Genomic DNA, 113178 nt, shown 5'->3' with positions numbered 1-113178 from the left:
GTTGCGGGCCGCAGCCAGGACGACCTCAAGACCGCGCGCGAAGCGGGGCTCGTCGACGTGCTGCAAGCCGTCGCCCGCCACGGCGCGCTCTGAGCGCGCTTGCTTCTTCCCAGCCTCACCGGAGAACCCAGCCATGCGCTACAAGACCGCCCTCGTAACCGGCGCCTCCAAGGGCATCGGCGCCGCCATCGCCGCCGCTCTTGTCGAGGCGGGGCTGACCGTGCATGCGGTGGCCCGCGATGCTCCGGCGCTGGCAGGCCTTGCCGACCGGCTGGGACCGCGCTTCGTTCCGCAGCCCGGCGATGTGCGGGCGCTCGATCCGCTCATGGCGCGGCTCTCGGGCGAAGAGATCGACGTGCTCGTCAACAATGCGGGAGGCCTGGCCACCGTGAAGCCCCTGTGGCAGCAGACGGCCGAGGAGACGGCCGATGTGGTGGCGCTGAACCTTACCGCTCCGTTGCAGCTCATTCAGGCCGTGCTTCCGGGCATGGTGGCACGCAGGCGCGGGCATATCTTCAACCTGACAAGCACGGCCGCAAGCGGCGTCTTTGCGGGTACCGCCACATATGCCGCCGCGAAGGCGGCCCTCTCCCATGCCGGCAGGGTGCTGCGCTACGATCTTGCGGGCACCGGCGTGCGGCTGACGGAGATCGCCCCCGGGCGGGTCGAGACGGATTTCTACCTGAAGGCTTTCGAGGGCGACCGGGATGGATTGCGCGAGCGGATGTACACGCATCAGCGTCCGCTGCGCCCCGAGGATGTCGCAGCCGTTCTGATGGCCGCGATCAGCCTTCCAGACCATGCCGATGTCGCTGAACTTGTCCTCGCCCCCACCGAGCAGGCGGCGGGCGGCCATGTCTATCCGAACGCACCGGCGGTGTGAGGCACACCAGACGAGGTCAGACCGACACAGAGCAGGACCACGGCCCTCAACCGCCTCCATCACCCTTTCGAAGGCGCGCCAGGACGGCGTCGCAGGCTGCGCGCCAGGCGGCGGGCTGTCCTGCCGCGTCAAGACGGTCCAGTCCGAGTTCCGTGATGCCGCCGGGTGTCACGAGATCGGCCAGCAGGCGCTCCATCGGATCGTCCTTTTCCGCCATCATGCGGCCGGCGGCGACAAAGGTCAGGGCAGCGAGCCGGCGCATGGTCTCTGCGTCACCGCCGGCCGCCGCTGCCCAGACCGCGCTTTGGCGGATCAGATCCTGCGCCCAGCCATAGACTGCGGCATTGACCGTCGCGATCTCGAATTCCGCTTCACCGGTGAGAGCGATAGCGGGGCCGATTCGCGACAACAAAGCCCGAGCCATCGGATCATCCGGAAAAAAGACCGTGGGGCTTGCGCCGATTTCGGAGGCCGTCAACGGCATGGCGCGCACGATGCTGGCCGGCCCCGCGGCAAGACCGGCGATCGGGACGCCGGCACAGGCGGAGATCAGCACCTGCCCCGCCCGCCACGGAAGCCCTGCGACGGCGCTTGCAGCATCGGCCGGCCGGACGGCGAGAAAGACGAGATCGGCGCGGGCGACGAGATCGGCATTGTCGCGGGCAAGGGCAAAACCGTGGGCGGCGGCGAGCGCCTGACCCTTGCCGCGCGGCGCAAGGAGGACGGTCGACGGGTCGATGCCGGAGCGCTGCAATCCGGTGATCACGCTCGCAGCAAGATGCCCTACCCCCAGAAATCCGATCTTCATCGTCTGCCTCCCGCACGCTGACGGCACCGTGATGCCTTGCCCATCCTCGCGCTTGCCACGGGCATCGTGTTCGGCAACAAGGAAGCCTGACAAACTGTCGACACCCGTTTCCGCCGAATCGCTCCGGAGCCGCCATGACCGAGATTGCCGACCTTACCGACCTCAATGGCGCGGAAGCCGAAACGGAGACCCGACGCTCCGCCGACAGCAGTGAACGCGCCTATCACGCGATCCGCAAGCAGCTGGTCGAGTTCAAGCTGAAGCCCGACGAGCGCATCAATGAAGTTCAGCTGTCGCGCAGCCTTGGCGTGTCGCGCACGCCGATCCGGGAAGCGCTCAACCGGCTGGCCTCCGAGGGGTTCGTGTCTCTGAAGCCCAACCGCGGCTTCTTCGTGCGCAGCCTGTCCACCGAAGGGCTGCTCGACCTCTACGAGCTTCGCTCGATCATCGAATGCGCGGCCTTCCGGCTGATGTGCGAGCGGGCCGAGGACGACCAACTCGCGCGCCTCCAGGCCTATTGGGATGCGATCGTCGAGGATTATCGCACCCATCCGCCCGATGTGATCCTCGCAGAGGACGAAGGCTTCCACCTGCTGATCGCCGAACTCTCGGGAAACCCCGAACTCTACAACCAGCTTGCCGCCATCAATGCCCGCATCCGCTTCATCCGCCGCATCCAGATCGAGCACCGGACCCATGACATGCGGCAGGTGGCCTCCCATTCCGCCATCGTCGACGCGGCCATGCGGCGGGATGTCGATAAGGGTGTCGAGCTTCTGCGCCAGCATATCGAAATGACCGTCTCCGCCACGCAGCAGGCGTTGAAGGACGCACTGCTCAAGGTTTTCGCACCTGATCTCACCGAGGCCAAACCGCGTCGCCGCCGTGTCTGACATCGAAAGGAATAGAGCGCCGCAAAATTGAACGCAATAGTGTCGACACTTTCTTGACGCCCGTCCCTTTGTCTGCTTCCATGGCTTTATCGGCAAGAGACCGGAAAGGCCTGCCAGATCGCTTTCGGGAATCTCAAAAAGGGGAACAACATGACGTTCGCACGCACGCTTTGCCTCGGCGCCTCGCTTCTGGCGACTTCCGCGCTTTTCACGCCTGCCCTTTCCACGGCGGCGCATGCCGAAGAAATCGCGATCGGCCTTGCCGGCCCGCTCTCCGGCCCGCAGGCCTATTTCGGCACGACCTGGCACAATGGCTTCAAGCTCTACTGGGACAAGCTGAACGCTGCCGGCGGCGTCAACGGCACGACGGTTGCCTACGAGCAGGAAGACGACAAGGCCGATCCGCGCGAAGGCACGCTGGTCGCCCAGAAGTTCTGCGATGACGACAAGGTCGTCATCGGGCTCGTGAACTTCAATTCCGGCGTCGCGCAGTCCACGCTGCCCATCTACGAGGAATGCGGCCTGCCGACCATGACCTTCGGCTCCAACCCCGCCCTGACGCATCAGGGCTACAAGATGATGGTGCGCCCGGTCGCCAACGACCTTGCCGGCGCGCTCCTGCCGGCTGAATATGCGCTGAAGACGCTGGGCGCCAAGTCGGCCGTCGTCGTTTCCGACAAGCAGGTCTTCGGCCAGGGCATCTCGGAAATCTTCTCGAAGAACTTTACCGATGGCGGCGGCAAGGTGCTGGATACGCTGGCCGTTGCACCGACCGACGTCGATTTCACCGCCGTTCTCGCACAGATCAAGACAAAGGCACCCGACGTCATCTATCTCGGCGCCGTCATGCCGCAGCTTGCCCTCTTCGCCAAGCAGATGCACGAGCAGGGCGTGAAGGCGACGCTGATCGTTCCCGACGGCGGTTATACGCCGGACTACATTGCCCAGGCCGGCGAAGCCAATGTTCAGGGTTCGATGGTCGCGATCCAGGTTCCGCCGATGGATGCCTCGCCGGAAATCGCCGAATTCGCCAAGCTCTACAAGGAGAAGTATGGCGAGGAAGCCGGCCCCTACTCGATCTACGGCTACGTCCAGGGCCAGATTCTCGAGGAGGTCCTGAAGACCACCAAGGGCTTGACCCGCGAGGACATGAATGCCGCCCTGCATGCCGTGAAGGTCAAGACGGCCGTTGGCGATCTTGAATTCGACGAGATCGGCGAACTCAAGGTCGCCCCCTCCTACCTCTACAAGGTGGAAGGCACGAAGTTCGTGCTGATCGGCCAGAAGTAAGCCTTTTGCCACGTGGTCCGGCCGGGATTGCCCCGGCCGGCAACGTCGCCGCGCAACCGGGGCTTTCTTGCCAAGCAAAGCGCCGGACGCGCATCCTCTCCCTCGTGATTTGCCGAGGCGCGCCGCGCTGCCGGAGATCCCGCGAACGGGAACGCCCATGCTGGGAACCATTCTTCAACAGACGGTCAATGCGCTGACCATCGGCTCGATCTATGCCCTGATCGCGCTCGGCTACACCATGGTCTACGGCGTACTGCGCATGATCAACTTCGCCCATGGCGAGATGTTCATGCTCGGCGCCTATGCCGCCTTTCTCGTGCTGGCAGCGCTTGTCGGCGATGTCGGCGGTGCCGGGGCTTTCGCGCTGACCATCGCCTTCTTTGCCGCGGTGATCGCCATCGGCTTCGTCGGTGTCGGCATCGAGCGGCTGGCCTACAAGCCCTTGCGCAACTCGACGCGGCTCGCGCCGATGCTCTCCTCGCTCGGCGTCTCGCTGTCGCTGGTTACCGGCGTGCAGATCATGGCCGGGCCGCAGCCCGTCGCCTTTCCGAACTTCTTCCCGGCCACGCGCTATTCCGTGCTCGGCGGCACGATCACCTCGGTGCAGATTGGCATTCTCATCGCCGCCTTCGTGCTGATGTTCGCGCTCTATCAGCTCGTCAACCGCAGCCGCATCGGCATCATCGTGCGCGCTGTCTCGGAAAGCCGGCCGACGGCGCAGCTTCTCGGCATCAACGTCAACCTGGCGATTTCCATGGTGTTCTTCAGCGGGCCGCTGCTTGGCGCCGCCGGTGGCATTCTCTACGCCAGCTACTACGGCATCATGAGCCCGACCATGGGCGCGGTTATTGGCCTCAAGGCCTTCACCGCCGCGATTCTCGGCGGCATCGGCTCCATTCCCGGTGCCATGCTTGGGGCCTATATCCTGGCCTTCGTCGAGGTCGGCGGCACCGCGCTGCTTCCCACCCTCACCGGCGGCCTGCTCGGCACCGAATATCGCGACGTTCTCGCCTTCGTCATCCTCATCCTCGTCCTTCTCGTGCGCCCGGCCGGCATTCTCGGCGAGCCGGTCTCGGAAGAGAGCATGGTCTACAAGAGGGAGTTCTGATGTCCGTCGCCGACAGCACCCCGGCCCCGTCCAGGAGCGCGGCGAAACGGCCGGGCACCCGGCTCGTCGCCTTCCTGATCCTCGCCGCCGTGATCGCGCTTCTCGCCATCACGCCCACCCTGCCGAATTACTACATCCGCGTCGTCAACGGCCTGCTCATCTACATCCTGCTCGGCATCGGGCTGAACATCGTCATCGGCTATGCGGGCCTGCTCGATCTCGGCTTCGTGGCCTTCTATGCGGTCGGCGCCTACACCTACGGGCTGCTTGCGAGCCCGCAATTCGACCTGCACCTGCCCTTCCTGCTGATCGTCGTCATCGCGGCCTTTCTCGGCATGGTCACCGGCATTCTGCTGGGCGTTCCCGTCCTCAAGCTCAGGGGGGACTATCTCGCGATCGTGACGCTCGGTTTCGGGGAGATCATCCGCATTCTCCTCAACAATCTCGGCTGGCTGACCGGTGGGCCACAGGGCATCGCGCGGCTCGACAAGGCTTCGATCGCCGGCATCGACATCGCCAAGCCCGTCGAGATTTACTGGCTGCTGCTGGTCACCGTCATTCTCGTCGCGACCGTCGTCTGGCGCATGGAACGTTCGATCCTCGGCAAGGCCTGGGCGGCGATCCGCGAGGACCAGGATGCAGCGCGCGGCATCGGCATCAACACCACCAATGCCAAGCTCGCGGCGTTCGCGACCTCGGCGACCATTGGCTCGATCGCCGGCGTGATCTTCGCGGCCTCGCAGCGCTTCGTGAGCCCGGAGAGCTTCACCCTGCAGGAATCGGTGCTGATCGTGCTGATGATCGTCATCGGCGGCATCGGCAATATTCTGGGCATCGTCGCCGGTGCGGCCATCCTTATCCTGCTGCCGGAAGTGCTTCGCGAGTTTGCCGAATGGCGCATCCTCTTCCTCGGGATCCTGATGATCGTTCTCATCATCATCCGGCCGGGCGGCATCGTGCCGCGCACGTTCGGACCCGAACAGTTCTTCCGGAGGCTTTTGGGCAAATGACGCTCGTCTTCCAGAACCTGCGCAAGCAATACGGCGCAAACGTCGCCATCGACGACGTCTCGACCAGTTTCGAGCCGGGCCGGATCCACGGCATCATCGGGCCGAACGGGGCGGGCAAATCGACGCTCATCAACATGACGGCCGGATCCTACACCGTTTCGGCTGGGGAAATCCGGCTGGATGGCCGACGCATCGATGGTCTCAAGAAATACGAGATCGCCAATTCCGGCATTGCCCGCACCTACCAGAACATCCGGCTTTTCGACCAGATGACGGCCCTCGAAAATCTCGAGGTCTGCTACTATCCGACCGATGTGGGGAAAAGCTGGCGGGAAATCCTCTGGCCGCCCTACAGCCGCCGCCAGAAGAGCCGCCGGCGGGCCGCCTGCATGGAAATCCTGCGCTTCTTCGGCCTCGAAGGCTATGCGGAAGCCGAAGCCGGCAGCCTGCCTTACGGGCGCCAGCGCATGCTGGAAATTGCGCGGGCGCTTGTCATGAACCCGCGCGTCCTGCTGCTCGACGAACCCGCCGCGGGCCTCAACCACCACGAAACGGCCGAGTTGACGGCCAAGCTCGCCGAGCTGCGTTCACCCGATCGCGTCATGATCATCGTCGAGCACGACATGGACCTGGTGATGACGCTCTGCGACATCATCGTGGTCATGCATCACGGGAAACTTCTCTTCAAGGGCACGCCGGCCGAGGTGCAGGCGAGCACGGATGTCCAACTCGCCTATCTGGGGACTGCCAATGACATCGACGAAATCCGGGCCGCTGCTGAAGCTCGCCGGGCTCAGCTCGGGATACGGGCGCGTCAGCGTCCTTGAAGGCATCGACCTCGAGGTCAACGAACAGGAAATCGTCGTCATTCTCGGCCCGAACGGCGCCGGCAAGACGACGCTTCTGAACTCGATCTCGGGCGTGGCGCGCCCCACGGCCGGCACGATCCATTTCGAGGGGCGCGACATCACGGGATCGCGGCCCGAGCAGGTGGTGCGCATGGGCCTGACGCACTGCCCGGAAGGACGTCAGATCTTCCAGCGGCTGACGGTCGAGGAAAATCTGGTCGCGGCCCATATCGGCCGGGCCGGCAAGAGTTTCGAGGCTTTGCGGACAGAGGTCTTCGAGCTCTTCCCGATCCTGAAGGAGCGGCGCAACGGCATGGCGAGCCGCATGTCGGGCGGCCAGCAGCAGATGCTCGCCATCGGCCGTGCGCTGATGGCCGAGCCGAAGCTTCTGATGCTCGACGAACCGTCACTTGGGCTCGCGCCGAAGATCGTGCACCAGATCTTTCGTATCATTCTTGATCTATCCACGACGGGAATCTCGATCCTGCTGGTTGAACAGAACGTGCAGCTGGCGCTTGAATGCGGTGATTACGGCTACCTGCTCAATACGGGCCGCGTGCGCCTGCACGGGCCGTCGAAGGAGATGGCCGAACATTCCGCACTCGGCGAAGCCTATCTCAGCGCCGCCACAGGAGAGACAATCCATGTTTGAGGTGGACTGGAAGACGCCGCATCTTTGGCGCAAGACGGTATCGCCTCGCAAGACTGCGCCGGCCCTTGCCGGCGACATCACGAGCGATGTGCTCGTTGTGGGCGGCGGCTTTACCGGAATGGCGGCCGCGCTGGGGGCGCGCGACAGCGGCGTCAACGTCGTCCTGCTGGAAGGCAACGAGATCGGCTCGGCCGCATCCGGCCGCAACAATGGCCTTGTCATCTCCCACCATTCCAAGGCCTCTCCCTCTGAATATGAGGCGGCCTACGGGAAGACCCATGGCGAGCGCTACAACAGGACCGTTGCCGATGCCGCAGGGGTCGCCTTCGGCCTCATGCAGCGCTTCAACATCAATGCCCACCAGGTGCAGGAAGGCTGGATCCAGCCCGCCCACACGGAAAAGACGCTGGCGCGGGCGCGCACCTTCCACGACGAATGGAAGGCTTTCGGCGCCAATGTCTCCTGGCTTGACCGCAAGGCGGTGACAGACGTCATCGGCAGCCCCTATCTCGGCGGCTGGAAAGTCCACAATTCCGGCCACATCAACCCTTTTGCCATGACGATCGGGCTTGCAGGCGCGCTGGAGCGCGAGGGCGTGACGATCTACGAGAACACGCGCGGCACGCGGCTCGAAAAGGTTGACGGTGGCTGGCGGGTTCACACCGCCATGGGCAGCGTGACGGCGCCGGAAGTGGTGCTGGCAACGAATGCACTGACCGGCGACATCTGGCCGGGGCTCAAGCGAACATTGATTCCCTTCAAGGTCTTCCAGTCGGCAACTCATCCACTTTCTGCGGATCTGCGCTCGAAGATCCTCGTGGGCAATCCTGCGGTTTCCGACATGCGCAGCGACCTGCGCTACTTCCACTACGACATCGACAACCGGCTCGTCAGCGGCGGCACGCATACGGTCTGGGTCAACGAGGCCGATCGCGGTCGGGCCAAGGTCGCGCGCATGCTGAACAAGGCCTTCGCGGCCTTCGGAGGCGAGCCGGAGATGGTGGAATACTGGCACGGCACCTTCGCGGTCGTTCCGGATCGCCGGCCCCGCCTATACCGTCTGGCGCCGGGCCTTGTCTTCGGCGGCATCTATTCCGGACGCGGCGTGGCGCTGTCCCTGTCTCTCGGACAGGAAATCGGGCGGTGGGCAGCCGGGCGGCGTACCGATGCGCAGATGCCGCTTCCCGTCACCACCATGAAGCCGGTGCCGTTCCATCCGGTCGCCGTTGCCGTGGCCAATGCCATGCATCCTTACCATCGCTATCAGGACCGCAAGAGCGGCTGATTTCCGGGCGTATGGCCGAGGATACCGGCGGCACCGGGCAAACCTTCCATCTCCCTGTCTTCACGCGACACGGACACAAACCCGCCGGCAGATCTGTGCCGGACGGGCTCTTCCTAGAGCCGATGGATCCGGACGGCCGGGCATGCCTGCCTTGCGATCTCGCAGAGATGTTCGTGGTGCGTGAGGTAGATGACCTGGCCGACAGTGGCCATGTCGCCCAGCAGGCCGAAGGTGCGGCCTGCGCGGGCGTCGTCGAATGTTTCCATGATGTCGTCGGCGATGAAGGGCAGCGTTTCGCGGCTTTGGGCCACTTCACGGTAACCGGCGATGCGCAGCGCCAGATAGAGCTGGAAGCGTGTCCCCTTGGACAGATCGGCTGCCAGTTTCGAGCCGCCGGCAGCCGGCACCGCGATCAGCCGTTCGCGACCGCCATCGGCCTCCGAGGCCAGGCCGGAATACTCGCCTGCGGTAATCGCCGAAAACGCGCTGGAAGCCGCCTGAAGCATGGCGCTGCGATGGCGTTCGCGGTAGAGGCGCAATGCCATTTCCACCGCGCCCGTACCGGATTTCAGCGCCAGATAGGCGCGCGCCTCCCGCTCCATCGCCACCAGGATGGTCGCCCGGCGCGTTTCGAGCGCCGCGACGGCATCGCCGGCATCGACGGCGGCCAGGCGCCGTTCTTCCTCGCGCAGGCCGGCATAGGCCTCGCGCGCTTCCGTCTCGAGGGCGGCGAGGCGTCCGGCGAGATCAGCGGCGCGCGCGTGAAGTTCCACGGTATCGACGGCAGCCAGCCGCGCCTCGGCCTCCTCGACCGTATCGACATTGAGGCGCGTCGCGAGATCGAGGCCGGTTTCGCTGAGGCGTTCGGCGAGATCAGCCTGTTCGCGGGCCCGCTCCATGGCTTCAGCAATGGCGGCAAGATCGCTGCGGCCAAAGAAGGCCGCCATCTGTGCCACAGCGGCATCATGATGCAGGCGTCGGGTAGCAAGGGCCTCGCGATCGACACGCAGGGCGGCGAGGCGCGCATTGAGCTGTCCCTGCGCCTCGCGGATCCGCCGGGCTTCTTCGTGGCGGGCGGTCACCGCAGCCAGACGCGCCAGAGGGTCGAGCCCATCCTGGCCAGCATCGCCGGCGTCTGCACCCGGCATGGCGGGGCCAAGCGCGAGCACGGAGGTCAGGAATGCCTCGCTGTCTGCCCTCATCCCCTCGATGCGGTGGCTGAGATCCGCGTGACGCTCCGCAAGCCGCTGCAAGGGCGCAATGCGCGCCAGCAGGCTCGATAGAGCCTGACTTTCGCCGGCAAGCTGGCACGTGGCGGCGAGATCGTGCAACCAGGTGCCCGATGTCGCCGCCTGCCACTCACCCTGCCAGTCGGCCAGCGCCCGACGCGCGACTTCTTCGGCACCGGCACGTGCCATCAGATCCGTCTCAGCGGCGGCAAGCTGTTCGGCGCGACGCTGGGCAGCCATGCGGTCCCGCTCAAGACCTTCCAGACGCTTTTCGGCAAGCGCCAGAACAGGCGCAAGGCGTCCGGCGGCGGCAAGATCGGACAGGGCCGGATCGCCGAGCAGGCGAAAACTGTCGGCCAGTGCCGCCGATGCCGACGCCTCTGCCATGACGGCGGCGGCCGCTTCGGCGCGTGCCACCTGCTCTTCGTCCATCAGCGCGGAGCACTCAAGGAGACGGCTCTGGCGGGCGGCGATCTCGTCGAGCGAAGCGGTGTCGGACAGGCCGACGGCCTTTGCCAGCCGGCCGGCTTCGTCGGCAAGCTGGCGCTGCTGTAGCTCGGCCCGTTCCAGTTCGACCCTGAGGCCTGAGAGGCGGGTCGACGATGCGGCCAGTGTTGCGTCGAGGCTTCGAAGGGATGCGACGCGATCGGCCGCAGCGAGACGCGCAACGGCCTGGGCATCCACGGCCACCATGGCAGCCTCGAAACGCGCCGCACTCGTGCGATCCAGCCGCTCGACATGGTCGCGCCAGAGCGCAGTGCGCTCGGCCATCAGCCGGGCGGCAGCCGCGTCGTCAATGCCGGAATCGCCGGTTGCGAGCGCGGCGCGCCGGGCCTCGTCCTGCAGCAGCGCCTGCTCCATCGCCTCGACCTCGGCAGAAAGCCGGGCGCGGCGTTCGGCGCTTGCCTCGTGCCGGCGGCGCAGATCGGACAGGGTCTCGGGCTGTAGCGGTGCCCGACGCAGCAGCGCGCGGGCGTCGTCCTCCAGGAGGTCGAGCCGCACGAGAATGGCGGCCTTCATCACTTCCGTCTCGGACCGTTTCCGTTCGGCGGCGGCGCGGCGCGGCATGCTTTCGCTGCGGCGCGCTTCGGCAAGCGCTGCCTGAAGGGCGGCGATGATGGCGGCGTCCGGCGCAGTCGGCGCGCCATCCACCTCGGCGCGCCGGCTGTCGCGTCCAGCGCGCGCCCGGCGCGTTTCCTGTTCGGCGGCGGCCAAGCGCTCCTGCAAGCCCGAACGGGCGAGCGCCAGGCGCTCCAGACGCGCAGCCGTTGCCTGCGGCAGCAGGAGCCGGCGCGGCGGAGTGCCGGCCGGCACGCCGATCTCGCGCGTCAGCTCCGCCATCTCGGTCTCGATACGCTGCAGCTCAGCCGTGCGGCTGGCAAGATCGCGCTGGGCGGTGCGGTAGCGCGCTTCCAGGTCGCTGTCGGCGAGTGTCTTCAGCGCCACGCCCAGCGCCAGGCCTTCATTGTCCGCCTTCAGCACCTCGCTTTCGGCCTTCAGGCGCTCCTCGTCCAGCGCCAGTCTCCGGCTCTCGGCATCGAGTTCGGCCGCCTCGCGCATCAACTGCGGCAGGCGCTCCTGCCATTCACGCGGCGGCACCGGTTCCGCAGCGTGGACAGCCAGCGCCTGACGCAGGCCAGTCAGGCGGGCGAGAAGCGGCAAGGCCTCCAGTTCGGCGCGGACCGCCTCGGCCTGCCGACGCAGATCGGAGAGACGGGTGGTCGCCTCCTCGTGCTCCTTCGCCCGCTGATCGCGCGCCTTGCGGATCGCGGCATAATCGCGCCAACTGACCTCCAGCGCCGTCTGCTCGGCACGGATCGCCTCCAGCTCGGCCTTCATTTCGGCCAGACGATGCTTGCGGCCCTGCGGGCGGAAAAACTGGTCGGCGCGGCCCCGCAATTGTTCCAGAACGGCGGCGGTGTCGGATAGACCGGAGCTTGCCTGGAAAAGCAGGCGGCCCAGTTCGCCCTCGCTCTTCAGGATCGCCTCACCCCCGTCTTCCAGCGAGACGTCATCGAGCGAGAACATTTTCTGGTAGCCGGCCCGGTCGAGGCCGCCGAGCACGCCTGTCAGAAGCGTTTCCGGCAGGGGCTGGTCATCGGCATTGACGAGCGCATTCTGCTGGCGCTTCAGCCGCGCCATGGTTTCGCGCCAGCCGCTGGCTTCCAGCACGCCGCCGACGCGCATGGTGCTGTAGGGATGAAGGAAGCCATAGGCGCTGCGGGCCTCGATGCCGAAGAGCAGGTCGAGCCAGGCGGAAAACAGCGTGGATTTCCCGGCCTCGTTCGGGCCGTAGACGATGTGCAGATCCGGCGATCCGGCAGCAGCGGCGCCGAAATCGATGCTGCGATCGGTGAACTTGCCGTAACGGGTAAGATCGAGGCGGGCGATGCGCATCAGAGGCCCCCTGCCCGCACCGGCGGCGCGGCCCCGTCGGACGGCGCGGCGCGCAAATGGGCGAGCACGTCGGCCGCGCCTTCGGCAAGGCTTGCCGCAGCAAGGGCCTGTGCCGCCTCTTCGCTATCGGCCAGCGCCACGCGGACCTCGTGCGGCAAGGCGCGCATGAGGTCGTCGATGGCAGCCAGCGCCTCGGATTGCGCGGCATGGGTTCCCAGCACGTCGCGGTCGAGAATGGCCGAGAGTTCGGCAACGGGATCGGCACCGTCGGCGGCGACCGCATCGCGGCAGTCGATCTCGACGCTTTCAATCCAGCTCATGCCACGCGAGGCAGCCAGGCTTTCCACCTCGGCGAGGAAGAGGTCGCGGTCGCGTCGCAGGCGCCAGGCGAGCGGGGTGGCGCCCGTCAGGATGACACGCAGGATGAGATGACCGTTGCGGCGGCTGTCGCGCAGGCTGCTCAGCGCCGCATCGATGCGGCCGAGAAGCGCGCGCCATTCCGTCGCGCCGCCGACATCGACAGAAAGACGTTCGAAGACCGCGCCGGCAGTGACGCGTTCCTCGATGCTGAGCCCGGCCTTCTCGTCGATGGTGACGAGGGTGACGCTGCGCTCGCCCGCCTCGTTGATGTCGCGGCCCTGCGGCATGCCGGGCATGACGATATGCGGCACTTCATGCCAGACGGTGCGCTTGTGCACATGGCCGAGCGCCCAGTAGTCGAAACCGTGGGCGACGAGATCGGCCACCGCGCAGGGCGCATAGGCATCGTGGCCGGGGCTGCCGGAAAGGCTGGTGTGCAGCAGGCCGATATTGATGGCATCCGGTGTCGGCGGCGCATAGGAGGGCAGAAGGCTTTGCGGCGCTTCCGGCTCGGCAAAGCTCACGCCATGGACCACGACCTCGCGCCCATCCGCCAGACGCCCGGCGACATGGCTGCGCTTGCGGCCCGAGAACAGATGCACGCCATCGGGCAGCGTCAGTTCCCGCGTCATCTTCGACAGCGCATCGTGATTGCCGCGGATGAGGAAGACGGAAATGCCGGCATCGGTCAGGCGCCGCAACTCCGCGACCAGGAAGAGCGCTGTGCTCATCGAGGTTTGTCCGCCGTCGTAGAGATCGCCGGCGATCACCAGCGCATCGACGCGCTCGGCAAGACACAGATCGACGATGCGCGTCAGCGCCTCGCGGGTGGCGCCGCGCACCAGTTCGGCGAGGTCGCCATTGCGCAGCGCCAGGCTCTTCAGGGGCGAGTCGAGGTGAAGGTCCGCAGTGTGGATGAAACGAAAGGGCATGACCGGGACATTGGCCCGCCAAAGTGCACTGCGTCAATTGCGTGCGGCAGCCGCTTTGCGGAATTTCTGCGGAAGCAGCGGACGGATTTGCTTTCAGGCTGCGGCGCGACGCGACTGTATCGACAAATTCCGGCTTTGCCGGTATCACAGATGAGCCGCCATTTGAAATGCGCCCTCATCATTACCATATAGTGAGCATGACCAAGGTACAGGACATATCGAACCGGATGTTCGAACTCTACCACGGCGTCCATCGTCTGGTAAACGAGACCATGTGCCAGGAGGGCGTGTCGCTTGCGCGCAGCAAGTTCCTGTTCTTCCTGCAACGCCTCGGCCCCTGCCGATCCACTGACATTGCCTGCGCGCTCAACTATGCGCCGCGCACGGTGACGGAAGCGATCGACGGGCTGGAGCGCGACCGTCTCGTTACCCGCGAGCCGGATCCGGAAGATCGTCGCGCGAAGATCGTGGCGATCACCGATCTCGGACGTTCGGTGCTGGAAGCCGCCAGCGCGCCCAAACAGGTCGTCATCGAGGAAATCTTCTCGACGCTCTCCGACGAGGAAATGGATCGCTTCCACGATCTCGTCGGCAAGCTCTGTTCGAAGGTGCAGACGATGCAGGCTGTGCGCGAAGGCACCGAGGTGAAGGACGCTGCGGAGTAACGATATCCGGACTCGCAGCTGCATCACGCAGCAGCGGGTTTGACGAACGACGAAGGCCGGACCCTTGCGGATCCGGCCTTTTTGCTGTCCGGGATGCGGCGGCTTACTTGGCGTCGATCTTGCCGATATCCAAGAACACGGTCTCGCCGGAGGCATCGTCCACGCCGTCATTGTCGGTCACGACATAGCCGGTGCCATCGGCAGCGATGGTGAAGCCTTCCACCTTGTCGAGCACATAGCCGCCATTGGCCTTGAGATCGGGAATGAGGTCGCGGACCTCTTCCTTCTTTACGACCGGCAGTTCGCCGCCGAGCTTGGCCGGCTTCAGCTCGGAGAGCGCGACGCGGTAGAGCTTCTTCAGGACGGCGTCCTTGCCGACCAGATTGTCGCGCTCGATGACATAGGCATAGTCACCGTGGACGGTGATTTCGGACAGACCGACCCAGCCCTTGCCGGCGGCTTCGAGCGGATAGGCGACGGCGCCCCATTCCTTCGAGGCGGGCGTGTAGGCGAGAAGCTTCACGAAGCCCTTTTTGTCGTCTTTCCATTCGCGCTGCACGGCAGCCCAGATCGTCGTGTCGTCGCCGCTGCCGACGACGGTCACGCCTTCGAGGCCGAAGCGGGTCTCGCCGGCCCGCAGCTCGGCGGGAAGCGCGATCTCTTCCTTGATGACACCCTTGGCATTCACGTGCAGCAGTGCGTTGGCATAGAGCTTGTCGGCATTGCCTTCGGAGGCGAGCCAGTAGCCGCCGCCGCCGTCCAGCGCCACGCCTTCGAGATCGAGCTTCTGGGCAGGCGCGCCGTCGCGCTTGACGACGAGCGCCTCCGTGATCTTCGCGGGCTTTGCCGTCGCATCGATCGTGTAGATGGTCGGCTGCGAGGAATAGACGCTGTCGGAGACGGCAACGAGCTTGCCGGCTTCGGGAAGCGCCGCCAGACCCGAGAGCGCGCCGAACGGGATGGGCGCCCCATCCTTCTCGATGGAGACGATCTGCGGATAGTTGGCAGTGCCTTCGGCGCGCTCGTAGATCATGACATGCGAACGGGCGCCGCCATCCTCGCCGAGATCGGCCTCGTTGGCGGTCGCCAGCAGGTTGCGGGCGGGAATGGCAACGGCGCCTTCCGGCGAGATGCCCGACGGCAGAAGCTGGAGAAGCTGCGGCTCGGCGCCCGTATCCTTGTAGACGCCGACGACGGAGGCGCGCTCGGCGAGCAGGAAGAACAGTTTGTCGGAACCAAACGTTGCGGCTTCCAGGCCTTCCGGCTCGACGCCCTTGGCGGCGGAACGCTTTTCCGGATAGTGGCCGATGCCGATCACGGCATGTTCGAAGGCGGCGTTGGATTCGTAGAGAACCTTGCCGGTCTTGTCGAAGATGGTGAAGCCACGCGAGCCGCCTTCATAATCGCCCTCGTTGGCCACCACGATGCGCTCGTCGTCCAGCCACTTCACGGCATCCGGCTCGCGTTTGCGGCCTTCCTGGTCATCCACGGGGCGGATAGCGCCGTCGCGCTTGGTGTCGATGCCCTTGAGATCAACAGCACCGGCAGAGAAGTGGCTGACGACCTTGCCCGCCTTGGCGTCGACGATGGCGATGTGGTTGTTTTCCTGCAGGGTGACGGCGATTTCGCCCTTGCTGTTGAAGGCGACGAATTCCGGCTCCGGATCGTCCCCGGCAATGTCCGACAGACCCGTCAGGGAAACGCGACGCAGCGAGGCGCAATCGACCTTGCCATTGGCGAGATTGACGATGACGAGATCGCCGGCCGGCATCTGCGGCAGCTTGCCGTCATTGACCTCTTCGTCGCGCTCGTTCTCGATTGCGACGGCAGCCATGGTGCCATCCTTGCTGACGGCAACGGAGTCAGGCTGGCCGCCAAGGGCGCAGGTCTCGTCAATCTTGCGGCCGGCGACATCGACCGTTGCCAGCACGCCCGAGGGGTTGGTGAAGCTTTCGCGCGTGTTGACGGCGACGAGCACCTTCTGGCCGATGGCGGCAACCGACGTCGGCTCGCCCTTCATGTCCAGCGAGCCGCCGGCCTTCGGCGCCTTGGCATCGGTGATGTCGATGAAGCCGATCGCCTTGTTGGGGCTGTCGGAATAGATCAGCGTATTGCCGTCGGGCGTCGCCGTGATGATTTCGGCAGAGGTGGTCGTCTTCTCGTCGGTGCCGGCAGGCAGGTTCTCGGCAACGGCAAAGGATGCGACGCGGTTGAAGACGGGTTCGGCGGCGGCGGGAACGGCAGTGGATGCGGCGAGCGTCGCCATCAGTGCCAGGTGCAGCGAAAACTTGTTCATGGGGCCCTCTCGGTCTTTGGAGACAGGGGCTCCGTTTTCCCCCGGACCCTGTCTCGTTCATCGACGGCGCTCGGTGCAGCGCCTCGGGGCTTCTTGCGCCCGGATGTAACAGCGGGATGAAGCCGTGAACACGAATGCGTGTAGTGGCGCCGAAGGGGCGCGAGACCGGAGAGATGGTGGCAAAACGAAACGAGGCCCGGCATGGCCGGGCCTCGAAGAGAGTGGCGCTTTTTGCAGCCTCGCCTCACGGCAAGGCGCGTCCGGCGCCCGGAAAGCGACGGATCAGTTGACCGCGTCCTTCAGGCCCTTGCCGGCCGTGAACTTCGGCACGTTGCGGGCCGGGATATCGACCTCTGCGCCGGTGGACGGGTTGCGGCCCTTCGAGGCTTCGCGGCGGGCAACGGAGAAGTTGCCGAAGCCAACGAGGCGCACGTCGCCGCCGTTCTTCAGTTCAGCCTGGATGGCCTCGAATACGGCGTCGACAGCCGAAGCGGCGTCGGTCTTCGAGAGGCCGGCCTTTTCGGCGACGGCGGACACGAGCTCATTCTTGTTCATGTTTCCACCCTTTCCAATGGTTCGAAACTAGTCACATCTGCAAGGCGAAGCAGTCTGTCCCTGCCTTCGTCTTGGCAACCCCATTCGCCCTGAATGCCCTGAAAAGCAAGGCTTCCGGAGGGTTTTACATGAAAAAAGACCGGCGTTGCCGCCGGTCTCTGCTCTTTTGTTGCCATCCTGCCCGCTTTTTTGCGGTGGAAGGCGCTCAATGGGCGAAGGAAGCGCCTGCCTCATCGCCCGAATCGACGGCCGCGATCGTCGCCGGCTGGCTTGCCGGATCCCATTCGATCGCCGTCGGCATGCGCGTCAAAGCGTGGCTCAGAACCTCGCTCATCCGGCTGACGGGCACGATCTCCATGGCATTCTTGACGTTGTCAGGAATGTCGGCGAGGTCCTTGGCATTCTCTTCCGGGATCAGCACCTTCTTGATGCCACCGCGAAGGGCGGCAAGCAGTTTCTCCTTCAGGCCGCCGATCGGCAGTACCCGGCCGCGCAGCGTCACTTCGCCCGTCATCGCGATGTCCTTCGAAACCGGGATACCGGTCATGATGGAGACGATGGCGGTCGCCATGGCGATACCGGCGGACGGACCGTCCTTCGGCGTCGCGCCTTCCGGCACGTGCACGTGGATGTCAGTCTTGTCGAAGCGCGGCGGCTCGATGCCGAAATCGACGGCGCGCGAGCGGACGTAGGACGCCGCTGCAGAGATCGATTCCTTCATCACGTCCTTCAGGTTGCCGGTCACCGTCATGCGGCCCTTGCCACCCGGAAGGCTCACGCCTTCGATGGTCAGCAGTTCGCCGCCGACCTCCGTCCAGGCAAGACCCGTCACGACGCCCACCTGATCCTCGCGCTCGGCTTCGCCGTGACGGAAGCGCGGCACGCCGAGGAAGTCGTGGATGTTCTCGGCGGTGACTTCGACCTTCGAGACCTTGCCCTTGATGATCTCGGTCACGGCCTTGCGGGCGAGCTTCATCAGCTCGCGCTCGAAGTTACGCACGCCCGCCTCGCGGGTATACTGCTGGATGACTGCCATCAGCGCGTCGTCGCCAACGGAGAACTCCTCCGGCTTTAGCGCGTGGTCGCGAATCGCCTTTGGCAGCAGGTGCCGCTTGGCGATTTCCAGCTTCTCCTGCTCGGTGTAGCCGGCGATGCGGATCACTTCCATGCGGTCCATCAGGGGCGCCGGAATGTTCAGCGTGTTCGCCGTGGTGATGAACATCACGTTGGAGAGGTCGTATTCGACCTCAAGGTAGTGGTCCATGAACGTGCTGTTCTGTTCCGGATCCAGCACCTCGAGCAGGGCCGAGGACGGGTCGCCACGGAAATCCATGCCCATCTTGTCGATTTCGTCGAGCAGGAAGAGCGGGTTGGACTTCTTCGCCTTCTTCATCGACTGCACGACCTTGCCGGGCATGGAGCCGATATAGGTGCGGCGGTGGCCGCGGATCTCGGCTTCGTCGCGCACGCCGCCGAGCGCCATGCGGACGTATTCACGGCCGGTGGCCTTGGCGATCGAGCGGGCAAGCGAGGTCTTACCGACGCCGGGTGGGCCGACGAGGCACAGGATCGGACCACGGATCTTCGTCGAGCGGGCCTGTACGGCCAGATATTCGACGATGCGTTCCTTGACCTTGTCGAGACCGAAGTGATCCTGCGCGAGCACTTCCTCGGCATGGTTGAGGTCGGTCTTGATCTTGGAGCGCTTGCCCCAGGGAAGGCCGAGCAGCCAGTCGAGGTAGTTGCGCACGACGGTGGCTTCCGCCGACATGGGGCTCATCTGGCGCAGCTTCTTCAGCTCGGCCTGGGCCTTGTCGCGGGCTTCCTTGGAAAGCTTGGTGCGGGTGATGCGCTCTTCCAGTTCGGCCATCTCGTCGCGGCCGTCCTCGCCCTCGCCGAGTTCCTTCTGGATCGCCTTCATCTGTTCGTTGAGATAGTATTCGCGCTGGGTCTTCTCCATCTGGCGCTTGACGCGCGAGCGGATGCGCTTTTCCACCTGCAGAACGGAGATCTCGCCTTCCATGAAGCCGAGCGCCTTTTCGAGGCGCTGCTTGACGCTGGTGGTTTCCAGCATCTCCTGCTTCTCGACGATCTTGATCGACAGGTGCGAGGCGACGGTGTCGGCGAGCTTCGAATAGTCTTCGATCTGGCTCGCGGCGCCCACCACTTCGGGCGAGATCTTCTTGTTGAGCTTCACGTAGTTTTCGAATTCGGACACCACCGAGCGCGACAGGGCCTCGATCTCGACGGCGTCTTCGGCCGGCTCGGAGAGGATGTGCGCATAGGCCTCGTAGAACTCCTCGCGGCGCGTGTAGCCGTCGATTTCGGCGCGCGCACGGCCTTCCACCAGCACCTTCACGGTGCCGTCGGGAAGTTTCAGAAGCTGGAGCACATTTGCGATGGTGCCGACCTGGTAGATGGCGGACGGCGCCGGATCGTCGTCACCCGCATTGATCTGCGTGGCAAGCATGATCTGCTTGTCGGTGCCCATTACCTCCTCGAGCGCGCGAATGGACTTCTCGCGACCGACGAAGAGCGGGACGATCATGTGCGGGAACACCACGATGTCGCGAAGCGGGAGAACCGGGAAGGTCGTGGCTTCGTGGGACTGTGGCTGCTTGGCTGTCATTTCATTTCCTTTCCGTCCCTAAAAGGGCCCGTTCGCGGAAGCCTCATCGAGCACTTCCGTCTTAATGCTGACTGCGGAAGTGGCGTTTCGGCACCGGCATTTCAAGCCCCGCGCCGCCTCGGGAGAAGACGGCGGATCGAGGTCAACTCGTAGAACCGAACGCTTTTGCGGACCTTGCAGCGCGGCCGGAGGGCTAAGGACGCCTAAGGACCGGACGAAGGGACTCACGCGACGCGATACATATTCGGAGTCGCCATCATTGCGTTGCACGCCACGGATGGCAATCGGGCATTTTCGTATTGTGGCATACAATCTCGCGCAAATGTGTCAGCACGATGCCGACACAACAGCGCTGGCCCGGCGAAGGATCGGGATAGCCGATGCAGAAAGGGCCCGCACCGCCGGTGCGAGCCCTTCCCTCATCATATCGATCGGTCCAGTACGATCAGGCCGATACGTTGGCCTTTTCCTCGGCACGCTCGGAGTAGATGTAGAGCGGACGGGCCGAACCCTTGACGACTTCATCCGAGATAACGACCTCGCGAACGCCTTCCAGCGTCGGCAGTTCGAACATGGTGTCGAGCAGGATCTTTTCCATGATCGAGCGCAGGCCGCGGGCGCCGGTCTTGCGCACGATGGCGCGGCGGGCGATTTCGCGCAGCGCGTCCTCGTGGAAGGTCAGTTCCACGTCTTCCATCTCGAACAGGCGCTGGTACTGCTTGATCAGCGCGTTCTTCGGCTCGGACAGGATCTGGATCAGCGCATCCTCGTCCAGGTCTTCCAGCGTTGCCAGGACCGGCAGACGGCCGATGAATTCCGGGATGAGGCCGAACTTCACCAGATCTTCCGGCTCCAGCTCGCGCAGCACTTCGCCGACGCGGCGGTCTTCCGGGGCGCGGACCATCGCGCCGAAGCCGATCGAGGTCTTCTCGCCGCGGGCCGAAATGATCTTGTCGAGACCGGCGAACGCGCCACCGCAGATGAACAGAATGTTCGTCGTGTCGACCTGCAGGAATTCCTGCTGCGGATGCTTGCGGCCACCCTGCGGCGGAACGGAAGCGACCGTGCCTTCCATGATCTTCAGAAGCGCCTGCTGCACGCCCTCGCCCGACACGTCACGGGTAATCGACGGGTTGTCGGACTTGCGCGAGATCTTGTCGACTTCGTCGATGTAGACGATGCCGCGCTGGGCGCGCTCGACATTGTAGTCGGCGGCCTGCAGCAGCTTCAGGATGATGTTTTCGACGTCTTCACCCACGTAACCGGCTTCGGTCAGCGTCGTGGCATCGGCCATGGTGAAGGGGACGTCGATGATGCGGGCCAGCGTCTGGGCGAGATAGGTCTTGCCGCAGCCGGTCGGGCCGACGAGCATGATGTTCGACTTCGCCAGCTCCACATCCGTGCTCTTGGCGGCGTGCGCCAGGCGCTTGTAGTGGTTGTGCACGGCCACCGAGAGGATACGCTTGGCCTGCTGCTGGCCGATGACGTATTCGTCGAGAACCTTGATGATTTCCTGCGGTGTCGGCACGCCGTCGCGCGACTTCACCATCGAGGTCTTGTTCTCCTCGCGGATGATGTCCATGCACAGCTCGACGCATTCATCGCAGATGAAGACGGTCGGCCCGGCAATCAGCTTGCGGACCTCGTGCTGGCTCTTGCCGCAGAACGAACAATAAAGAGTATTCTTGGAGTCGCCGCCGTTGCTACCGCTGACTTTGCTCATATCACAATCCTTCCAGCACGCCCTCTCCGCTTCCGGTGGAGAAGCTTGGGGGTCCTCAATGCGCCCCGCGGGTGGCGCCGGTCTCCGGCGTCGTGCCCACTCAGGGCTTCGGGAGTACTTTCCGGGCAAAAAGGCCTTTCGGCCCTGTTGCCCGGCGGCAACGTGTCTCCCCTTCAAAACCGAATGCTAAAGCGGGAAACTTCAACATAGCATTAACGGCCATCTTAGCGGCTTTGCCTGTCCTTTAAAGCCCTGCCTGCCCCGCAAATGTGTCACAATTACATCACGAGGCAGGTAAATGGCCGGCTCAGCTTGTGGCTGCGCCTTCGAGCGCTTCGCGCGAGGTGATGATCTTGTCGACCAGACCCCACTCCAGCGCTTCGTCCGAGCTCATGAAGTGGTCGCGGTCGAGCGTCTGCTCGACTTCTTCATAGGTCCGGCCGCAGTGCTTGACGTAGACTTCGTTCAGGCGGCGCTTCATCTTGATGATGTCGCGGGCGTGACGCTCGATGTCCGATGCCTGGCCCTGGAAGCCGCCGGAGGGCTGATGGACCATGATGCGCGAATTCGGCGTCGCGAAACGCATGTCCTTGTGACCGGCAGCGAGCAGAAGCGAGCCCATGGAGGCGGCCTGGCCGATGCAGAGCGTCGAAACCGCAGGGCGGATGAACTGCATCGTGTCGTAGATGGCCATGCCGGAGGTGACGACACCGCCCGGCGAATTGATGTAGAGCGCGATTTCCTTCTTCGGGTTTTCGGCCTCGAGGAAGAGAAGCTGGGCGCAGACCAGCGTCGCCATGTGATCTTCGACCGGGCCGGTCATGAAGATGATGCGTTCTTTCAGCAGGCGGGAGTAAATGTCGTAGGACCGTTCACCGCGGTTCGTCTGCTCGACCACCATGGGGATGAGAGCCATGGCGGTATCAACGGGATTTCTCATGTCTTACCTTCGCCTGTGCGGCCAGCGATCGCCTCGCCGGCCTGGAATCATCGTTTGTGTCTTCCTCATACATAGAGTGTGGGTGACCCGCACTTCAAGTCGCCAAGACGTGATAAGCTTAACGGGTTCTGAGTGGCGCGAGGCTGACGCCGCCGCAGCCTGTGGATAAGGCGGGCAAGGCCATCGGCTGACAGAAATCCGTCACGAAGCCAGAATCACAGCTGCGATTCGACCGGCAGGAAACGGATGAGCCCGGCCGTCAGCCGCCGGATGCGGCCCGCTTCCGGCTCCCGGTAGATGGTGCGCGGTCGCCCGCCCTCGCCCGCATCCGTCCAGCGGATCAGCCCGCGGCGCATGGAGAGGCTGAAGGCCGAATCCGGCGCCATCTCGATATCCATGATGCGATCCACCTCCCCGACGAGCGCGGGATGCGAGAAGAGCACGCCCGTTTCCGTGTTCAGCGAGACCGAGCGCGGATCGAAATTCACCGATCCGACAAAGCCGCGTTCGCCATCCACCGTGAAAGCCTTGCTGTGAAGGCTGGCCGTGCGCGAGCCGAAGAGCGAGATACGGCGCGGATCGCCCGGCACATGGTCGGCCTTCAGCTCGTAAAGCTTCACGCCGCCCTTGAGCAGCTTGCGGCGATAGCGCGCGTAGCCCCCGTGCACAGCCGCGACATCCGTGGCGGCGAGCGAATTGGTGAGAACCTCGACGCTGACACCCTTTTCGGCAAGTCCGATCAACGACGCGGTTCCCTCGACGCCCGGCACGAAATAGGGCGAGACGATGCGCAGGCGCTGGCGCGCGGCCATCAGGGGGCGCATGAGATCACGGAAGATCCAGTTGGAGCGCCGCGCCATCAGCGCCTTTTCCGGCGGATCGGCCAGAACCTCCACATCCTTGCACGGGTGCAGGACGGCCTGCGGTCGCAGCGCCGGCGCGGCCTCGCCGGCATCGATGTCGCCCAAGAGCAGGCGCGCGGCCGGACGGGCGGCGAGCGCATCCAGTTCGGCGCGCAACCGCTCCAGATATTTCGGCCGCGGCGTGCGGAGCGAACCGATCGGCAGCACGACCGGACTGTTCCAGTAGCGATCGAACATGCCGGCGGCATCCGCCACGGCACGTCCGATCATCCAGATATCAAGGTCGCGGAAATTGGTGTCTTCATCGGCATCGAAATAGGCATCGCCGATGTTGCGTCCCCCCATGATGGCGATGCGGCCATCGGCGATGAAGGCCTTGTTGTGCATGCGACGCGTGGCGCGGAAGGCGCGCATGGCCATTTCGAGGCCGCGGCGGAAACGGTCGGTGCGGGCGCGACTGGGATTGAAAAGCCGCACGCTGATATTGGCGTGGGCATCGAGCGCGATGCAACTGCGGTCGTGCAGGCCCGCATTGATGTCGTCAAGCAGCAGGCGCACCCTGACGCCGCGGTCGGCGGCCGCGATCACCTCGCGCATCAGCAGCCCGCCGGTCAGGTCGTCCTTCCAGTAGTAGTATTGCAGATCGAGGCTGCGTCCGGCCTGGCGCACAGCCGCGACCCGGAGCGCAAACGCCTCGCGATTGGCATGGACGAGGGCCAGACCAGCGCAGTCCGCTGCCTCGCCGACCAGCAGCGGTTCGATGGCGCGGTCGATGGCCGTCTCTCCATCTGCTGGCGGCATGGCCTGCTCCTCGGCACCGGCCGGCCAGCGACCGAAACGACCATAGAGCCAGACGGAGACGGCCGAGACGCCGACGACCAGTGTGAGCAGCAACGGAAGATTGGCGACGAGATCCATCATCGGGCGCACATCAGGCGTCGGTCTCGTGTGCAGCCGGACCATCGGGCAACGGTCCGACCGCGGCCTCGATCTCGTCGCGCCGCTCCTCCGGCGTCTCGCGAGCCGCGGCAGCGATGGAAAGGTCAATGTAGGCCTTGATCGGCAGGTGGTCGGAGGCGATGCGGGCAAGCGGGCTGTCATGCACCTCCACCGCCGTCACGATGTCCTTCGGGTAGCCCATGACGCGGTCGAGCGGGAGGATGGGAAAGCGCGAGGGGAAACTCGCGACCGTCGCATGGCCGTGATCGAAGATCGGGGTCAGGAAGCGCAACGACGACCCCTGCCCGGTGCGCCATTCGTTGAGATCGCCGATCAGGATGGTCGGGCGCGGTGCCGCATCGGCGACGGCGGCGATGATTGATTCGGCCTGCTTGGCGCGCGAGTGGCGCAAAAGTCCGAGATGCGCGGCGATAATGCGCAAGGGGCCCGCCGCCAGCTCGAGATCGACAACGAGGGCACCCCGCGGCTCGACGCCCGGGAGCTTCAACTGGCGCACCTCCTGCACTGCGCCTTCCCGTAGCAGCAGCACATTGCCATGCCAGCCATGGCCCTTTTCCGAGAATCCGGTAACGGGAACGGAGACCAGCGAACACTCCCGCTTCAGCCGCTCCAGATCGAGCAGGCCGGCGCGCTCGCCGAAGCGCTGATCGGCCTCCTGCAGCGCGACGATATCGGCGGAGAACTGGGCGATGACCTCGCAGATGCGCGAGGGATCGAAACAGCCGTCGGTGCCGACGCATTTGTGGATGTTGTAGGAGGCGATGACGATCTTTCCGCGCCGGATCTCGTCGGCCACCCCGGCGATCATCGGCCGGCGACGGCGGATCGCGGCCATGATGCCGCTCGAAAAGCCTGTCCTTGCCTTTGCCATGCCGTGTCTCGCTGCTTGCGTCGAATGCCGGTTCGGAACAGATATGGTTTCGCGTCGAGGCAGGGCAATGGATTCGACCCCATCTGTCGCGTCGGCGCCCTCATTTTGAACACGCCAGAGTCCGACATGCCCGCCAAGAGCTTCGCCTACGATCCCGCCACCCGCCGCGCCCGGCTCGACATCCACGACCCGACCTTCTACCGCGATCCCTTCGCGGTCTACGCGGAGCTGCACCGGCACGGCCCTGCATTCTACTGGGAAGAGCTCGGGCAATGGTATGTCATCGGCTATGACGCGGTGAACGGTCTTTTGCGCGACCGTCGCTTCGGCCGGCAGATCCTGCATGTCGCAACGCGCGAGGAACTCGGCATGGCCGAGCCGAAACCGCATCTTGCCGATTTCGACGCGGTGGAGGCCCATTCGCTGCTGGGGCTGGAGCCGCCGGCCCATACGCGGCTGCGCACGCTCGTCAACCGCGCCTTCGTCTCCCGCCAGATCGAGCAGCTGCGGCCGGGCATCGCCACGCTCTGTCACACGCTGATCGACGGTTTCGAGGCCGACGGCAAGGCCGAGCTCCTGAAGGCCTATGCCGAGGTCATTCCCGTCACCATCATCGCGCGCATGCTCGGCATTCCCGTCGAGATGGGCGACAAGCTGCTGGAATGGTCGCATGCCATGGTGCGCATGTATGTGTTCAATCCGCCCTACGAGCACGAGATCGCCGCCAACCGTGCCGCGGCGGAGTTTGCCGCCTACCTCAAGACCGTCATCGCCGAAAAGCGCGTGAAGCCGGCCGACGACCTGATGACGCATATGGTGACGACCGAGAAGGATGGCGAAAAGCTCTCCGACGACGAGCTGGTATCGACCGCCGTGCTGTTGCTGAATGCCGGCCATGAGGCGACCGTCCACCAGATAGGCAATGCCGTGAACACGATCCTCTCGCATGATGTGGACCCGAAGGCGCTGTTTGCCGATCCCCGCGCGACGGCGCTTTCGGTCGAGGAATGCATGCGCTTTGCCGCGCCGCTGCACAATTTCGATCGCTTCGCGCTTTCCGACATCGATCTCGGCGACGGTATCGTGCTGAAGAAGGGCGAGCAGATCGGCCTCATGCTTGCGGCCGCCAATGTCGATCCGGCGAAGTTCACCGATGCTGCGACCTTCCGCCCAGACCGCGACGAGGCCCCGCACCTCTCCTTCGGCGCCGGCCTGCATTTCTGCATCGGCGCGCCGCTTGCCCGCCTCGAACTCAACATCGCCCTGCCGATCCTCTTCGAACGCCTGCCGGGCCTGAAGCTGGCCAAGACTCCGGAGGTTCGTGACAGTTTTCACTTCCACGGCATGGAGCGGGTGGATCTGGTCTGGTAGGCGCCGCCGCTCAGCGTTCGGGGTCGTACAAAGTCGCGGTCCGTGCAATCCAGTCGATCATCTTCGCCCGCAGTTCCGGTGGGTCCAGCACCTCGGCTTCCGGGCCGAGACGCAGGAAGAAGGACGCCGAGGAAAAGAGGGATTCGGAGGGCATTGTGACGGTGCGCCAGCCATTGGCGTCCGGCCCGCTCTCCTCCACCATCCTGCTGACGGCATAAGGCTGGGCGAAATGCTTCAGGAAGGCGAGGCCCATCTCGCTGACGCGCAGGCGCACGGTGAGCGGGTGGGTGTCGCGCTCCATCCGCTCCACGGTGCCGCGCCAGAATGCGGCGAGATCAAAATCCGCCGGGCGCTCGAAGCGCTCTTCCAGAATGTCGAGGTCCAGAATGCGGGCGATGCGGTAGGTGCGGACCTGCGCGTCCACCGCGCCGGCGAGATACCATTGGCCGCCCTTGATGACGACGCCGAGCGGGTTCACCTCGCGGCGCTTCTCCGCCGTCCAGCTGCGGTAGCGCATGGCGATGCGCCGTCCCGCCATCACCGCTTCGACAACCGGCTGAAGATGCTCGGGCCGGTCGGCGTCGGTGTACCAGCCGGGTGCGTCGAGGTGGAAACGTTCCCGGAGCAAGGCCGCCGAGGCGCGCATGTGCTCCGGCAGGGCGGCGGCCAGCTTCTTTTCGGCACTCGCAAAGATCGCGCCGAGGCCGAGATCGGCGGCAGGGCCTTGCAGACCTGTCAGGAAGACCGCCTGCGCCTCCTCCGGCGAAAAACCGTTCAGCCGCACGCGGTAGCCGTCCAACAGGCGGTATCCCCCCTCAGAGCCGCGTTCGGCATAGACGGGCACGCCGGCGAGCGAAAGCGCATCGATGTCGCGGTAGATGGTGCGCACCGAGACGGCATTTTCCGCCGCCAGCATCTCCGCCGTCACCAGGCCGCGGGCCTGCAGCGTCGTCAGGATATTGATGAGGCGGGTGGCGCGCATGGGCGGTCCAACTGAAAACGTTCAGGCTCATTTGCAACCTGACACAAGATGACAGGTATGGGGAGCAATAGTGCCGTCATCGCCAGCGCAAACAGGAGATCCCTGCGATGAAAGAGAACCGGCCGACCGTCACCCTGCACTACATGCCACACACCCGCGCCACCGGCACGCGCGTTCTCCTGGAGGAACTGGGCGCGCCCTACGAGCTTCACGTGATGAACATGAAGAAGGGCGAGAACCGCCAGCCCGCCTATCTCGCCATCAACCCGCTGGGCAAGGTGCCGGCCATCAGCGTCAACGGCACACTCGTGACCGAACAGGCGGCGATCACCCTGTATCTCGCCGACCTCTTTCCCGAGGCGGGTCTTACGCCGGCACTGACGGCGCCGGAGCGTGGAACCTATGTGCGATTTCTGGTCTTCTACAATGCCTGCTTCGAACCGGCGCTGATCGACCGCTCGCTGAAGCGCGAGCCGGCTACGAAGAACGAGACGCCTTACGCGGATTATCACTCCATGCTGGATGTGCTGCGCGCGCAGCTCTCGAAAGCACCGTTCCTGACGGGCGAGACGATGACGGCAGCGGACATTCTCTGGGGCGTCGCCTTTGCCTGGACGCTGCAGTTCGGGCTGGTGCCGGACGAGCCCGTCTTCCGCGACTACGCCAGCCGCATCACCAGCCGTCCCGCCTTCCAGAGGGTTTCGGCCGAGGATGATGCGATGGCGGCGCGGCATGCGGCAGAGGCCGCGAAGGGCTGAGGCAGAGGTTGGGGCGTGGTCGCCTTTACAGGCGGATCACGTAATCCTTGCGAGTCGTTTCAACGACTTCCCACGTTCCCTTGAAGCCGGGCCTGAGGATGAGCCGATCGCCGGCGCGCAGATGGATCGGGTCGCCACCGTCTTCGGTCACGATCGAATAGCCCTCGAGGATGTGGAAATACTCCCACTCGTCATAGACGATCCGCCACTTGCCGGGCGTCGCCTGCCAGATGCCGGCATAGAGGCCGTCGGCTTCCTCGATGTTCCAGGTGGTGAAGCGCGGATCGCCCGCGATCAGCCGTTCGGCGGCGGGTGCGCCCTCCTCCGGCTGGATGGCGGAAACGTCGAAGGTCAGGACGGACATGGGAAGCTCCGGAAAATCGAAAGGCGGGCGCGGTCAATGCGCCCGCCTTTCTGCCATTCCCCGCCGGGGAAAGCCACCCTCGCGAGGCGTTACAGCGCGGCCAGCGACTGGTCGAGGTCGGCGATGATGTCCTTGACGTCCTCGATGCCGATCGACAGGCGCACCACATCCGGGCCGGCGCCTGCGGCCACCTGCTGTTCTTCGGAAAGCTGGCGATGGGTGGTGGAGGCGGGGTGGATGACCAGCGAGCGGGTATCGCCGATATTGGCGAGGTGCGAGAAGAGCTTCAGCCCGCCCACGAAGGCCTTGCCGGCCTCGTAGCCGCCCTTGAGGCCGAAGGTGAAGACGGCACCGGCGCCCTTCGGCGAATAGCTCTGCTGCAGCGCGTGGTTCGGGTCGCCGGCAAGACCGGCATAGCTGACCCAGGAGACCTTGTCGTGCTTCGACAGCCATTCGGCCACGGCCAGCGCATTGTCGCTGTGGCGCTGCATGCGCAGCGGCAGGGTTTCGACGCCGGTCTGGATCAGGAACGCGTTGAAGGGCGAAATGGCGGGGCCGAAGTCGCGCAGGCCGATGACGCGCGCCGCAATCCCGAAGGCGATGTTGCCGAAGGTCTGGTGCAGGACGACGCCGGCATATTCCGGGCGCGGCTCGGACAGGATCGGGTACTTGCCCGACGCCGACCAGTCGAAGGTGCCGCCATCGACGATGATGCCGCCGATGGAATTGCCGTGGCCGCCGATGAACTTGGTCAGCGAGTGCACGACGATGTCGGCGCCGTGCTCGATCGGGCGCACGAGATAGGGTGTCGCCATGGTGTTGTCGACGATGAGCGGCAGGCCGTGGCGGTGGGCGACCTCGGCAATGGCCGCGATATCCACGAAGGTGCCGCCGGGGTTGGCAAGGCTTTCCACGAAGACGGCCTTGGTGCGGTCATCGATCTGAGCCGCGATGCTCTCCGGGTCGCCAGCATCGGCCCAGCGCACCTGCCAGTCGAAGGACTTGAAGGCATTGCCGAACTGGTTGATCGAGCCGCCGTAGAGCCGGCGCGCCGCGACGAAATTGTCGCCCGAGGACAGAAGCGTGTGGAAGACGAGGAACTGGGCGGCATGGCCGGAGGCCACCGCCAGCGCCGTCGTGCCGCCTTCGAGGGCTGCGATGCGCTCTTCGAGCACGGCCTGCGTCGGGTTCATGATGCGGGTGTAGATGTTGCCGAACTGCTGGAGGCCGAAGAGGGCTGCGGCGTGGTCGGCGTCGTTGAAGACGAAGCTCGTCGTCTGGTAGATCGGCGTGGCGCGCGCGCCCGTCGTCGGGTCCGGCTGGGCGCCGGCATGGATGGCGAGCGTGTCGAAGCCCGGGGTGTTCGTCATGGTCTTTGTCCTCCCTTTGGATGCAGTGGCGCTATCAGCCAGTTGACGGCACTATTCCAAGCGGAACCGGCGCGGTCAAAGGATGAAATGTGCGCGGGAGGGCGCGTTACGGAGATTTTCATCCCGTCACGGCGGTCTGTCGGGGATGTCGGATGTCAGCCGATCAGGCGCGGATACTCGATCGCCGGGCAGCGATCCATCACAACCCGCATGCCTGCCGCCTCCGCCTTGTCGGCCGCGGCAGGATCACTGACGCCGAGCTGGCCCCAGATATAGGCGGGCCGCGGCGAGAGCGCCAAGGCCTCTTCCACGATGCCGGACAGCGCTTCCGGCGCGCGGAAGACGTCGATCATGTCGATCGGCTCGGGAATGTCGGCGAGGCTTGCATAGACGCGCTGGCCATGGATTTGCTTGCCCGCCTGACCGGGATTGACGGGATGGACCCGGTATCCCTTGCGCAGCAGAAAGGCCATGACGCGATTGCTTGGCCGCTCCGGATTGGGCGACGCGCCGAGAAGGGCGACCACGCGTGTCCTTTTGAGGACATCTGTCAAAAACGTATCACAATAGCTCTGATGCGGCACGCGTCTGTTCCCCCTGCCGTTTCGTCGGCTGTTTGTTTTGTGCCGATCTGGGACGACAAGCCGGTGAAGTCAAGTATTGGCGCGGCCGCGGCAGCCTGAATTGGCGCGGCGGCTCAAGAATGGTCGCCAGAATGCAGACTTACCCTGTTGTTTTGACCAGGTGGAAAACAACGGCGGCTTGCAAATTGAAACCAACCGGCAAAGAGTGCCGGCCAATTGCCTGCCCGGAGAAACCTGTCCCGTGTCCTATGATGTGATTGCGCTGGTGCTTCTCGGTGCGGCTCTGCATGCGGTGTGGAATGCACTGGTCAAGTCCGGCTCCGACAAGCAGCTCGATTCGGCCATGGTGGCGCTCGGCGCGGGGGCGATCGGGCTTGCCTTCCTGCCCTTCGTGCCACTGCCGGCGCCGGCTGCCCTGCCCTTTCTCATCGCCTCCGCCTTCCTGCAGTTCTTCTATTTCCAGCTGGTGGGCGCGAGCTACAAGGCGGGCGATATCGGGCTCGTCTATCCCGTCATGCGCGGTTCTGCACCGCTTCTGGTGGCGGCCACCAGCAGCACCGTGCTCGGCGAGCACCTGACGTCCGGCGCGGCCATCGGCATCGCGACCATCTGCGCCGGCGTGCTCACGCTTGCCTTCGAGGCGCGCAAGGGCGGCGGGCGCGCCATCCTTCTGGCGCTCGCCAATGCCGTTGTGATCGCGAGCTACACATTCGTGGACGGCGTCGGTGCGCGGCTGTCCGGAAACGCGATTTCCTACACGCTGTGGATGGCGCTGCTGCCGCCGGTGCTGCTCTTCACCTATGCGGTGGCGCGACGCGGCCGAAGCATCGTCCTCGCCCATGTGCGCGGCCACTGGAAACGCGGCCTGATCGGCGGCTTCGGTTCGATCGCCTCCTACGGGCTGGCGCTCTACGCCATGACGAAAGCGCCGGTCGCCACCGTCGCGGCACTGCGCGAGACGTCGATCCTCTTTGCGATCGTGATCTCGGTGGTCTTCCTGAAGGAGCGCGCCAGCCCCTGGCGCTTCGCCGCCGCCGGCCTGATTGCCGCAGGCGCGCTGGTGCTCAAGCTGGGGTAAAGGACCTCAGGAGGGCCAGACCGGCATGCGCTTTTCGAGGAAGGCGCCGATGCCCTCCTTTGCGTCGGCTTGCAGCATGTTGTCGGCCATGGTCTCGACAGCCACGCGGTAGGCCTCCTCGACGGCGAGGCCCGCCTGCCGGTTGACGGCGGCCTTGCCGATTCTCAGCGCCTCGGGCGATTTCGATGCGATGACGGCGGCGTATTTGTCGACCACCTGGCGCAGATACTGTTTCGGCACGATGCGGTTGACGAGGCCGAAATCCTTGGCGGTGGAGGCATCGATGGTCTCGCCGGTCAACAGCATTTCCATCGCCTGCTTGCGATGCGCGGCGCGGGTGACGGCAACGGCCGGCGTCGCGCAGAAGAGGCCGATATTGACGCCCGGCGTGCAGAAGGTGGAACTGTCGGTGCAGATGGCGAGGTCGCAGCTCGCCACCAGTTGGCAACCGGCGGCGGTCGCCAGACCGTCGATCTCGGCAATGACAGGCTGCGGCAGGGCGGCGATCTTCAGCATCAGATCGGCGCAAAGCTGCATGGTCTCGGCGAAGAAGGCGCGACCGCCATCGTCATCGGCGCGCCGCGCCGTCAGTTCCTTGAGGTCATGGCCGGCGGAGAAGAGCGGGCCGTGCGCAGCGAGCACGACGACGCGCAGGGTCTTGCTTGCCGCGACGGCATCAAACGCGGCATGCAGCGCCGTCAGAAGGGCAATGGAGAGCGCGTTGGCGGGCGGGTTGTGCAGCGTCAGGCGCAGGATGCCGGGGGCGACCTCCTCGCGCAGCAGGATACCGCCGGGCTCACCGGGACGCAGCGAAACGACATCGGCCATGATCTTCTCCTCCGGTTCGGCATTGGCCCTGTGCTACGCGCCCGGCGCGCCGGGTTCAAGACGCAAGCACACGGGCATCTTCAGACCTCCGTAGGGGTTGCGGGCGGGGCGTGGCCTGCCTACTCCTGTCCAGCCAAGGGGATGGAGAGTACGCATGGCTTTGACGCCGATCATGACGGTGGACGATCTCAACGGTTTCCTCGACCGGGATTTTCCGCAGCTCCACGCCGATGGCCGGCTCTTCCTCGTCAGCCATGTCGGACCCGGCGTGGCCGTGATGCGGCTCGATCCGATCGAGCGGCACCTGCGCCCCGGCGGGACGGTCTCCGGCCCCACCCTCTTCGCGCTTGCCGACGTCACCTCCTACGTGACGATCCTTGCCCATATCGGCCCGGTGGCGCTTGCGGTCACCACCAACCTTTCCATCAATTTCCTGCTGCGCCCGCCGCCGGGGCCACTTGAATGCGAAGGCGAGATCCTGAAGCTCGGCAAGCGGCTGGCCGTGGTGGAAACGCGGATTCGCCCGGCCGGTGGCGGCGAAATCGTCGCGCAGGCCACCGCAACCTTCTCGATTCCGCCGAGATAAGTGTGGTATTGAAAGACCACACAAGCAAAGCATTGTTTTTGCTATTCAATTTTCCAGATTGCAAGAAACCGTCATCTTGACGCTTTCCAAGGTCTCGCGTATAGACCGCCCGGATTGCAGGCCCTCGTGCCTGCGATTGTTTTTCGGCGTCCCACGGGCCTGCTGAAACCAAGCAACAAGAAACGCCCCCGCCCCTCTCGGGCGCCGGGGTCCAAGGAAAGAAAAGACAATGGCAACCTTCGTTCAGAAGCCCGCCGAGGTGGAGAAGAAGTGGATCCTCATCGATGCCGAAGGCCTCGTTGTGGGTCGTCTCGCGACGATCATCGCGAACCACCTGCGCGGCAAGCACAAGCCGACCTACACCCCCCACGTTGACGACGGCGACAACGTCATCGTCATCAACGCTGAAAAGTGCGTCCTGACCGGCAAGAAGTACTCCGACAAGAAGTACTACTGGCACACCGGTTACCCGGGCGGCATCAAGGAGCGCACCGCACGCCAGATCATCGAAGGCCGCTTCCCGGAGCGCGTCATCGAGAAGGCTGTCGAGCGCATGGTTCCGCGCGGCCCGCTCGGCCGTCGCCAGATGAAGAACCTGCGTGTATACGCCGGCGCCGCTCACCCGCATGAAGCCCAGCAGCCCGTCACCCTCGACGTCGCCAAGCTGAACAGCAAGAATACAAGGAGCGCCTGATGGCCGACCTCTCTTCTCTGAAAGATCTCGCGACGACGTCGTCGGAAGCTGCCGCTCCCGTTCACGTCCGCAAGGTCGACGCCCAGGGCCGCTCCTACGCGACCGGCAAGCGTAAGGACGCCGTCGCCCGCGTTTGGGTCAAGGCCGGCTCCGGCAAGATCACGATCAACGGCAAGCCGTACGAAGCCTACTTCGCCCGTCCGGTTCTGCAGATGATCCTGCAGCAGCCGATCGTCGCCGCGGCCCGCGCTGGCCAGTTCGACATCGACGCCACCGTTGCCGGTGGTGGTCTGTCCGGTCAGGCCGGTGCCGTTCGTCACGGCATCTCCAAGGCTCTCACCTACTTCGAGCCGGGCCTGCGCTCGGTTCTGAAGAAGGGTGGCTTCCTGACCCGCGACAGCCGCGTCGTCGAGCGCAAGAAGTACGGCAAGGCCAAGGCCCGCCGTTCGTTCCAGTTCTCCAAGCGTTAATCGCTTCGGAACCGGACACGGATCGAATGGAAAGCGGGGCCTCGGCTCCGCTTTTTTCGTTTCGGGAGCGCGCCTTGCCGCTCCCGCGACCGGGCTGTATAGCTCGCACACCTTCTTCAGAGATTGAGTCAAGCGCCTGTCACATTGATTCCGTAAGTGACGGCAAGCCCCTGACGGAAAAGGACGAACAGCATGAAACCGAAGATCTTCATCGATGGCGAGCACGGCACCACGGGGCTGCAGATCCGCACCCGCATGGCAGGCCGCGACGATGTGGAACTTCTGTCGATCCCCGAGGCCGAGCGCCGCAATGCTGTCCTTCGCGAGGAATTGCTGAACAGCGCCGATATCGCCATTCTCTGCCTGCCCGATGATGCCGCCAAGGAAGCGGTCGCCATGCTTTCCGGCAACAACACGGTGCGCATCATCGACACCTCGACGGCGCACCGCATTAATCCCGACTGGGCCTACGGCTTTGCGGAGATGGACAAGGCGCAGGCGAAGACGATCGCTTCGGCCCGCTACTGCGCCAATCCCGGCTGCTATCCCACCGGCGCCATCGGCCTCATCCGTCCGCTGCGCCAGGCCGGTTTCCTGCCCGAGGATTATCCTGTGACCGTCAATGCCGTCTCCGGCTATACGGGCGGCGGCAAGCAGATGATCGCGCAGATGGAAGATGCCGGCCATGCCGAGCATATTTCCTCGCCCCACTTCCTCTACGGTCTGACGTTGAAGCACAAGCACGTGCCGGAGATGCAGAAGCACGGCCTGCTGGCCCGCGCCCCCCTCTTTTCCCCCTCGGTCGGCCGCTTCCCGCAGGGCATGATCGTGCAGGTGCCCGTCTACCTTTCCGACATGCAGAACGCAACGCTGGAGGGCCTGCATGCGGCGCTCGCCGACCACTATGCCGGACAGTCGATCGTCGAGGTCGTACCGCTCGAAGAGAGCAAGGGTCTTGGCCGCATCGATGCGGTGGAGCTTGCCAATACCGACCGCATGAAGCTCTTCGTCTGTGGCACGCCGGGTCAGGACCACGTCAACCTCGTGGCCCTGCTCGACAATCTCGGCAAGGGTGCCTCGGGTGCGGCCGTGCAGAATATGGACATGATGCTGAAGGGCTGAGCGCAGCGATCAACGGCGACGGAGCACAACCATGATCGACCATATGGGCCTTTCCGTCGCCGACCTTGCGGTGTCGCGCGCCTTCTACGATCGCGTCATGCCGACGCTTGGCGCGGCCTGCGTGATGGCCGTCTCGGCCGAAGAGACGGGCGGCACCTATGAGGGGGCCGGCTATGGCGTGAAGGGCAAGCCGTCCTTCTGGATCGGCACGGGCGGCGCACTGTCCGGCCGCCTGCATGTTGCCTTCACCGCCGCCAGCCGCGCGGCGGTGGATGCCTTCTACGCGGAAGCGATGGCGGCCGGGGCCCGCGACAATGGCGCGCCGGGCATCAGGCCCCACTATCATCCGAACTATTACGGCGCCTTCGTGCTGGATCCTGACGGCCACAATATCGAGGCCGTCTGCCACCAGCCGGAATAGGCTTGCCTGAACGTAGCGGCCGGATCAGCCGGCCGTCATCGCGCCCGGCCGCGCATATTCCCCGACGAAACCGCGCCAGTGGGCGACGGCAAAGCCGAGCACGACCAGCGCGCCGCCCTGATGGGCGAGCGCCCAGCCGATCGGCACTTCGAGCAGCAGCGTCGTGATGCCGAGTGCGGCCTGCAGGGTCACGAGACAGAAGAGGATGACGGCGCGGCGGGTGTGGACGCTGCCGGGCGCGGTGCGCAGCGCGGCGATCATGTGGATGAGCGCCAGCGCAAACAGCGTGTAGCCGCCGAGACGGTGGACGAACTGCACCGTCTTCACATTCTCGAACAGGTTGATCCACCAGGGCTGCTGGATGAAGAGATCGCCCGGAATGATGGCGCCGTCCATCAGCGGCCAGGTGTTGTAGGTGAGGCCCGCGTCCAGCCCCGCAACGAGGGCACCGAGATAGATCTGGAACAGCGCGAAACAGCCGATGACGGCTGCCATGCGGTGGCGGGCCGGGCTTGCCGCCGCATCGACGGCCTGTGGGGTCAGGCCCCGCATGATCCAGACGGTGGCGGCGAAGATGGAACAGGCGATCGTCAGGTGCACGGCGAGACGATACTGGCTGACGGAAACGCGGTCGGCGAGACCGGATGACACCATCCACCAGCCGATGAAGCCCTGGAAGCCGCCGAGCGCGAGCAGGCCGACGAGCGGCAGGCGGATGCGCCTCTCGATACGGCCCGTCACCCAGAAGAACAGAAGCGGCAGGGCGAAGATCACGCCGATGGAGCGGGCGAGCAGCCGGTGCCCCCATTCCCACCAGAAGATCGTCTTGAACTCGTCCAGCGACATGCCCTTGTTGAGCTGCTGGTACTGCGGGATCTGCTTGTAGAGGGCGAATTCCTCTTCCCATTCCGCGACGCTCAGCGGCGGCAGCGCGCCGTGGATCGGCTTCCATTCGGTGATGGAGAGGCCCGATTCGGTGAGCCGCGTTGCACCGCCGACGAGAACCAGCGAAAACAGCGTGAAGAGCACGATGGCGAGCCAGCCGCGGACCAGACGGCGATTGGCGTCGATGCGGCTTGCATCCGTCGCCCTGGCGGACGGGGGCGCGGTCGTGGCGGTCAGGGGTGCGCTGGACATGTCTCGGCTCCTCTCGGGCTCCTCGGGCGGTTCCGGTCAACGGCGATGGTCACATCGCCTGCTCAATGCCATGGAGCGGGCGCGCCGTGACCGGGCGCCGACACCGGGCGCAGGTCCGGTCCGTCTCATTGGCCGTTGATTTGCCTGACCATCGCGTGCAAGACAAGTCCCACGGCTTTGCGGCATGCGGTCGCGGCCATGGCCGCCAGCAGGCCCAACGGTGGCCGACACTCACCCAACGCTGCGACAGAGGTTTCATGCCCCCGCGCCTTCGCAAGTTCATCGGCACGATCCTGATCATCATCCTCGTGCTCGTCTATGCCCTTCTGGCCACCACCATCGCCGCCGCGCGGCTGGCGGAATCGCCCTGGTGGGTGCATCTCCTCTACTTCCTGATTTCGGGCCTGTTCTGGATCCTGCCGGCCATGCTGATCATCAAGTGGATGGCGGGACCGCTGCCGCCGAAAAAGGGTTGAGCGATGCGCCTTGCCGTCATCGCCGATGTCCATGGCAATGATCTCGCGCTGGAAGCGGTGCTGGCGGATATCGAGCGGCTCGGCATTCGCGAGATCGTCAATCTCGGCGATACGGTTAGCGGCATCCTGAATGCCGCCCGCACGGCCGACATCCTGATGGCGCGAAACATTCCGACCGTGCGCGGCAATCACGATCGCTGGCTGGTCGAGAAGCATCCGGACAGCATGGGTGCCTGGGACAGGCCGGCCCATGCCGAGCTTCAGGCGCATCACCTGAACTGGCTGGCCGCGCTGCCGGCGACGCTGACCCTTCCGCCCGGCCTTCTGCTCTGCCACGCCAATCCGCGCGACGACACCACCTACTGGCTTCACCAGCCGGCGGATGACGGATCCATGCGTCTTGCCGCGCAGGCGCATGTCGAGGCGCTGGCCACGGGTGCCACGGCCAATCTTCTTCTCTGCGGGCATACCCATATTCCAGGTCTCGTCACCCTTGCCGATGGGCGCAAGGTGCTGAACCCTGGCAGCGTCGGCTGCCAGGCCTATCGCGATGACGAGCCCGTGTCCCATATCGTCGAGACCGGCAGTCCGGAGGCGCGCTATGCTGTCATCACCCACGGCGATGCGGGGCTTGACGTGACCTTCCGGCTGGTGCCCTACGACCACCTCGCGCAAGCACGCCTTACCGAACGCCGCGGCGATCCGGAATGGGCGGAGGCGCTGGCGGCGGGCCGGCTCGCCTGAGCCGGAACAGCGGCGATCGCAGCATCCGTATCGATCCGAACCGCTTTAAGGCCGCGCTAACCGAATTTGACGGAAAGGGCTGCGCGACACCGTGGACCGCCGGTGCGGAAACGGTTTCGTCGGAGAAGATGTGCATGCTGCGTCCATAAGAAAATATTGGACAGGGTCTTGCAGATGCTCACGCTTCGTCCGGAGCCTTCCGGCACGCTCCTTCATCAGTCAGCGCCGTCAGCGCGCCGTGTCCGCTCCGTCTCGCCCTCCTCCGGCCAGACTTCGGACGAGGATGCCGTGCTCACCATCACCGTGCACGTGGCGCTCGACACGCTCGAGGCAGAATGGCGCCAGATGGAGCAGCGCGACGATCTCTCGTTGCACCAGAGCTATGACTGGTGCGCGGCCTGGGCGGCAGCGCATGGTAGCAAGGTGGCGGTCATTCGCGGACGCATGGGGCGGCGCCCCCTCTTCCTGCTGCCCCTCGAGATCGTTCGTCTCGGCCCGTTCCGCATTGCGCGCTTTATCGGATCGCCGCACAACAATCTCAACACAGGCCTCTTTGCCGCCGACTGCCCGCCGATCGCGGCGCAGGTGCTGGCGGAAGCGCTGAAGAAGCTGCATCGCCTCGCCGATCTCGTCGCGCTTGAAAAGATCGCCTTCGACTGGCGGGGCACGCCACATCCGCTGGCCGGTCTTCCGGCTCTGCTGAACCAGAACGCCGCCTACCAGCTACCCCTCTTTCCAGACTTCGAGGCCACGCTGTCGCAAATCAACGCCAAGCGGCGGCGCAAGAAGTTCCGGGTCTCGGAGAAGCGGCTCCAGGCGCTTGGCGGCTACGAGCACATGGTCGCCCGGACACCGGAAGAGAAGCGCGCGCTTCTCGACCTGTTCTTCGAGCAGAAGGCAATCCGCTTCAAGGCGCTCGGCCTGCCCAACGTCTTTCAGGACGAGCCGACCCGCCGGTTCTTTCACGATCTGGTGCAGCGCCCCGGCCGTAACAGCGATTATCCGCTCGTCCTGCACGCCATCCGCCTGAAGGGCGATCAGGAGGGCCGCGTCGTGGCGATCGCCGGTCTGTCGCGCAAAGGCGATCACGTCATTTGCCAGTTCGGCTCGATCGACGAGACCATGGCTGCCGATGCGAGCCCGGGCGAACTGCTCTTCTATCTGATGATCCGCCAGCTCTGTGGCGAGGGCGTCCAGCTTTTCGACTTCGGCATCGGCGACCAGCAGTACAAGCGTTCCTGGTGCACGGTCACGACACCGCATTACGACATCGTGCTGCCGCTGACGCTTTCCGGCCAGTTGGCCGCCTCGCTCCACCGGCTGACGGTGGCCGCCAAGACGGCCATCAAGCGCAATCGCGGGCTCTATGACAGGGTCCAGCGGCTTCGCAGCCGCCGGCAGGAAACGGACCCGGCCACGTCAGAGGATTGAGCGACAACCGGCTCAGGCCGCGCGACGCCGCGCCGGCCCGGATCGGCGTGTGCTGCTGCCGCTCATCAGGGCGATTTCGGTGTGCCCGGCTTCCGCCAGCGCAACGACGGCCGCGACAATCGTGTCGCTCGTCATATCACCGGCCGAGATGATGATGTCGGTGTCGAGCGACGGCGCGATGCGCGAGAGCGCGCGGGCATCGGCCGGCCCGCACTCGACCAGCACGACATCATAGGCATCCCAGAGCGCCTGCAGGATCATACGCAGCCGGTCCACACCGCGCATGGCGCGTGCGGCATCGGCTGTTCCCTGCGGAATGATGTCGGCTTCCGACAGGCGATCGGCATGGATCGTGTCGGAGAAGGCTGCATTCCCCGTCAGGAGATCGGTAATACCCGGCAGATCGGCCGCGGGCGCCATGAGCCGCGTCGGGCAGGCCGAGCCGGTCAGGTCGATCAGCACGATGCGGCGACCGCCTTCGGCCAAAGTGCGCGCCAGGAGAACCGTCGCTGTCGAGCCGGCGTCGCCACCGGGCGAGACCACGAGCGCCAGCGGCGCGCCGCTGTCGAGCAGATGGTCGGCAACCGATTCGATCGTGTAGTCGGCCGTATCATCCACCACAGCCTGCTCCGTCCGGGCTGCGGGACGATCGTCTTCGCCTGCAGCCGAAAGAAGCGACCGTGCAGCCGGGGCCGGCTTCATGGCCGTGTCCTGCTCGCGGTCGCGGGCGGGCGGCGTGGCAGGGACGGGCCGATCCTCGCGTGCCGGCTCCTGGCGCTGGCTACCCGCGCCCACGGGGCGCAGCGCGCGGCCGCTGAAGAGTTCGGCCAGCATGATCGCCACGCTGTAGGCCAGGAAGGTTGCGAGGCCGGCAACGATGGTGATCGGCAGAACCTTCGGGAAATGCACTTCGGTCGGCACCACGGCGCGCGACACCATGCGCGCATCGGCCGGCGTCGCTGCCTCGGCCGTGCGGGACGTCGCCTCGCGGTAGCGCGCAAGATAGGTTTCGAGAAGCTGGCGCTGGGCTGTGGCCTCGCGCTCCAGCGCGTTCAGACCCACTTCGGCCTCGCCGGCCTGGGCAGAGGCGGCCTTCAGCGTGTTCAGTTGCTTGACAAGTTCCTGCTCGCGCAGTTCCGCCGTCTTCGCCTCGTTCTGGAGGCTCGCAAGGATCTTGCGGCTCTCCTGCTCGATCTGCTGTCGCACATCGCGCAACTGCGACTTCAGCCCTTTCAGGCGCGGATGCCCATCCAGGAGCGAGGTGGAGAGGTCGGCGATCTGGCCCTGAAGGGTCGTCTCCGTTTCCTTGAGCCTCTGGATAAGTTGCGAGCCGACGACATCGGCCAGCGTGTCGGGAGCACGGCCGGCCGCGAGTGCCGAACGCACGCCTTCGGCGCGCGCCATGGCATTGGCCTTCTCGCCGCGCAGGCGGGCGAGTTCCAACGAGATATCGTTCAGCTGCTGGGACGCGAAATTGCCGGTCTGCCCGGTCGGCAGAAGATCGGACGATGAGCGATAGGCCGCGACCTTGGCTTCGGCATCGCGCACTTTTTCGCGCAGATTGGCGATTTCTGGCTCCAGCCAGCGGGTTGCCTCCGAATTCGTATCGAGCTTGGCGCCGCTCTGGAGGTCGAGATAGACCTTGGCCATCTCATTGGGGATGGCGGCGGCGAGTTTCGGATCCTTGGAGGTAAACTGGATCGCGACGACGCGCGACTTTTCGACCTGATAGACCTGAAGTTTCTCGGTAAACTCCTTCAGCACCCGCTCTTCGGGTGCTTCATCGAGCGGATTGCTCTTCAGACCCAGCATCACGAGGATGTCCGAGATCGCCGAGGGATTGGCGGTCGGATCGAACTCCTCCAGCTCATAAAGCTTCATGTTGCGGGCGACCTGCTTGATGAGATCGACCGACTGCAGAATCTGCACCTGGCTGGCAATCGCCTGATCGTCAAAGGCGGGCTGTGCGCCTTGCTGCGCCTGCTGGCTGCCGCTGGAGAAGGCGGGCTCGCGGGATTCGATCAACAGGCGGGTTTCGGAGCGATAGTCGGGCGCCATCAGGCTGGTGCCGATGAAGGCAAGGCCGGTGACGGCAACGGTCGCGAGAAGCACACGACGACGGCGCGCCCAGACGGCCCGGAAAAGGCCGAGAAGGTCGATGTCGACGTCCTGATGATCGCTTTGCGCGCCAGACATGGTCTACTCCACACTCACATATCGGACCGCACAGTAAAGAAGCATGGTAACCCAAGCGTTAACAACGGCGCCGACGCAGACCAATGTCCCCCTCCCCGGTGCACGCGCCTCATCGGTGGCAAATCTCGGTCGGCATCGCCGGCCTTTACCGCCCGTTAACCCTAATGGTTCGATAACAGGCTTCATCCTGACCTCGTCAAAGAGCATGTGACGCGTATGAGCATCGCCAAAACCAAGACCTGCATCGGCCTCGTCCTGGCGGCACTGTCGATGGCCGCGACCGGCTGCACGAGCTATCAGCCTGCGCCCCGCGCCTTTCACGAGGCCACCATCCAGCCCTATCGCATGGATAGCGGCGACCGGCTGCGCGTGACGGTCTTCGAACAGCCCGGACTGACCGGCACCTTCACTGTCGATCAGGCCGGCTATGTCGCCTTCCCGCTCGTCGGGCAGGTGCCCGCCCGTGGCCACACGCTTCCCGAACTGGAATCGGCGATCGCCCAGAAGCTGCGCGGCGGCTACCTGCGCGACCCGGACGTGACGATCGAGGTGGACCGATACCGCTCCGTCTTCATCATGGGAGAAGTCGGCCAGGCCGGCCAATACGCCTATGTGCCCGGCATGACGGTCCAGAATGCCATTGCAGTCGCGGGCGGCTTCTCGCCGCGCGCCCAGCAGGGCAGCGTCGATATCACCCGCAAGGTCAACGGCAAGATCATCACCGGCCGCGTTCCGATTTCCGATCCGGTCATCGCAGGCGACACGATCTATGTCCGCGAGCGGCTGTTCTGATCGCGATGGGAGAGGCCCGGCCGCTACGGATCATCCACTGCTTCCGTTCGCCGATCGGCGGAATCTTCCGGCATGTGCGCGATCTGGCAGAGGCACAGGCGCGCGCCGGCCATCAGGTGGGCATCGTCTGCGACAGTTCGACCGGCGGAGCCTACGAGGACCAGCTCTTCGATGACCTCAAGCCGCATCTCGCGCTTGGTCTCGTGCGTCTGCCGATCCGTCGCTCGATCGGGCCGTCAGATATCAGCGCCTTCTGGGCGAGCTTCAAGGAAATCAAAAGTTTGCAGCCGGATGTTCTGCACGGGCATGGCGCCAAGGGTGGCGTTCTGGCCCGGCTGATCGGCTCACTGCTGCGGGTTAACAGGTATCGCGTCGCCCGCCTCTATTCGCCGCATGGCGGCAGCCTGCACTATGACAGCCGGCGGCTTTCCGGCCGCGCCATCTTCTTCCTCGAACGGCTGCAGGAATATCTGACGGACGCGCTCGTCTTCGTCTGCGACTACGAACGCCAAGTCTACACCGCCAAGATCGGAAAGCCGCGTGTGCGCGCGGAGCGGATCTACAACGGCATCAATGATCGTGAATTCGAGAAGATCTTCGCCAGGCCCGATGCCGTCGATTTCCTGTTCATCGGCATGTTGCGCGACCTGAAGGGACCCGATGTCTTTATCGATGCCTTTGCCCGCACCGAACGCGCCGTCGGCCGGCCGCTCTCTGCCATGATCGTCGGCGACGGACCGGACCGCGACCGCTATGACCACATGATGGTCTCGCTCGGGCTCGGCCGGCGGATCGACCTTCTCGCCGCGATGCGCAGCCGGGACGCCTTCCAGTTCGCCCGCTTCGTCGTCGTTCCCTCCCGGGCAGAGGCCATGCCCTATATCGTGTTGGAAGCTGCAGCGGCCGACAAGCCGGTGATCGCCAGTCGCGTCGGCGGCATTCCCGAAATCCTCGGTGCCGACAATATCGGCCTTGTGCCGGCCGGTGATCCGGCCGCCCTTGCGGCCGCCATGGTGGCAGCGCTTGGCGAACCCGGCTGGACCGACCGCGCGAGGCCCGATCCGGTGGCGCTGCGAACGAATTTCTCGGTCACGACCATGGCCGACCAGATGACGGCGCTCTATCGGTCCTGTCTCGGGACGTTGCGTCGGCCTGAGGCATAAGCGTTTCTTAGGGGCTTTCTGGTAATCCGAGACGAACTCGATCGCCGGATGGACGCGATGAATCAGCCAGAACGACCCGAAACCTTCGACACCGAAGCCATTCGCAGAAAGATCTCGGAGGTTCGCACCCGTGCGCCGGCCGAAGGGCAGCCCGCTGGCGCGCATGTGGAACTCAATGCCATGGCACGGCGAATCGCCGAACAGTTCCGTGCCGAGAGCTATTCTCCGACGATGCTGATCGGCCTTCTGCGGCTGATGGAGGCTCTCGCCCTGACGAGCTTCGGCTTCGCAACCGCGATTTCGCTCGGCACGATCGCGCCGGATCTCATGGTGCGGGTCGGTCTCGTGTCGGTGGTGACGGCGGCGCTCTGCGTGCTGTTCGTGCAGGTTTCCGACGGCTACCAGATCCCGTCGCTGCGGGCGGCGACGCGTATGCTGCCGCGCGTTCTCCTTGCCTGGGCAGCGGCGCTTGCCTTCGTCCTGACCGGCCTTGCCGCCACGCGCACCTTCAGCCTACTGCCGTCCGCCTGGTTCCTGGCCTTCGCGATTGCCGGCACCGGCTTCTACCTTGTCGAACGAACCTTCATCGCTTTTTCGATCCGGCGCTGGTCGCGCAACGGGACGATGGAACGGCGGGCCGTGATCGTCGGCGGCGGCGAGCCGGCCAAGCAGCTCATCCGCAACATCGAGGCCCAGTCCGACAACGACATCCGCATCTGCGGCATCTTCGATGATCGCGACGCGCGCCGCTCGCCCGACATGATCGCCGGCTACCCGAAGCTCGGCACAGTCGGCGAACTCGTGGAATTCGCGCGTCTCGCCCGTGTCGACATGCTGATCATTTCCCTGCCGCTGACGGCGGAAAACCGTATTCTCGATCTCCTGCGCAAGGTCTGGGTTCTGCCGGTCGATATCCGTCTTGCCGCCCACGCCAACAATCTGAAATTCCGCCCGCGCAGCTACAGCCATGTCGGCAATCTGCCCATGCTGGCGCTGTTCGACAAGCCGATCGCCGACTGGGACGCGGTGGCCAAGCGCATCTTCGACATCTTCTTCTCGCTGGTGGCGCTCGCCCTGCTCTGGCCCGTCTTCATCGGCGCCGCCCTTGCGGTCAAGCTGACCTCGCCGGGCCCGATCATCTTCAAGCAGATCCGCCACGGCTTCAACAACGAAGAGATCAAGGTCTTCAAGTTCCGCTCGATGTATACCAACATGAGCGATCCGACGGCGCGGCAAGCGGTGACCAAGGGCGATCCGCGCGTGACGCCGGTCGGCCGGTTCATCCGCAAGACCTCGATCGACGAATTGCCGCAGATCTTCAACGTGTTGCTGGGCAACCTCTCGCTAGTCGGACCACGCCCGCATGCTGTTCTGGCGCAGACGGCCGATCGGGTCTATGCAGAAGTGGTCGAGGGCTATTTCGCCCGCCACCGCGTGAAGCCCGGCGTGACCGGCTGGGCCCAGATCAATGGCTGGCGCGGCGAGATCGACAGCGATGACAAGATCAAGTTCCGCACCGCGTTCGATCTCTATTACATCGAGAACTGGTCGCTCTGGTTCGACCTGAAGATCCTGTTTCTGACGCCGATCCGCCTTCTGAACACGGAAAATGCCTATTGACCCTCGCGAGCGTCGATAGCCGGCCGTTCCGGCCGCAGCTTGCAGCCCTGACGCTGGCGGGGTCGATGGCGGTCGCCTTCGGCGTCTTCCTGTCCGGCTTCGTCATGTCGGAGCCGGCACCCTACGAGCTCTACATGGCCGGGCTGATCGGCGTCTGGGCGCTGTTCGGACTGCGCATCTCGCGCTTCGTGGCGCCGCTGCTGGCTCTGCTCATCCTCTTCAACATCGGCGGCATGCTGTCGCTGACGACCATGGAAGACCTTGACGTCGGGCCGATGTATGTCGCGGTCAGTTCGTTCCTGGCGCTGACGTCGGTGTTCTTTGCCGCCATCATCGAGAACCGGCACGAGCGGCTTCGCCTCATCTTCCGCGCCTGGGTGGGCGCCGCCATTCTCACGGCCATGCTCGGCATTCTCGGCTATTTCGGGCTGATCCCCGGCGGCGAGGTATTCACCCGCTACGACCGCGCCATGGGTGCCTTCCAGGATCCGAACGTTTTCGGCCCCTTCCTGGTGCCGCCGTCCCTCTTCCTTCTGCACGGATTGCTGAGCGACCGGCTGACGACGGCACCGCTGCGGATTGTCGGCCTGCTGATCACCACGCTCGGCATCTTCCTGTCGTTCTCGCGTGCCGCCTGGGGCCTCTATGCCTTCTGTGTGGTCGCGCTCGTCCTCGTCATGTTCATCAAGGAGCGCAGCGGCGCCTTCCGCCTGAAGGTCCTGATGCTGACGCTTTCGGGGCTTTTTGCGATCATCGTCACGCTCGGCATCGCGCTGCAGACGCCGCAGGTCTCGGCCATGCTCTCGCAGCGCACGCAACTGGTGCAGTCCTATGACGGCGGGCATCTCGGCCGTTTCGAGCGCCACCGCATCGGCTTCCTGATGTCGATGGAAAAGCCGCTCGGTATCGGACCGATGGAGTTTTCGAAGATCTTCCCGGAAGACGAGCACAATATCTGGCTGAAGTCGCTCACATCCTACGGCTGGCTCGGCTTCCTCTGCTATCTCACGCTCATCTTGTGGTCGATCCGCATGGGCTTCCGTTTCCTGCTTCTCGATCGCCCCTGGCAACCCTACCTGATGATCAGCTGGATCGCCCTGATCGGGCATACCGGCATCGGCTTCGTGATCGATACGGACCACTGGCGTCACTTCTACATGCTGCTCGGCATTCTCTGGGGAACGTCGGCGCTCGAATACCGGCATCGCGCGCGGCTGGCCCGCGGCACGAACCGCTGAAAGGACATTCCCTTTGCGCATTCTCCAGCTTCTCGAACCGAGCGGCGGCGGTTCCGGCCGGCATTTCCTCGATCTATGCCGGGGGCTCGCCGCGCGCGGGCACGAGGTGGAAGCCATCTATTCGCCGCTGCGCGCCGAGGAGGGCTTCGTGCGCGAGCTGAAGGCCCTTCCGATTGCAGCCGTGCATGCCGTGTCGATGACGCGTTCGCCCGGACCATCGGATCTCCGCGCCTGGCGGCAGATTCGGCGCATCATGAAGGCGGGGCCACGCTTCGACATCATCCATGGACACAGCTCCAAGGCGGGCGCGCTATCACGCCTGCGGCTGCCGGGCCCGCATGTGCCGCGCGTCTACACGCCGCATGCCTTCCGGACCATGGATCCCACACTCGGCGCCAAGGGCCGATTCGTCTTCGGCGGCATTGAGACGCTGCTCGGCACACTCTTTACCGATGCGCTGATCTGCGTCTCCAATGACGAACATGCCCATGCCCTGTCGCTGGGACTACCGGCCCGCAAGCTGCACGTGGTCGTCAATGGCGTGAAGCCGCCGCGATCCGACATGGCCGAGACCGTGCGGGCGGCCTTCGGCATCCCGAAGGGTGCACTCGTCATCGGTTCCGTCGGGCGGCTTTCGCCGCAAAAGGCGCCGGAACGATTGCTGACCGCCTTCATCAGCATCGCGGCGAAACGGCCGGACTCGCATCTGCTGATGGTCGGTTCCGGCGAACTGGAGGGACCGCTGCGCGCCCAGATTACGGCGGCGGGACTTTCCGGGCGCATTCACCTAACGGGCGCCTTCACCGGGCAGCAAGCCATTCCCGCCTTCGACGTCCTCGCCATGCCGAGCCGCTACGAGGCCATGTCCTATGTGATGCTGGAGGCGGTGGCCGCCGGCAAACCGATCGTCACCACACGCGTCGGCGGCGCAACGACGGCGGTGGTGGAGGGTGAAACCGGTCTGATCGTCGACAACAGCGACGACACCAGCCCGCTTGCCCGCGCCCTCCTCGCAGCCACCGAGCCGGACCGGCTGGCAGCGCTCACGACCGCGACAGAAGCGCGACGTGACCTCTTCTCGCTGGAACGGATGATCGCGGAAACCGAGACCGTCTATCGGACGCTTGTCCGGGGATAAGCGGACGACCGGACTGCCTTTTTCGCCTCTTTTCCGATTTTCCGCTTGCAGCCCCGCGGCGAACAGACTAGTGCAATCAGGCCCCGCGGGGCACGTCGGAATGTAGCGCAGCCCGGTAGCGCACTTGACTGGGGGTCAAGGGGTCGTCGGTTCAAATCCGGCCATTCCGACCATTCAAGCCTCTTTTAAAGGCTTGTGGTCCAATTTCCCGTAGTATTGAGATATGAGGCCGCATCCAGGTTGGATGACGGGGCTCCGTCATAAGCGTCGTTGTGCCGTGTGCCGGCCGGCCGGTAACGGCAAAGGGCTCACCTCTTCACCGCCACCTGATTGAGGGCCGATTCCAGTTCGGCTTCCCCATAGGGCTTTGTCACGATGACCGCGCTTGCCGGGAGGCCGGCGGATTTGCGGTCCTGGCCGGTCGCGAAGATGATGGCGAGGTCGGGGCGGCGGCGGACGGCTTCTTCGGCAAGTTCTGCGCCGTCCATGTCCGGCAGGCCGAGATCGCTGATCATCACTTCGATTGCCGATGCTTCGAGTGCGGCGAGGGCTTCCTTCGCGTTGCGGGCCTCGATGACGGCGTGACCGAGGGCTTCCAGCATCTCGGCCGTATTGACGCGGATCAGCCCGTCATCCTCGACGAGAAGGATGGTGCGGCCGGCGGCAGTCGCGGCCTCGGTCCTTGGCTGCACTGATTCCGCCGCGGCGGCTGTAGGTGAAGAAACGGCGGGGGCCGGCTGCGATTTTGCCGGGCGCTGCGGACGCTGGTTGAGAACGGCGCGCACCTTCCGGGCAAGGGCTTCGCGCGTATAGGGCTTCGAAAGAAGTTCGACACCGGCATCCAGCCGGCCGCCATGCACGATGGAGTTTTCCGTGTAGCCGGAGGTGTAGAGAACGGCGAGGTCGGGCTGGCGCTCGCGGGCCATGCGCGCAAGCTCGGTGCTCTTCAGCTTGCCAGGCATGACGACGTCGGTGAAGATCATGTCAATCGGCATCCCGGCCTCGACAATGACAAGCGCAGCGTCGGCGCTGGGCGCCTTCAGGACGGCATAGCCCAGTTCCGACAGCATCTCGACCACCGTGGCGCGGACGGAATCATCGTCCTCGACCACCAGGATCGTCTCGCTGCCGCCGACAATCGGGCCGGCCTGCAGCGCTACTTCGCGGTCTTCGCCGGCATTGGCACGCGGCAGGTACATCTTGACCGTCGTGCCGTGGCCGACCTCGCTGTAGATCTTCACATGCCCGCCGGACTGTTTCACGAAGCCGAAGACCATGGAGAGGCCGAGACCGGTCCCCTTGCCTTCCGGCTTGGTGGAGAAAAACGGCTCGTAGACGCGATCGAGGATCTCGGGCGGAATGCCGGAGCCGGTATCGGTGACGGAGAGAACGACATACTGGCCGGGCGACACCTCGTCATGGCGCAGAACGTAGGCATCGTCGAGAAAGGCATTGCCCACCTCGATCGTCAGGCGTCCCTGCCCCTCCATGGCGTCGCGGGCATTGATCGCGAGATTGAGCAGCGCGTTTTCCACCTGCGCCGGATCCGCGAAGCAGTTCCAGAGGCCGCCGGCGACGATTGTCTCAATCTCCACGGCGTCGCCGATCGAGCGGCGGAGCATGTCGTCCATGTCGCGCACGAAGCGGCCGATATTGATGACCTTCGGATCGAGCGCCTGACGGCGACCGAAGGCGAGCAACTGGCTTGCAAGCTTTGCGCCGCGATTGACGCCGGCCAGCGCGTTCGAGACGCGCTTCTCGGCTTTCTCGTTGCCCGAGACATCGCGCAGCAGAAGCTGGAGATTGCCGCTGATGACCTGCAGCAGGTTGTTGAAATCATGGGCGACGCCGCCCGTCAACTGGCCAATGGTCTCCATCTTCTGGGCGTGCTGAAGACGTCGCTCCGTCTCCTGCCTTTCAGCGATTTCGGCGGCGACGCGCGCTTCCAGCGTCTCGTTGAGCTGGCGCAGCTGTTCTTCGGCGCGTTGGCGGTGGCGCACCTGCCGCTCCAGATCATGGGCATGCTCGCGCAGCCGCTCCTCGGCTGCCGCACGGGCCTCTTCCAGCCGCTTTCGATCCTCGATGTCGATGATCAGGACATAGACGCCCTCGATCGTTCCATGGTCGTCACGGCGCGGAATGTAGCGGATCTCCGCGTGGCGGGCCGTGCCGTCGGGACGCTGGATGCGGTTGTCCGTGACAACGGTCTCCCCGGCCATGGCGCGGTCGATCAGGGGCTTGCGGGCCTCGAAATAGACCTTTCCGATGACATCCTCGACATGGCGGCCGACAATATCCTCCGGCGTCTTTCCGAACCATTCCAGATAGGCATCGTTGGCGAAACGGTAGACCAGGCCGGTATCGACGAAGCCGACGAGGATGGGCAAGGCGCTGGTCAGACGCGCCAGTTCCCGCCGGCTTTCGGCGAGTTTCTTCTGCGCCTCGAAGCGTTCGGTGTTTTCAAGAACGGTGCAGAGCACGCCGTCCACCTTGCCGTCGAGATCGTAGATCGGCGTGTAGAAGAGATCGAAGATGACCGTCTCGGGAAAGCCGTTGCGGTTCAGCACCATCGGCAGGTCGCGGAAACCCTGTATCTCGCCGCGGAAGCCGGCCTCGAGGATCGCACGGTTCCAGTCCCAGATTTCCGGCCAGATCACCGGCACGCTGCCGCCAAGCGCCCGGGGATGGTTGTCCCCGGCAATTTCGATATAGCCATCATTGTAGAGCATGATGTGGTCTGGACCCCACATCAGAACCTGCGGAATCGGCGAATTGACGATCGAGTTGATCTTGATCTTCAGGTGCAGCGGCCAGTCCGAGATCGGTCCGAGCGAGGTCTTGGACCAGTCAAACCGTCGGGTCAGTTCACCGACAATGCCACCACCAACAGGCCAATCGGCCGGCGAAAGCCCATGATCGTCTGTCACAGGGCCCATCCCGCGCATCCGTTGCCGCACAGCATCATCTTGTCTGCCCCATTCCTGCACGCGCCCGGCCGCCATTGCGGTGGACGCCTCCATCGCGATCATGACGCGACGGCTTCCCCACGTCGATGTTTGGTGTCACACAATCGCCTGATATGGCGCAGTTTTTCTGTCTGCCAAGTGGTCATTTTTCAGGAGGTTGCCAATGGAGATCCGACGCAATGGTTCCGTGCCGCACGGAGCCGGACCCGAGGGGTGGTTTACCGGCGAAACGCGTATGGAGCCGCTCTTTGCCGCCAATGCCGCCCGCCCCTTCGCGAGCGCGGCCGTCACGTTTGCGCCCGGCGCCCGTACCGCCTGGCACACCCATCCGCTCGGCCAGACGCTGATCGTGACGGCCGGGCTTGGCTGGGTGCAGCGCGCGGGAGGTCCGGTCGAAGAAATCCGGCCGGGCGACGTCGTGTGGTTCGAGCCGGGCGAGCGGCACTGGCACGGCGCAACGGCAACCACAGCCATGACGCATATCGCCATTCACGGCCTGCTGGACGGGAAGAGTGTGGACTGGATGGAACCGGTCAGCGACGCGGACTATCAGGCCGGGCCTGGCGCCTGACGGAACGGCGAAGGCCTTCGGCGATCAGCGGACCTGGTCGAGGAGACGCTTGCATTCGAGGAGATCGTAGAGCGCTTCCTGCAGGAGTGCTCGGTCTTCCTTGCCGACCGACGACTTGCCGAGCGATATTTCGGACATGTCGTCCTGGGCTTGCGGACCGAAGCCGAAGAAGCGGCGGGTGGCCGGCGTCTTGGCGCGGCCGACGATCTGGTCCTCCTCGGAGAGCCCCGCCTTCGGCGCTTGCGGCTCCTCGTGGTTCGAGGCGGCGGCAAGCGCTTCCACGGTTGCGAGGTCGCCGCTGGCGATTGCCGCAACGAATCGGTTGCCGTTGGTCTTCAAGAGCTTCTGCACGCCCTTGATGGTGTAGCCGTGGTCGTAGAGAAGATGGCGGATGCCCTTGAGGAGATCGACATCTTCGGGGCGATAATAGCGCCGCCCGCCGCCGCGCTTCATCGGCCGGATCTGTTGAAACCGCGTTTCCCAGAAGCGCAGCACGTGCTGCGGCAGATCGAGATCATCCGCCACCTCGCTGATGGTGCGAAATGCATCCGGGCTCTTTTCCATCGGGTCCTCGTCAATCCTGACCGCAAGCAGGCCTGCGGCCGCGCGACTCGCACGTCTGCACACCGCCATCTCATGCTTCGCACGAATCGTGGCTATTTCAACGAGTTGTTTGGAGGATTTCAACCGCTTTTGCACGCTGCATGCCGCGCGTGCCGGCTGAAAAGGCGGGCTCAGCGCTTAAGGGGCGGGTGCGGCCGGCTTCTGCTTGGCCTTGCGGGCCAGATGCGCCTTCAGAACACGCTGCTTGAGCACGTTGGAGGCCTTGAAGGTCATGACGCGGCGCGGGGAAATCGGCACTTCCTCACCCGTCTTCGGGTTGCGGCCGATCCGCTCGTTCTTGTCCCGCACCTGGAAGGTCGCGAAGGAAGAGAGCTTGACGCTCTCGCCGCGGACGATCGCGTTGCAGATTTCATCGATGACCGTTTCGACCAGCTCGGCCGATTCCGTGCGCGACAGGCCCACCTTGCGAAAAACAGATTCTGCCAGATCCGCCCGCGTTACCGTCTTACCGCTCATCGTATCACCGATTTTTCGCTTATGATTGTCCCTGAAGGGCAAGACTATTGTCGTTGAACCGTGCGGTCAAGCACCGTGCAAGCATCTGTTGCATCATAACTTTCGGCTACCAGCGCAGCAGCACCGAGCCCCAGGTGAAGCCCCCGCCCATGGCCTCGAGCATGACGAGGTCGCCCTGCTTGATGCGGCCATCGGCGGCAGCCACGCTCAGCGCCAGCGGAATGGAGGCGGCGGACGTGTTGCCGTGCTGATCGACGGTGACCACGACCTTCTCGGCGGGAATTCCGAGCTTCTTGGCGGAGGCGTCGATGATACGACGGTTGGCCTGGTGCGGGACCAGCCAGTCGAGATCGTCGGCCGTCGTGCCGGTGGCAGCAAAGGCATCGTCGATCACGTCGGTGATCATGCCGACGGCATGCTTGAAGACCTCGCGGCCTTCCATACGCAGATGACCGACCGTGCCGGTGGTCGACGGACCGCCATCCACATAGAGCTTGTCCTTGTGGGCGCCATCGGAGCGCAGCTTTGCCGTCAGGACACCGCGATCGTCGTTGCTGCCTGCCCCTTCGGCCGCTTCCAGCACGATGGCGCCGGCACCGTCGCCGAAGAGGACGCAGGTCGTGCGGTCGTTCCAGTCAAGGATGCGGGAAAAGGTTTCCGCCCCGATCACCAGCGCGCGCTTGGCCAGACCACCGCGGATATAGGCATCCGCGGTCGTGACGGCATAGATGAAGCCGGTGCAGACGGCCTGCACGTCGAAGGCTGCGCCATGATGGATGCCGAGGCGGTTCTGGATATTGACGGCGGTGGCCGGGAAGGTGTTGTCCGGCGTGGAGGTTGCGCAGACGATCAGGTCGATATCGTCGGGCGTCAGGCCGGCGCGGTCGAGTGCCGCGCGCGCAGCCGCCTCGCCGAGCGAGGACGTCGTCTCGCCTTCGCCGGCGATGTAGCGCTTATGGATGCCGGTGCGCTGGACGATCCAGTCGTCCGACGTCTCCACCATGCCTTCGAGCTCTTTATTGGTCAGGACGCGCTTCGGGAGCGCGGCCCCGAAGCCTCTGACGACGGAACGGATCATGAAATCAAACCTCGCTGGCCACGTCGCCGGGGGCTGGCTGAGCCTCATCCTCGACATGGAGTCTCTGCAAATCGTTTTCGATCTTGGCCTTCAGCCCGTTGCGGACCATGTCGTAGCCGACATCGACGGCAGCGGCGAAGCCTTCGGCATCGGTGCCGCCATGGCTCTTGATGACGATGCCGTTCAGGCCCAGGAAGACGGCGCCGTTGACCTTGCGCGGATCCATCTTCTCCCGCAGGCGGTCGAAGGCGCCCTTGGCAAGCAGGTAGCCGAGCTTGGCCATCAGCGTGCGCGACATGGCGGCGCGCAGATATTCGGCGATCTGGCGGGCTGTGCCCTCGGCGGACTTCAGGGCGATATTGCCCGAAAAGCCTTCGGTGACGACGACATCCACCGTGCCACGCCCGATATCGTCGCCTTCGACGAAGCCGTAATAGTCGATATTGTCGAGATTGGCCTCGCGCAGCAGGCGACCGGCCTCCTTGACCTCTTCCTGGCCCTTGATCTCCTCGACGCCGACATTGAGGAGACCGAGGGTCGGACGGTCGAGCTCGAAGAGGGCGCGGGCCATGGCGCCGCCCATCAGGGCGAAATCCATGAGCTGGCGGGCGTCTGCGCCGATGGTGGCGCCGACATCAAGCACGATGCTCTCGCCCTTCAGCGTCGGCCAGACGGCGGCGAGCGCGGGGCGCTGGATGCCGGGCATGGTGCGCAGACAGAACATCGCCATCGCCATCAGCGCGCCGGTATTGCCCGCGGAGACGATGACGTCGGCCTCGCCGGTGTTCACCGCATCGATCGCCTGCCACATGCTGGACTTGCCACGACCGCGGCGCAGGGCCTGGCTCGGCTTTTCATCCATGGCAATGGCGAGTTCGGTGGCGTGGAAGGTGCTTGCGGCCTTGAGCTTGGGGAACTGCTCGAGAAGGGGCAGAACCTCCGCCTCGATGCCGAACAGCGAAAAGCGGATGTCGGGATGGCGTTCGAGCGCGCGCGCGGCGCCCGGTATCACGACCTTCGGGCCGAAGTCGCCTCCCATCACATCGAGAGAAATTCTCACCACGCGTGTCTGTTCCTTATTGCCCGCTGCTGCGCCCTTGACCTTCGACAAGTGAGGCGCGCGCCGGCCGATGGTCGGATGACGGCTGCCAGCAGGAGCGTGGCCGGCCGAGGGGGCTCAAGCCGCGCCAAAATACCGCTTTTCCTTCGGCTGACAACCCAATTGTCGCGGCCTGCCGGCGATGGCTTGTCCAGATGGGCTCAGCCCTGGTCCTTGCCCTTCAGCCCCTGCAAAACAGCGAAGGGATTGGGCTTCTTGTCGTCGGTTGCGGTGCTTTCGATGCGCTCGCCGAAACTCGCGCCCGGCTTTCGCGGATAGGGATCGATGGCGAGCGCCACCTGTTCGGCGACCGCCGCACCGACATCGATCGAATCGCCCGTGAAGAGTTCGGGGAGATCCGGCCCATCCGGATCGAGAATCATCTCGCCGGAATCATTGGCGGGAATGCGGGCGAGCTTCGAGCCCTCCGGCACGAAGACGACCTCCACCTCTTCCCGGATATCGGAAAAGACCGGCTCCAGCGAGACGACGCAGGCCTGCTCGATGCGGGCGCGCACGATCCCCTTCATTTTCACCCCGTCCCTTTTCCAGCGGGTCAGCTGCAGATCGGCCTCGAGCTTTTCCACGGCCTCGATCTCCCAGAAGCGGGCGAGTGCCGCGCGTTCCTTCTCGTCTGCCTTCAGCGACACGGAAACGGGATTGGCCGAGATGTGGCCCACACGGACCTCCCAGGCGAAGGGGACCTTGATGTCCTTCATGTTCTTGATCCTTAAAAGTCAGCCGGCGTCAGGCTGCCGGCGGCGGCGCGACGCGGCCATGCTCGACATCCTCTTCCGGCAGGGCGGAAAACACCGCTTCCACCCGCATCAGATAGGAAGCCAGACCCGCCATGTCAGGGGCGTCGTCGCCGGCCTCGGGGTGCATGTTGCGCTTCAGCGCCTCGGCGAGCGCCTGCAAATCGCTATCATCCATCGCCTTGGCATAGGATTCCAGCCGGCCGTAGAACATGCCGGCGAATTTCTTCATGCGCTTCGGCACCGCGACATCGCCGACGCCGAGCTCGCGGATCGAGTGGTCCATGTCCTCGAAGAAGGCGTCGATGATCTCCTGGGCGATTTCCTGGCCGCTGCGGCCGGAGGTGCGGGTTCGGCGGAAATAGACGATCAGCATGGCGGCGATCATCTCGAAGCGGCCCATGACCGTATCGGGCACGCCCAGCGTCTCGTAGAGTGCCGGCTGGCGCGCGCCATTGGTCAATTCGGCATACTGCCGCTCAACGATCACACGATTGCCGGCTTTCTTGCCGAAGAGTCCGAAAATCATCACAATTGCCCGGCTTTGGATATCCAGAAATTAAAGGGCTTCATGTCCGCCGTGTTGCATGAAGGCTGAAGCTGGTTTACCGAAGCAGGCACGAAATGCAATGGCGGGAAAGCCGCTGCGGTTCATGGGAGATGTTCTTGACGGAACGCACATTCAAGTCGAACGGAACGGTTTTGCGTACATTCGCCATTGCCTCCCTCTGCGCAGTCACGCTTTCGGCCTGCAACACCAGCTCGATGCTCGGCAGCGGCACGGGCGCGCTTGGCACGGGCGAAACCATTCACCAGGGCTATGTGGTGGACGAGCAGACGCTGGCCCTGGTGCCGGTAGGCTCCAGCCGCGAGCAGGTGCTGCTCTCGCTCGGCACGCCATCGACCACGGCGACCTTCGACCACGAGGTGTTCTTCTACATCTCGCAGACCCGCAAGCGCCCCGTTGCCTTCATGAAGCCGCAGCTGGTGGACCAGAGCGTGCTGACGATCTATTTCGACAAGGACGGCAATGTCGCCCGCATCGCGAACTACACGCTGAAGGACGGCAAGCCCTTCGACATGATCTCGCGCACGACGCCGACGGGCGGCAAGGAACAGACCTTCCTTGGCCAGATCCTGTCCGGCGGCGCCGGCAAGGGCATCGCCCGGTCGATCCTCAACGACATGTAAGCGCGCGTTTAGGGGTCCAGCCCCTTTACCCCAACGACAAAACCGCGAGGCGCAAACCTCGCGGTTTTTTGTTTGTCGGGTGCAGCCGGTATCGCCCGTCGGGACGATACCGGTGCTCCTCTCTCAGGCCAGAACTGCCAACAGCAGCAGGGCGACGATATTGGTGATCTTGATGGCCGGGTTGACCGCCGGGCCTGCCGTGTCCTTGTAGGGATCGCCGACGGTGTCGCCGGTGACGGAGGCCTTGTGGGCGTCGGAGCCCTTCATGTGGCGTACGCCGTCCTTGTCGACGAAACCGTCTTCGAAGCTCTTCTTCGCATTGTCCCAGGCGCCGCCGCCCGAGGTCATGGAGATCGCCACGAAGAGACCGTTGACGATCACGCCCAGCAGCGATGCGCCAAGCGCGGCGAAGGCGGACGCCTTGGAGCCGGAGATGGCGAGCACGCCGAAGTAGACGACGATCGGCGCCAGCACGGGCAGCAGCGAGGGCACGATCATCTCGCGAATCGCAGCCTTGGTGAGCAGATCGACGGCACGGCCGTAGTCGGGCTTCACCTTGCCTTCCATAATGCCCTTGTTTTCGCGGAACTGGCGGCGCACCTCCTGCACGATCGAGCCCGCCGCGCGGCCGACGGCCGTCATGGCAATGCCGCCGAAGAGGTAGGGCACGAGACCGCCGAAGATGAGGCCGGCGACGACATAGGGGTTGGACAGGTCAAAGGAGATCGAGCCGACATCCGCGAAATACGGATAGCGGTCGCCATTCGCGGCGAAATAGGCGAGGTCGTTCGAATAGGCCGCGAAGAGCACGAGCGCGCCGAGCCCGGCCGAGCCGATGGCGTAACCCTTGGTTACGGCCTTCGTCGTGTTGCCGACCGCATCCAGCGCGTCGGTGGACTTGCGCACTTCCGGCGGGAGATGCGCCATTTCCGCAATGCCGCCGGCATTGTCGGTGACCGGGCCGAAGGCGTCGAGTGCCACGATCATGCCGGCAATGCCGAGCATGGCGGTTACCGCGATGCCGGTGCCGAAGAGCCCGCCGAGCTGGTAGGTGGCGATGATGCCGCCGACGATGACGATGGCCGGGAGCGCCGTCGATTCGAGCGAAACGGCGAGCCCCTGGATGACGTTGGTGCCATGGCCGGTGACCGAGGCCTGGGCGATGGAATTGACCGGCCGCTTGTTGGTGCCGGTGTAGTATTCGGTGATGATGACGATGAGTGCCGTCACCAGAAGACCGAGAATGCCGCAGATGAAGAGATTGGTGCCGGTGATCTCCTTGCCTGCGACGGTGCCGATGGCGCCCCAGCCGATGGTCAGCGAGGTGGCCGCGCCGAGGCCGACGATGGACAGAACGCCTGTGGCGATCAGCCCCTTGTAGAGCGCACCCATGATCGAGCCGTTGGTGCCGAGCTTCACGTAGAAGGTGCCGACGATGGAGGTGACGATGCAGGTGGCGCAAATCGCCAGCGGATAGCTCATGGCATTGGCGAGCGCCGGCGTGCCGGCAAAGAAGATCGCGGCAAGGACCATGGTGGCGACCACCGAGACGGCGTAGGTCTCGAAGAGGTCGGCGGCCATGCCGGCGCAGTCGCCGACATTGTCGCCCACATTGTCGGCGATGGTGGCGGGGTTGCGCGGATCATCCTCGGGAATGCCGGCTTCGACCTTGCCGACGAGGTCACCGCCTACGTCGGCGCCCTTGGTGAAGATACCACCACCGAGGCGGGCGAAAATGGAAATCAGCGAGGCGCCGAAGCCGAGCGACACGAGCGCGTCGATGACTTCGCGGCTGTCGGGCGCGTGGCCGAGACCTTGCGTCAGCACGAGGTAATAGATGGCGACGCCGAGAAGGGCGAGGCCGGCGACCAGCAGGCCGGTGATGGCGCCGGACTTGAAGGCGATGTCGAGACCGGCCGAAAGGCTGACGGAGGACGCCTGTGCCGTGCGCACATTGGCGCGCACCGACACATGCATGCCGATGAAGCCGGCGGCACCGGAGAGAACCGCGCCGATCAGAAAGCCGAGCGCCGCCGTGGCCGAAAGAAGCAGCCAAGCCGCGACGAAGACGACGGCGCCGACGATGGCGATGGTCATGTACTGACGCGTGAGATAGGCCTGCGCGCCCTCTCGGATAAACCCTGCAATTTCCTGCATGCGGGCATTGCCCTGGTCGGCGGCCAGCACCGACTGCGTTGCCCAGATGGCGTAAACCACCGACAGCAACCCGCATGCGATTACGCCCAGAAGAATGGTCATAGTCGCACTTACCTCCAAAAGGGCGTGCGGCGCTGAACGGGCCGTCGCCCTGCTCCCTTCCCGGGGCTCCGCCTCCTCAAGCGGTTGTGGCCTCCGGTGGCCGGAGAGTGCGGGCGCGAATCGGCGCCGTCAAGCCCGCGCCGTGTGGTTCGCATGACGTTCGTATGAATTTTCGATATCGCGTGGGCAACGGGCCTGCGTCAGGCCGTCCGGCGGCGGGTTTTCCCGCTAATATGAAGAAATCCAAGGAGAAGCAGGCACAGGATCGCCACCGGCCAGACCACGGCATTCAGCCAGTCCCAGCCATAGGCGGTCAAAACGCGCCCGGAAGCGAAAGAGGCGGTGGCGACCGTGGTGAAGAGGATGATGTCGTGGAAGGCCTGAACCTTGTCGGCCTCCTGCGGCCGGTAGCTGGAGGCGACGATCGCGGTGGCGCCGATGAAGCCGAAGTTCCAGCCGATGCCGAGCAGCACCAGCGAGCCCCAGAAATTCCAGAGCGCGATACCGGCATGGGCAACCGCCGCGCAGGCCATCAGCACCACGAAGCCGGCGGCGACGACGCGCTCGGCGCCGAAGCGGGCGATGATGCGGCCGGTGAGAAAACTCGGCGCGAACATGGCCAGCACGTGCCACTGGATGCCGAGCGTTGCCATGTCGGAGGAGAACCCGCAGCCGACCACCATGGCGATCGGCGCACCTGTCATCATGAAGGTCATCAGGGCGTAGGCCGAGATGCCGCAGACCATGCCGGCGACGAAGCGCAGCGAGGTGACGATCTCGGACAAGGGGCGCGCCGGCCCCTGCCCCGCGACCGGATGCGCGCCCGGCGCCGGCAGATCGACCATCGCGAAAAAGATGATGGCCGTGAGGAACAGCGGCGACAGCACGACCAGCGCGCCGGCGAAGGTCACGGGCGCGAAGAGATCCTTGGCGAGTATGACGATCTGCGGCCCGAGGACGGCGGAAATGATGCCCCCGGCAAGAATCCAGGAGATCGCCTGCGGCTTGTAAAAGGATGGCGAGGCATCCGCCGCGGCAAAGCGGATCTTCTGCGCGAAGCCGCCGGAAAGGCCGATAGCCATCAGGCCGGCGGCAAAGAGCCAGAAATCCTGGCGGAACAGCGCGATCGCCGCAATCAGCGCGCCCGCCATGCCGAGACCGGCGCCAGCCATGAAGGCGAGCTTGCGGCCGGCAAAGCGAGAGAGCACGGCAACCAGAATGGTGCCAAAGGCGACACCGACATTGTAGCCGGTGAGCGGCGCAGTCGCGAGCGCCTTGTCGGGCCCGAGCAACTGGTAGCCCGCCACGCCGCCGATGGAAAAGGCGACGGGGCCGGCCGTGCCGAGGATCGACTGGGCAGCGGCAAGGAGATAGACGGTGCGCCGCGCGTTGGCGAAGCCCTCAAGCGAAGCGGGGCTCTGGCCGGCGGCGCGATCCGTCACTTGCGCGGCTCTCCGCGCACGGTCCTGGCGACGCGGTCGAGCACGGCATGCACGAGCTTCGGCTCGTCTTCCTCGAAGAAGGCCTTGGCGATCTCGACATATTCCGTGACGATGACCGCCACCGGAACGTCCTTGCGCTCCAGGATCTCGAAGACGCCCGAACGCAGGATGGCACGCACGGTGGAATCGATGCGCGACAGCGCCCAGTCGTCTTGAAGTGCCGAGGCGATCAGCGGATCGAGCTTGCGCTGGTCGCGCACGACACCCGCCACGATCGACTTGAACCAGGAGGCGTCGGCCTTCAGATAGGTGTCGCCGTCGATTTCGCGGCCGAGGCGGTGTTCCTCGAATTCCGCGACGATCTCGATGACGCCGGTGCCGCTGATCTCCATCTGGTAGAGCGCCTGCACGGCGGCAAGGCGGGCGGCGCCGCGCTGGTTGACCTGCTTGATACCCTGTTCCGTCGACATCATGCCTCTCCGGCGAACTTCTGCTTGAGCGCGATCATGGAGAGCGCGGCGCGGGCGGCAGCACCGCCCTTGTCCATCTCGCTCTTGCGGGCCCGCGCCCAGCCTTGTGCTTCATTTTCGACCGTCTGGATGCCGTTGCCGAGCGCCAGGCTCTCGCTGACGGCGAGATCCATCAGGGCGCGGCAGCTTTCGTTGGCCACCACGTCGAAATGGTAGGTTTCGCCGCGCATGATGACACCGAGCGTGACATAGCCATCATAGTCGACAACGCCTTCGTCCGCACCGTCGAGCGCCATGGCGATGGCCGGCGGAATTTCGAGCGCGCCGGGAACGGTGACGACGTCGTAGGTCGCGCCGGCAGCATCGAGCGCGCTCGTTGCGCCTTCCAGCAGGGCATCCGCCATGCCTTCCCAATATCGGGCCTCGACGATCAGCAGATGGGGGGTCTCGTTCTCAGCCATGACATTCACCTAAGGGAAACGCGAAAAGGGCCGGATCATCACCCGGCCGTGTGGCGCGGTAAAACCACGCCCGGGCCCGAATGGCAAGCACTTTCCGTGCGGCGCCCGACCGCGCGGCCCCGGGTCGGCGGCGGAGTTCGTCGCAGACTTGCGCTCATCCGCCGTGCCATGCAGGCTTAGCCGGCAAAGCTGATTCTGCGTGTTCGAGACCACGCCATGCCCCGTGAGACGATAGGAGCCGGATGCAGACCGTTCCCCAGATCGAGACCGAGCGCCTGATCCTGCGTCCCTACCGGCGCGATGATTTTGCACCCTATGCCGCGCTTTTTGCCGACCCCATGGTGACGCGCTTCATCGGGGGCGTTCCCTTTTCCCGGGAACAGGCCTGGACGCGGTTCCTGCGCCAGGTTGGCATGTGGCATTATTTCGGCTTCGGCTTCTTTGCCCTGCAGGACAAGGAGACCGGCGCCTTTATCGGCGAAGCGGGCTTTCACGATCTGCACAGGGTCATCGTCCCCTCTCTGGAAGGCACGATGGAAACCGGCTGGGCGCTTTCCCCACGCGCGGCGGGACGCGGCCTTGCGACGGAGGCGGTGGCAGCGGCGCTGCGCTGGGGCGAGCAGCAGTTTCCGAACATGAAGCGCACCTGCATCATCGACCTCGAAAACCACGCTTCGCTGCGCGTCGCCGCCAAGCTGCATTTTCACGAAGTCAAGCGGACCACCTATCACGGGGCGAACGTGATCATATGTGAACGATAATGCATCGTTCACACGGCAGGCACAGGCTTGCGCAGCCCGGCGTTTGATGGACAATTTTTAACGAAAAACCATGGCCTTAGGGCCTTTTCAAACCGCGCGTTTCGATTAAATCTACTGGTGTCGACGGCGACGGGAACCCACCCGCCGGACCGCCGAAGACATCAACCCGGCCTTCCCTGACGCACTCGCGCCATCGAGACCAGACCTGACCGACAGGCTCGAAGAGCTGTCGGAACGGAAAAGTTATGGAGAAGAACCATGAACGGGATCACCAAACTCACCGCCATCGTTGTGTTGACCGGCCTGCCCTTTGCCGGCATCGCCAATGCCGCGATGGAAACCGCGCCCCAGCAGGTTGACCATACGGTCAAGCACTTCAAGGGTAACGACTTCAATATCGAGCAGCTCGACTGGGCTACGCAGAGCTCGTTCGATGAGGAGGACGGCATGGCGCAGCAGACGCCGCGCGAACAGGCCAAGTTCCAGCAGGCGCTCGCCAGCAATCCGAAGCTGGTGAAGGAATTGAAGGCCCGCAATGTCGAGATCGGCAATGTGGTCGGCGCCGAACAGGCGGCCGATGGAAGCCTGACCTTCTACGTGCGCTAAGCCCTCCTACGGCTGTCGCATGCACGGCCCCTGCCCTCACGGGCGGGGGCTTTTTTGCGTTCTCACGCTTCCGGCTCGGGCGCCGGAAACTCGGCCAGACGCGCGGCATAGCGCGCCATCGTATCGACCTCGAAATTGACGCTGTCGCCGGCCTTCCGCTCACCCCAGGTGGTGACTTCAAGGGAGTGACGGATGAGCAGCACGTCGAAATCGGTGCCGGAGACGGCATTCACCGTAAGCGACGTGCCGTCGAGCGCCACGGAGCCCTTCGGTGCGACGAAGCGGGCAAGATGGGCCGGCGCGCGCAGGCGAAAGCGCGTCGCGTCGCCTTCGGCGGTGACGGAGAGGATCTCGGCGCGGTCATCCACATGACCGGATACGAGGTGGCCGCCGAGCTCGTCGCCGATCTTCAGCGAGCGCTCCAGATTGATGCGGGTGCCAGCGGTCCAGGTGGCAATGGTGGTCAGCCGCAGGGCTTCTTCCCAGGCTTCGACCTCGAACCAGCGCGCCGTGTCGGCGGACTCCGGCAGGCGCGTGACGGTCAGACACACGCCCGAGCAGGCAATGGAGGCGCCGATGTCGATGCCCGCAGGATCATACTGTGTCTCGATGCGCAGGCCGACTCCGTGGTCGAGCGGCGTGACGGCGGCGACGGTGCCGATATCGGTGACGATGCCGGTAAACATCAGGAGGCCCTTTCATAGATGTCGAGGCGATCTTCGCCAAGCGTTCGGGTTTGGCGAAGCGCAAAGCCGTCCGGTATGTGGTCGCGCGTAACCGGCGATGCAATGCCGCCCTCGCCGATGAACCGCGGCGCGGTGAAAAGCGCGATACGGTCGACCAGGCCGGCGGCGAGGAAATCGGCTGCCACGCGGGCGCCGCCTTCTACGAAGAGCGAGGCAATGCCGCGCCCGGCAAGCATTTCCAGCACCGTCTCCAGCGCACCCGGATCGACCTCGATCACCTCGGCGCCGGCCGCTTCCAGCGCGGCGCGACGCATGCTGCGTGACGCCTCGCGGGCGAGTGCGGCCACCGCATCGGCGGACCGTTCGACTGTCTCGCCGTCCGGCCGACGCTCCCCGCCGACGACCAGAAGCGGCACATCGCGCGCGGTCGCCACGAGCCTTGAGGCCACGGGCAGCTCAAGGCGCCTGTCGAGAACGATGCGGTGTGGCGAGCGCGCTTCCATGCCGGGAATACGGCAGGTCAGCAGCGGATCATCTGCGATCGCCGTGCCCACGCCGACGAGGATCGCATCCGAGCGGGCACGCCAGTTCTGCACCCGGGCGCGGGCCTCGGGCCCGGTGATCGCCACCTGCCCCTCACCCTGCCGACCGACCATGCCATCGGCGGACACGGCAAGCTTGAGCGTGACGAGCGGACGGCCCTTTCGCTGGCGGCGCAGATAGGCGTCGAGGGCGCGTTCGCCCTCCTCTTCCAGCACGCCGGTCACCACCTCGATGCCGGCCTGGCGCAAAAGCGCAAAGCCGCGGCCGCTGACGCGCGGATCGGGATCGGTGACGGAGACGACGACCCGCGACACACCGGCCGCGATGAGGGCATTGACGCAGGGCGGGGTCTTGCCGTGGTGGGAGCAGGGCTCGAGCGTCACGTAGACAGTGGCGCCACGGGCGCGGTCGCCGGCAATTTTCAGGGCCTCGGTCTCGGCATGCGGCCTTCCGCCCACCGCCGTGACGGCACGGGCAACGACCTCGTCACGGCCGTCGGCACCGGGCGCGACCACGAGGCAGCCGACGGAGGGGTTGGAAGCCGTGCGGCCGGTGTTGCGCGCCGCGCGCCGCAGGGCCGCAGCCATCCAGTGCGCGTCGCGTTCGGCAATGCGCACCGCACTGCTATCGAAGGCCGCCACGCTCATTTGCCGGGATCGCGGGCGATCTTGGCGGAGATTTCGGCGATCACCTTCTCGAAGTCTTCGGCATGGGAGAAATCGCGGTAGACCGAGGCATAGCGCACGAAGGCCACGTCATCGAGGCTCTTGAGGGCTTCCAGCACCTGAAGGCCGATCTCCTCGGAGGGGATTTCCGTCTCGCCCACGCTTTCCAGCCGCCGGACGATGCCGGAAACGGCGCGGTCGATGCGGTCGCGGTCCACAGGCCGCTTGCGCAGCGCGATCTCGAAGGAGCGCTGCAGCTTGTCCCGGTCGAAAGGCACCTTCCGGCCGGATTTCTTGACGATGACGAGTTCACGCAGCTGCACCCGCTCGAACGTCGTGAAGCGACCGCCGCAATCCGGGCAGATGCGCCGGCGGCGGATGGCGTTGCCATCCTCCGCCGGACGCGAGTCCTTCACCTGACTGTCTTCGGAGCCACAATAGGGGCAGCGCATGAACCGTCCTTCGTCCCCGATTACATATAGGGGTACATCGGGAAGCGATCGGTGAGCGCCACGACCTTCTCGCGCACGCCGGCTTCGACGGCGGCGTTGCCTTCGTCGGAGTTTGCGACCTTGAGGCCGTCGAGCACTTCAACGATCAGGTTGCCGATCTCGGTGAATTCCGCTTCCTTGAAGCCGCGCGTCGTGCCTGCCGGCGTGCCGAGGCGGATGCCGGAGGTGACGAAGGGCTTTTCGGGGTCGAAGGGAATGCCGTTCTTGTTGCAGGTGATGTAGGCGCGGCCTAGGCCGGCTTCCGCCCGCTTGCCGGTGGCGTTCTTCTTGCGCAGATCGACCAGCATCAGGTGGTTGTCGGTGCCGCCCGAGACGATGTCGAGGTTCTGCTTGATGAGCGTATCGGCCAGCGCCTTGGCATTCTTGACGACCTGGGCAGCGTAGTCCTTGAACTCCGGCTGCAGCGCTTCGCCGAAGGCAACGGCCTTGGCGGCGATGACGTGCATCAGTGGGCCGCCCTGCAGGCCGGGGAAGACGGCCGAGTTGAACTTCTTGGCCAGATCCTCGTCATTCGTCAGGATCATGCCGCCGCGCGGACCGCGCAGCGACTTGTGCGTGGTGGACGTCGCGACATGGCAATGCGGGAACGGCGACGGATGCTGGCCACCGGCGACGAGACCGGCGATGTGGGCCATGTCGACCATCAGGTAGGCGCCGACGGAATCGGCGATCTCGCGGAAGCGCTTCCAGTCCCAGATGCGGGAATAGGCGGTGCCGCCGGCGATGATCAGCTTCGGCTTGTGCTGCTCGGCCTTCTTGGCGACATCGTCCATGTCGAGCTGATGATCGTCTTCGCGCACGCCGTAGGAGACGACGTTGAACCACTTGCCGGACATGTTGACCGGAGAACCGTGGGTCAGGTGACCGCCCGAGTTGAGGTCGAGGCCCATGAAGGTATCGCCCGGCTGGAGAAGCGCGAGGAAGACGGCCTGGTTCATCTGCGAGCCGGAATTCGGCTGGACGTTGGCGAAGTTGACGCCGAAGAGCTTCTTGGCGCGCTCGATGGCGAGTTCTTCGGCGATATCGACGAACTGGCAGCCGCCGTAATAGCGCTTGCCCGGATAGCCCTCGGCATACTTGTTCGTCATGATCGAGCCCTGGGCTTCGAGCACGGCGCGAGAGACGATGTTTTCAGAGGCAATCAGCTCGATCTCGTGGCGCTGGCGGCCCAGCTCCTTTTCGATGGCGCCGAAGATCTCCGGGTCGCTCTCGGCAAGCGGGCGGGTGAAGAAAGGGGACTTGTTTTCGGCAAGCATCGCGAGACACTCCTCTTTGTGGGTGACAGGGTCTTTAACTTCCTGACACGCCAAGAGCAAGTTCCGCTGTGCCGATTGCGCCATTTCGCAGCAGCGGCGCGCCTGCCCCGACACCACCGGTCAAAACGCGAAAGGCCGCATCTTCCGGGGAAGATACGGCCCGCAAACTGCACACATATGCGCAAACTTTTCCGGTGTCATGATCGGGCTTGACCCGACCATCCATGCGTCACGATCCGCGTTCTTGGCCGTGGATCCTCGAGGCAAGCCCGAGAATGACGGGGTAAACCAAGCAGCCCTTGGAGGCCGCCGAGGGCCGCCGACCGTCCTACTGCGCCAGGGGCAGCTGTTCGACGGTGCCGGCGGACTGCTCGATGCCCGTCGTGGTCTGGAGCGCCAGCTGCTGGTCGCCATCCATCTGGTAGATGTCGTCGCGGAACTGCACGACGCCATCCATGACCGACCAGGCGGTGATGTACTTGAAGTAGACGGGCACTTCGACCGCCAGCTTGATCGGCGTATTGTTGCCGGCGCGGATGGTCGCCTCGATCTGCTGACGGGTCCAGCCGGGCGTGTCGCGCAGCAGCCAGACGGTCAGGTCACGAACGTTCTGCACGCGCACGCAGCCCGAGCTTTCGAAGCGGGCGAGCTTGTTGAACAGGCCCTGCTGGGGCGTGTCGTGCATGTATTCGTTGTTCGGGTTGTGGAAGTTGATCTTCGTGGAGGCCATGGCATTGGTCTTGCCCGGATCCTGACGGAAGGTCACGTTAGGGGCCTTGTCGGCGTTCCAGTCGATCGTCTCGGGCGCGACTTCCTGACCGTTGCCGTCGATGAGGCGGATCGAGTTCTTGCTGAGATAGGTCGGATCCTTGCGCATCAGCGGCACGATGTCCTTTTCGACGATCGAGCGCGGAGCGGTCCAGTAGGGGTTCAGGATGACTTCGTAGATCTGCGAATTGATGATGTGGGTCGGGCGGCTGATGCGGCCGACGATCGCCGTATGACGCTGCACGACACGGCCGTTTTCCACGGCCTCGATCGAGGCAGCGGGGATGTTGACGGCAACGTAGCGCTGGCCGAGATCGCCCGACATGGACTGGAGGCGCACCAGGTTCGTGTTCAGCTGGTTCAGGCGCACGTCGGCAGAGATGTTGAGCGCCTTGACGGAGAATTCGCCGAGAACGCCGTCAGCCGGAAGGCCGTGACGGGCCTGGAAGCGCTTGACCGCGCCATCGACATAGCTGTCGAAGGCGTTGGAAATGCCGGCCTCGCGCGGAAGGTCGCCGGAGATGATCAGGCGCTGGCGCAGGGCCTGCACGGCCGGGTCCGAGACGCCGAGCTGGAGCGTGACGGGCGAATTGACCTGCGGCCAGCCGCCATTGGCGACGATCTGCTGATACTGGGCAATGGCTGTCTGGGTATAGGTGAGCGTTTCAAGGCTGAAGATCGGCGTGTTGGAAACTGTGGCCGTTGCCGTGCGCGAGGTGCCCTTGGCGTCGAACTGGTCGTCCCAGCTGCCACGGGTCGGCGCGTTGATGATCTCTTCAAGCGCCTGCTGTGCGGCGGCTGTTCCAGCCCAGGCCGCAGCCCCGATCGTTGCGGCACTGCGCAGGAAGGCGCGGCGCGAAACGGCTTCAATCCGAGATTTCTTCGACATGTTTCCTACCATCCGGGTCCGATAACGTCGCTTCGGCCCTATCACAAACAGGGTTAACAATTGTCCACCCCATAGCGCGGGCGGCCTTCACTCGCGTCTCACGTTCGCGCGAGCTTCCGCGTCATCTGCACGTTCCGTCGGGAGGTCGGGACGTGCGCAGGCAATGCGGCTTATCCACATTCGGGCTGTCACAGCAATATGGCCAAAGCGTGTTTGCGGCTTTCGGGATCGCCGGCTCCCGCACACGACAGCGCGAGCGTGGCGCGCGGGCAACAATCGGCGGTGACCGAAGGCGGAGCCGATACCCCGAAAACGCGATGGGCCCGCGCGCGGCCTTTCGGCGCGCGGGGCCCTTCCCTCCCAGGAAACGGGATGCGTTACAGGCGGTAGGCGATGCTGTCGTTCCAGAAGCGGTCGAGGCGCTGGAGGAGCTTGTTCATCTGGGTGAACTCGTCGGTGCCGATGCCGCCGACCTTCTGGATGGAGCCGACGTGGCGGTCATAGAGCTTGGCGACCGTTTCGGCGATTTCCTGGCCGTCTTCCGTCAGGCTGATGCGGACGGCGCGGCGGTCGACGCGGGAGCGCTGGTGGTTGATCAGGCCGAGATCGACCAGCTTCTTGACGTTGTAGGAGACGTTGGAGCCGAGATAGTAACCGCGCGAGCGCAGTTCACCGGCGGTCAGCTCGGAATTGCCGATGTTGAAGAGCAGGAGCGCCTGCACGGCGTTGACGTCGTCGCGACCCTGGCGGTCGAATTCGTCCTTGATGACATCGAGCAGACGGCGATGCAGGCGCTCGACGAGGTGCAGGGATTCGAGGTAGAGGTTGCGGATGGCGTCCTCGTGGGGATCCTTGGCAGCAACCGGCTGGACTTTCAGCTTCGCGTTCGTGTTCATGATCATGTGCCTCACTGTTTTGTTTGGCGGTGTCTGTTCTTCCCGCCTTGAGTGAGACCCTATCGAATGCGCCTAAAATTCTACTTAAACCGCAGGCTTAACATGAGCTTACCGGAAGGGCAGCGCCGATCAGGGTGAATGAACCCTTGCAGCCTTTGCCTTCTTGTAGCGTTCCCAGGCGAAAACGGCCTGGAAAGCCAGGAAGGTCGCGACGATCATCGCATGGGCGGCCAGCAGCACCGGGCGCGTGCCGAAGACGGCCGGATAGAATTCGAACATGGTCAGTTCGATCGCTGCGCCCAGTAGCCAGATGACCGGCCCCCAGGAGACCAGCAGCCATAAACCGACGGCCGCCACGGGAAAGACGACCGCAAGCGCCGCGGCCGCCGCGCGCCATGGCACCGGCAGCAGGTCGAAGCGGCCTTCGCCGTTGAAGCTGTAGCCGATCAGCATGGCCCAGTAGCAGAGCCCGTACCAGAAGGCAGACAGCGACACGATCCTCAGGAAGATCCCGAAGAGGATGTCGAGCAAGGACGGTTTGGGCACCTGGGCGGAATCAGGAAACATGGCGCGACAGTAAACCGAAGCTGCGTCGAATTGAAACGCCTCATGTCCTCGGGGCCGTTTCCCTGTCGGCGGGCACCATGCTAGACCGTGAGCCACGAAGCAGGGAGCCGCGAACCTTTCGCGGGACAGGTGCCCCTGCCCTTTCAAGGTGCCGCATCGGCCATCCCGGTGATCTTCCGATCATCCCGCCGATGCGCTGACGGCAGGAGACGGCCATGGCGGACAAAATCAATCTTGTGGACGAGATCACCGGTCACCGGCGCATGCGCCGCAACCGCAAGGCCGACTGGACGCGCCGGTTGGTGCGCGAGACGTCGCTTTCGGTGGATGATCTCATCTGGCCGATCTTCCTCGTCCCCGGCTCCGGGATCGTCGAGCCCGTGGCAGCCATGCCCGGCGTCAACCGCATGAGCGTGGACAAGGCCGTGGAGGCCGCGCGCGAGGCGGCCGATCTCGGTATTCCCGCACTGGCAACCTTTCCCAACGAGGCGATGGAGTTGCGCGACGTCACCGGTTCCTACAGTCTGTCGTCCGACAATCTCATCAATCAGGCGACGCGCGCCATCAAGGCAGCGGTGCCGGGGATCGGCCTCATCACCGATGTCGCGCTCGATCCCTTCACCAGCCATGGCCATGACGGCATCCTGCGCGACGGCGAGATCGTCAATGACGAAACGGTGGAGGCGATTGCGCGCGCTGCCGTCATCCAGGCAGATTCCGGCGCCGACATCATCGCGCCCTCGGACATGATGGACGGGCGCATCGGCGCCATCCGCCGCGCGCTCGATGCCGCTGGCCACCACCAAGTCGGCATCATGTCCTATGCGACGAAATTCGCCTCCGCCTTTTATGGCCCGTACCGCGAGGCGATCAACACCGGCGGCCTGCTCAAGGGCGACAAGAAGACCTATTACCTCGATCCGGCCAACGGCACCGAAGCCGTGCGCGATGCCGCGCTCGATGTGGAAGAAGGCGCGGACATGCTGATGGTCAAACCCGGCCTGCCCTATCTCGACATCTGCTGGCGCATCAAGGAAGCCTTTGGCCTGCCGGTCTTTGCCTACCAGGTCTCCGGCGAATATACCCAGATCAAGGCGGCGGCGATGAACGGGTGGATCGACGGGGAACGCGCCATGCTCGAGACCCTGCTCTGTTTCAAGCGCGCCGGCTGCGATGGCATCCTGACCTATTTCGCGCCGGAGGTGGCCCGTATTCTGGCCAGGGGCTGAGGCGGTTTCTTTGATGGTGCCATCTTTTCACGCGGGCGGGGCACGCCCATATGGAAGGGAAAGAAGGAGCTTAAACCCATGACCGTCCCCATCTCCCCGGTGAACCTGCCCAGCGAGGACTGGCGTGCCTATCGCGGCGTTCTCTGGCGCCGGGCGCTGGCCTTCATTTTCGACTACGTGATGATCGCCATCCTCTGGGTGCCGGCAGCCCTTGTGGTATTCTTCCTCGGCATCCTGACCTTCGGCCTCGGTTTCGCGCTCTACCCGGTGCTCTATTTCATCGTTGCTGTCGCCTATTTCGGCATGACGGTCGGCGGTCGCACGCAGGCCTCGCCGGGCATGCGCATGATGGGCCTGCAGGTGGCGCGCCTCGACGGGCAGCCGATGGATTTCATGATGGCTATGGTGCACCTCGTGCTGTTCTGGATCGCCAATGCGGTGCTGACACCGCTCGTGCTGCTGGTCGGCCTTTTCACCGACCGCGGACGCCTGCTGCATGACCTGCTGATTGGAACCGTGACCGTTCGCCGGGATTTCTACTGATCGAAGCGGCTGAGCCATCCTGCACCCGGTCGTCCGCGTGATGGCCGGGTGCTGCATTTCAAGCGGGGTGATACGGACAAGACGCCCGCAAAAACCTCTTGTTGACGTTTGCCGAACTTGCGCCATCCTGTGGGGCAGCATCGGGACTCGAAAGGAACGATCCGCACTTCCATGAACACGCAGACGGCACCGTCCCCGCAGTTCTATCTCACCGCGCCGGCGGCCTGCCCCTATCTGCCCAATGAAATGGAGCGGAAGGTGTTCACCCACATGGTCGGCGAGCGGGCGCCTGAGCTCAACGATCTGCTGACGCAGGGCGGTTTCCGCCGCTCGCAGAACATTGCCTATCGCCCGGCCTGCGAGACCTGCCGCGCCTGCATTTCGGTGCGTATTCTGGCCAACGAATTCAATCCGACGAAGTCTATGCGGCGGATCATCGCCGCCAACCGAGACATTGTGTCGGCGGAATATCCGGCCGAGCCGTCCAGCGAGCAATACAGCCTGTTCCGCACCTATCTCGATCACCGCCACCAGCGCGGTGGCATGTCGGATATGTCGGTGCTCGACTATGCGATGATGGTGGAGGATACGCACGTCAACACGAAGATCATCGAATACCGGCTGCGCCGCGAAGGCGACAGCATCGGCGAGACGCGCGGGCCGCTGATCGCGGCGGCGCTCACCGATAAAATGGGCGACGGCCTGTCGATGGTCTACTCCTATTTCGATCCCGCCCTGCAGGACCGCTCCCTCGGTACCTTCATGATCCTCGACCACATTCGCCGCGCCCGCGACCGTGGTTTGCCGCATGTCTACCTCGGCTACTGGGTCAAGGGATCGCGCAAGATGGACTACAAGACCAAGTTCCTGCCGCAGGAGCATCTGATGGCGCGCGGCTGGGAACGCTACGAGGCAGACGCCCAATAGCGGTCCGCAGCCCACACTTTGGTTCACGCTGTCAGGGCGCAGCCGCGTCGTTTTCGGCAGTCGGCGCGCCGCGCCTGTCGATTTCCATGGGCGGCAAAACACGTTAAGGCTGTCGGGATCGATAGCCGAACGCCGAACGCTCGTCGTGACGACGTTCCCGACTGTGGACCATGCCCGTGACAGACGCCTCCAGCCACCATCGCCGCGGCCTAATCCTGACCGGTCTCGGCGGGCTCAGCCTCTCCTTCGACATTCCGCTGCTGCGCGCCGGTGACGGCGAGATCTGGTCGGTTCTGGCGCTTCGCTGCGCCTGTACGGTGGCGGTGTCGCTCGTCGCCTGGGTGGTGCTGAACCGCTTCTTGAAGAAGCCGATCGCGCTCATTCCGGGATGGGCGGGGCTCGCCGTCGGCCTCTGCTACGGCATCAACACCTTCACCTTCCTGATCGCCGTCTTCAACACATCGACCGCAAATGTCGTTTTCATTCTCGCCTTCACCTCAATGTTCGCGGCCCTGCTGTCCTGGATCTTCCTCGGCGAGCGGCCGTCGAATGCCACGCTGCTGACGATGGCGATCATGGTCGGCGGCGTCGGGCTCATCGTGTCGGAGGGACTGGAAAGCGGCCATCTCTTCGGCGATCTCATGGCGGCGTGCTCGGCCCTGATGCTCGGCACGGCGATCACCATCAGCCGCGCCAGCAATCGCGACATGGGCCTCGTGCCGCTCGTCACCGCCGCCGCGCCCGGCCTTGCGGCGCTGGCGCTCCTGCCGGCCGGCGGTCTCGTCATCGCGCATCCGGAGTGGATCATGCTCGACGGTCTCGTCATGATCCCGCTCGCTTTCTTCCTGCTCGCCACCGGGCCGCGCTACCTCTCCGCACCGGAGGTGGGGATGTTCTACCTGCTCGAAACAATCCTCGCGCCCATCTGGGTCTGGATCGTCTTCGCGGAAGTACCCGGCAGCCGTACGCTTCTCGGCGGCTTCATCCTCGTTCTGGCGCTGATCGGCCATTCGCTGTGGCAGATGCGGGTCGCACGACGGCGCACGGCGGCGGGATGACGCCGGGTTGCAAGGCACTCAACCTCACATTACAATCCGGCCTTAACTCTCGATCATTGGATTTCCGTCATGGACGTCGTACTTCGGAAGATCGGCAATTCGGTCGGCGTCATTATACCTAAAGACGTGCTGGACAGCCTGGGGGTCAAGGTTGGCGACACGCTTGAATTGCGGCGAGAAGCAAGCAGTCTGGTTCTCGTGCCACAAGATGCTGATTTCGCGGAGCAATTGAAGGCAGCGCGAATGGGTATGGAGAAATACCGCACGGCGATGAGGAAACTCAGCACGTGAGGGGGCGGTCGCTATCCCGCAATGTTTTCGAGACGATTCAATCCGAATATGTGACCACCAACGGAGGTCTAGCGGGACTTTCCAATTCTGCGGCGCTTGAAGCGGTGCTGAATGCCGCAAATGAATTGACCGCCGGCGAAAGACCGGATCTGTTCAAGATGGCCGCCATGTATCTCTGTCAGCTGGCGCGCACTCGTCCATTCGCGGACGCTAACGCCCAGACGGCATTCGTTTGTAGTTTCGCATTCTTGCTGCTCAATGGACACATGATCGAAGCGTCGCATGCAGAGATTGTCGTTCTTATGCTGGATATTGCTGCCGGCGAGATTGACGAAGCCGGGGCAGCCGCCTTCCTCGCCGACCACACCGTCCCCTACCCCGCCTGAAGCTCCCGGCTGACCGCCCCTACCCGGCAAAGCGACCGCTGCGTGGAAAGCCCTTCGGCACCGTGCGGCCGGCCGTTGCGCGGTCGCCGAGCCATTCGATGAGTTCGTCCTTGGTCTTGGTGAAGGTGCGGCCGGCGCTGTCTTCCCAGGTCAGGCCGTCGGCGATGGCGAAGAACTTGGCGTCGGAGATGCCGCCGTCCTTGTAGCGCTGCAGGCGCACGCCCTTGCCGCGCCCCATTTCCGGGATCTGGATCAGCGGGAAGACCAGCATCTTGCGGTTCTCGCCGACCACGGCGATGTGGTCGCCGGAGACGGGAACGACGAGCTTTGCCTCGTCCGGCATGGCGACGTTCATCACCTGCTTGCCCTTGCGGGTGTTCGCCACGACATCGGTTTCCGGAACGATGAAGCCGTTGCCGGCGGCCGAGGACACCAGAAGCTTGCGGGCAGGATCGTGCACGAAAGCGGTCAGGATGTCCTGATCGTTCTCCATGTCCACCATGATGCGCACCGGCTCGCCATGGCCGCGGCCGCCGGGCAGCTTGTCGCCGCCGAGCGTGTAGGCCTTGCCGCCGGTGGTGAAGAGCAGGATACGGTCCGTCGTCTGGGCCGGGAAAGCGAGCTTCAGCTTGTCGCCTTCTTTGAACTGCAGCGACGAGACATCCGCGATATGGCCCTTCAGCGCGCGGATCCAGCCCTTTTCAGAGACGACGACGGTGATCGGCTCCTTCTCGATCATCGCCTGCTGGATGGCCTCGACATCGGCGACGGGCGCGTCGGCGAACTGGGTGCGGCGTCGGCCGAGGTCGGTCGCCTTCGCATAGCGCTTCTTCAGGTCGGAAATTTCGTGGGAGACGACCTGCCACTGCTTTGTCTCGGAGGCCAGCAGCGCCTCGATGTCGGCCTTTTCCTTGGTCAGCCCGTCGAATTCGGTGCGGATCTCGAATTCCTCGAGCTTGCGCAGCGAGCGGAGCCGCATGTTGAGGATCGATTCCGCCTGCAAGTCGGTCAGCGCAAAGCGCGCCATCAGCGCCGGCTTCGGCTCGTCCTCCTCGCGGATGATGCGGATCACCTCATCGATGTTGAGGTAGGCGATCAGGTAGCCGCCGAGGATTTCCAGCCGGCGGTCGATGGCGGCAAGACGGTGGCGCGAGCGGCGGACCAGCACCTCCTGCCGGTGATCGAGCCACTCCACCAGCACATCGCGCAGCGACATAACGCGCGGCACGCGGCCCTTGGAGAGCACGTTCATGTTGAGCGGGAAACGGCTTTCCAGCTCCGTCAGGCGGAAGAGCGATTCCATCAGGAGGCTCGCATCCACCGTGCGGCTCTTGGGGATGAGCACGACACGGATGTCTTCGGCCGATTCGTCGCGGATGTCTTCCAGCAGCGGCAGCTTGCGGGCGATCAGGAGCTCGGCGATCTTTTCGATCAGCCGCGACTTCTGTACCTGATAGGGGATTTCGGTGACGATGATCTGGTAGCCGCCGCGGCCCAGATCCTCGATTTCCCACTTGGCGCGGACGCGGAACCCGCCGCGGCCGGTCTTGTAGGCCTCGAGAATGCTCTCGCGGCTTTCGATGATGATGCCGCCGGTCGGGAAATCCGGGCCTTCGATGAATTCCACGAGCTTTTCGACCGGCGCGTCGCGATCCTTGATGAGATGCAGCGCCGCATCGCAGATCTCGTGCACATTGTGCGAGGGGATCGAGGTCGCCATGCCCACAGCAATGCCGGTGGCGCCATTGGCCAGCAGGTTCGGGAAGGCGCCGGGAAGGACTTCCGGCTCCTTGTTGGATTCGTCGTAGGTGTCGCGGAAATCGACGGCGTCCTGGTCGATGCCCTCGAGCAGCAGCTCGGCGACCTCGGTCATCTTGCTTTCGGTGTAGCGCATCGCGGCCGGGCTATCGCCGTCGATATTGCCGAAATTGCCCTGGCCGTTGACCAGTGGATAGCGCTGCGAGAAATCCTGCGCGAGGCGGGCGAGCGCATCATAGATCGCCTGGTCGCCATGGGGGTGGAAGTTACCCATGACCTCGCCGACGATCTTGGCGCATTTGCGGAAGGCGGAGTTGGGGCGAAGGCCCATCTCGCTCATGGCGTAGACGATGCGGCGGTGGACAGGCTTCAGCCCGTCGCGCACGTCCGGCAGCGCCCGGTGCATGATGGTCGACAAGGCATAGGCGAGATAACGCTCCTCGAGCGCCGCCTTCAGATCGACCGGAAGAATATTGTCGTCATCGCCGCCGCCCGGCGGCACAAGGCTCTGTCCCATGTATCCGGGTTATCCCATGACAGGCAAAGCAGCAAGGCAAAGGGCCGCAAAGCCCTGTGGAGAAACGGGTTGATGGCTATGGAAGGAGGGAATTTACCGATCTTTGCGCCGCTGCATGCGCCCCTGCCCTTGCCGTTTGGGAGAACCACCCAAAATTAAGCACGTCGGTTGGCTTCGCGCGCAACGGGCTGGTGGACGGCCGGGCTTGTCGAATATAGTCCCGCCACAATTCGTCTCAACAACAAGATCCCGACCTTAAACCTTCCGTGATCGAACAAGGAAACACCCCATGAAGCTCTTCGGCTCGTCCCGCCTTCTCCTGTCCGGCGTCGCTGCGCTTGCGTTTGCAAGCCCTGCATTCGCGCTCGATGGTGCGGATCTCGTTGCCAAGCTCAATGCAGCCTATGCCACCAGCGGCGCGACGATTGCCTATGACAAGGTGTCGGTCGATGGCACCACCGTGACGCTTGAGGGCACCAAGCTCGTTGTCAGCGGCCCCGATTCCAAGTCTATCAATGTCGGCGAAGTGACCATGGAAGGCGTTGAGGCGCAGGATGACGGTGGCTATTACGTCGAAACCGTCGCACTGCCGGACGTCGATCTGAAGGAGGGCGACAACAGCTTCTCCGTCAAGGACATGCAGATGGGGGGCCTCAGCATCCCCGGCAATCCGAATGGCGGCACGATCGATGACATGCTGACCTACGAGACGGCCTCGACCGGCCCTCTGATCGTGACCGTCAAGGGCAAGGAAGTCTTCTCGATGGAAAGCTCCGAAGCCAACATGACCGCGCTTGAGGACGGCAAGGGCTTCGACTTCGACGCGGACCTCAAGAACATCAAGGCCGACCTGTCGCAGACAGACGATGCCAAGACCAAGGATGCGCTGGAAAAGCTCGGCCTCATGCAGGTCAATGGCGAAGTCACGATGAAGGGCAGCTGGCAGGTCGAGACGGGCAATATGAAGCTCGACCAGTTTGCCTTCGACTTCGCCAATGTCGGCAAGCTCAATCTTGCCTTCGACTTTTCCGGCTACACGCTGCAGTTCGTGAAGGCGATGCAGGACGCCGTGAAGGCCGCCGAGGCCAATCCGAACAAGGAACAGGCCAACCAGGCCATGGGCCTTGCCATGATGGGCCTGATGCAGCAGCTGACCTTCAACAGTGCCGAAATCCGGTTCGACGATGCCAGCATCACCAAGCGTGCGCTCGACTACGTCGGCGGACAGCAGGGCGTTCCGGGCGACCAGTTTGCCCAGTCGCTGAAGGCCATGGTGCCGATCATGATGGCGCAGCTCAACGTGCCGGAACTGCAGAACCAGGTGTCTGCCGCCGTCAACAGCTATCTGGACAACCCGAAGAGCCTGACGATCAGCGCCAAGCCGGCCAACCCGGTTCCGGTCCCGATGATCGCGGGTGCCGCCATGGGCGCGCCGAACACGCTGCCGCAGGTGCTGGGCGTAACGGTCACGGCCAACAACTGATCCGGTTAATCCTGGACGTGCAACGGCCCGGCATCCCTGCCGGGCCGTTTCTTTTTCAAGGGGATGGTAACGGCGGCCTCAATGGGCCGCGGCGTTTACGATGGCCGCGTCCTTGTCATGCACGGCGAAGCGATCGACCATGTGGGCACTTGCCTGGTTGAGGCCGACAACCTCGACCGCGACGCCATGGCGGCGATATTTCAGCACCACCTTGTCCAACGCTGCAACGGAGGAGATATCCCAGAAATGGGCGTCGGTGACATCGATCACCACGGCCTGGGCCGGCGATGTGAAATCGAAAGCTTCCACGAAGCTTTCCACCGAGGCGAAGAAGATCTGGCCGGAAACGCGATAGGTGATCGTCGCGCCCTCCCCGCTTTTGCGAACGGAGAAGAGGCGCGCCACCTTGCCGGCAAAGAAGACGCCGGAGAGAAGGACGCCGACCAGCACGCCCTTGGCGAGATCGTGGGTGGCCACCACGGTGACGACGGTTGCCAGCATGACGATGGAGGATGTCGGCGGGTTGCGCCTGAGATCAAGGATCGAGCGCCAGGAGAAGGTGCCGATCGACACCATGATCATGACGGCGACGAGGGCTGCCATGGGAATGATGCGCACGAGATCATCGAGCACGAGGATGAGGAACAGCAGGAAGGCACCCGCCACGAAGGTGGAGAGCCGGCCGCGCCCGCCGGAGCTGACATTGATCATCGACTGGCCGATCATGGCGCAGCCGCCCATGCCGCCGATCAGGCCGGAGGCGATGTTGCTGGCCCCCTGACCGATGCATTCGCGGCTCTTGTTGCTGGTCGTGTCCGTCATGTCATCGACGATCTGGGCCGTCAGCAGCGATTCCAGCAGGCCAACGGCGGCGAGCGCGATGGAATAGGGAAAGATGATCTGCAGCGTCTCGAATGTCAGCGGCACCTGCGGCAGCGCGAAGATCGGCAGCGTATCCGGCAGGGCACCGAGATCGCCGACGGTCCGCAGGTCGAGGCCGAACCACCAGGCGGCGGCCGTCAGCGCCAGAATGGCGACCAGCGGCGACGGGATCGCCTTGGTGAAGCGCGGCAGGATGTAGATGATCGCAAGCGCCACCGCGATCAACGGATAGGTGAGCATGGGCACGCCGATCAGTTCCGGCAGCTGCGCCATGAAGATCAGGATCGCCAGCGCATTGACAAAGCCGGTGATAACCGAACGCGACACGAAGCGCATGACGCGGCCGAGCTTCAGGAAGCCGGCGGCAATCTGGATGACGCCCATCAGGAGCGTTGCAGCGAAGAGGTATTGCAGTCCATGCTCCTTGACGAGCGTGACCATGAGGACGGCGGTCGCGGCGGTCGCCGCCGAGATCATGCCCGGGCGCCCGCCCGCAAAAGCGGAGACGCAGGCGATGGCGAAGGAGGCGAAGAGGCCAACCTTCGGATCGACGCCGGCAATCACCGAGAAGCCGATGGCTTCGGGGATCAATGCCAGCGCGACGAGGATGCCCGAGAGAATGTCGCCACGCATGTTGGAGAACCACTCGCGGCGGTAGGTGGTCAGATCAGTCATATCTTGAAAATTCCGCAATAAGGATCGCATCAGGCCGCTCCTGTCGCGGAGCCGGCGTGTGAGATGGATTCGATGCTTTTCGCGTTGTCTGGCGGATCGGCGGCCAGAAGAGCCACCCGGAGTTTCACCGGGTCCGTGGTGAGTAAGGCCTTATACGCTGCGTTTGACTTGAGGGAAAGGGTGGCTGCGCATCAACGCAGATTGCGTTGGAGCGACCGTCATGGGAGGTTCATCATCGATCGCTAATCGTCCCTGCGTCCCGCCTGAACCCGGAGTTTTCCATGCGCGCACTGATGCTTGCCGCCTTCGCGGCCTCTCTTCTTTCCTCCGCCGCCCTTGCGGCCGATCCCACCGAACTGACCGTGATGAGCTTCAACATCTGGGGTGGCGGCGCCAATGCCGGAAAGCCGGTGGACGAGACGGCCGCCGTCATCAAGGCGGTCAATCCCGACATTATCGGCGTATTGGAAACACGGCCGGAGCCCAATCCGTGCGACGCCGACAATTGCGTGCCGACCGGACCGAGCGTCGCCAAGGCGCTCGCCGAAAAGCTCGGCTATTTCTACTACGACCAGGACAAGAAGAACGCGGCGCTGTGGGCCGGCGCCATCCTCAGCCGCTATCCGATCGGCAAGGCTACCGACAACGACCTCGGCGTCGAGATCGACGTCAAGGGCCGCAAGGTGTTTGCCTATTCGCTGCACCTGACGGACTATCCCTACCAGCCCTACCAGTTGCTCAACATCGAATATGGCCCCGCGCCCTTCCTGAAGACCGCCGATGAGGCGATTGCCTCGGCCAAGGCCGCCCGTGGTCCGGCGCTCGAGCTTTTCGCCCATGACCTCAAGGCTGCCGATGGGGCCGACGCGACCTTCGTCTTCGGCGACTTCAACGAGCCCTCGCATCTCGACTGGACGGAGGCCGCCGCGGCTGCGAAGCAACAGCCGCTTGCGGTCGCCTGGCCGACTTCGACGCGCATGGCCGAGCTCGGCTTCACCGACCTCTTCCGCGCCGCCTTCCCCAACCCCGTCGCCAAGCCGGCCTTCACCTGGACGACCAAGAACGAGATTTCGGACCCGACAGACCATCACGACCGCATCGACTTCACTTATGGCCGCGGCAAGGGCATGACCGTCGTCAAGGCCGGCATTGTGGGCGAGCGCGCACCGGAAGCCGACATCGTCGTCACCCCCTGGCCGTCGGACCATCGCGCCACGATGGCAACGGTCCGGTTCTGAGGGGCAGATACCTCGCAACGAGAAGGCCTCGGTTCATCAGAGAACCGGGGCTTTTTCAATCCTCGCGACAGACAACGCAGCCAATGTGCTCCCCCCTCATCTGCCTGCCGGCATCTTCTCCCCGCGGGGGAGAAGAGATGTGCGGCGCGCTCCCAGACCTTCGATGGCGCAGCCGGAAGCGAGAGGTTCGCTTCTTTCCGCTAGGGTAGACTGAGGCGCGGTTCCACCGTCCTGGTCTCTTCTCCCCAGCGGGGAGAAGGTGCCGGCAGGCGGATGAGGGGGCGAAACGGCAGATCGCTCGCCTTATAAGCCCCGAAATACGGCCGCCCTCAGTCCTTCTTGGACGGAACCACGCGCAGGGCGAGTTCGCGCAACTGCGTGGGCGTCGCCGGGCTCGGCGCGTTCATCAAGAGGTCCTGCGCCTGCTGGTTCATCGGGAAGAGCGAGATTTCGCGCAGGTTCTTCGCGCCGACGAGCAGCATCACGACGCGGTCGATGCCGAAGGCGCAGCCGCCGTGCGGGGGGGCGCCGTACTGGAAGGCGCGGTACATGCCGCCGAAGCGTTCTTCCACATCCGCCTTGGAGAGGCCGACCAGCTCGAAAGCCTTGACCATCAGGTCGGGCGACTGGTTACGGATCGAGCCCGAGGCAATCTCGAAGCCGTTGCAGACGGCGTCGTACTGGTAGGCCTTGAGGCTCAGCGGATCCTGGCTTTCCAGCGCTTCCAGCCCGCCTTGCGGCATGGAGAAGGGGTTGTGGGCGAAATCGATCTTCTTCTCGTCCTCGTTATATTCATAGAACGGGAAATCGACGATCCAGCACATTTCGAAGCGGTCGCGATCGACGAGGTTCAGTTCCTCGCCGGCGCGGGTGCGGGCTTCACCGGCGAACTTGTAGAACTTGGCGGGGTCGCCCGCGACGAAGAACGAGGCATCGCCAGGCTCAAGGCCGAGCTGGGTGCGCAGCGCTTCGGTGCGCTCTTCGCCGATGTTCTTGGCGAGCGGGCCGGAGCCCGCGATCTTGCCGTCCTCTTCCTTCCAGAAGATGTAGCCGAGGCCCGGCTGGCCGGTGGACTGGGCCCAGGCGTTCATGCGGTCGCAGAAGGCGCGGCTGCCGCCGGTCTTTGCCGGGATCGCCCAGACCTCGACCTTCGGGTTCGACGCGATCATGTTGGCGAAGACCTTGAAGCCGGAGCCGGCGAAATGCTCGGTCACGGCCTGCATCTCGATCGGGTTGCGCAGGTCCGGCTTGTCGGAGCCGTATTTGCGGATCGCCACGTCATAGGGAATGCGCGGCCAGCTCTTCGTTACCGGCTTGCCATCGGCGAACTTCTCGAACACGGCCGTCATCATCGGCTCCATCGTGTTCCAGATGTCTTCCTGGGTGACGAAGCTCATTTCCACGTCGAGCTGGTAGAATTCGCCCGGCAGGCGGTCAGCGCGCGGGTCTTCGTCGCGGAAGCAGGGCGCGATCTGGAAGTAGCGGTCGAAACCGGCGACCATCAGCAGCTGCTTGTACTGCTGCGGGGCCTGCGGCAAGGCGAAGAACTTGCCCTCATGGATGCGCGAGGGCACGAGGAAGTCGCGCGCGCCTTCCGGCGAGGATGCCGTCAGGATGGGCGTCGTGTATTCGGCAAAGCCCGCCTCGCCCATGCCCTGGCGCATGGCGGAGATGATCTGGGTGCGCTTGACGATGTTCCTGTGCAGCGTCTCGCGGCGCAGGTCGAGGAAGCGGTACTTGAGGCGCACGTCCTCGGGATAGTCCGGCTCGCCGAAGACCGGCAGCGGCAGTTCCTTGGCAGCCGAGAGGACTTCGATTTCCAGCGCGTAGAGTTCGATCTCGCCGGTCGGCATCGCCTTGTTGACGGTCTCGTCGGTGCGGGCCTTGACGCGGCCGTCGATGCGGATGACCCATTCGCCGCGCACGGCCTCGGCCAGCTTGAAGGCCGGGCTGTCCGGGTCGGCGACGACCTGGGTGATGCCGTAATGGTCGCGCAGGTCGATGAACAGCACGCCGCCATGGTCGCGGACGCGGTGCACCCAGCCGGAGAGACGGACGGTCTGGCCGACGTCGGACTTGCGGAGGGCGGCACAGGTGTGGCTGCGGTAACGATGCATGGCGGTTCTATCCTGGAATCACGTCGCCGCCCGCAAGGCTCAGGCTTCGGGCGGCCTCAAAATCGGGCGGAAAAGCGCATGGCGGGCCCGATTTGTCAAGGGTTGGCGGCTTAGCCGCAGGGCAATCGCAGTGCTGCCGCGCCGCCGCATCTCCGGTTTTCGTATGATCACTGTAGGACAAGTTCAATAATTCACGCGCATAAGCTCTTACTGTCAAAGGAGCCTGCGCATGAAGATCAGCACCATCACCAACTGGGCTTATGGCGTCACGCTCGTTCTCACCATCCTTTCGGGCGGCGCGATGTTCGTTGCGGTCAACCGGGCGGAAGGCGAACGGATCGCGGTGCAGGATCACCTCGCCATCAGCGACGCGGCCAATGATCTGGCGGTCTCGGTCGAGACGATAACGGCTGCGGCGCGCCTTTACGTGATGCGCGGCGAGGAGCGCTTCCTCAAGGCCTTCAACAGCGGCAGCGACGACGAGCATCGCGGCGCCACGCATCTGCGGCAACTGGCGGACGGCGACCCCTCGCCCGACGAAAGAGCCATCATGGCCAGCCTCCCCGACGCGGCACTCGCGCTCGACCGGTACGAGGCGAACGCCATCGACCTTTATGGCAAGGGCGATGTCGAGGGCGCCCGCACCCTGCTGTTCAGCAACGAGCATGAGCGGCATGAAAGCGAGCTGCTCAATCTCGTGCGGCAGCTTCGCGCGCTCGTTACCGCCCGCTCGCAGGGCAGCCTCGAAAAGGCGCGGCTGCAGGCCGACATCGCCGCCATGGCGGCGCGCATCATGCTCGGCATCACCGCTGCCGTGTTTCTCGGCGTTCTCTATTTCGTCGTCAAACGCCGCGTGGCGGCTCCGCTGACGACGATGAGCGGCATCGTCAACCGGCTCGCGCAGGACGACTTCGCCGTGGATGTGCTGGTGGACCGCCGCCACGACGAGATTGGCCAGATGAACGAGGCGATCAACATCTTCCGCGCCAACGGGCTGGAGCGCGAACGCCTGCATGCGGAACAGAAGCGCGACCAGCAATGCAAGGATCTGATCCTGCAGATGATGCACCGCGTGCAGGCCTGCCAGACGCATCGCGAACTGGCGGAGGTGGTGGCGCGCTTCATCCCGCAGGTGTTTCCCTCGCTTGCCGGCCGGCTGCATGCGCTTTCGGAAGATCGCAAGACGATGGAAGGGCAGTCGGAATGGTCGTCGCCGGTGAGCGGCCGGGACAGTTTTTCGCCGGATTGCTGCTGGGGTCTTCGGCGCGGTCGCCCGCATGTCAGCAATCGCAATTACAGCGATGTCTCCTGCCAGCACCTGACGGAGGGCGGACTGCCCGGCCTTTGCATTCCGCTTTCGGCCCAGGGCGAAACCGTCGGGCTGCTCTATCTGGAGGAACACGAGAGCGAAATCTCCGCGCTCGATACCGCCCGTCTCTACCTCGAAATCGTCGCCGAGAACCTGGGACTTGCCATCGCCAACCTGCACATGCGGGACCGGCTGACCAGGCTTGCCTCGCGCGACGGGCTGACGGGCCTGCTGAACCGGCGCGCCCTCGATGCCGCGCTGGCGGATGCCGGCCATGAGGTCCTCGCCGCGCTGATGATCGACATCGACCACTTCAAGCGTTTCAACGACGTGTTTGGCCACGAGGCCGGCGATGCGGTGATGCAGACGGTGGCGCGCCTGCTGAACGCGGCCGTCGAAGGCACGGGATCGGCCTATCGCTACGGCGGCGAGGAATTCGCCGTGCTGCTGCCGGGACGCCAGACGGCGGCGGCCTTCGACTGCGCCGAGACGATCCGCCAGACCATCGCCGCGACCAGCGTTGCCTATCGCGGCCAGTCGATCGGGCCGGTCACCGTCTCGATCGGGGTCGCCTCGACGACCGATGGCGAGGACGCGCCGCTGCTGCTCAAGGCCGATGCAGCCCTGCTGCGCGCCAAGCAGGCGGGGCGCAATCGCACGCTGCTGTCGCATGAGCCGGGCGTCAGTGCCGCCATTTCCGGCTGACCGATCACGGCGAGAGGGCGGCGGGCGGCGGCAACACGGATTGTTTCGCTTTCCCGCAATTGTTGACTAGGCAAAGGGACCGGCCTGTCGGAAGAAGACGGCAGCATAAGCCGCCGAATCGCGATCCATGTCCCAGTCTCCCATCCGCCCGCTCATCCCCCTGCTCGTCACGGCCGGCATTCTCATCGGCGGAAACGGGCTGCAGGGCACCTTCATCTCGCTGCGCGGGCTGTCGGAAGGTTTCTCGCCCTCGGTGATCGGGCTCATCGGCACCGGCTACAATATCGGCTTTGCGCTCGGCTGCATCTACGTGACGCGCGTCCTGCGCTCGATCGGGCACATCCGCACCTTCTCGGCCATGGCGGCGATCGCGTCTGCGGCGGCCATCGCCATGGTGCTGGTCATCAATCCGTGGTTCTGGTTCCTGATGCGGCTCGTCGCGGGCATCTGCTTTGCGGCCCTCTTCGCAACCGTGGAAAGCTGGCTGAATGCGCGGGTGACCAACAGCAACCGGGCGCGCACGCTCTCCATCTACCGTCTCGTCGATCTGGGCTCGGTGACGGCGGCGCAATATCTGATCCCGGCGGTCGGCATTTCCGGCTTCGAACTGTTCGCCATCACGGCCATGGCCCTGTCGCTTTCGCTCGTGCCGATCTCCTTTGCCGACAGGACAAGCCCCTCCCCGCCGGAAGCGATCCGCTTCGACGTGAAGGCGCTCTGGAACATCTCGCCGCTCGCCACGATCGGCTGCATCGTCGTCGGCCTCACCAATTCCACCTTCCGCTCGCTCGGACCGATCTATGCCGATGGCATCGGCCTTTCGGTGGCGGAGATCGCGACCTTCATGAGCCTCGGCATCATCGGCGGCGTCGTGCTGCAATATCCGCTCGGCGCCTATTCCGACCGGCTCGACCGGCGGCTCATCATCCTCGTCTCCACCGGCGGGGCGCTGGTCGCGAGCCTCTTCCTCGCCGGCATTGCCGGCAGCAACGAGGCCCTGAATTTCGTCGGCATCTTCGTCTTCGGCGCCTTTGCCATGCCGCTCTATTCGCTCTGCTCGGCGCATGCCAACGACCATGCGAAGGACGGGCAGCATGCGCTGGTTTCGGCCGGCATGCTGTTCTTCTGGTCGCTCGGCGCCATCATCGGACCCTTGTTTGCCGCCGTGCTGCTCGATCATTTCCCGCCGGAAGTGCTGTTCATCTATACCGCCGCAGTGCTCGTGCTCTTCATCGCCTACACCGTGTTTCGCATGGACCAGCGGGCGGGCGTACCGGCGCAAAGCCGCCGCACGCGTTTTCGAAGCCTGTTGCGGACCTCCTTCTTCTTCAACCGGTTGGCCGGCGCGGAGGATGGCGACACGAAGCGGCCTGCGGCAAAGAAGACCGCCGACGGGAATTGATGAGATCGCGAGTCAGGTTTAAGAGGGTGGCGACCATTCTTTCGGAGCCCTGCCGATGACCCGCCTCGATCGCCGCCTTCTGCTCAAGGGATCCGCCGCGCTGGCCGGCGCCTTCACCCTCGGCGGAGGCCTTGCCGCCACGCGCAGCCTCGCCCAGTCCGCACCGCTGCAATTGAAGGCCACGCCCGCCAAGGCGCAGATCGGACCGGATGGCGGCATGAGCGACGTCTTCACCTATACGGCCGACGGTATTGCCGAGGATGCGCCCGCCATTATCCGCATGAAGCGCGGAAAGCCCTTTGCGGCGCGGCTGATCAACGGGCTTTCCGAGCCGACGACGGTGCATTGGCACGGCTTACGCATCCCCAACGCCATGGATGGCGTACCGGAGCTGACGCAGCCTTACGTCTATCCCGGCGACGGCTTCGACTACACCTTCACGCCGCCGGATGCCGGCACCTTCTGGTATCACCCGCATTGCAATACGCTCTCGCAGATGGGCCATGGCCTTGCCGGCATGATCATCGTGGAGGATCCGGCCGAGACGGTCTTCGACGCGGAGCTGCCGCTTCTCCTGCGCGACTGGCGGCTCGGCAAGGACGGCGCCTTCCTGCCGGATTTCAAGCCGCGCGATGCAGCCAAGGGCGGCACCTATGGCACGGTGCGCACCGCCAACTGGAAGCGCGAGCCCGTCTACCCGCTGCCGGCCGGCGGGCTGGTACGGCTCAGGATCGCGACCGTGGATGTGACGCGGCTCTACACGCTCGGCATCGAGGGCGCAGAGGCCGTGATCGTGGCACTCGACAGCAACCCGCTGCCGGCGCCGCTGCCACTCGACCGGCTGGACCTCGGCCCCGGACAGCGGGTCGATCTCGTCGTGCGCATGCCCGACAGCGAGGGGACGACAGTGGCGCTCAAGAACCTGCGCGGGTCGAGCCCCTTCACGGTCGCGAGCTTTCCTGCGACGGGCGCCTCGCTGAAACGGTCACTGTCGGATGTGCCGACGCTTGCCCAGAACCCGATCGCCGAACCGGATCTTTCCACCGCCACGCGCATCCCGCTGCTCCTCTCCGCCACCGCCGAGCATGCGGCCGCTCCCAGCATCTGCGGCTCGCTCGGCTACACGTTCTGGGCCATCAACCGCATACCCTGGCCGGGCGATACGCCGGACCCCGTGGCGCCGACGGCGGAGATGAAGCTTGGCAAGAGCTACATTCTGGAAATCACCAACCGCACGCCGCATGCCCACCCGATCCACCTGCACGGCATGAGCTTCCACGTGCTGTCGGCGAGCAAGCACGAGCGCCTGCCACCGCCGACCGACACGATCCTGCTGCAGCCGGACGAGCAGGCCGAGCTGGCGCTGGTGGCCGACAATCCCGGCGACTGGGTGTTTCATTGCCACATCATCGAGCATCAGAAGACCGGAATGACGGGGTATTTCCGTGTTACGTGACGTTTTGTCGTTGTGGGGCGGGTTTCGAAGGGATAAACCGGGGAGATAATCTGCCCCACTTTCGCCATAGAGCGCAAAGACCCGAGTGACGGACCTGCAATGATCGAAACGACCGCCGATCTCGCCGAAGCCTGCAAGACGCTGGCGCAGTCGGACTACATCACCATCGACACCGAATTCCTGCGCGAGACGACCTTCTGGCCGCAGCTGTGCCTCATCCAGATGGCGAGCCCCGACCTTGCCGTCATCGTCGATCCCATGGCCAAGGGCATCGATCTTGCGCCCTTCTTTGCCCTCATGGCGGATGACACGGTGGTCAAGGTGTTCCACGCGGCGCGGCAGGACATCGAAATCATCTACAATCTCGGCGGTCTCATCCCCTCGCCGATCTTCGACACGCAGGTCGCCGCCATGGTCTGCGGCTTCGGCGACTCGGTCTCCTACGACCAGCTCGTGCAGAAGGTGAAGAACGTCCATATCGACAAGTCCTCGCGCTTTACCGACTGGAGCCATCGGCCGCTGTCGGAAAAGCAGCTCGACTATGCGCTGGCCGACGTCACCCATCTGCGCGATGTCTACCAGCATCTGAAGGCGGAGCTTGAGCGCGAGGGCCGCTCGCTGTGGCTGACGGAGGAAATGGCGATCCTCGAGGCGCGCGAGACCTATGACATGCATCCCGACGATGCCTGGCAGCGGCTGAAAATGCGGGTGCGCAAGCCAATCGAGCTTGCCGTGCTGCAGACGGTCGCCGCCTGGCGCGAGCGCGAGGCGCGGGCCCGCAACGTGCCGCGCGGGCGCATTCTCAAGGACGACGCCATCTACGAGATCGCCCAGCAGCAGCCGCGTGACGCGGAAGCGCTGGGGCGGCTGCGCACCATTCCCAAGGGCTGGGAGCGCTCGACGGCCGGTGGCCAGGTGATCGAGGCCGTCAATCTCGCCTTCGACATTCCCAAGTCCGATCTTCCGAAGCTGCCGCGCCAGAACCATGTGCCAGACGGAGCCGCCTCCGCCGTGGAGATGCTGAAGGTGCTTTTGAAGCTGACCGCCGAGCAGGAAGGGGTCGCCGCGAAGATCATCGCCAATTCCGAGGATCTGGAGCGCATCGCCGTCGATGGCGAAGAGGCGACCGTTTCGGCGCTGTCCGGCTGGCGGCGCGATCTCTTCGGGGAAAAAGCGCTGAAGCTCATCCGCGGCGAGGTGGCGCTGCGCTTCGTGGACAAGCGCATCGAGGCCGTCGAACTCTGACGCGTCCGGTCTCTGCGCTCGCGCGGAGACTTCACCATCGTGTAACGCAACGATCATCGGGCCGTCATGCTCGGCTCCTACGGCTTGCTCCATCTGTTTCAAACGGAGGGACAAGCCCATGAAATTCGTGACGATCACGCTTTCGACGCTGCTGATGGCCGGTTCGGCGCTTGCCGATGAAACCGTCTTCACCTGCACGCTCGCCGGCCACGCCATCCTGCCGGCCAACACGATCATCAAGGCGCCTGACGATGCCGCCGCGCATCTGAAGACCTCGGGCAAGTTCACCACGCCGGACCGCAAGCGCACGGAAGCCCTCGGCACCGTGCCCGGCAAGGACGGCGTGCGCCCGACCGGCCTTTCCCTGCCCTTCGACGGCCAGCCCATGCAGGGCTTTTCCGGCATCCGCACCATGCCGGACGGCACGTTCTGGACGCTGTCGGACAATGGCTTCGGCACCAAGGCCAATTCCAGCGACGCCATGCTGATGCTGCATCACATCACGATCGACTGGCAGGCCGGCAAGGTCGAGCCGATCAAAACCCTTTTCCTCAGCGACCCCGACCGCAAGGCTCCCTTCCCGATCGTCATGGAAGGCGCGGAAAAGCGCTATCTGACGGGTGCGGATTTCGACGTGGAATCGATCCAGCCGACGGCCGACGGCTTCTGGGTGGGTGAGGAATTCGGCCCCTACCTCCTGAAGTTCGACACGGACGGCAAGCTGACGGATGTGATCGCCACCAAGGTGGGCGAGACCGCCGTGACGTCGCCTGACAATCCGACGATCAGCGTGCAGGCCGATCCGTCGAAGCCGATGCCGGCCTTCAACCTCAAGCGTTCCGGCGGCTTCGAGGGTCTCGCCGCCTCGCCGGATGGGTCCAAGCTTTACGGCCTGCTGGAAGGCCCGATCTGGACCGACAATGCGACCGTCGAGCAGGTGGATGGCGCCAAGGCGTTGCGCGTCATCGAGTTCGATACGGCCTCCAAGGCCTGGACGGGCCGCAGCTGGCTGTATCCGCTGGCGGCCGGCGGCGAAGCGATCGGCGACTTCAACATTCTCGCCGACGGCACGGCGCTGGTGCTGGAGCGCGACAATGGCGCGGGCACGGCCGACAAGGCCTGCGCCGACCCGAAGGCGCCGAAGCCGGATTGCTTTGCCACGCCCGCCAAGGTCAAACGCCTCTACAAGATCGCTTTCGACGACAGCAATGTCGGCAAGGCCGTGCGCAAGATCGGCTATATCGACCTCATGAAGATCGCCGATCCCAAGAACATCCGCCGGCAGGGCGGTGGCGAGGGCTTCTACGACATGCCCTTCGTCACCATCGAGAATGTCGATCGCGTCGATGACACCCATCTCATCGTCGGCAACGACAACAACCTGCCCTTTTCCGCCGGCCGCGCGCTGGACAAGGCCGACGACAACGAGTTCGTGCTGATCGAAGCCGGCGATTTCCTCAAGGCGAAGTAAGCCTTCCTCACGCACAAAAAACCCCGCGTCCGGTGCATCCGGGCGCGGGGTTCTTTTTCATATTGCCTTTGCTGCGTCTCGCCTATTCGAAGACGGCGGTCAGGCGCTTGCCGGTGAGCTTGGAGAGCTGTTGCAGGCGGCCGTCGAGACGTTCGCCTGCCAAGTCCGCACGGTTGGCCGGAATGACGAATTCAAGGTCGAAATCGGGCTGACGCGAGGGCCGGACGATGACATTGCGGACAATACCGGGCATGGACGCCGAGAGCACGTAGACCACGCGCAGCAGGGCGCCGAGAAGCTTCGCCAGTTCGATGAAGCGCGGCGTGGTGATGGTCGCGATCTCTGCCGTCGCGTCGTCGTCGCGCACGCCTTCGAACCGGAAATAATTGGCCAGCGCAATATAGGCGCGACCAGGATGGCTGATGCCCGAGAAGGTGCCGTGGGCAATCAGGTTCAAGGCCTGCAGGCCGCGATAATCGGGGTGGGCGCGCCAGCTGATATCCGCCAGCAGGCAGGCCGCCTGGCGGTAGCGCGCTTCCTCCTCGCTCTCCTCGACATCGAAGAAGCGCAGCGCGTGGCCCGACCATTCGGCCAGTTCGCGGGCATGTTCCGGCGAGCGGGCTCGCAGGATGGCGAGATCCTCTGCGGCCGTCAGCAGCGGGTCGAGCGCGCGTTCGTCATCGGCCAGAAGCGAATAGAGATAGCCTTCGCGGACACCGAGCGCCGAGAAGGACACGCGGCCGGCCTTCATCTCGCCGAGCACTTCCTGCAAGGCCACGACGCCGAAGGGCATGAGGCTGCGGCGGCTCTTGGAAATCGCGGCATAGGCCGGCGCACGAACGTGCTTCTGGAGGATGATGTCCTCGAGGAAGGCCATCATTTCCGGCTGGGCCACCTCGTAGCCCTGCATCATGTGCAGCGGATAGCTGGTGATATCCATGTGCAGCTTGGCAATCGCACGCCAGGTGCCGCCGACCGCATAGAAGGTGCGTCCTTCCGCGTTGGCGAGAATGGGGTTGCCGGCGGTGAAGGAGCGGACGTAGGAGCGCGCCTTGGTGACCGAGCCGCCGCAATGTTCGGACAGGCGGATGCCGCCGAGTGGCAGCGTGATGCCGGTGCCGATGGCGCGTTCGCGCACGTCGGCCAGTTCCAGCGAGCCGCCGCCCATGTCACCGACGATGCCGTCCGGATGATGGTGGCCGCTGATGACGCCGAGCGCGGAGAAATAGGCCTCCTCCTCGCCGGAGAGAACGCGCACCTTCTCCTGCAGGATCGCTTCGGCGCGGTGGATGAAATCAGGCCCGTTCGAGGCATCGCGCGCGGCAGCGGTGGCGAGCACGTAGAGGGTGTGGGCGCGCGCCTGGACGGCCAGCGCCTTGAAACGATGCAGCGCGACAATGGCGCGCTCGACGCTGTCCTCATCCATGCGGCCGGTGGCATCAATGCCCTTGCCGAGCCCGCACATGACCTTCTCGTTGAAAAGGACCGCAGGCGTGCGGCTCAGCCCCTCGTAGACGACGAGGCGGATCGAGTTCGAGCCGATATCGACGACGGCGACCGGGGCAATGCCCCGCAGACGCCCCTGCGCTTCAGATTCTACCATTCAAAACCAAATTACTGTTTCTGGCCGCGTTTCCAGCCGGCAATACGCTTGGGTGAGCTGGATCTCAGGGCTTCACCCCGGCCCGAAAGACTGGGATTCGTCATGAAATAATGCTGTGCATTGAACGGCTCGTCGCCTTCGGCCACCGCAATGCGGCGCGAGGTGCCGTCCGGCAGGATCTCGTAGCTCTGCTGGTTATCGATGAGATTGCCCAGCATGATCTGCGACAGAACCTGTTCGTGCACAGTCCGGTTGATCAGAGGCACCAGTGCCTCGACCCGCCGATCCAGATTGCGCGGCATGATGTCCGCCGACCCGATATAGACGAGGGCATTCTCTGAGGGAAGCCCATGGCCATTGCCGAAGCAGAATATGCGGGAATGTTCGAGGAAGCGGCCGACGATCGACTTGACGCGGATGTTGTCGGACAGGCCCGGAACCTGCGGGCGCAGGCAGCAGATGCCGCGCACCACGAGATCCACCTCCACGCCCGCATGGCTGGCGCGGTAGAGCGCGTCGATGATCTCGGGATCGACCAGCGAGTTCATCTTCATCCAGATCGCGGCGGGGCGCCCCTCGCCCGCATGCACGATCTCCTCCTCGATATGCTTGAGGATGCGCGGGCGCAGTGTATGCGGCGAGACCGCAAGCTTCATGCCCTCCTCCGGCTCGCCATAACCGGTGATGAAGTTGAAGATGTTCGCCATGTCATGGGCGATCTTCGGGTTGCAGGTGAAGAAGGAGAGGTCGGTGTAGATCTTCGCCGTGAGCGGGTGGTAATTGCCGGTGCCGAGATGGCAGTAGCTGCGCAGCTTGCCCTCCTCGCGGCGCACCACCATCGACATCTTGGCGTGGGTCTTGAGCTCGATGAAGCCGAAGACGACCTGTACGCCGGCGCGCTCAAGGTCGCGCGCCCAGCGGATGTTGGCTTCCTCGTCGAAGCGGGCCTTCAGCTCCACCAGCGCCGTCACCGACTTGCCGGCTTCGGCCGCGTCGATGAGCGCGCGCACGATCGGACTGTCATTGGAGGTGCGGTAGAGCGTTTGCTTGATGGCGAGCACATCCGGGTCGCGGGCGGCCTGGAAGAGGAACTGGACCACGACGTCGAAGGATTCGTAGGGGTGGTGGACCACCATGTCCTTCTCGCGGATCGCCGCGAAGCAGTCGCCGGCATGATCGCGCACGCGCTCGGGAAAGCGGGCATTGTAGGGCTCGAAGCGCAGGTCGTCGCGCGGCGCCTTGGCGATCTCGGAGAGCGTGTTGAGCGCGAGCAGGCCCGGCAGGACGGCGACGCGGTCATTGGGCACGCCGAGTTCCTGCACCACGAACTGGCGCAGCGAGGCCGGCATTTCCGAATCCGTCTCGATCCGGATCACCGAGCCGCGGCGGCGGCGCTTCAGCGCCGACTCGAAGAAGCGCACGAGGTCTTCGGCCTCTTCTTCCAGCTCGATATCGCTGTCGCGGATCAGGCGAAAGGTGCCGGAGCCCTGCACTTCATAGCCCGGGAAGAGCCGGCCGATGAACATGCTGACCACGTCTTCCAGCGTGATGTAGCGGATCGTCTGCTTCACATCCGGCAGGCGGATGAAGCGGTCGAGCGCCACCGGCAGGCGCAGCAGCGCCGTCATCGGCTCGCGACCAGTCTTCGACACCAGTTGCAGGCCGATCGAGAAGCCGAGATTGGGGATGAAGGGGAACGGGTGGGCCGGATCGATGGAGAGCGGCGTCAGGACCGGGAAGATCGACTGATCGAACTCGGATGCAAGCCAGGTCTTGTCCTGATCCGACAGCGAGACCGGCCGGACGATGAGGATATCTTCCTTGGCGAGATACTGCTGGAGGACGGCGAGCGAGGCCTGCTGCTCCATCTGCAGATTGTCGATCTCGCGCAGGATGCTTTCCAGCTGCTCGGCCGGGCTCTTGCCGTCGGGACTGCGGATCGCGACGCCCTGGCGGACCTGCCCTTCGAGGCCGGCAACGCGGACCATGAAGAACTCGTCGAGGTTGGCGGCGGAAATCGACAGGAAGCGGATGCGTTCGAGCAGCGGATGCGCCGTATTGAGGGTTTCCTCCAGGACGCGGCGATTGAACTGCAGCCAGGAGAACTCGCGATTGATGAAGCGATCCGGGCTCTGCATCAGGTCATGGTCGACCGTCGTCTGCACCGCCGGTTCGTTCTGCGCCGCCACTGCCGTATCCATCGTCTCGTCTCCCCGTGATTACGCATCCGCCGCGCACCGTCTTTTACCAGACTATTATGTGCGATGGATGGAATTTACGCCGCACTCAACAGCTTTTGCCGTCGCGCCGGCAACCGCCACGATCCGGGGATTATTGCAGTTCGATGACGGAACCGTGACAGTCAGTCGAGTTCCGGTGCGTCGGCGGCCCCGGCCTCGTCGCCGTCGCTCCCCTGCACGGCATCCAGAACCTCTCGTGCGAGGCTGCGGGTGAGCCTGACGCCGCGCGACAGGGCGAGGCGGTCCATGCCATCCACGACGCGGCGTGCTGTATCGAGCGAGCGTTCCATGCGGGCCACGAGATAGGCGACGATGCGATCGTCCACCGCCAGCTGGCGATCGGCAAAGAGCTTGACGATGACTTGCGAGAGCAGCGCTTCGTCCGGCGCGCCGATCTCGACGATCGTTGCCGCCTTCAGCCGCGACGCGAGGTCCGGCAGGGCGACGCCCCAGGCGGATGGCGGGGTGCGGGCTGTCAGAAGCAGGGCCGTGCCGTGCTGGCGCACGCTGTTGATGACGTGAAAGAGTTCGCGCTCGTCGAAGGCATGCGCATCGGCATCCTCGAGGAGAACCGGGGCTGAGGCAGCGGTCAGCGATGCGCCATCGTCGGTGTGCGCCTCGATGGTCACCGCACCGCTCGTCTCCTGCCAGATGGCGGCCAGATGCGACTTGCCCGAACCCGGCGGTCCCACGAGGACGACGACGGGCGACGGCCAGTCCGGCCAGCGGTCGACGATCGTCGCGGCAGCCTCCAGCGGGGCAGAGACGAGCAGGTCGTCGCGGCCCGTGGCGGCGGCGTGGGTGAAGGCCAGCGGCAGCTGCTCGGAGGATTTGCGCATCGCCATGGCCTATTCGATCCGCGGCGTATCGTGGGTGATGTCGGCAATCACGAGCGGCTTGCTATGGCCATGATAGACGTCGCTGTCGAGGTAGCGACGCAGTGCAAAGCGCACCAGCACGCCGACGGCCGCCGCCGCCGGCACCGCGATCAGCAGCCCGACGAAACCGAAGATCGTGCCGAAGGCCACGAGCGCAAACATCAGCCAGACGGGGTGCAGCCCGACCTTGGAGCCGACGAGCTTCGGCTGGAGAATGTTGCCCTCGATGAACTGGCCGACGAAGAAGACGGTGGCGACCAGCACGATCCAGATGTAGTCCGGCCAGAACTGCACGATGGCGAGACCGACCGAAAGCACGAGGCCGACCAGCGAGCCGACATAGGGAATGAAGCTGATGAGGCCGGCGAAAAGGCCGATCAGCAGGCCGAAATTCAGGCCGACGACCGACAGGCCGATGCCATAGAACAGGCCGAGAATGATGCAGATGGAGCCCTGCCCGCGCACGAAGCCGGCCACCGCCTGATCGATGTCGCGGGCGATCTGGCGCACGTCGGCCACATGGTCGCGCGGGATCCAGCTGTCGACCTTCTCGATCATCTTGTCCCAGTCGAGCAGCATGTAGAAGGCGACGACCGGCGTGACGACGAGCAGGGAGACGATGTTGACGAGCGCGAGACCGGAGCTCCACAGCTGCTTGAAAACCGTGCCGACGAAGCCCGCCCCTTCGCTGAGCACGGCGGAGAAATTCTCCTTCACCGTATCCAGCTGCCCGCGGACCCAGGAAGGCAGAAGGTCGGGGTTGAAATTGGTGACGAGCTGCTGAAGCTGGGTAATGTAGCCCGGCAGCTTGGAGAAGAAGTCCGACGCCTGGCCGGCCAGCAGCGGGATGACGATCATCAGCGAGAGCACGAAGACCACGACAAAGGACACGAGGATGACGATGGTCGCGACCGTGCGGCTGAGGCCGAGGCGCTCCAGGCGGTCGGCGACGGGATCGAGGAAATAGGCCAGCGCCATGCCGGCGATGAAGGGCAGCAGCACGGCGCTGAACACCATCAGGAAGACGACGAACAGCACGAGCGCGATGGACCAGAAGATGACCTGGCGCTTGAGGCCGGCAACGGTGATCTGCGTTGTCATGGAAACTTTCCCGTCTGCAATCTGGGACCGGCGGGCCGCCCCCGGTCGGCGATGATGCGGCGCAGCACATTGCCAAAGGACATAGGACGCCCCCCGGCGGCGGGTCAAGGTATCGGTGGCCGAAGCGCGCGCCGCATGGGCTTGCAGCGGCTGGAAAGCAGCGGATAACGGGCAAAATCGGCCCCTTCACCCGGCAACATGCTTGCACTTCCAAAAACATCGTGCAATCGCACGGGCTGACGGGCGCGAGAAGAGTTCTGCGCCCCGCTTTGGCCTTCAGGCCATGGGCCCGACCGCGCCCCTCGCGCGTCCCTTCCCATGGCGGGTGCGAACGGAGAACGGACATGAGCGCGGACGGCAAGAACGGCCTGACCTACAGCGATGCCGGCGTGGACATCGATGCCGGCAACCTGATGGTCGAGAAGATCAAGCCGCATGTGCGCTCGACCCGCCGGCCGGGCGCGGATGGCGAGATCGGGGGCTTCGGCGGCCTCTTCGACCTCAAGGCAGCCGGTTTCACCGATCCCGTCCTGGTGGCCGCCAATGACGGTGTCGGCACCAAGCTGAAGATCGCCATCGACGCCAACAAGCACGACACCGTGGGCATCGACCTCGTCGCCATGTGCGTCAACGACCTCGTGGTGCAGGGTGCAGAGCCGCTGTTCTTCCTCGACTATTTCGCGACCGGCAAGCTCGACCCGGATCAGGGTGCGGCGATCGTCGCCGGCATTGCGGCGGGCTGCCGCGAGGCGGGCTGCGCGCTAATCGGCGGCGAGACGGCGGAAATGCCGGGCATGTATGCCGGTGGCGACTATGACCTCGCCGGCTTCGCCGTGGGCGCGGCCGAGCGCGGGCAGCTGCTGCCGGCCGGCGACATTGCCGAGGGCGACGTGATCCTCGGGCTCGCCTCGTCCGGCGTGCATTCCAACGGCTATTCGCTGGTGCGCAAGATCGTGGCGCTCGCCGGCCTCGACTGGTCCGCCCCCTCGCCCTTCGGCGACGGCACGCTGGCCGAGGGACTGATGACGCCGACGCGCATCTATGTGAAGCCGCTTCTCAAGGCGATCCGCGAGACCGGATCCATCAAGGCGCTGGCCCACATCACCGGCGGCGGCTTCCCGGAAAACATTCCGCGCGTGCTGCCGAAGCACCTGGCCGCCGAGATCGATCTTTCCGCCATCAAGGCCCCGGCCGTGTTCTCTTGGCTTGCCAAGACCGGCGGCGTGGCGGCCAACGAGATGCTGCGCACCTTCAATTGCGGTGTCGGCATGATCGCCGTCGTGCCGGCCGACAAGGTTGAGGCCGTCAGCGCCGTTCTGACGGGCGAAGGCGAAACCGTCTTCACGCTGGGCCGCATGGTGGCGCGCGCCGAGGGCGCACCGGGCACGATCTATTCCGGGGCGCTCGCGCTGTGACGCAGACGCCCGTTGCAAAGAAGCGGGTCGTCGTCTTCATCTCGGGCGGCGGCTCCAACATGGTGGCGCTGGCGAGAGCCTGCACGGCACCGGATTTCCCGGCCGAGATCGTCGCCGTGATCTCGGACAAGGCTGATGCCGGGGGGCTTGAGAAGGCACGTGCGCTCGGCATCGACGCCTTTGCCATCGCGCGGCGCGACCACGCATCGAAGGCCGGGCACGAAACGGCCATTCTTGCCGCCCTCGCCCGCATCGCACCCGACATCATCTGCCTTGCGGGCTACATGCGCCTGCTCTCGGCCGATTTCATCGCGCCCTACGAGGGACGGATCATCAACATCCACCCGTCGCTGCTGCCGCTCTTTCCGGGCCTCCACACCCACCAGCGCGCCATCGATGCCGGTCATACCGAAGCCGGCTGCACCGTGCATTTCGTCACCGAGGGCATGGATGAGGGTCCGATCATCCGCCAGACGGCCGTGCCGGTGCTCAAGGGCGATACCGCGGAGACCTTGGCCGCACGGGTGCTGACGGCGGAGCATGCGACCTACCCGGAGGCGCTGCGCGACGTGGCCGAAGGGCGCGTTTCGCTGCGGTAGGGGATTTGGGCCATTAGTCCGAATTGGACTTTGGCGGCCTTGGCTGTGGATCCTCGGCTCGGGGGCCGAGGATGACGCAGGGTGGGGTGACCGGCCAGCCAGACCATGCAAACCGCACCTGCTCGCCTCTCCGCCGTCGTCCTCGGGCTTGACCCGAGGACCCATGCCCCCCGCCACGGGTTGCAGCCAGGCGGCCTAAAGCCAGGAATTTTTGTTGGTGACTTCGCTCATTGCGGGAAGGGCGGAAACCGAAGTCCCCGCCCCTTTTCGCTGCCCTGATTAGCGTGTGAGGAAGTCCAGCAGATCCGCCGTCAGGCGCTCCTTATGCGATGCGAAGAGGCCGTGGGGCGCGCCGTCATATTCGATCAGCGTGGCGTTCGCGATGCCGGCCGCGGCGGCGCGGGCGGAGGCATCGATCGGAACGGTCTTGTCGCCGGTGCCGTGGATGATGAGCGTGGGCACGCGGAAATGGGCAAGGTCGCCACGGAAGTCGGTCGTTGCGAAGGCTTCCGCGCAGGCGAGCGTCGGCTTGATACCGGCCATCATCGCCTGGTTGACCGACCACTGGATGATCTCGTCGCTGACCGGGCTCGTGAGCAGGCCGACGCCGTAGAAGTCCTTGAAGAAGCTCGCGAAGAAGTGGGCGCGATCCGTCTTCATGCCGTCTGCCATCTCGTCGAAGGTCGATTGAGGGGTGCCTTCCGGGTTGTCGGTGGTCTTCAGCATGAAGGGCACGACCGAGGCAATCAGCACGGCCTTCGAGACGTTCCTGCCCTGATGGCGCGACATGTAGCGGGCCACTTCGCCGCCGCCCATGGAAAAGCCGAGAAGGGCCGCATCCGCAGCGCCCGTCGCCTCGATCACATCGGCGAGGTCGTCGGCCAGCGTGTCATAATCGTAGCCGTCCCACGGCTGCTCGGAGCGACCGAAACCGCGACGGTCGTAGGCAATGGCGCGCAGGCCATTGTCGGCGGCCACCATGGCGAAGTCATCCCAGGTATCGGCTGTCAGCGGCCAGCCATGCATCATGATGACGGGACGGCCGGAACCCCAGTCCTTCACGTAGAGTTCGTTTCCGGAACGGGTCTTGATAAGCGTCATGGAAGATGTCCTCGTTGGGGCGGGTTGCCCGCAAGAAACGAGGCCGGCGCGGGAATGTTCCCCCACGACGATCGACCGGTACGGCCGGAATCCGCCGGGCGCTCCACCCGGCGAGAGGTTTTCAGGCAAGCTCCGGCAGGTTGAGCGCGGCCCATTGCAGGAGCATGATGGTCTTGGCGTCGCAGATCTCGCCCGTGCCGATCATGTCCATGGCTTGCCGGAAGGGCAGGTCGAGGATTTCAATATCCTCGTTTTCGCTTTCGAGACCGCCGCCGGTCCCTGTGCGGCTCTTTGCCTCGACCGGAGCGGCAAAGAAGCTGATGGTTTCCGTGACGGCACCGGGCGACATGAAGGCGTTGAACAGGTGACGCACTTCGCCGACCGCATAACCGGTCTCCTCCATCGCCTCGCGGCGGATCGCCGCTTCCGGCTGGTCGCCGTCGAGCAGGCCGGCCGGCGTTTCGATCAGCCAGCCCGAATGCTGGTTGAGATGGGCCGGCATGCGGAACTGGCGCACAAGCACGACGGTCTTGCGCGCGGCATCGTAGAGCAGGATGGTCGCGCCGTTGCCGCGATCATAGACCTCGCGCTTCAGCCGCGCGGTGCGGCCCGACGAGCCGGTATAGTCGAAGGTGACGTTGCGCAGATGATACCAGTTCTTCGACAGCGTCTCATCCTTGAGGATGGTGATCGTCGCATCCGTGAACGTGGTCATTCAGCGTCTTTCTTCAGCCAGACCCGGTTGTCGTGGAAGGCCGCGCCGCCATAGGGGGCGACGGCATCGGCGCCGGTGAGCACATTGATGCCCTCGCCATCGAGATGCGCGTCGTTCGGCCACAGGCCCTCGGCGATGAGCACGCCGGGGCGCGCGCCGCCGCCGATCACCGCATGCAGGCGGACCTCGCCGCGCCGGTTCCCGAGGCGCACGACATCGCCCTCCGCGATGGCGAGACCGGCGGCATCCTCGGCATGGATCATCACCGAAGGCCGACCCTCGCGATTGAAGGAGGACGGTGTCTCGGCAAAAGTGGAATTGAGGAAGGAGCGCGCCGGCGAGGTCGCCAGACGGAAGGGATGGTCGGCATCCGCGACCTCGATCAGATCGACGTGATCGGGAAACTCCGGCAGCGCCTGATGGGGACCAAGCGCGCCCAGCGAGGCCGGCGGGCGGTTGGGCGCCGGCGTGCCCGTCCAGTCCGCGCGGAAGCGGAAACGGCCGTCCGGATGGCCGAAGCCGTGGACGAAGTGGGCCGTATCGAAGTCCGGCTGCACATCCAGCCAGCGGCTTTCCTTCAGCCCTTCATATCCCACACCGTAGTTGACCAGAATGCGATCGATATGCTCGCGCTCGCTAAGGCCGAAGCCGGGGCGGTCCGCAACGCCGAGGCGTCTGGCCAGTTCCTCGATGACGAAGAGATTGGTGCGCACGGTTGCCGGCGGCTCCACGAGCTTGGGCCCCAGCAGGATGTGCTGGTGGCCGCCGCCACGATAGAGATCGTCATGCTCGAGGAACATGGTGGCGGGCAGCACGATATCGGCAAGCTTTGCCGTATCGGTCATGAAATGCTCGTGCACGGCGACGAAGAGATCGTCGCGCATCAGCCCGGTCGTCACCAGCCGCTGCTCGGGCGCGACATTGGCCGGATTGGTGTTCTGCACCAGCATGGCCGTCACCGGCGGGCCGTGGCGCAGCGCTTCGGCATCGCCCGTCAGCACGCGGCCGATCTGCGACTGGTCGAGCACCCGCACCGTGGGATCGGCAAGGCCTGTGCCCATCAGGTCGCGCTTGTCGAAGCGGAAGATGTCGTTGTTGCTGTGAAAGGCGCCACCGCCCTCAACTTGCCAGGAGCCGAGCACGGTGGGCACGCAGGCCGCCGCATGCATGGCGACCGCGCCGTTGCGCTGGCGGGTGAAGCCGTAGCCGAGGCGGAAATAGCTGCGCTTCGTGGTGCCGACGAGGCGGGCGAAATCCTCGATCGCTTCCACCGGCAGGCCGGTGATGGCGGAGGCCCATGCGGGATCGCGGCTTTGCAGATGCCGTTCGAGGCCGGCCGGATCGTCCGCATGGCGCTCCAGATAGGCGCGGTCGGCATAGCCGTCGCGGAAGGCGATGTGCATGACGGCGCAGGCGAGCGCGGCATCCGTACCGGGCTTCAGGACGAGACCCATGTCGGCCTGCTTGATCGTCGGGTTGTCGTAGATGTCGATGACGACGATCTTCGCACCGCGCTCCTTGCGGGCCTTGATGGCGTGCGTCATCACGTTGACCTGGGTGGACACCGCATTGGTGCCCCAGATCACGACGCAGTCCGATTTTGCCATCTCGCGCGGATCGGGACCGCGCAGCGAGCCCGTCGCCATCGCAAAACCGGTCCAGGCCATGTTGGTGCAGATGGAGTCGAAGAAGCCCGAATAGCGCTTGGCGTGGCGCAGGCGCTGGATGCTGTCGCGCTGCACCTGCCCCATGGTCCCGGCATAGAAATAGGGCCAGACGGCCTCGGATCCGTAACGCTGCTCGGTCTTGACAAAGGCGTCGGCGATCTCGTCGAGCGCCGCCTCCCACGTGACCTCGCCCCACTGCCCCTCTCCCTTGCCGCCAAGACGGCGCTGCGGCACCAGCAGGCGGGCGGGATGGTAGATGCGCTCGGAATAGCGCGCCACCTTGGCGCAGATGACGCCAGCCGTGTAGCTGTTGGCGCTGGCACCATGCAGGCGGCCGATGCGGCCGTCCGGCAGAAGCTCGACATCGAGCGCGCAGGCCGACGGACAGTCGTGGGGACAGACCGAGTGGCCGATGGTCTTCTCAGGCTTGATAGGGGTCGCAACGTTCATGCGATTTCTATATGCGATGGGGGAACCTGCAAAAAGGCATATTCGGCATCGATCAGCCGAATTCATAAGCGCTATCGAGACACTGAATGAATTACCGCCACATCTACCACGCCGGCAATTTTGCAGATGTGCTGAAGCACGCCGTGCTGGCGCGGCTCGTGACCTATCTCGGCCAGAAGGACAAGGCGTTCCGCGTCATCGACACCCATGCCGGCATCGGGCTTTATGATCTCGCCAGCGAGGAGGCGCAGAAGACCGGCGAGTGGCTTGAGGGCATCGGCCGGCTGTTGTCCGAGCCCCTGCCCGCCGCTGTGGAGCCGCTGCTCGCTCCCTATCTCGCCGCCGTCAGGGCCGTGAACGATGGCGACCGGGTGCTGCGCTATCCGGGCTCGCCGATGATCGTCCGACACCTTCTGCGGCCGCAGGACCGGCTGTCGGCGCTGGAACTGCATCCGGATGACTACGAGACATTGCATCGCCTGTTCGATGGCGATTTCCAGGTCCGCGTGACCCATCTCGACGGCTGGCTGTCGCTCGGCGCCCATCTGCCGCCCAAGGAAAAGCGCGGCCTCGTTCTGGTCGATCCGCCCTTCGAGAAGGAGGGCGAATATGAGCGGTTGGTGGACGGGCTGGAAAAGGCTCACCGGCGCTTTCCGGGCGGCACCTACTGCCTCTGGTATCCGCTGAAGCGGGGCGCGCCGATCGATGCCTTCTATGCGGCACTCAGGGAAAGCGGCATCCCGAAGATGATCGCGGTGGAGCTTTCGGTGCGCAGCGACAGGGAGACGACCGGGCTTTCGGGCTCCGGCCTCGTCATCGTCAATCCACCCTTCACGCTGGAGGGCGAGCTTGCCGTGCTGCTGCCTTTCCTGAAAGAGCGGCTGGCACAGGACCGCTTTGCCGGCACGCGCGTGGTACGGCTTGCCGGAGAGACCGGCTGATGCCTTTGCAGGCTTGACTTCTTTCCTTGCTTGACGGCCGCACCGCCGATGGCGTCAAGTCCGCCTCCGAAACATGCGGGAGGATGATGTGCCGGAATGGATGACGACTGCAAGCTTCCGGGCCAATGCGCGCCGACGGCTTCTGCCGGGTCTCGCTGCGCTTGCTATTCTCGCCGGCTGCGGCGACGGGGCGGAGGGCGAAACGCAAGCTTCGACCACAAAGCCGGCCGTGAGTACCGGGCAGACGGCCAGCGCGACGCGCCTACCGCAGGGCAGCGGCTTCGATTTCTACGTCCTCTCGCTCTCGTGGTCGCCGAGCTGGTGCGCGGGCAACGATCCGAACGGGCGCACGGAGCAGTGTGACGTCGGCGCCGACAACGGTTTCGTCGTGCACGGTCTCTGGCCGCAGAACGAGCGGGGATATCCCGAATTCTGCCAGACGGACGAGCCGGATCGCGTCAGCAATGCCATCGGACGGGAGGTCATCGACATCATGCCCTCCATGGGGCTGATCGGCCACCAATGGCGCAAGCATGGCAGCTGCAGCGGACTGTCGCAGCGCGACTATTTCGCCCTGGTCGCGGCCGCGCGCGAAAAGATCGCCATTCCCGTCGAGCTTCAGCGGCCGACGCGGGAGCTGCGCCGCGCGCCGCTCGCCGTCGAGGATGCCTTCATCGCTTCCAATCCCGGCCTTGAGCGGCGGATGATGGCGGCCACCTGCCGGTCCGGCGACTTGCAGGAGGTGCGCATCTGCCTGTCGAAGACCGACCTTTCCTTCCGCGCCTGCCCGGAGGTCGATCGCGACAGCTGCCGGGCCCGCGACATTGCCATTCCGCCCGTTCCCTAACGCTGCGCCGTGATCCGGCTCTTCCCCATCCTGCCCGCTTCGTGACTTGAAAGGCTTTCGATGAAGATCCTCTATTCCCCCGCCTCCCCCTACTCCAACAAGGTGCGCATGGCCGCCCATCATGCCGGCTTCGTGGCCGAATCGGTGCTGACCGACACCGCCTCGAACCCGCCGGAACTGATCGGCAACAATCCGCTCGGGAAGATACCCACGCTCATTCTGGAGGATGGCCGCTCGGTCTATGACAGCCGCTCGATCATGCACTTCATCGACCGGGAAACGCGCGGCACGCTCTACCCGCGCAACAAGGACAAGCGCACCGATGTCGAGATCCTGGAGGCGCTGGCCGACGGCATCTGCGACAGCCTGCTCGCCATTGTCTACGAGCGCCGCACGCGCCCGGAAGACAAGCAGCACCAGCCCTGGCAGGATCGCCAGTGGGAAAAGGTGGAGCGCGGCCTCGATTATCTCGAAACGCATCTGCCGCGCACCAGCGGCAAGCTGCATGCCGGCCATTTCGCGGTCGCCGCCATGCTGCGCTACATCGAGTTGCGCTTTGCCGGGCAGTGGCAGAAGGGGCGCCCAAAGCTGAAGAAGTGGCCGGAGAAGTTCGAGAAGGCCTTTCCGGCGGTCTCGACGTTTTATGCGTGAGGGGCTGGTGCTGAATGTTGAGTTTCGCCCGGCCGAATGTCCCTGTTCGCCGTCATTCTCGGGCTTGACCCGAGAATCCACGCGGCACTCTGCGCCCTTGGCGGTGGATCCTCGGCTCTGAGGCCGAGGATGACGGCGTGCGGGGTGGCGGCCGTGCCCTGCAGGACATGCAGTGACCAGCGCCACTCCCACAACGACGAAGGGGCCGGTTTGCACCGGCCCCTTCGCGTTCACCCCTTTCGGAATGATCAGAACTTCACGCCCATGCCGACGCGAACGGAGTGTTCGTCGTAGCCCGAAGCGATGCTGCCCGACGGCAGGTTGTAGGTCTTGGAACCGTAGTCGGTGTAGCGGTACTCGACGCGGGCCGTGATGTTGTCGGTGACCATGGCTTCGGCACCGGCGCCGGCCGTCCAGCCAACGTGGGTCTTTTCGTCAGAGCCCGAAGCATTCGAGATCTTCTGGTTGCCGAGCGCAACACCGGCGGTGCCGTAGACGAGAACCGGGTTCAGGTCGTAGCCGACGCGGCCGCGGATGGAGCCGTTGACGCCCTGCTTGGCGCGGTTCGTGCCGTTGGCGCTGTCGTTGCCGGCGTAGTTCAGGTCAACTTCCGGACCGTAGACGATCTGGCCGCTCTGCATGTTGTAGCCGCCGTAGAGACCGCCGCCGAAGCCGGCCGAGGTACGGTCGCCCGTGGCGTTGGACTTGCCATGGTGCCAGTTGGCCGTGCCGCCGACATAGGCGCCGGACCAGTCCTTGACGGCCGGTTCGGAGTAGGTCGCAGCCGGAGCGGCCGGAACTTCGTCGATAGCGTCGGCAGCGTGAGCAGCCTGGAATGCAGCGAGAGAGATGGCAGAGGCCATGAGGCCGGTGATGATGGTACGCATGATAGTCTCCTTTTCAACCGATGCCCATGACACACGCGGTACAAGTATGGGACACCGAAAACCTTTGCTTTAGCCCGCCCGGTTGAGGTGGAAAATGCGCATCGAATGCGGATTCTCAAGAGCCGAATTGTGAAATTTTAGCGGCACACTTATGGCTGAAATGGGATGTTGCCATCGCGCCACAGGGTAAATATTAACCAAGAAACGTGTTCTGCCGATATTATACTTTTAATAGCCCGTTTAATTCTTCGTAAACCACGTTTGTTAAAGGTCGAGAAACAAAACGTTCGGGCGCGGTTTTCGGGCACGCGACAGAACCTATATTCTGGCATCACTCTCAACCGAATCGAACGGACGTGGAAAAAGCGGTGCAACACTCCTCCAGGACGACCCTCAAGACTGCCCTCGTGACGGGTGGCGCCAGACGGATCGGCAAGGCCATTGTGGAGGATCTCGCCGAACATGGCTTCGCCGTGGCGATCCATGCCAACGGGTCGCTTTCCGACGCCGAGGGGCTGGCCGAAACCATCCGGGCACGCGGCGGGAAGGCGGCAGCCGTCCAGGCCAATCTCGAAGACATCGGCGAGACCGAAGGGCTGGTGGATGCGGCCGTGGCCGCCATCGGGCCGCTCGGCCTCGTCGTCAACAATGCCTCGGTGTTCCTCAAGGACAGCCTGCAGGAGCTCGATGCCAAGGCCTGGGACAGGCATTTCGCCGTGCATGCCCGCGCGCCCTCCCTTATCACCTCGGCCTTTGCCCGGCAGTTGCCGGCCGGGACGGGCGGGCTCGTCGTCAACATCGTCGACCAGCGGGTCTGGGCGCCCAATCCGCGCTTCTATTCCTACATGCTCTCCAAGGCGGCGCTGTGGATGGCGACGCAGACGATGGCGCAGGCGCTTGCCCCGACCATCCGCGTCAACGCCATCGGCCCCGGCCCCACCCTGCCGAACGATCGCCAGAACGAGGCGGACTTTCAGGCCCAGGTGGAAGCGCTCATTCTGAAGCGCGGTCCGGCGCTCGAGGAATTCGGGCGCACGATCCGCTTCCTCTTTGACACGCCCTCGATCACGGGGCAGATGCTGGCGCTCGACGGCGGCCAGCACCTGGCCTGGGAAACGCCTGATATCCGGGAGATCGTGGAATGAACGGAGGCAAGCCCACCGACGGCGGCATCCTCTATGACGAGACCGAGGCTGACGAGGACGACGACATCGAGGTGGTGCCGAGCCGCCCGGCGATCGACATCGACTGGTCCGAAGGCATCAAGGATCCGGGGCTGAAGGGCGCCGAACTCATCCAGGAATTCGTCAAGCGCCTGCCGAACAGCCCCGGCGTCTACCGCATGTTCAACGAGGCCGGCGACGTGCTCTATGTCGGCAAGGCGCGCAACCTGAAGAAGCGCGTGACGAATTACGCGCAAGGGCGCGTTCATTCCAACCGCATCGCCCGCATGGTGCGCGAGACCACGAACATGGAGTTCGTGACGACCCGCACCGAGATCGAAGCCCTGCTGCTCGAAGCGAACCTCATCAAGCGGCTGCGGCCGCGCTTCAACGTGCTTCTGCGCGACGACAAGTCGTTTCCCTACATTCTCGTGACGGGCGATACGCGGGCACCGGCGCTTCTCAAGCATCGCGGCGCGCGCAGCCGCAAGGGCGATTATTTCGGTCCCTTCGCCTCCGCCGGCGCGGTGGGGCGCACCATCAATTCGCTGCAGCGCGCCTTCCTCTTGCGCACCTGCACCGACAGCGTCTTCGAAAGCCGTACGCGGCCCTGCCTGCTCTACCAGATCAAGCGCTGTTCCGGCCCCTGCACCCAGGAGGTCAGCGACGCCGACTATGCGGAACTGGTGCGCGAGGCGAAGGACTTTCTGTCCGGCCGCAGTCAGGCCGTGAAGGCGACGATCGCATCCGCCATGAGCGAGGCGTCGGAAAACCTCGATTTCGAACGCGCCGCGCTCTATCGCGATCGCCTTGCGGCGCTCTCGCATGTGCAGAGCCATCAGGGCATCAACCCGGCTGGCGTGGACGAGGCGGATGTCTTCGCCATCCACCACGAGGGCGGGATTTCCTGTATCCAGGTGTTCTTCTTCCGCACCGGACAGAACTGGGGCAACCGCGCCTATTTCCCGAAGGCCGATGCCTCGCTGGCGCCCGAAGAGGTGCTCGCCGCCTTCCTTGCCCAGTTCTACGACGACAAGCCCTGTCCGCGGCAGATCCTGCTCTCCGGCGCGATCGAGGAGCAGGAGCTTCTCTCCGACGCGCTGACGGAAAAGTCCGGTTACCGGGTGACGATCCTCGTGCCGCAGCGGGGCGAGAAGCGCGATCTCGTGGACCACGCGGTTGCCAATGCCCGCGAGGCGCATGGCCGAAAGCTGGCGGAGACGGCCTCGCAGACGCGCCTGCTGGAGGGCTTCCAGAAGACCTTCGGCCTGGAGCGAGCGCCGCGCCGCATCGAGATCTACGACAACTCCCACATCATGGGTACCAATGCGGTGGGCGGCATGGTCGTGGCGGGGCCGGAAGGCTTCGTGAAGAGCCAGTACCGCAAGTTCAACATCAAATCGACCGACATCACGCCGGGCGACGACTTCGGCATGATGCGCGAAGTGATGACCCGGCGCTTCTCGCGCCTCCTGAAAGAGGAAGGGCTGCCCGACCGTGCACAGGAGATCGCCGAGGATGCCGCCCTGCCCGCCTGGCCCGACGTGATCCTCATCGACGGCGGACAGGGGCAGATGACGCAGGTGAACGCCATTCTCGCGGAACTCGGCCTGACCGACACCGTGATCGCCATCGGCGTGGCCAAGGGCGCCGACCGCGAGGCCGGCCGCGAGCGCTTCTTCCGCCAGGGCGCCGACAGCTTCACGCTCCCGCCGCGCGATCCCGTGCTCTACTTCATCCAGCGCATGCGCGACGAAGCGCACCGCTTCGCCATCGGCTCGCACCGCGCGCGGCGCAAGAAGGAGATGGTGAAGAACCCGCTCGACGAAATCGCGGGCATCGGCCCCTCGCGCAAGCGGGCGCTTCTCCACCACTTCGGCACCGCCAAGGCCGTGTCGCGGGCGGCCATGTCTGACCTGATGGCGGTCGACGGCATCTCGGAATCGGTGGCGAAGCTGGTGTACGACCACTTCCATGAGGATGGGCGGCGGTAGGGGGCTCACGAACGGGCCGCACCGAACGCTTTGGCTGTTACCCTGGACATAGCCGCGCGTGATCTCTGGGTGTGCACTATCGATGAAAATCCATTTTTCATCCGGTGGAAACCCACGATCATGAGACGGATACTCACCGACTTTAACATCGAAGCACTCCTGCGTGGTCAGGCCCTCGGCACGGAGCTGACACCGCGCCGACCCGATCATCGGCGGCGCCTAGACATCTTTTCGACAGGACATGGAGCGCGTGTCTTGCCAGGCGAATCGCAGCAGGTCGATCCGCCGAGGTTCAGCGTTGTCTGCCGAGAGGCTCATCAGGCGATCGTGGCCGCTGGCGGGGACAGTCGCTATAGCTGTGCCGACTTCGAAGTCGCCTACGTGGCCACCATCGATGCAGTCGAGACCGCGCTCAGCGAAATGGCGGACGAATCCATCGCGCTTCTGCCGATGATGCCGCACCGGATCCTGCTTCGTGAAGAGCATGGCCAGTGGCGGATCGAACAAGACGGGCTGCACATTGCGTCAGAAGGCACCGAGGGGTCGGCCTGGTCCTTTGCCTATGCAGCCGCCCAGTTCGAATATGAAGTCAACGGGATCGTGCACCATGTCCTCATCATGCGGGATGGCATCGCTCACCGCCAAGCCTGGGTGCCGGACCATGACTTTCTGGAAATCGTTGAGGACTGATACAGGGGACGGAAAAGGCGGAGCAGGTCGATTGGGCACTCAGACCTCCGCACCGTTCCGGGTCCCATCATGATCGACCGCCGTTTCGGCATCTGAACATCTTGCACATCGCAGTCGGAACGAAGCGAAAGGATGGCGCGCCAGCAGCAGCATCCGCCCTACCCCTCCTTCGTCGCCTCGTGGAACCGCTGTTCGAATTCGCGGCGCAGCCTGCGGCGGGCTTCGGAGGCGCGCAGGCGCCGTTCGGCCGCTTCGGTCTTCGGCACGTAGGGCGGCACCTCGGCAGGCTTGCCCTCGTCATCCACGGCGACCATGGTGAAATAGCAGGAATTGGTGTGGCGGCGCGCGCCGCTGCGGATGTTTTCGGCCTCCACGCGGATGCCGATTTCCATGGAGGTGCGGCCGGCATAGTTGATCGCGGCGCGGAAGGTGACGAGCTCGCCGACATGGATCGGCTGGCGGAACACGACCTGATCGACCGAAAGCGTCACGGCGTAGCGCTGCGAGAAGCGTGAGGCGCAGGAAAAGGCGACACGATCAAGCAGGTTGAGGAGCGCGCCGCCATGAACCTTGCCGGAGAAATTCGCCATGTCGGGGGTCATCAGAACGACCATTTCCAGCGTGGTCGTGTCGTGGGGCGGGATCGCACCCGCCGCCGTCGTTGCATCCATCCGGGCCTCAGTCTGGTCCATGGCGCCTTCCCCTACTCAAGCCGATCACAATATGCGGAGACAAGCATGGGCGGCGCGGCTTGTCGATGATCGAAAAGCGCAATGAGTCCAATTCCATGACATGTCCGGGGTTCATCGCCCGTTCACGACAATTCTGTCATAATTCTCCTCAACACTGGCCGCCAACGGTTGACGCGCGGCGCGGAACGTCCTTCCCTGCGCCCGGACCATTTTTGCCCCTCACATGAACCGAGTCCCGATGTCCACGCCCAAAGCTTACAATATTCCGAACCTGCTCACCTATGCGCGCATCCTGGCGGTCCCGCTGATCGTGCTGTGCTTTTTCATCGAGGGGCGCCTGCAGTCGTCGGACTTCGCGCGCTGGACGGCCTTCTGGCTTTTCGCGGTCGCCTCCGTCACCGACTATCTCGACGGCTACCTGGCCCGCATCTGGAACCAGACCTCGAATATCGGCCGCATGCTGGACCCGATCGCCGACAAGCTGCTGGTTGCCTCCGTGCTGCTGCTGATGGCGGCCGACCGGACGATTGCCGGTTGGACGATCTGGGCCGCGATCATCATCCTGTGCCGCGAAATTCTCGTCTCGGGCCTGCGGGAATATCTGGCGGCGCTCAAGGTCAGCGTTCCCGTCACGCGGATCGCCAAGTGGAAGACGGCGGTGCAGATGGTGGCGATCGGCCTGCTGCTCGTCGGTCCCGCGCTCGACAACATCCCGCCGGAGTCCGACAATATCGGCATCGCCACCGGCATCGGCCTCGCGCTCCTGTGGGCGGCGGCGCTCATCACCATGTATACCGGCTACGACTATTTCCGCGCCGGCCTCAAGCACATCGTGGATGAATGAGATGGTGAAGCTCGTCTATTTTGCCTGGGTGCGCGAGAAGATCGGCAAGGGCGAGGAAGAGATCGACCTGCCGGCGAACGTGGTAACGGGCGGCGATCTCATTGCGCATCTCAAGACGCTCGGCGACGACTATGCCGATGCGTTGGCGCACGAAAAGGTCATCCGCATCGCGATCAACCAGGAGCATGTGGAACATGACGAGCCGATCGGCGGGGCGCGGGAAATCGCGCTTTTCCCGCCAATGACGGGTGGCTGAGGCGATGGCCGCGCCGGCCCGCACGCCAACGGTGCGCGTCCAGCAGTCGGCGATCGACGTGGCGGCGGAAAGCGCGCTCCTGACCGACGGGCGGCGGGATATCGGTGCGCTGGTGACCTTTACCGGGCTCTGCCGGGATGAAGCCGGACGGCTCTCCGCGCTGGAACTCGAACACTATCCCGGCATGGCCGAGCGGGCGATCGGCGCGATTGCCGCGGATGCCATTGCGCGTTTCTCCCTGCTCGGCCTGACGGTCATTCACCGCTACGGGTCGATGCAGCCGGGCGACACGATCGTCCTTGTTGCGGCGGCGGCGAGCCACCGGCAGGCGGCCTTCGACGCGGCCAGCTTCGTGATGGATTTCCTGAAGACCGACGCCCCCTTCTGGAAGAAGGAGCATCTGGCGGCCGGCGGCACCGGCGGCTGGGTGGATGCGCGCGAGGCGGATGACGATGCCCGGGCGCGCTGGCACGGCGGCACGTGATGCCTCTCAGATCGCCGGCTTTTCCCGCCGGAACAGGACCAGCATCAGCACGAGCAGGCCGAAGATGACGGGATCGCGCCACACGATCGGCCCGTAGCCGCTCCACAGGCTTTCCAGCAGGCCGATGACCCCGCCGCCCAGCGCTGCCAGGCGCGGCTCGCCATGGCCGCCGATACCGGCGATGAACAGAACCTTCAACGCGAAGACGAAGCCGGTGCCGAAATCCATGTTGCCGTAATAGGCGGCCGCAAGCACGCCGGCGATGGTGGCGACAAGTGCCGCGGCAAGACTGGTAGCGAGGAAAACGGCGGCGGGATCGATGCCGCAGAGCGCTGCCGCCTGCCGGTCTTGCGCAACCGCCCGCCACATGCGGCCTGCGGCCGAGCGCGCCAGCACCGCCTGCCCGGCCAGCAGCAGCCCGAGCATGACACCGACATTCAGCAACTGCATGACCGTGAGCGCCACGGGGAAGCCGTCGGCCGACCAGAGCACCACCGGCATGTTCAACATCGGCGGGAGCCAGACGGCGCGGGTGTCGGAGGCAAGCCGCGCCGTTTCCGACAGGACGAGCAGCACGCCCAGCGAGGCGACGACCACCGCCGTGGCCGCGCCGTGTGCCAGCGGGCGCATGACGGTGCGGGCGATCACCAGCCCTGCCCCGCCCGTGTAGAGAAGAGCGGCCACGGCGCCCAGCCCCAGCGCCGCCGGCATGACGAGGAAAAGGCGGCTCCAGCCGACATCGACGAAAAGAATGAAGATCTGGCCGGAGAACGCGAAGAGCGCTCCGAACGTGAGATCGGCACGGCGTGTCAGCGCAAACACCAGCCCGTAGCCAAAGGCGAGCAGCGCATAGAGCGCTGCCACAGGCACGGCATTGGCGAGTTGCTGGAGGAAATAGGCCATGGAGATCGGCTCCCGATGGTCAAAAGGATAACTTGCAAAACTGATTTTACCAGTTAGAATTTTTCCATGCCAATCGAAACAGCGCCCTTCGCCTGGACCCCGCACCGCTTTGCCGGCGGTGCGCTCGCGCTTGATGTCGCCAATTCCATCATCCTGCGCGACGACCCCTTCCGCCGCCGTGACCGTTTCGCCGATCCCGCTGCGCTTTCAGCCTTTCCCGCTGCGGCAAACGCCTTGTGTGGCGAACGCGAGGGTCTGCCGCTGCTGCACCCGGTGCCACAAGCGGCACAGGCAGCTTTTCTCCTGCTGCGCGAGACGATCGATGCTCATTTCCGCGCCCGGATTCACGGGCATGGCGATGACAGGCTGCTGGCGGATCTGCTCGTGGCAGCCGCCGCCGTGCTGCGCGACGGGCAGCGCGGGCGGCTGGATACGGAGACGGCGCATTCCGCGCTGCGGCTCATCGCCGATCCCGCGCCCGAGCGGCTGAAGATCTGCCCCAATTGCGGCTGGCTGTTTCTCGACCGCAGCCGCAATCGCAGCCGCGCCTGGTGCGACATGGCGGTATGCGGCAATCGCGCCAAGGCGAAGCGGCATTACCGGCGGCAGAAAGAGGAGGTCGTACAATGACGAGGTCGTGCGGCGCGCGGCACCTGGGAAGCTATCTGCCGCTTTTCGCGGGGCTTTGCCTGGCAATTCTGGGACTGGCCGGCTGCCAGCGGGAGGCGGAAGGGCCGCTGAAACTTTCCGGCAAGGTGTTCATCTTCAACTATCGCCTCGCCTATGCAACCTATGTGCTGGCGCTGGAGAAGGTCGGCCCCGTCGAAGAGGGCATGCGGGTCGTGGCCCGTTTCCAGAACCCGGCCGGCGGCGAGGATCTCGTCACCGAGCGCAAGCTGTTCCCGAAGCTGGACAAGGTCTCGCTCGAGAGCCCCGATGTCACCTGCATCCGCAAGGGCGTGCCCTACCGCATCACCATCAACGTCCTGGGCCCCGATGGCAGCGAGCGGCAGCGGCTGGAGACGACGCTTGCCTCGACGCTCGACCAGGACGTGCTTCCGGCCAGGGCGCTGGTGATTGGCCC

The 113178-nt window shown here is 64.7% G+C and carries 104 protein-coding genes, 1 tRNA gene and 1 other annotated feature (2 of these 106 cut by a window edge); of the genes, 57 read left to right on the top strand and 48 right to left on the bottom strand.

Features of this window, described 5'->3' with window-relative positions:
• Positions 1 to 93: the end of a 3-hydroxyacyl-CoA dehydrogenase NAD-binding domain-containing protein gene (locus ACED18_RS01335; protein ID WP_377288281.1), read on the top strand. 831 nt of this gene lie to the left of the window's left edge; 93 of the gene's 924 nt are visible here — the last part of the coding sequence; the start codon falls outside the window, past its left edge; the stop codon is at positions 91 to 93.
• A gap of 40 nt (positions 94 to 133) precedes the next feature.
• Entirely contained in the window at positions 134 to 883 is a 750-nt protein-coding gene (locus tag ACED18_RS01330; protein WP_377288279.1) for an SDR family oxidoreductase, read from the top strand.
• Positions 884 to 929: 46 nt separating this feature from the next.
• On the opposite strand, the gene ACED18_RS01325 is transcribed toward ACED18_RS01330, so the two are convergent.
• Positions 930 to 1691, bottom strand: coding sequence for an NAD(P)-binding domain-containing protein (locus tag ACED18_RS01325; protein WP_377288277.1), 762 nt, complete (start codon positions 1689 to 1691; stop codon positions 930 to 932).
• Between the two features lie 134 nt (positions 1692 to 1825).
• Here ACED18_RS01325 and ACED18_RS01320 point away from each other — a divergent pair, with 134 nt between their 5' ends.
• The 7 genes from ACED18_RS01320 (at position 1826) to ACED18_RS01290 (ending at position 8777) form a co-directional block, all read left to right on the top strand.
• Positions 1826 to 2584, top strand: a complete 759-nt coding sequence (locus ACED18_RS01320; RefSeq protein WP_377288275.1) for a GntR family transcriptional regulator — start codon at positions 1826 to 1828, stop codon at positions 2582 to 2584.
• Between the two features lie 150 nt (positions 2585 to 2734).
• Positions 2735 to 3874 carry a branched-chain amino acid ABC transporter substrate-binding protein gene (locus ACED18_RS01315; protein ID WP_377288273.1) on the top strand — a complete coding sequence of 380 codons (1140 nt, stop codon included), beginning with the start codon at positions 2735 to 2737 and terminating at the stop codon, positions 3872 to 3874.
• Between the two features lie 157 nt (positions 3875 to 4031).
• Entirely contained in the window at positions 4032 to 4982 is a 951-nt protein-coding gene (locus ACED18_RS01310; RefSeq protein WP_377288271.1) for a branched-chain amino acid ABC transporter permease, read from the top strand.
• Entirely contained in the window at positions 4982 to 5992 is a 1011-nt protein-coding gene (locus tag ACED18_RS01305) for a branched-chain amino acid ABC transporter permease (protein ID WP_377288269.1), read from the top strand. Before ACED18_RS01310 ends, ACED18_RS01305 begins: the two co-directional genes overlap by 1 nt.
• Positions 5989 to 6819 (top strand): ABC transporter ATP-binding protein, encoded by an 831-nt coding sequence (locus tag ACED18_RS01300; RefSeq protein ID WP_377288267.1) that lies wholly within the window; start codon positions 5989 to 5991, stop codon positions 6817 to 6819. The genes ACED18_RS01305 and ACED18_RS01300 overlap by 4 nt, the downstream gene beginning before the upstream one ends.
• Positions 6743 to 7492: an ABC transporter ATP-binding protein gene (locus ACED18_RS01295; protein WP_377288265.1), complete on the top strand. Its 750-nt coding sequence runs from the start codon at positions 6743 to 6745 to the stop codon at positions 7490 to 7492. The genes ACED18_RS01300 and ACED18_RS01295 overlap by 77 nt, the downstream gene beginning before the upstream one ends.
• Complete coding sequence (locus ACED18_RS01290) at positions 7485 to 8777, top strand: NAD(P)/FAD-dependent oxidoreductase (protein WP_377288263.1); 1293 nt, start codon at positions 7485 to 7487, stop codon at positions 8775 to 8777. The genes ACED18_RS01295 and ACED18_RS01290 overlap by 8 nt, the downstream gene beginning before the upstream one ends.
• 113 nt (positions 8778 to 8890) lie before the next feature.
• Here ACED18_RS01290 and ACED18_RS01285 read toward each other — a convergent pair whose 3' ends face one another.
• Both ACED18_RS01285 and ACED18_RS01280 read right to left on the bottom strand, forming a co-directional pair.
• The gene (locus ACED18_RS01285) at positions 8891 to 12403 is read right to left on the bottom strand and encodes an AAA family ATPase (protein WP_377288261.1); all 3513 of its coding nucleotides are present in this window, start codon (positions 12401 to 12403) and stop codon (positions 8891 to 8893) included.
• A complete protein-coding gene (locus ACED18_RS01280) occupies positions 12403 to 13695 on the bottom strand; it encodes an exonuclease SbcCD subunit D (RefSeq protein WP_377288259.1) in 1293 nt (430 codons plus the stop codon). Before ACED18_RS01280 ends, ACED18_RS01285 begins: the two co-directional genes overlap by 1 nt.
• A gap of 197 nt (positions 13696 to 13892) precedes the next feature.
• Between ACED18_RS01280 and ACED18_RS01275 the strand changes: the two genes are divergently transcribed.
• Positions 13893 to 14360, top strand: coding sequence for a MarR family winged helix-turn-helix transcriptional regulator (locus ACED18_RS01275; RefSeq protein WP_377288257.1), 468 nt, complete (start codon positions 13893 to 13895; stop codon positions 14358 to 14360).
• A gap of 103 nt (positions 14361 to 14463) precedes the next feature.
• On the opposite strand, the gene ACED18_RS01270 is transcribed toward ACED18_RS01275, so the two are convergent.
• The 7 genes from ACED18_RS01270 to ACED18_RS01240 all read right to left on the bottom strand — a co-directional run bounded on the left by ACED18_RS01270 (position 14464) and on the right by ACED18_RS01240 (position 25197).
• Entirely contained in the window at positions 14464 to 16656 is a 2193-nt protein-coding gene (locus ACED18_RS01270; protein WP_377288255.1) for an esterase-like activity of phytase family protein, read from the bottom strand.
• Positions 16657 to 16938: 282 nt separating this feature from the next.
• On the bottom strand, positions 16939 to 17211 hold the full coding sequence (gene hupB / locus ACED18_RS01265; RefSeq protein ID WP_149736719.1) for a DNA-binding protein HupB: 273 nt from the start codon (positions 17209 to 17211) through the stop codon (positions 16939 to 16941).
• Between the two features lie 205 nt (positions 17212 to 17416).
• The gene (gene lon / locus ACED18_RS01260; protein WP_377288252.1) at positions 17417 to 19840 is read right to left on the bottom strand and encodes an endopeptidase La; all 2424 of its coding nucleotides are present in this window, start codon (positions 19838 to 19840) and stop codon (positions 17417 to 17419) included.
• Positions 19841 to 20285: 445 nt separating this feature from the next.
• Entirely contained in the window at positions 20286 to 21563 is a 1278-nt protein-coding gene (gene clpX, locus ACED18_RS01255; protein ID WP_377288250.1) for an ATP-dependent Clp protease ATP-binding subunit ClpX, read from the bottom strand.
• A gap of 307 nt (positions 21564 to 21870) precedes the next feature.
• Positions 21871 to 22503, bottom strand: coding sequence for an ATP-dependent Clp endopeptidase proteolytic subunit ClpP (clpP, locus tag ACED18_RS01250; RefSeq protein WP_377288248.1), 633 nt, complete (start codon positions 22501 to 22503; stop codon positions 21871 to 21873).
• Between the two features lie 215 nt (positions 22504 to 22718).
• Positions 22719 to 24284: a phospholipase D family protein gene (locus tag ACED18_RS01245; protein ID WP_377290965.1), complete on the bottom strand. Its 1566-nt coding sequence runs from the start codon at positions 24282 to 24284 to the stop codon at positions 22719 to 22721.
• 13 nt (positions 24285 to 24297) lie between these two features.
• Entirely contained in the window at positions 24298 to 25197 is a 900-nt protein-coding gene (locus ACED18_RS01240) for an endonuclease/exonuclease/phosphatase family protein (protein ID WP_377288246.1), read from the bottom strand.
• Positions 25198 to 25323: 126 nt separating this feature from the next.
• On the opposite strand from ACED18_RS01240, the gene ACED18_RS01235 reads away from it, so the two are divergent.
• Entirely contained in the window at positions 25324 to 26568 is a 1245-nt protein-coding gene (locus ACED18_RS01235) for a cytochrome P450 (protein ID WP_377288244.1), read from the top strand.
• Positions 26569 to 26578: 10 nt separating this feature from the next.
• On the opposite strand, the gene ACED18_RS01230 is transcribed toward ACED18_RS01235, so the two are convergent.
• Positions 26579 to 27550: a helix-turn-helix transcriptional regulator gene (locus ACED18_RS01230; protein ID WP_377288242.1), complete on the bottom strand. Its 972-nt coding sequence runs from the start codon at positions 27548 to 27550 to the stop codon at positions 26579 to 26581.
• A 107-nt stretch (positions 27551 to 27657) separates the two neighbouring features.
• On the opposite strand from ACED18_RS01230, the gene ACED18_RS01225 reads away from it, so the two are divergent.
• Complete coding sequence (locus ACED18_RS01225; protein WP_377288240.1) at positions 27658 to 28308, top strand: glutathione S-transferase family protein; 651 nt, start codon at positions 27658 to 27660, stop codon at positions 28306 to 28308.
• Between the two features lie 25 nt (positions 28309 to 28333).
• On the opposite strand, the gene ACED18_RS01220 is transcribed toward ACED18_RS01225, so the two are convergent.
• The 3 genes from ACED18_RS01220 to ACED18_RS01210 all read right to left on the bottom strand — a co-directional run bounded on the left by ACED18_RS01220 (position 28334) and on the right by ACED18_RS01210 (position 30569).
• On the bottom strand, positions 28334 to 28672 hold the full coding sequence (locus ACED18_RS01220; RefSeq protein WP_377288238.1) for a cupin domain-containing protein: 339 nt from the start codon (positions 28670 to 28672) through the stop codon (positions 28334 to 28336).
• Positions 28673 to 28761: 89 nt separating this feature from the next.
• Complete coding sequence (locus tag ACED18_RS01215; protein ID WP_377288236.1) at positions 28762 to 30042, bottom strand: O-acetylhomoserine aminocarboxypropyltransferase; 1281 nt, start codon at positions 30040 to 30042, stop codon at positions 28762 to 28764.
• A gap of 155 nt (positions 30043 to 30197) precedes the next feature.
• Positions 30198 to 30569, bottom strand: coding sequence for a CoA-binding protein (locus ACED18_RS01210; RefSeq protein ID WP_377288234.1), 372 nt, complete (start codon positions 30567 to 30569; stop codon positions 30198 to 30200).
• A gap of 298 nt (positions 30570 to 30867) precedes the next feature.
• Here ACED18_RS01210 and ACED18_RS01205 point away from each other — a divergent pair, with 298 nt between their 5' ends.
• Positions 30868 to 31704, top strand: coding sequence for an EamA family transporter (locus ACED18_RS01205; protein ID WP_377288232.1), 837 nt, complete (start codon positions 30868 to 30870; stop codon positions 31702 to 31704).
• A gap of 6 nt (positions 31705 to 31710) precedes the next feature.
• Here the strand turns inward: ACED18_RS01205 and ACED18_RS01200 are convergent, their stop codons facing one another.
• Positions 31711 to 32532 carry an enoyl-CoA hydratase gene (locus ACED18_RS01200; RefSeq protein WP_377288230.1) on the bottom strand — a complete coding sequence of 274 codons (822 nt, stop codon included), beginning with the start codon at positions 32530 to 32532 and terminating at the stop codon, positions 31711 to 31713.
• A 154-nt stretch (positions 32533 to 32686) separates the two neighbouring features.
• Between ACED18_RS01200 and ACED18_RS01195 the strand changes: the two genes are divergently transcribed.
• From ACED18_RS01195 to ACED18_RS01175, 5 genes are all read left to right on the top strand, one after another.
• A complete protein-coding gene (locus ACED18_RS01195; RefSeq protein WP_377288228.1) occupies positions 32687 to 33118 on the top strand; it encodes a PaaI family thioesterase in 432 nt (143 codons plus the stop codon).
• Between the two features lie 229 nt (positions 33119 to 33347).
• Positions 33348 to 33812, top strand: a complete 465-nt coding sequence (rplM, locus tag ACED18_RS01190; protein WP_377288226.1) for a 50S ribosomal protein L13 — start codon at positions 33348 to 33350, stop codon at positions 33810 to 33812.
• Positions 33812 to 34282 (top strand): 30S ribosomal protein S9, encoded by a 471-nt coding sequence (gene rpsI / locus ACED18_RS01185; protein ID WP_377288224.1) that lies wholly within the window; start codon positions 33812 to 33814, stop codon positions 34280 to 34282. Before rplM ends, rpsI begins: the two co-directional genes overlap by 1 nt.
• A gap of 192 nt (positions 34283 to 34474) precedes the next feature.
• The gene (argC, locus tag ACED18_RS01180; RefSeq protein WP_377288222.1) at positions 34475 to 35404 is read left to right on the top strand and encodes an N-acetyl-gamma-glutamyl-phosphate reductase; all 930 of its coding nucleotides are present in this window, start codon (positions 34475 to 34477) and stop codon (positions 35402 to 35404) included.
• 31 nt (positions 35405 to 35435) lie between these two features.
• A complete protein-coding gene (locus tag ACED18_RS01175) occupies positions 35436 to 35825 on the top strand; it encodes a VOC family protein (protein ID WP_377288220.1) in 390 nt (129 codons plus the stop codon).
• A gap of 24 nt (positions 35826 to 35849) precedes the next feature.
• Here the strand turns inward: ACED18_RS01175 and ACED18_RS01170 are convergent, their stop codons facing one another.
• A complete protein-coding gene (locus ACED18_RS01170) occupies positions 35850 to 36962 on the bottom strand; it encodes a COX15/CtaA family protein (RefSeq protein WP_377288218.1) in 1113 nt (370 codons plus the stop codon).
• 257 nt (positions 36963 to 37219) lie between these two features.
• Here ACED18_RS01170 and ACED18_RS01165 point away from each other — a divergent pair, with 257 nt between their 5' ends.
• The 3 genes from ACED18_RS01165 to ACED18_RS01155 all read left to right on the top strand — a co-directional run bounded on the left by ACED18_RS01165 (position 37220) and on the right by ACED18_RS01155 (position 39613).
• A complete protein-coding gene (locus ACED18_RS01165; RefSeq protein WP_377288216.1) occupies positions 37220 to 37438 on the top strand; it encodes a DUF2842 domain-containing protein in 219 nt (72 codons plus the stop codon).
• A 3-nt stretch (positions 37439 to 37441) separates the two neighbouring features.
• A complete protein-coding gene (locus tag ACED18_RS01160) occupies positions 37442 to 38182 on the top strand; it encodes a metallophosphoesterase family protein (RefSeq protein WP_377288214.1) in 741 nt (246 codons plus the stop codon).
• A gap of 174 nt (positions 38183 to 38356) precedes the next feature.
• Positions 38357 to 39613 carry a GNAT family N-acetyltransferase gene (locus ACED18_RS01155; protein WP_377288212.1) on the top strand — a complete coding sequence of 419 codons (1257 nt, stop codon included), beginning with the start codon at positions 38357 to 38359 and terminating at the stop codon, positions 39611 to 39613.
• Between the two features lie 12 nt (positions 39614 to 39625).
• Here ACED18_RS01155 and ACED18_RS01150 read toward each other — a convergent pair whose 3' ends face one another.
• A complete protein-coding gene (locus ACED18_RS01150; protein WP_377288210.1) occupies positions 39626 to 41809 on the bottom strand; it encodes a GumC family protein in 2184 nt (727 codons plus the stop codon).
• 216 nt (positions 41810 to 42025) lie between these two features.
• Here ACED18_RS01150 and ACED18_RS01145 point away from each other — a divergent pair, with 216 nt between their 5' ends.
• The 6 genes from ACED18_RS01145 (at position 42026) to ACED18_RS01120 (ending at position 47933) form a co-directional block, all read left to right on the top strand.
• Positions 42026 to 42601, top strand: a complete 576-nt coding sequence (locus ACED18_RS01145) for a polysaccharide biosynthesis/export family protein (protein WP_377288208.1) — start codon at positions 42026 to 42028, stop codon at positions 42599 to 42601.
• A gap of 5 nt (positions 42602 to 42606) precedes the next feature.
• Entirely contained in the window at positions 42607 to 43764 is a 1158-nt protein-coding gene (locus ACED18_RS01140) for a glycosyltransferase family 4 protein (RefSeq protein WP_377288206.1), read from the top strand.
• A gap of 57 nt (positions 43765 to 43821) precedes the next feature.
• The gene (locus ACED18_RS01135) at positions 43822 to 45384 is read left to right on the top strand and encodes an undecaprenyl-phosphate glucose phosphotransferase (RefSeq protein WP_377288204.1); all 1563 of its coding nucleotides are present in this window, start codon (positions 43822 to 43824) and stop codon (positions 45382 to 45384) included.
• A complete protein-coding gene (locus ACED18_RS01130) occupies positions 45381 to 46622 on the top strand; it encodes an O-antigen ligase family protein (protein WP_377288202.1) in 1242 nt (413 codons plus the stop codon). Before ACED18_RS01135 ends, ACED18_RS01130 begins: the two co-directional genes overlap by 4 nt.
• A 13-nt stretch (positions 46623 to 46635) precedes the next feature.
• Entirely contained in the window at positions 46636 to 47760 is a 1125-nt protein-coding gene (locus ACED18_RS01125; protein ID WP_377288200.1) for a glycosyltransferase family 4 protein, read from the top strand.
• A 96-nt stretch (positions 47761 to 47856) separates the two neighbouring features.
• Positions 47857 to 47933, top strand: a tRNA-Pro gene (locus ACED18_RS01120).
• A gap of 135 nt (positions 47934 to 48068) precedes the next feature.
• Here ACED18_RS01120 and ACED18_RS01115 read toward each other — a convergent pair.
• Positions 48069 to 50687 (bottom strand): response regulator, encoded by a 2619-nt coding sequence (locus ACED18_RS01115; protein WP_377288198.1) that lies wholly within the window; start codon positions 50685 to 50687, stop codon positions 48069 to 48071.
• Positions 50688 to 50889: 202 nt separating this feature from the next.
• On the opposite strand from ACED18_RS01115, the gene ACED18_RS01110 reads away from it, so the two are divergent.
• On the top strand, positions 50890 to 51297 hold the full coding sequence (locus ACED18_RS01110; RefSeq protein ID WP_377288196.1) for a cupin domain-containing protein: 408 nt from the start codon (positions 50890 to 50892) through the stop codon (positions 51295 to 51297).
• Between the two features lie 24 nt (positions 51298 to 51321).
• On the opposite strand, the gene ACED18_RS01105 is transcribed toward ACED18_RS01110, so the two are convergent.
• From ACED18_RS01105 to ACED18_RS01080, 6 genes are all read right to left on the bottom strand, one after another.
• Positions 51322 to 51861, bottom strand: coding sequence for a MerR family transcriptional regulator (locus ACED18_RS01105; RefSeq protein ID WP_377288194.1), 540 nt, complete (start codon positions 51859 to 51861; stop codon positions 51322 to 51324).
• 177 nt (positions 51862 to 52038) lie between these two features.
• Positions 52039 to 52377: an integration host factor subunit alpha gene (locus ACED18_RS01100; protein ID WP_377288192.1), complete on the bottom strand. Its 339-nt coding sequence runs from the start codon at positions 52375 to 52377 to the stop codon at positions 52039 to 52041.
• Positions 52378 to 52483: 106 nt separating this feature from the next.
• Positions 52484 to 53455 carry a beta-ketoacyl-ACP synthase III gene (locus ACED18_RS01095; RefSeq protein ID WP_377288190.1) on the bottom strand — a complete coding sequence of 324 codons (972 nt, stop codon included), beginning with the start codon at positions 53453 to 53455 and terminating at the stop codon, positions 52484 to 52486.
• A 4-nt stretch (positions 53456 to 53459) separates the two neighbouring features.
• Positions 53460 to 54518: a phosphate acyltransferase PlsX gene (plsX, locus tag ACED18_RS01090; RefSeq protein ID WP_377288188.1), complete on the bottom strand. Its 1059-nt coding sequence runs from the start codon at positions 54516 to 54518 to the stop codon at positions 53460 to 53462.
• A gap of 197 nt (positions 54519 to 54715) precedes the next feature.
• Positions 54716 to 55273, bottom strand: a complete 558-nt coding sequence (locus ACED18_RS01085) for a YceD family protein (protein ID WP_377288186.1) — start codon at positions 55271 to 55273, stop codon at positions 54716 to 54718.
• Positions 55274 to 55301: 28 nt separating this feature from the next.
• Positions 55302 to 55838: a ubiquinol-cytochrome C chaperone family protein gene (locus ACED18_RS01080; protein ID WP_377288184.1), complete on the bottom strand. Its 537-nt coding sequence runs from the start codon at positions 55836 to 55838 to the stop codon at positions 55302 to 55304.
• Positions 55839 to 55975: 137 nt separating this feature from the next.
• On the opposite strand from ACED18_RS01080, the gene ACED18_RS01075 reads away from it, so the two are divergent.
• Positions 55976 to 56500, top strand: a complete 525-nt coding sequence (locus ACED18_RS01075) for an outer membrane protein assembly factor BamE (protein WP_377288182.1) — start codon at positions 55976 to 55978, stop codon at positions 56498 to 56500.
• Positions 56501 to 56623: 123 nt separating this feature from the next.
• Here ACED18_RS01075 and ACED18_RS01070 read toward each other — a convergent pair whose 3' ends face one another.
• The 4 genes from ACED18_RS01070 to ribH form a co-directional block, all read right to left on the bottom strand.
• On the bottom strand, positions 56624 to 58759 hold the full coding sequence (locus tag ACED18_RS01070; RefSeq protein ID WP_377288180.1) for a sodium-translocating pyrophosphatase: 2136 nt from the start codon (positions 58757 to 58759) through the stop codon (positions 56624 to 56626).
• A 200-nt stretch (positions 58760 to 58959) separates the two neighbouring features.
• Positions 58960 to 60201: an MFS transporter gene (locus ACED18_RS01065; RefSeq protein WP_377288178.1), complete on the bottom strand. Its 1242-nt coding sequence runs from the start codon at positions 60199 to 60201 to the stop codon at positions 58960 to 58962.
• A complete protein-coding gene (gene nusB, locus ACED18_RS01060; RefSeq protein ID WP_377288176.1) occupies positions 60198 to 60671 on the bottom strand; it encodes a transcription antitermination factor NusB in 474 nt (157 codons plus the stop codon). The genes ACED18_RS01065 and nusB overlap by 4 nt, the downstream gene beginning before the upstream one ends.
• Positions 60671 to 61132, bottom strand: a complete 462-nt coding sequence (gene ribH, locus ACED18_RS01055) for a 6,7-dimethyl-8-ribityllumazine synthase (protein WP_377288174.1) — start codon at positions 61130 to 61132, stop codon at positions 60671 to 60673. The genes nusB and ribH overlap by 1 nt, the downstream gene beginning before the upstream one ends.
• A 242-nt stretch (positions 61133 to 61374) precedes the next feature.
• Between ribH and ACED18_RS01050 the strand changes: the two genes are divergently transcribed.
• Together ACED18_RS01050 and ACED18_RS01045 are read left to right on the top strand one after the other, a co-directional pair.
• Positions 61375 to 61893, top strand: coding sequence for a GNAT family N-acetyltransferase (locus tag ACED18_RS01050; RefSeq protein WP_377288172.1), 519 nt, complete (start codon positions 61375 to 61377; stop codon positions 61891 to 61893).
• A 258-nt stretch (positions 61894 to 62151) separates the two neighbouring features.
• On the top strand, positions 62152 to 62499 hold the full coding sequence (locus ACED18_RS01045) for a hypothetical protein (RefSeq protein ID WP_377288170.1): 348 nt from the start codon (positions 62152 to 62154) through the stop codon (positions 62497 to 62499).
• A gap of 62 nt (positions 62500 to 62561) precedes the next feature.
• Here the strand turns inward: ACED18_RS01045 and ACED18_RS01040 are convergent, their stop codons facing one another.
• The 7 genes from ACED18_RS01040 to ACED18_RS01010 all read right to left on the bottom strand — a co-directional run bounded on the left by ACED18_RS01040 (position 62562) and on the right by ACED18_RS01010 (position 69281).
• On the bottom strand, positions 62562 to 63185 hold the full coding sequence (locus tag ACED18_RS01040; protein WP_377288168.1) for a riboflavin synthase: 624 nt from the start codon (positions 63183 to 63185) through the stop codon (positions 62562 to 62564).
• The gene (gene ribD, locus ACED18_RS01035; protein WP_377288166.1) at positions 63185 to 64375 is read right to left on the bottom strand and encodes a bifunctional diaminohydroxyphosphoribosylaminopyrimidine deaminase/5-amino-6-(5-phosphoribosylamino)uracil reductase RibD; all 1191 of its coding nucleotides are present in this window, start codon (positions 64373 to 64375) and stop codon (positions 63185 to 63187) included. Before ribD ends, ACED18_RS01040 begins: the two co-directional genes overlap by 1 nt.
• Positions 64372 to 64845, bottom strand: coding sequence for a transcriptional regulator NrdR (nrdR, locus tag ACED18_RS01030; RefSeq protein ID WP_377288164.1), 474 nt, complete (start codon positions 64843 to 64845; stop codon positions 64372 to 64374). The genes ribD and nrdR overlap by 4 nt, the downstream gene beginning before the upstream one ends.
• 20 nt (positions 64846 to 64865) lie before the next feature.
• Positions 64866 to 66161, bottom strand: coding sequence for a serine hydroxymethyltransferase (gene glyA, locus ACED18_RS01025; protein ID WP_377288162.1), 1296 nt, complete (start codon positions 66159 to 66161; stop codon positions 64866 to 64868).
• A gap of 328 nt (positions 66162 to 66489) precedes the next feature.
• Positions 66490 to 67818, bottom strand: coding sequence for a murein L,D-transpeptidase (locus tag ACED18_RS01020; RefSeq protein WP_377288160.1), 1329 nt, complete (start codon positions 67816 to 67818; stop codon positions 66490 to 66492).
• Between the two features lie 377 nt (positions 67819 to 68195).
• The gene (gene ldtR, locus ACED18_RS01015; RefSeq protein WP_377288158.1) at positions 68196 to 68714 is read right to left on the bottom strand and encodes a transcriptional regulator LdtR; all 519 of its coding nucleotides are present in this window, start codon (positions 68712 to 68714) and stop codon (positions 68196 to 68198) included.
• A 129-nt stretch (positions 68715 to 68843) separates the two neighbouring features.
• Positions 68844 to 69281 (bottom strand): DUF6163 family protein, encoded by a 438-nt coding sequence (locus ACED18_RS01010; protein WP_377288156.1) that lies wholly within the window; start codon positions 69279 to 69281, stop codon positions 68844 to 68846.
• 215 nt (positions 69282 to 69496) lie between these two features.
• Here ACED18_RS01010 and hemB point away from each other — a divergent pair, with 215 nt between their 5' ends.
• The 6 genes from hemB to ACED18_RS00980 all read left to right on the top strand — a co-directional run bounded on the left by hemB (position 69497) and on the right by ACED18_RS00980 (position 73715).
• The gene (gene hemB / locus ACED18_RS01005; protein WP_377288154.1) at positions 69497 to 70510 is read left to right on the top strand and encodes a porphobilinogen synthase; all 1014 of its coding nucleotides are present in this window, start codon (positions 69497 to 69499) and stop codon (positions 70508 to 70510) included.
• 78 nt (positions 70511 to 70588) lie between these two features.
• A complete protein-coding gene (locus ACED18_RS01000; RefSeq protein ID WP_377288152.1) occupies positions 70589 to 71053 on the top strand; it encodes an RDD family protein in 465 nt (154 codons plus the stop codon).
• Positions 71054 to 71224: 171 nt separating this feature from the next.
• Entirely contained in the window at positions 71225 to 71980 is a 756-nt protein-coding gene (locus tag ACED18_RS00995; protein WP_377288150.1) for an arginyltransferase, read from the top strand.
• A 170-nt stretch (positions 71981 to 72150) separates the two neighbouring features.
• On the top strand, positions 72151 to 73038 hold the full coding sequence (locus tag ACED18_RS00990) for a DMT family transporter (protein WP_377288148.1): 888 nt from the start codon (positions 72151 to 72153) through the stop codon (positions 73036 to 73038).
• A gap of 69 nt (positions 73039 to 73107) precedes the next feature.
• A complete protein-coding gene (locus ACED18_RS00985) occupies positions 73108 to 73329 on the top strand; it encodes an AbrB/MazE/SpoVT family DNA-binding domain-containing protein (RefSeq protein WP_377288146.1) in 222 nt (73 codons plus the stop codon).
• Positions 73326 to 73715, top strand: coding sequence for a type II toxin-antitoxin system death-on-curing family toxin (locus tag ACED18_RS00980; protein WP_377288144.1), 390 nt, complete (start codon positions 73326 to 73328; stop codon positions 73713 to 73715). Before ACED18_RS00985 ends, ACED18_RS00980 begins: the two co-directional genes overlap by 4 nt.
• A gap of 19 nt (positions 73716 to 73734) precedes the next feature.
• Here the strand turns inward: ACED18_RS00980 and parC are convergent, their stop codons facing one another.
• Entirely contained in the window at positions 73735 to 75990 is a 2256-nt protein-coding gene (gene parC, locus ACED18_RS00975) for a DNA topoisomerase IV subunit A (RefSeq protein WP_377288142.1), read from the bottom strand.
• Between the two features lie 289 nt (positions 75991 to 76279).
• Here parC and ACED18_RS00970 point away from each other — a divergent pair, with 289 nt between their 5' ends.
• Positions 76280 to 77473, top strand: a complete 1194-nt coding sequence (locus tag ACED18_RS00970; protein WP_377288140.1) for a hypothetical protein — start codon at positions 76280 to 76282, stop codon at positions 77471 to 77473.
• A 78-nt stretch (positions 77474 to 77551) separates the two neighbouring features.
• Here the strand turns inward: ACED18_RS00970 and ACED18_RS00965 are convergent, their stop codons facing one another.
• Complete coding sequence (locus ACED18_RS00965; protein WP_377288138.1) at positions 77552 to 79030, bottom strand: SulP family inorganic anion transporter; 1479 nt, start codon at positions 79028 to 79030, stop codon at positions 77552 to 77554.
• 82 nt (positions 79031 to 79112) lie between these two features.
• Positions 79113 to 79168: a sequence feature (sul1 is cis-regulatory element that is thought to sense ions involved in sulfur or methionine metabolism; They are found in Alphaproteobacteria), on the bottom strand.
• 143 nt (positions 79169 to 79311) lie between these two features.
• Between ACED18_RS00965 and ACED18_RS00960 the strand changes: the two genes are divergently transcribed.
• Complete coding sequence (locus ACED18_RS00960) at positions 79312 to 80268, top strand: endonuclease/exonuclease/phosphatase family protein (RefSeq protein WP_377288136.1); 957 nt, start codon at positions 79312 to 79314, stop codon at positions 80266 to 80268.
• A gap of 329 nt (positions 80269 to 80597) precedes the next feature.
• Here ACED18_RS00960 and aspS read toward each other — a convergent pair whose 3' ends face one another.
• Complete coding sequence (gene aspS / locus ACED18_RS00955; RefSeq protein ID WP_377288134.1) at positions 80598 to 82385, bottom strand: aspartate--tRNA ligase; 1788 nt, start codon at positions 82383 to 82385, stop codon at positions 80598 to 80600.
• 229 nt (positions 82386 to 82614) lie between these two features.
• On the opposite strand from aspS, the gene ACED18_RS00950 reads away from it, so the two are divergent.
• From ACED18_RS00950 to ACED18_RS00930, 5 genes are all read left to right on the top strand, one after another.
• Positions 82615 to 84399 (top strand): diguanylate cyclase, encoded by a 1785-nt coding sequence (locus tag ACED18_RS00950; protein WP_377288132.1) that lies wholly within the window; start codon positions 82615 to 82617, stop codon positions 84397 to 84399.
• A gap of 127 nt (positions 84400 to 84526) precedes the next feature.
• Positions 84527 to 85801, top strand: a complete 1275-nt coding sequence (locus tag ACED18_RS00945; protein WP_377288129.1) for an MFS transporter — start codon at positions 84527 to 84529, stop codon at positions 85799 to 85801.
• Positions 85802 to 85856: 55 nt separating this feature from the next.
• Positions 85857 to 87257 (top strand): multicopper oxidase domain-containing protein, encoded by a 1401-nt coding sequence (locus ACED18_RS00940; protein ID WP_377288127.1) that lies wholly within the window; start codon positions 85857 to 85859, stop codon positions 87255 to 87257.
• Between the two features lie 99 nt (positions 87258 to 87356).
• Positions 87357 to 88502, top strand: coding sequence for a ribonuclease D (gene rnd, locus ACED18_RS00935; protein WP_377288125.1), 1146 nt, complete (start codon positions 87357 to 87359; stop codon positions 88500 to 88502).
• Between the two features lie 118 nt (positions 88503 to 88620).
• On the top strand, positions 88621 to 89973 hold the full coding sequence (locus ACED18_RS00930) for an esterase-like activity of phytase family protein (RefSeq protein WP_377288123.1): 1353 nt from the start codon (positions 88621 to 88623) through the stop codon (positions 89971 to 89973).
• An 82-nt stretch (positions 89974 to 90055) separates the two neighbouring features.
• Here ACED18_RS00930 and ACED18_RS00925 read toward each other — a convergent pair whose 3' ends face one another.
• The 4 genes from ACED18_RS00925 to ACED18_RS00910 form a co-directional block, all read right to left on the bottom strand.
• Positions 90056 to 91576: a Ppx/GppA family phosphatase gene (locus tag ACED18_RS00925; RefSeq protein WP_377288121.1), complete on the bottom strand. Its 1521-nt coding sequence runs from the start codon at positions 91574 to 91576 to the stop codon at positions 90056 to 90058.
• A gap of 11 nt (positions 91577 to 91587) precedes the next feature.
• Complete coding sequence (locus ACED18_RS00920) at positions 91588 to 93777, bottom strand: RNA degradosome polyphosphate kinase (protein WP_377288119.1); 2190 nt, start codon at positions 93775 to 93777, stop codon at positions 91588 to 91590.
• 161 nt (positions 93778 to 93938) lie between these two features.
• Complete coding sequence (gene hdaA / locus ACED18_RS00915) at positions 93939 to 94661, bottom strand: DnaA regulatory inactivator HdaA (RefSeq protein WP_377288117.1); 723 nt, start codon at positions 94659 to 94661, stop codon at positions 93939 to 93941.
• A 3-nt stretch (positions 94662 to 94664) separates the two neighbouring features.
• Positions 94665 to 95795: an AI-2E family transporter gene (locus ACED18_RS00910; protein ID WP_377288115.1), complete on the bottom strand. Its 1131-nt coding sequence runs from the start codon at positions 95793 to 95795 to the stop codon at positions 94665 to 94667.
• 344 nt (positions 95796 to 96139) lie between these two features.
• On the opposite strand from ACED18_RS00910, the gene purM reads away from it, so the two are divergent.
• Together purM and purN are read left to right on the top strand one after the other, a co-directional pair.
• A complete protein-coding gene (gene purM, locus ACED18_RS00905; protein WP_377288113.1) occupies positions 96140 to 97210 on the top strand; it encodes a phosphoribosylformylglycinamidine cyclo-ligase in 1071 nt (356 codons plus the stop codon).
• Positions 97207 to 97809: a phosphoribosylglycinamide formyltransferase gene (gene purN, locus ACED18_RS00900; RefSeq protein ID WP_377288111.1), complete on the top strand. Its 603-nt coding sequence runs from the start codon at positions 97207 to 97209 to the stop codon at positions 97807 to 97809. Before purM ends, purN begins: the two co-directional genes overlap by 4 nt.
• Before the next feature lie 279 nt (positions 97810 to 98088).
• On the opposite strand, the gene ACED18_RS00895 is transcribed toward purN, so the two are convergent.
• The 3 genes from ACED18_RS00895 to ACED18_RS00885 form a co-directional block, all read right to left on the bottom strand.
• Positions 98089 to 98910, bottom strand: a complete 822-nt coding sequence (locus ACED18_RS00895; protein WP_377288109.1) for an alpha/beta fold hydrolase — start codon at positions 98908 to 98910, stop codon at positions 98089 to 98091.
• A 121-nt stretch (positions 98911 to 99031) separates the two neighbouring features.
• Positions 99032 to 99625 carry a GDP-mannose pyrophosphatase NudK gene (nudK, locus tag ACED18_RS00890; RefSeq protein ID WP_377288107.1) on the bottom strand — a complete coding sequence of 198 codons (594 nt, stop codon included), beginning with the start codon at positions 99623 to 99625 and terminating at the stop codon, positions 99032 to 99034.
• A complete protein-coding gene (locus ACED18_RS00885; protein ID WP_377288105.1) occupies positions 99622 to 101742 on the bottom strand; it encodes a molybdopterin-dependent oxidoreductase in 2121 nt (706 codons plus the stop codon). The genes nudK and ACED18_RS00885 overlap by 4 nt, the downstream gene beginning before the upstream one ends.
• An 86-nt stretch (positions 101743 to 101828) precedes the next feature.
• Here ACED18_RS00885 and ACED18_RS00880 point away from each other — a divergent pair, with 86 nt between their 5' ends.
• From ACED18_RS00880 to ACED18_RS00870, 3 genes are all read left to right on the top strand, one after another.
• Positions 101829 to 102683, top strand: a complete 855-nt coding sequence (locus tag ACED18_RS00880) for a 23S rRNA (adenine(2030)-N(6))-methyltransferase RlmJ (protein ID WP_377288103.1) — start codon at positions 101829 to 101831, stop codon at positions 102681 to 102683.
• A 100-nt stretch (positions 102684 to 102783) separates the two neighbouring features.
• Positions 102784 to 103530 carry a ribonuclease gene (locus ACED18_RS00875; RefSeq protein ID WP_377288101.1) on the top strand — a complete coding sequence of 249 codons (747 nt, stop codon included), beginning with the start codon at positions 102784 to 102786 and terminating at the stop codon, positions 103528 to 103530.
• 60 nt (positions 103531 to 103590) lie between these two features.
• Positions 103591 to 104181 (top strand): glutathione S-transferase, encoded by a 591-nt coding sequence (locus ACED18_RS00870; RefSeq protein ID WP_377288099.1) that lies wholly within the window; start codon positions 103591 to 103593, stop codon positions 104179 to 104181.
• Between the two features lie 248 nt (positions 104182 to 104429).
• On the opposite strand, the gene ACED18_RS00865 is transcribed toward ACED18_RS00870, so the two are convergent.
• Positions 104430 to 105068 (bottom strand): outer membrane protein, encoded by a 639-nt coding sequence (locus tag ACED18_RS00865; protein ID WP_377288097.1) that lies wholly within the window; start codon positions 105066 to 105068, stop codon positions 104430 to 104432.
• 368 nt (positions 105069 to 105436) lie between these two features.
• Between ACED18_RS00865 and ACED18_RS00860 the strand changes: the two genes are divergently transcribed.
• The 3 genes from ACED18_RS00860 to ACED18_RS00850 all read left to right on the top strand — a co-directional run bounded on the left by ACED18_RS00860 (position 105437) and on the right by ACED18_RS00850 (position 108915).
• Positions 105437 to 106213 carry an SDR family oxidoreductase gene (locus tag ACED18_RS00860; RefSeq protein WP_377288095.1) on the top strand — a complete coding sequence of 259 codons (777 nt, stop codon included), beginning with the start codon at positions 105437 to 105439 and terminating at the stop codon, positions 106211 to 106213.
• Positions 106210 to 108225: an excinuclease ABC subunit UvrC gene (gene uvrC / locus ACED18_RS00855; RefSeq protein WP_377288093.1), complete on the top strand. Its 2016-nt coding sequence runs from the start codon at positions 106210 to 106212 to the stop codon at positions 108223 to 108225. Before ACED18_RS00860 ends, uvrC begins: the two co-directional genes overlap by 4 nt.
• Positions 108226 to 108345: 120 nt before the next feature.
• Positions 108346 to 108915 carry a hypothetical protein gene (locus tag ACED18_RS00850; protein ID WP_377288091.1) on the top strand — a complete coding sequence of 190 codons (570 nt, stop codon included), beginning with the start codon at positions 108346 to 108348 and terminating at the stop codon, positions 108913 to 108915.
• A 158-nt stretch (positions 108916 to 109073) separates the two neighbouring features.
• Here the strand turns inward: ACED18_RS00850 and ACED18_RS00845 are convergent, their stop codons facing one another.
• Positions 109074 to 109586 (bottom strand): acyl-CoA thioesterase, encoded by a 513-nt coding sequence (locus ACED18_RS00845; RefSeq protein WP_377290963.1) that lies wholly within the window; start codon positions 109584 to 109586, stop codon positions 109074 to 109076.
• 259 nt (positions 109587 to 109845) lie between these two features.
• On the opposite strand from ACED18_RS00845, the gene pgsA reads away from it, so the two are divergent.
• The 3 genes from pgsA to ACED18_RS00830 are packed head-to-tail and all read left to right on the top strand — an operon-like array spanning position 109846 to position 111191.
• Positions 109846 to 110451 (top strand): CDP-diacylglycerol--glycerol-3-phosphate 3-phosphatidyltransferase, encoded by a 606-nt coding sequence (gene pgsA / locus ACED18_RS00840; RefSeq protein WP_377288089.1) that lies wholly within the window; start codon positions 109846 to 109848, stop codon positions 110449 to 110451.
• A 1-nt stretch (position 110452) separates the two neighbouring features.
• Positions 110453 to 110707, top strand: coding sequence for a molybdopterin converting factor subunit 1 (gene moaD, locus ACED18_RS00835; protein ID WP_377288087.1), 255 nt, complete (start codon positions 110453 to 110455; stop codon positions 110705 to 110707).
• 4 nt (positions 110708 to 110711) lie between these two features.
• A complete protein-coding gene (locus ACED18_RS00830) occupies positions 110712 to 111191 on the top strand; it encodes a molybdenum cofactor biosynthesis protein MoaE (protein ID WP_377288085.1) in 480 nt (159 codons plus the stop codon).
• A 6-nt stretch (positions 111192 to 111197) separates the two neighbouring features.
• Here the strand turns inward: ACED18_RS00830 and ACED18_RS00825 are convergent, their stop codons facing one another.
• Positions 111198 to 112094, bottom strand: a complete 897-nt coding sequence (locus ACED18_RS00825; protein ID WP_377288083.1) for a branched-chain amino acid ABC transporter permease — start codon at positions 112092 to 112094, stop codon at positions 111198 to 111200.
• Between the two features lie 66 nt (positions 112095 to 112160).
• On the opposite strand from ACED18_RS00825, the gene ACED18_RS00820 reads away from it, so the two are divergent.
• Both ACED18_RS00820 and ACED18_RS00815 read left to right on the top strand, forming a co-directional pair.
• Positions 112161 to 112724 carry a CGNR zinc finger domain-containing protein gene (locus ACED18_RS00820; RefSeq protein ID WP_377288081.1) on the top strand — a complete coding sequence of 188 codons (564 nt, stop codon included), beginning with the start codon at positions 112161 to 112163 and terminating at the stop codon, positions 112722 to 112724.
• A protein-coding gene (locus ACED18_RS00815) for a hypothetical protein (protein WP_377288079.1) crosses the window boundary here: on the top strand, positions 112721 to 113178 show its 5' portion. It continues 88 nt past the right edge of the window; the window shows 458 of its 546 coding nt (coding positions 1-458); it begins with the start codon at positions 112721 to 112723; its stop codon lies beyond the right edge, outside the window. Before ACED18_RS00820 ends, ACED18_RS00815 begins: the two co-directional genes overlap by 4 nt.

The sequence above is a fragment of the Rhizobium sp. SG2393 genome (genome assembly GCF_042610495.1).
GTDB lineage: Bacteria > Pseudomonadota > Alphaproteobacteria > Rhizobiales > Rhizobiaceae > RU20A.
Note: the sequence above shows the minus strand (reverse complement) of the source record. Positions and strands in the feature narration are given on the sequence as shown.

Excerpts from the sequence above, each read along its gene's own strand:
- ACED18_RS01330 (WP_377288279.1), top strand. The coding sequence starts at position 134 with ATGCGCTACAAGACCGCCCTCGTAACCGGCGCCTCCAAGGGCATCGGC.
- ACED18_RS01325 (WP_377288277.1), bottom strand. The coding sequence starts at position 1,691 with ATGAAGATCGGATTTCTGGGGGTAGGGCATCTTGCTGCGAGCGTGATC.
- ACED18_RS01320 (WP_377288275.1), top strand. The coding sequence starts at position 1,826 with ATGACCGAGATTGCCGACCTTACCGACCTCAATGGCGCGGAAGCCGAA.
- ACED18_RS01315 (WP_377288273.1), top strand. The coding sequence starts at position 2,735 with ATGACGTTCGCACGCACGCTTTGCCTCGGCGCCTCGCTTCTGGCGACT.
- ACED18_RS01310 (WP_377288271.1), top strand. The coding sequence starts at position 4,032 with ATGCTGGGAACCATTCTTCAACAGACGGTCAATGCGCTGACCATCGGC.
- ACED18_RS01305 (WP_377288269.1), top strand. The coding sequence starts at position 4,982 with ATGTCCGTCGCCGACAGCACCCCGGCCCCGTCCAGGAGCGCGGCGAAA.
- ACED18_RS01300 (WP_377288267.1), top strand. The coding sequence starts at position 5,989 with ATGACGCTCGTCTTCCAGAACCTGCGCAAGCAATACGGCGCAAACGTC.
- ACED18_RS01295 (WP_377288265.1), top strand. The coding sequence starts at position 6,743 with ATGACATCGACGAAATCCGGGCCGCTGCTGAAGCTCGCCGGGCTCAGC.
- ACED18_RS01290 (WP_377288263.1), top strand. The coding sequence starts at position 7,485 with ATGTTTGAGGTGGACTGGAAGACGCCGCATCTTTGGCGCAAGACGGTA.
- ACED18_RS01285 (WP_377288261.1), bottom strand. The coding sequence starts at position 12,403 with ATGCGCATCGCCCGCCTCGATCTTACCCGTTACGGCAAGTTCACCGAT.
- ACED18_RS01280 (WP_377288259.1), bottom strand. The coding sequence starts at position 13,695 with ATGCCCTTTCGTTTCATCCACACTGCGGACCTTCACCTCGACTCGCCC.
- ACED18_RS01275 (WP_377288257.1), top strand. The coding sequence starts at position 13,893 with ATGACCAAGGTACAGGACATATCGAACCGGATGTTCGAACTCTACCAC.
- ACED18_RS01270 (WP_377288255.1), bottom strand. The coding sequence starts at position 16,656 with ATGAACAAGTTTTCGCTGCACCTGGCACTGATGGCGACGCTCGCCGCA.
- hupB (WP_149736719.1), bottom strand. The coding sequence starts at position 17,211 with ATGAACAAGAATGAGCTCGTGTCCGCCGTCGCCGAAAAGGCCGGCCTC.
- lon (WP_377288252.1), bottom strand. The coding sequence starts at position 19,840 with ATGACAGCCAAGCAGCCACAGTCCCACGAAGCCACGACCTTCCCGGTT.
- clpX (WP_377288250.1), bottom strand. The coding sequence starts at position 21,563 with ATGAGCAAAGTCAGCGGTAGCAACGGCGGCGACTCCAAGAATACTCTT.
- clpP (WP_377288248.1), bottom strand. The coding sequence starts at position 22,503 with ATGAGAAATCCCGTTGATACCGCCATGGCTCTCATCCCCATGGTGGTC.
- ACED18_RS01245 (WP_377290965.1), bottom strand. The coding sequence starts at position 24,284 with ATGGATCTCGTCGCCAATCTTCCGTTGCTGCTCACACTGGTCGTCGGC.
- ACED18_RS01240 (WP_377288246.1), bottom strand. The coding sequence starts at position 25,197 with ATGGCAAAGGCAAGGACAGGCTTTTCGAGCGGCATCATGGCCGCGATC.
- ACED18_RS01235 (WP_377288244.1), top strand. The coding sequence starts at position 25,324 with ATGCCCGCCAAGAGCTTCGCCTACGATCCCGCCACCCGCCGCGCCCGG.
- ACED18_RS01230 (WP_377288242.1), bottom strand. The coding sequence starts at position 27,550 with ATGCGCGCCACCCGCCTCATCAATATCCTGACGACGCTGCAGGCCCGC.
- ACED18_RS01225 (WP_377288240.1), top strand. The coding sequence starts at position 27,658 with ATGAAAGAGAACCGGCCGACCGTCACCCTGCACTACATGCCACACACC.
- ACED18_RS01220 (WP_377288238.1), bottom strand. The coding sequence starts at position 28,672 with ATGTCCGTCCTGACCTTCGACGTTTCCGCCATCCAGCCGGAGGAGGGC.
- ACED18_RS01215 (WP_377288236.1), bottom strand. The coding sequence starts at position 30,042 with ATGACGAACACCCCGGGCTTCGACACGCTCGCCATCCATGCCGGCGCC.
- ACED18_RS01200 (WP_377288230.1), bottom strand. The coding sequence starts at position 32,532 with ATGGCCGATGTCGTTTCGCTGCGTCCCGGTGAGCCCGGCGGTATCCTG.
- ACED18_RS01195 (WP_377288228.1), top strand. The coding sequence starts at position 32,687 with ATGGCTTTGACGCCGATCATGACGGTGGACGATCTCAACGGTTTCCTC.
- rplM (WP_377288226.1), top strand. The coding sequence starts at position 33,348 with ATGGCAACCTTCGTTCAGAAGCCCGCCGAGGTGGAGAAGAAGTGGATC.
- rpsI (WP_377288224.1), top strand. The coding sequence starts at position 33,812 with ATGGCCGACCTCTCTTCTCTGAAAGATCTCGCGACGACGTCGTCGGAA.
- argC (WP_377288222.1), top strand. The coding sequence starts at position 34,475 with ATGAAACCGAAGATCTTCATCGATGGCGAGCACGGCACCACGGGGCTG.
- ACED18_RS01175 (WP_377288220.1), top strand. The coding sequence starts at position 35,436 with ATGATCGACCATATGGGCCTTTCCGTCGCCGACCTTGCGGTGTCGCGC.
- ACED18_RS01170 (WP_377288218.1), bottom strand. The coding sequence starts at position 36,962 with ATGTCCAGCGCACCCCTGACCGCCACGACCGCGCCCCCGTCCGCCAGG.
- ACED18_RS01165 (WP_377288216.1), top strand. The coding sequence starts at position 37,220 with ATGCCCCCGCGCCTTCGCAAGTTCATCGGCACGATCCTGATCATCATC.
- ACED18_RS01160 (WP_377288214.1), top strand. The coding sequence starts at position 37,442 with ATGCGCCTTGCCGTCATCGCCGATGTCCATGGCAATGATCTCGCGCTG.
- ACED18_RS01155 (WP_377288212.1), top strand. The coding sequence starts at position 38,357 with ATGCTCACGCTTCGTCCGGAGCCTTCCGGCACGCTCCTTCATCAGTCA.
- ACED18_RS01150 (WP_377288210.1), bottom strand. The coding sequence starts at position 41,809 with ATGTCTGGCGCGCAAAGCGATCATCAGGACGTCGACATCGACCTTCTC.
- ACED18_RS01145 (WP_377288208.1), top strand. The coding sequence starts at position 42,026 with ATGAGCATCGCCAAAACCAAGACCTGCATCGGCCTCGTCCTGGCGGCA.
- ACED18_RS01140 (WP_377288206.1), top strand. The coding sequence starts at position 42,607 with ATGGGAGAGGCCCGGCCGCTACGGATCATCCACTGCTTCCGTTCGCCG.
- ACED18_RS01135 (WP_377288204.1), top strand. The coding sequence starts at position 43,822 with ATGAATCAGCCAGAACGACCCGAAACCTTCGACACCGAAGCCATTCGC.
- ACED18_RS01110 (WP_377288196.1), top strand. The coding sequence starts at position 50,890 with ATGGAGATCCGACGCAATGGTTCCGTGCCGCACGGAGCCGGACCCGAG.
- ACED18_RS01105 (WP_377288194.1), bottom strand. The coding sequence starts at position 51,861 with ATGGAAAAGAGCCCGGATGCATTTCGCACCATCAGCGAGGTGGCGGAT.
- ACED18_RS01100 (WP_377288192.1), bottom strand. The coding sequence starts at position 52,377 with ATGAGCGGTAAGACGGTAACGCGGGCGGATCTGGCAGAATCTGTTTTT.
- ACED18_RS01095 (WP_377288190.1), bottom strand. The coding sequence starts at position 53,455 with ATGATCCGTTCCGTCGTCAGAGGCTTCGGGGCCGCGCTCCCGAAGCGC.
- ACED18_RS01085 (WP_377288186.1), bottom strand. The coding sequence starts at position 55,273 with ATGAAGGACATCAAGGTCCCCTTCGCCTGGGAGGTCCGTGTGGGCCAC.
- ACED18_RS01080 (WP_377288184.1), bottom strand. The coding sequence starts at position 55,838 with ATGATTTTCGGACTCTTCGGCAAGAAAGCCGGCAATCGTGTGATCGTT.
- ACED18_RS01070 (WP_377288180.1), bottom strand. The coding sequence starts at position 58,759 with ATGACCATTCTTCTGGGCGTAATCGCATGCGGGTTGCTGTCGGTGGTT.
- nusB (WP_377288176.1), bottom strand. The coding sequence starts at position 60,671 with ATGTCGACGGAACAGGGTATCAAGCAGGTCAACCAGCGCGGCGCCGCC.
- ribH (WP_377288174.1), bottom strand. The coding sequence starts at position 61,132 with ATGGCTGAGAACGAGACCCCCCATCTGCTGATCGTCGAGGCCCGATAT.
- ACED18_RS01050 (WP_377288172.1), top strand. The coding sequence starts at position 61,375 with ATGCAGACCGTTCCCCAGATCGAGACCGAGCGCCTGATCCTGCGTCCC.
- ACED18_RS01045 (WP_377288170.1), top strand. The coding sequence starts at position 62,152 with ATGAACGGGATCACCAAACTCACCGCCATCGTTGTGTTGACCGGCCTG.
- ACED18_RS01040 (WP_377288168.1), bottom strand. The coding sequence starts at position 63,185 with ATGTTTACCGGCATCGTCACCGATATCGGCACCGTCGCCGCCGTCACG.
- ribD (WP_377288166.1), bottom strand. The coding sequence starts at position 64,375 with ATGAGCGTGGCGGCCTTCGATAGCAGTGCGGTGCGCATTGCCGAACGC.
- nrdR (WP_377288164.1), bottom strand. The coding sequence starts at position 64,845 with ATGCGCTGCCCCTATTGTGGCTCCGAAGACAGTCAGGTGAAGGACTCG.
- glyA (WP_377288162.1), bottom strand. The coding sequence starts at position 66,161 with ATGCTTGCCGAAAACAAGTCCCCTTTCTTCACCCGCCCGCTTGCCGAG.
- ACED18_RS01020 (WP_377288160.1), bottom strand. The coding sequence starts at position 67,818 with ATGTCGAAGAAATCTCGGATTGAAGCCGTTTCGCGCCGCGCCTTCCTG.
- ldtR (WP_377288158.1), bottom strand. The coding sequence starts at position 68,714 with ATGAACACGAACGCGAAGCTGAAAGTCCAGCCGGTTGCTGCCAAGGAT.
- ACED18_RS01010 (WP_377288156.1), bottom strand. The coding sequence starts at position 69,281 with ATGTTTCCTGATTCCGCCCAGGTGCCCAAACCGTCCTTGCTCGACATC.
- hemB (WP_377288154.1), top strand. The coding sequence starts at position 69,497 with ATGGCGGACAAAATCAATCTTGTGGACGAGATCACCGGTCACCGGCGC.
- ACED18_RS01000 (WP_377288152.1), top strand. The coding sequence starts at position 70,589 with ATGACCGTCCCCATCTCCCCGGTGAACCTGCCCAGCGAGGACTGGCGT.
- ACED18_RS00995 (WP_377288150.1), top strand. The coding sequence starts at position 71,225 with ATGAACACGCAGACGGCACCGTCCCCGCAGTTCTATCTCACCGCGCCG.
- ACED18_RS00990 (WP_377288148.1), top strand. The coding sequence starts at position 72,151 with ATGCCCGTGACAGACGCCTCCAGCCACCATCGCCGCGGCCTAATCCTG.
- ACED18_RS00985 (WP_377288146.1), top strand. The coding sequence starts at position 73,108 with ATGGACGTCGTACTTCGGAAGATCGGCAATTCGGTCGGCGTCATTATA.
- parC (WP_377288142.1), bottom strand. The coding sequence starts at position 75,990 with ATGGGACAGAGCCTTGTGCCGCCGGGCGGCGGCGATGACGACAATATT.
- ACED18_RS00970 (WP_377288140.1), top strand. The coding sequence starts at position 76,280 with ATGAAGCTCTTCGGCTCGTCCCGCCTTCTCCTGTCCGGCGTCGCTGCG.
- ACED18_RS00965 (WP_377288138.1), bottom strand. The coding sequence starts at position 79,030 with ATGACTGATCTGACCACCTACCGCCGCGAGTGGTTCTCCAACATGCGT.
- ACED18_RS00960 (WP_377288136.1), top strand. The coding sequence starts at position 79,312 with ATGCGCGCACTGATGCTTGCCGCCTTCGCGGCCTCTCTTCTTTCCTCC.
- aspS (WP_377288134.1), bottom strand. The coding sequence starts at position 82,385 with ATGCATCGTTACCGCAGCCACACCTGTGCCGCCCTCCGCAAGTCCGAC.
- ACED18_RS00950 (WP_377288132.1), top strand. The coding sequence starts at position 82,615 with ATGAAGATCAGCACCATCACCAACTGGGCTTATGGCGTCACGCTCGTT.
- ACED18_RS00945 (WP_377288129.1), top strand. The coding sequence starts at position 84,527 with ATGTCCCAGTCTCCCATCCGCCCGCTCATCCCCCTGCTCGTCACGGCC.
- ACED18_RS00940 (WP_377288127.1), top strand. The coding sequence starts at position 85,857 with ATGACCCGCCTCGATCGCCGCCTTCTGCTCAAGGGATCCGCCGCGCTG.
- rnd (WP_377288125.1), top strand. The coding sequence starts at position 87,357 with ATGATCGAAACGACCGCCGATCTCGCCGAAGCCTGCAAGACGCTGGCG.
- ACED18_RS00930 (WP_377288123.1), top strand. The coding sequence starts at position 88,621 with ATGAAATTCGTGACGATCACGCTTTCGACGCTGCTGATGGCCGGTTCG.
- ACED18_RS00925 (WP_377288121.1), bottom strand. The coding sequence starts at position 91,576 with ATGGTAGAATCTGAAGCGCAGGGGCGTCTGCGGGGCATTGCCCCGGTC.
- ACED18_RS00920 (WP_377288119.1), bottom strand. The coding sequence starts at position 93,777 with ATGGATACGGCAGTGGCGGCGCAGAACGAACCGGCGGTGCAGACGACG.
- hdaA (WP_377288117.1), bottom strand. The coding sequence starts at position 94,661 with ATGGCGATGCGCAAATCCTCCGAGCAGCTGCCGCTGGCCTTCACCCAC.
- ACED18_RS00910 (WP_377288115.1), bottom strand. The coding sequence starts at position 95,795 with ATGACAACGCAGATCACCGTTGCCGGCCTCAAGCGCCAGGTCATCTTC.
- purM (WP_377288113.1), top strand. The coding sequence starts at position 96,140 with ATGAGCGCGGACGGCAAGAACGGCCTGACCTACAGCGATGCCGGCGTG.
- ACED18_RS00895 (WP_377288109.1), bottom strand. The coding sequence starts at position 98,910 with ATGACGCTTATCAAGACCCGTTCCGGAAACGAACTCTACGTGAAGGAC.
- nudK (WP_377288107.1), bottom strand. The coding sequence starts at position 99,625 with ATGACCACGTTCACGGATGCGACGATCACCATCCTCAAGGATGAGACG.
- ACED18_RS00885 (WP_377288105.1), bottom strand. The coding sequence starts at position 101,742 with ATGAACGTTGCGACCCCTATCAAGCCTGAGAAGACCATCGGCCACTCG.
- ACED18_RS00880 (WP_377288103.1), top strand. The coding sequence starts at position 101,829 with ATGAATTACCGCCACATCTACCACGCCGGCAATTTTGCAGATGTGCTG.
- ACED18_RS00875 (WP_377288101.1), top strand. The coding sequence starts at position 102,784 with ATGACGACTGCAAGCTTCCGGGCCAATGCGCGCCGACGGCTTCTGCCG.
- ACED18_RS00870 (WP_377288099.1), top strand. The coding sequence starts at position 103,591 with ATGAAGATCCTCTATTCCCCCGCCTCCCCCTACTCCAACAAGGTGCGC.
- ACED18_RS00865 (WP_377288097.1), bottom strand. The coding sequence starts at position 105,068 with ATGCGTACCATCATCACCGGCCTCATGGCCTCTGCCATCTCTCTCGCT.
- uvrC (WP_377288093.1), top strand. The coding sequence starts at position 106,210 with ATGAACGGAGGCAAGCCCACCGACGGCGGCATCCTCTATGACGAGACC.
- ACED18_RS00850 (WP_377288091.1), top strand. The coding sequence starts at position 108,346 with ATGAGACGGATACTCACCGACTTTAACATCGAAGCACTCCTGCGTGGT.
- ACED18_RS00845 (WP_377290963.1), bottom strand. The coding sequence starts at position 109,586 with ATGGATGCAACGACGGCGGCGGGTGCGATCCCGCCCCACGACACGACC.
- pgsA (WP_377288089.1), top strand. The coding sequence starts at position 109,846 with ATGTCCACGCCCAAAGCTTACAATATTCCGAACCTGCTCACCTATGCG.
- moaD (WP_377288087.1), top strand. The coding sequence starts at position 110,453 with ATGGTGAAGCTCGTCTATTTTGCCTGGGTGCGCGAGAAGATCGGCAAG.
- ACED18_RS00830 (WP_377288085.1), top strand. The coding sequence starts at position 110,712 with ATGGCCGCGCCGGCCCGCACGCCAACGGTGCGCGTCCAGCAGTCGGCG.
- ACED18_RS00825 (WP_377288083.1), bottom strand. The coding sequence starts at position 112,094 with ATGGCCTATTTCCTCCAGCAACTCGCCAATGCCGTGCCTGTGGCAGCG.
- ACED18_RS00820 (WP_377288081.1), top strand. The coding sequence starts at position 112,161 with ATGCCAATCGAAACAGCGCCCTTCGCCTGGACCCCGCACCGCTTTGCC.